The organism is Jannaschia pagri (assembly GCF_019655435.1).
Taxonomy (GTDB): domain Bacteria; phylum Pseudomonadota; class Alphaproteobacteria; order Rhodobacterales; family Rhodobacteraceae; genus Jannaschia; species Jannaschia pagri.
This window is the reverse complement of sequence record NZ_BPFH01000003.1, coordinates 337,752-451,023: the sequence shown is the minus strand read 5'-3', so window position 1 is coordinate 451,023 and position 113,272 is coordinate 337,752. Positions and strand designations below refer to the sequence as shown.

The 113,272-nt window shown below is 64.2% G+C and carries 104 protein-coding genes (2 of these 104 only partly in view); 49 read left to right on the top strand and 55 right to left on the bottom strand.

Annotated features, from left to right (window positions below; genetic code table 11):
• Positions 1-264 carry the 3' portion of a Lin0512 family protein gene (locus tag K5R33_RS10235; RefSeq protein ID WP_220748926.1) on the top strand. The gene continues 99 nt to the left of window position 1, outside the view, so only the last 264 of its 363 coding nucleotides appear in the window; its start codon lies beyond the left edge, outside the window; the stop codon is at positions 262-264.
• Between the two features lie 18 nt (positions 265-282).
• On the opposite strand, the gene K5R33_RS10230 is transcribed toward K5R33_RS10235, so the two are convergent.
• Both K5R33_RS10230 and K5R33_RS10225 read right to left on the bottom strand, forming a co-directional pair.
• Positions 283-1,302, bottom strand: a complete 1,020-nt coding sequence (locus tag K5R33_RS10230; RefSeq protein WP_220748925.1) for an ABC transporter ATP-binding protein — start codon at positions 1,300-1,302, stop codon at positions 283-285.
• Positions 1,299-2,291, bottom strand: coding sequence for an ABC transporter ATP-binding protein (locus K5R33_RS10225; protein ID WP_255588438.1), 993 nt, complete (start codon positions 2,289-2,291; stop codon positions 1,299-1,301). The genes K5R33_RS10230 and K5R33_RS10225 overlap by 4 nt, the downstream gene beginning before the upstream one ends.
• A 151-nt stretch (positions 2,292-2,442) precedes the next feature.
• Here K5R33_RS10225 and K5R33_RS10220 point away from each other — a divergent pair, with 151 nt between their 5' ends.
• Positions 2,443-2,643, top strand: a complete 201-nt coding sequence (locus K5R33_RS10220; RefSeq protein ID WP_220748923.1) for a hypothetical protein — start codon at positions 2,443-2,445, stop codon at positions 2,641-2,643.
• A gap of 8 nt (positions 2,644-2,651) precedes the next feature.
• Here the strand turns inward: K5R33_RS10220 and K5R33_RS10215 are convergent, their stop codons facing one another.
• From K5R33_RS10215 to K5R33_RS10195, 5 genes are all read right to left on the bottom strand, one after another.
• The gene (locus tag K5R33_RS10215; RefSeq protein WP_220748922.1) at positions 2,652-2,963 is read right to left on the bottom strand and encodes a hypothetical protein; all 312 of its coding nucleotides are present in this window, start codon (positions 2,961-2,963) and stop codon (positions 2,652-2,654) included.
• Complete coding sequence (locus K5R33_RS10210; RefSeq protein WP_220748921.1) at positions 2,960-3,916, bottom strand: ABC transporter permease; 957 nt, start codon at positions 3,914-3,916, stop codon at positions 2,960-2,962. Before K5R33_RS10210 ends, K5R33_RS10215 begins: the two co-directional genes overlap by 4 nt.
• Positions 3,913-4,890, bottom strand: coding sequence for an ABC transporter permease (locus tag K5R33_RS10205; RefSeq protein WP_220749071.1), 978 nt, complete (start codon positions 4,888-4,890; stop codon positions 3,913-3,915). Before K5R33_RS10205 ends, K5R33_RS10210 begins: the two co-directional genes overlap by 4 nt.
• A gap of 39 nt (positions 4,891-4,929) precedes the next feature.
• A complete protein-coding gene (locus K5R33_RS10200) occupies positions 4,930-5,835 on the bottom strand; it encodes a type 2 periplasmic-binding domain-containing protein (protein ID WP_220748920.1) in 906 nt (301 codons plus the stop codon).
• A gap of 100 nt (positions 5,836-5,935) precedes the next feature.
• A complete protein-coding gene (locus K5R33_RS10195; RefSeq protein WP_220748919.1) occupies positions 5,936-7,486 on the bottom strand; it encodes an ABC transporter substrate-binding protein in 1,551 nt (516 codons plus the stop codon).
• A gap of 221 nt (positions 7,487-7,707) precedes the next feature.
• Between K5R33_RS10195 and K5R33_RS10190 the strand changes: the two genes are divergently transcribed.
• A complete protein-coding gene (locus K5R33_RS10190) occupies positions 7,708-9,153 on the top strand; it encodes an FAD/NAD(P)-binding protein (RefSeq protein ID WP_220748918.1) in 1,446 nt (481 codons plus the stop codon).
• 26 nt (positions 9,154-9,179) lie between these two features.
• Here the strand turns inward: K5R33_RS10190 and K5R33_RS10185 are convergent, their stop codons facing one another.
• From K5R33_RS10185 to K5R33_RS10175, 3 genes are all read right to left on the bottom strand, one after another.
• Positions 9,180-9,608 (bottom strand): arsenate reductase family protein, encoded by a 429-nt coding sequence (locus K5R33_RS10185; protein WP_220748917.1) that lies wholly within the window; start codon positions 9,606-9,608, stop codon positions 9,180-9,182.
• Positions 9,609-9,622: 14 nt separating this feature from the next.
• A complete protein-coding gene (locus K5R33_RS10180; protein WP_220748916.1) occupies positions 9,623-10,327 on the bottom strand; it encodes an aquaporin in 705 nt (234 codons plus the stop codon).
• Positions 10,328-10,393: 66 nt separating this feature from the next.
• The gene (locus tag K5R33_RS10175) at positions 10,394-10,726 is read right to left on the bottom strand and encodes an ArsR/SmtB family transcription factor (RefSeq protein WP_220748915.1); all 333 of its coding nucleotides are present in this window, start codon (positions 10,724-10,726) and stop codon (positions 10,394-10,396) included.
• Between the two features lie 149 nt (positions 10,727-10,875).
• Between K5R33_RS10175 and K5R33_RS10170 the strand changes: the two genes are divergently transcribed.
• The 3 genes from K5R33_RS10170 to K5R33_RS10160 all read left to right on the top strand — a co-directional run bounded on the left by K5R33_RS10170 (position 10,876) and on the right by K5R33_RS10160 (position 12,037).
• Entirely contained in the window at positions 10,876-11,061 is a 186-nt protein-coding gene (locus tag K5R33_RS10170) for a hypothetical protein (RefSeq protein ID WP_220748914.1), read from the top strand.
• Complete coding sequence (locus K5R33_RS10165) at positions 11,048-11,563, top strand: hypothetical protein (protein ID WP_220748913.1); 516 nt, start codon at positions 11,048-11,050, stop codon at positions 11,561-11,563. The genes K5R33_RS10170 and K5R33_RS10165 overlap by 14 nt, the downstream gene beginning before the upstream one ends.
• A 207-nt stretch (positions 11,564-11,770) precedes the next feature.
• Positions 11,771-12,037, top strand: coding sequence for a DUF1289 domain-containing protein (locus K5R33_RS10160; protein WP_220748912.1), 267 nt, complete (start codon positions 11,771-11,773; stop codon positions 12,035-12,037).
• A 10-nt stretch (positions 12,038-12,047) separates the two neighbouring features.
• Here the strand turns inward: K5R33_RS10160 and K5R33_RS10155 are convergent, their stop codons facing one another.
• Both K5R33_RS10155 and K5R33_RS10150 read right to left on the bottom strand, forming a co-directional pair.
• Positions 12,048-12,518, bottom strand: a complete 471-nt coding sequence (locus K5R33_RS10155; protein ID WP_220748911.1) for a Dps family protein — start codon at positions 12,516-12,518, stop codon at positions 12,048-12,050.
• A 106-nt stretch (positions 12,519-12,624) separates the two neighbouring features.
• Positions 12,625-13,011 (bottom strand): hypothetical protein, encoded by a 387-nt coding sequence (locus K5R33_RS10150; RefSeq protein WP_220748910.1) that lies wholly within the window; start codon positions 13,009-13,011, stop codon positions 12,625-12,627.
• A 296-nt stretch (positions 13,012-13,307) separates the two neighbouring features.
• Between K5R33_RS10150 and K5R33_RS10145 the strand changes: the two genes are divergently transcribed.
• Positions 13,308-14,264: an imelysin family protein gene (locus K5R33_RS10145; RefSeq protein WP_220748909.1), complete on the top strand. Its 957-nt coding sequence runs from the start codon at positions 13,308-13,310 to the stop codon at positions 14,262-14,264.
• 65 nt (positions 14,265-14,329) lie between these two features.
• On the opposite strand, the gene K5R33_RS10140 is transcribed toward K5R33_RS10145, so the two are convergent.
• A complete protein-coding gene (locus K5R33_RS10140) occupies positions 14,330-15,763 on the bottom strand; it encodes an alkaline phosphatase D family protein (RefSeq protein ID WP_220748908.1) in 1,434 nt (477 codons plus the stop codon).
• A gap of 235 nt (positions 15,764-15,998) precedes the next feature.
• Here K5R33_RS10140 and K5R33_RS10135 point away from each other — a divergent pair, with 235 nt between their 5' ends.
• The 7 genes from K5R33_RS10135 (at position 15,999) to K5R33_RS10105 (ending at position 24,189) form a co-directional block, all read left to right on the top strand.
• Positions 15,999-17,810: a serine hydrolase gene (locus K5R33_RS10135; protein ID WP_220748907.1), complete on the top strand. Its 1,812-nt coding sequence runs from the start codon at positions 15,999-16,001 to the stop codon at positions 17,808-17,810.
• A gap of 61 nt (positions 17,811-17,871) precedes the next feature.
• Positions 17,872-19,107, top strand: a complete 1,236-nt coding sequence (locus tag K5R33_RS10130) for a helix-turn-helix transcriptional regulator (protein ID WP_220748906.1) — start codon at positions 17,872-17,874, stop codon at positions 19,105-19,107.
• A gap of 371 nt (positions 19,108-19,478) precedes the next feature.
• The gene (locus tag K5R33_RS10125; protein WP_220748905.1) at positions 19,479-20,765 is read left to right on the top strand and encodes a toxin-activating lysine-acyltransferase; all 1,287 of its coding nucleotides are present in this window, start codon (positions 19,479-19,481) and stop codon (positions 20,763-20,765) included.
• A gap of 164 nt (positions 20,766-20,929) precedes the next feature.
• On the top strand, positions 20,930-21,271 hold the full coding sequence (locus K5R33_RS10120) for a hypothetical protein (protein ID WP_220748904.1): 342 nt from the start codon (positions 20,930-20,932) through the stop codon (positions 21,269-21,271).
• A 58-nt stretch (positions 21,272-21,329) separates the two neighbouring features.
• Positions 21,330-21,479: a hypothetical protein gene (locus K5R33_RS10115; protein WP_220748903.1), complete on the top strand. Its 150-nt coding sequence runs from the start codon at positions 21,330-21,332 to the stop codon at positions 21,477-21,479.
• A 32-nt stretch (positions 21,480-21,511) separates the two neighbouring features.
• Positions 21,512-22,831, top strand: a complete 1,320-nt coding sequence (locus K5R33_RS10110; RefSeq protein ID WP_220748902.1) for a M16 family metallopeptidase — start codon at positions 21,512-21,514, stop codon at positions 22,829-22,831.
• Positions 22,828-24,189, top strand: coding sequence for a M16 family metallopeptidase (locus K5R33_RS10105; protein ID WP_220748901.1), 1,362 nt, complete (start codon positions 22,828-22,830; stop codon positions 24,187-24,189). Before K5R33_RS10110 ends, K5R33_RS10105 begins: the two co-directional genes overlap by 4 nt.
• Before the next feature lie 8 nt (positions 24,190-24,197).
• Here K5R33_RS10105 and K5R33_RS10100 read toward each other — a convergent pair whose 3' ends face one another.
• Together K5R33_RS10100 and K5R33_RS10095 are read right to left on the bottom strand one after the other, a co-directional pair.
• On the bottom strand, positions 24,198-25,505 hold the full coding sequence (locus K5R33_RS10100) for an HlyD family type I secretion periplasmic adaptor subunit (protein WP_220748900.1): 1,308 nt from the start codon (positions 25,503-25,505) through the stop codon (positions 24,198-24,200).
• The gene (locus K5R33_RS10095; RefSeq protein ID WP_220748899.1) at positions 25,502-27,184 is read right to left on the bottom strand and encodes a peptidase domain-containing ABC transporter; all 1,683 of its coding nucleotides are present in this window, start codon (positions 27,182-27,184) and stop codon (positions 25,502-25,504) included. Before K5R33_RS10095 ends, K5R33_RS10100 begins: the two co-directional genes overlap by 4 nt.
• Here K5R33_RS10095 and K5R33_RS10090 point away from each other — a divergent pair.
• From K5R33_RS10090 to K5R33_RS10045, 10 genes are all read left to right on the top strand, one after another.
• Positions 27,183-27,356: a hypothetical protein gene (locus tag K5R33_RS10090; protein WP_220748898.1), complete on the top strand. Its 174-nt coding sequence runs from the start codon at positions 27,183-27,185 to the stop codon at positions 27,354-27,356. The genes K5R33_RS10095 and K5R33_RS10090 overlap by 2 nt on opposite strands.
• A gap of 83 nt (positions 27,357-27,439) precedes the next feature.
• Positions 27,440-28,042: an aspartyl/asparaginyl beta-hydroxylase domain-containing protein gene (locus tag K5R33_RS10085; RefSeq protein WP_220748897.1), complete on the top strand. Its 603-nt coding sequence runs from the start codon at positions 27,440-27,442 to the stop codon at positions 28,040-28,042.
• A gap of 293 nt (positions 28,043-28,335) precedes the next feature.
• Positions 28,336-29,820 carry a glycosyltransferase gene (locus K5R33_RS10080; RefSeq protein ID WP_255588436.1) on the top strand — a complete coding sequence of 495 codons (1,485 nt, stop codon included), beginning with the start codon at positions 28,336-28,338 and terminating at the stop codon, positions 29,818-29,820.
• A 50-nt stretch (positions 29,821-29,870) separates the two neighbouring features.
• Entirely contained in the window at positions 29,871-30,938 is a 1,068-nt protein-coding gene (locus K5R33_RS10075) for an efflux RND transporter periplasmic adaptor subunit (protein WP_220748896.1), read from the top strand.
• A 4-nt stretch (positions 30,939-30,942) separates the two neighbouring features.
• On the top strand, positions 30,943-32,421 hold the full coding sequence (locus K5R33_RS10070; RefSeq protein WP_220748895.1) for a right-handed parallel beta-helix repeat-containing protein: 1,479 nt from the start codon (positions 30,943-30,945) through the stop codon (positions 32,419-32,421).
• A 2-nt stretch (positions 32,422-32,423) separates the two neighbouring features.
• The gene (locus K5R33_RS10065) at positions 32,424-33,863 is read left to right on the top strand and encodes an MBOAT family O-acyltransferase (protein WP_220748894.1); all 1,440 of its coding nucleotides are present in this window, start codon (positions 32,424-32,426) and stop codon (positions 33,861-33,863) included.
• A 10-nt stretch (positions 33,864-33,873) separates the two neighbouring features.
• Complete coding sequence (locus K5R33_RS10060; protein ID WP_220748893.1) at positions 33,874-34,926, top strand: alginate O-acetyltransferase AlgX-related protein; 1,053 nt, start codon at positions 33,874-33,876, stop codon at positions 34,924-34,926.
• Entirely contained in the window at positions 34,923-37,091 is a 2,169-nt protein-coding gene (locus tag K5R33_RS10055; protein ID WP_220748892.1) for an alginate O-acetyltransferase AlgX-related protein, read from the top strand. The genes K5R33_RS10060 and K5R33_RS10055 overlap by 4 nt, the downstream gene beginning before the upstream one ends.
• 12 nt (positions 37,092-37,103) lie before the next feature.
• Positions 37,104-37,742, top strand: coding sequence for an alginate O-acetyltransferase AlgF (locus tag K5R33_RS10050; protein ID WP_220748891.1), 639 nt, complete (start codon positions 37,104-37,106; stop codon positions 37,740-37,742).
• A gap of 13 nt (positions 37,743-37,755) precedes the next feature.
• Entirely contained in the window at positions 37,756-40,527 is a 2,772-nt protein-coding gene (locus K5R33_RS10045; protein ID WP_220748890.1) for a tetratricopeptide repeat protein, read from the top strand.
• A 99-nt stretch (positions 40,528-40,626) separates the two neighbouring features.
• Here K5R33_RS10045 and K5R33_RS10040 read toward each other — a convergent pair whose 3' ends face one another.
• The 4 genes from K5R33_RS10040 to K5R33_RS10025 all read right to left on the bottom strand — a co-directional run bounded on the left by K5R33_RS10040 (position 40,627) and on the right by K5R33_RS10025 (position 46,566).
• The gene (locus tag K5R33_RS10040; protein ID WP_220748889.1) at positions 40,627-42,132 is read right to left on the bottom strand and encodes an ABC transporter permease; all 1,506 of its coding nucleotides are present in this window, start codon (positions 42,130-42,132) and stop codon (positions 40,627-40,629) included.
• A 12-nt stretch (positions 42,133-42,144) separates the two neighbouring features.
• The gene (locus tag K5R33_RS10035) at positions 42,145-43,194 is read right to left on the bottom strand and encodes a quaternary amine ABC transporter ATP-binding protein (RefSeq protein WP_220748888.1); all 1,050 of its coding nucleotides are present in this window, start codon (positions 43,192-43,194) and stop codon (positions 42,145-42,147) included.
• A 72-nt stretch (positions 43,195-43,266) separates the two neighbouring features.
• Entirely contained in the window at positions 43,267-44,226 is a 960-nt protein-coding gene (locus K5R33_RS10030; protein WP_220748887.1) for an ABC transporter substrate-binding protein, read from the bottom strand.
• A gap of 30 nt (positions 44,227-44,256) precedes the next feature.
• Positions 44,257-46,566, bottom strand: a complete 2,310-nt coding sequence (locus K5R33_RS10025; protein ID WP_220748886.1) for a DUF1989 domain-containing protein — start codon at positions 46,564-46,566, stop codon at positions 44,257-44,259.
• 107 nt (positions 46,567-46,673) lie between these two features.
• On the opposite strand from K5R33_RS10025, the gene K5R33_RS10020 reads away from it, so the two are divergent.
• Together K5R33_RS10020 and K5R33_RS10015 are read left to right on the top strand one after the other, a co-directional pair.
• Positions 46,674-47,720, top strand: coding sequence for a LacI family DNA-binding transcriptional regulator (locus K5R33_RS10020; RefSeq protein WP_220748885.1), 1,047 nt, complete (start codon positions 46,674-46,676; stop codon positions 47,718-47,720).
• A gap of 192 nt (positions 47,721-47,912) precedes the next feature.
• Entirely contained in the window at positions 47,913-49,469 is a 1,557-nt protein-coding gene (locus K5R33_RS10015; RefSeq protein ID WP_220749069.1) for an ABC transporter permease, read from the top strand.
• Positions 49,470-49,766: 297 nt separating this feature from the next.
• Here the strand turns inward: K5R33_RS10015 and K5R33_RS10010 are convergent, their stop codons facing one another.
• The 3 genes from K5R33_RS10010 to K5R33_RS10000 form a co-directional block, all read right to left on the bottom strand.
• A complete protein-coding gene (locus tag K5R33_RS10010; RefSeq protein WP_220748884.1) occupies positions 49,767-50,792 on the bottom strand; it encodes an extracellular solute-binding protein in 1,026 nt (341 codons plus the stop codon).
• A gap of 119 nt (positions 50,793-50,911) precedes the next feature.
• Positions 50,912-54,541, bottom strand: a complete 3,630-nt coding sequence (gene putA / locus K5R33_RS10005) for a bifunctional proline dehydrogenase/L-glutamate gamma-semialdehyde dehydrogenase PutA (RefSeq protein WP_220748883.1) — start codon at positions 54,539-54,541, stop codon at positions 50,912-50,914.
• A 47-nt stretch (positions 54,542-54,588) separates the two neighbouring features.
• Positions 54,589-55,512 carry an aminotransferase class IV gene (locus K5R33_RS10000; protein WP_220748882.1) on the bottom strand — a complete coding sequence of 308 codons (924 nt, stop codon included), beginning with the start codon at positions 55,510-55,512 and terminating at the stop codon, positions 54,589-54,591.
• Between the two features lie 197 nt (positions 55,513-55,709).
• On the opposite strand from K5R33_RS10000, the gene K5R33_RS09995 reads away from it, so the two are divergent.
• Both K5R33_RS09995 and K5R33_RS09990 read left to right on the top strand, forming a co-directional pair.
• Positions 55,710-56,162 (top strand): DUF2267 domain-containing protein, encoded by a 453-nt coding sequence (locus K5R33_RS09995; protein ID WP_220748881.1) that lies wholly within the window; start codon positions 55,710-55,712, stop codon positions 56,160-56,162.
• A 99-nt stretch (positions 56,163-56,261) separates the two neighbouring features.
• Positions 56,262-57,809 carry an ATP-binding protein gene (locus tag K5R33_RS09990; RefSeq protein WP_220748880.1) on the top strand — a complete coding sequence of 516 codons (1,548 nt, stop codon included), beginning with the start codon at positions 56,262-56,264 and terminating at the stop codon, positions 57,807-57,809.
• Positions 57,810-57,837: 28 nt separating this feature from the next.
• Here K5R33_RS09990 and K5R33_RS09985 read toward each other — a convergent pair whose 3' ends face one another.
• Positions 57,838-58,569, bottom strand: a complete 732-nt coding sequence (locus K5R33_RS09985) for a response regulator (RefSeq protein ID WP_220748879.1) — start codon at positions 58,567-58,569, stop codon at positions 57,838-57,840.
• Positions 58,570-58,731: 162 nt separating this feature from the next.
• On the opposite strand from K5R33_RS09985, the gene K5R33_RS09980 reads away from it, so the two are divergent.
• The gene (locus tag K5R33_RS09980) at positions 58,732-59,394 is read left to right on the top strand and encodes a helix-turn-helix domain-containing protein (RefSeq protein WP_220748878.1); all 663 of its coding nucleotides are present in this window, start codon (positions 58,732-58,734) and stop codon (positions 59,392-59,394) included.
• 54 nt (positions 59,395-59,448) lie between these two features.
• Here the strand turns inward: K5R33_RS09980 and K5R33_RS09975 are convergent, their stop codons facing one another.
• The 8 genes from K5R33_RS09975 to K5R33_RS09945 all read right to left on the bottom strand — a co-directional run bounded on the left by K5R33_RS09975 (position 59,449) and on the right by K5R33_RS09945 (position 68,382).
• Positions 59,449-59,718 carry a hypothetical protein gene (locus tag K5R33_RS09975; RefSeq protein WP_220748877.1) on the bottom strand — a complete coding sequence of 90 codons (270 nt, stop codon included), beginning with the start codon at positions 59,716-59,718 and terminating at the stop codon, positions 59,449-59,451.
• Between the two features lie 630 nt (positions 59,719-60,348).
• Positions 60,349-61,350: a 2-hydroxyacid dehydrogenase gene (locus tag K5R33_RS09970; RefSeq protein ID WP_220748876.1), complete on the bottom strand. Its 1,002-nt coding sequence runs from the start codon at positions 61,348-61,350 to the stop codon at positions 60,349-60,351.
• Positions 61,351-61,405: 55 nt separating this feature from the next.
• Complete coding sequence (locus K5R33_RS09965; protein ID WP_220748875.1) at positions 61,406-64,108, bottom strand: bifunctional acetate--CoA ligase family protein/GNAT family N-acetyltransferase; 2,703 nt, start codon at positions 64,106-64,108, stop codon at positions 61,406-61,408.
• 252 nt (positions 64,109-64,360) lie between these two features.
• Entirely contained in the window at positions 64,361-65,926 is a 1,566-nt protein-coding gene (locus tag K5R33_RS09960) for an ABC transporter substrate-binding protein (RefSeq protein WP_220748874.1), read from the bottom strand.
• 1,150 nt (positions 65,927-67,076) lie between these two features.
• Positions 67,077-67,208 (bottom strand): hypothetical protein, encoded by a 132-nt coding sequence (locus tag K5R33_RS19065; RefSeq protein ID WP_255576300.1) that lies wholly within the window; start codon positions 67,206-67,208, stop codon positions 67,077-67,079.
• A 53-nt stretch (positions 67,209-67,261) separates the two neighbouring features.
• The gene (locus K5R33_RS09955; RefSeq protein ID WP_220748873.1) at positions 67,262-67,414 is read right to left on the bottom strand and encodes a hypothetical protein; all 153 of its coding nucleotides are present in this window, start codon (positions 67,412-67,414) and stop codon (positions 67,262-67,264) included.
• Between the two features lie 186 nt (positions 67,415-67,600).
• Positions 67,601-67,738, bottom strand: a complete 138-nt coding sequence (locus K5R33_RS09950; RefSeq protein WP_220748872.1) for a hypothetical protein — start codon at positions 67,736-67,738, stop codon at positions 67,601-67,603.
• A gap of 473 nt (positions 67,739-68,211) precedes the next feature.
• Complete coding sequence (locus tag K5R33_RS09945) at positions 68,212-68,382, bottom strand: hypothetical protein (RefSeq protein ID WP_220748871.1); 171 nt, start codon at positions 68,380-68,382, stop codon at positions 68,212-68,214.
• Positions 68,383-70,967: 2,585 nt separating this feature from the next.
• On the opposite strand from K5R33_RS09945, the gene K5R33_RS09940 reads away from it, so the two are divergent.
• The gene (locus K5R33_RS09940; RefSeq protein WP_220748870.1) at positions 70,968-71,261 is read left to right on the top strand and encodes a hypothetical protein; all 294 of its coding nucleotides are present in this window, start codon (positions 70,968-70,970) and stop codon (positions 71,259-71,261) included.
• A 400-nt stretch (positions 71,262-71,661) separates the two neighbouring features.
• Here the strand turns inward: K5R33_RS09940 and K5R33_RS09935 are convergent, their stop codons facing one another.
• Complete coding sequence (locus tag K5R33_RS09935) at positions 71,662-72,360, bottom strand: PaaX family transcriptional regulator C-terminal domain-containing protein (protein ID WP_220748869.1); 699 nt, start codon at positions 72,358-72,360, stop codon at positions 71,662-71,664.
• A gap of 36 nt (positions 72,361-72,396) precedes the next feature.
• Positions 72,397-74,415: a phenylacetic acid degradation bifunctional protein PaaZ gene (paaZ, locus tag K5R33_RS09930; protein WP_220748868.1), complete on the bottom strand. Its 2,019-nt coding sequence runs from the start codon at positions 74,413-74,415 to the stop codon at positions 72,397-72,399.
• Positions 74,416-74,494: 79 nt separating this feature from the next.
• On the opposite strand from paaZ, the gene paaG reads away from it, so the two are divergent.
• From paaG to K5R33_RS09905, 5 genes are all read left to right on the top strand, one after another.
• Complete coding sequence (paaG, locus tag K5R33_RS09925) at positions 74,495-75,271, top strand: 2-(1,2-epoxy-1,2-dihydrophenyl)acetyl-CoA isomerase PaaG (RefSeq protein WP_220748867.1); 777 nt, start codon at positions 74,495-74,497, stop codon at positions 75,269-75,271.
• Positions 75,268-75,696: a hydroxyphenylacetyl-CoA thioesterase PaaI gene (gene paaI, locus K5R33_RS09920; RefSeq protein WP_220748866.1), complete on the top strand. Its 429-nt coding sequence runs from the start codon at positions 75,268-75,270 to the stop codon at positions 75,694-75,696. Before paaG ends, paaI begins: the two co-directional genes overlap by 4 nt.
• The gene (gene paaK, locus K5R33_RS09915; protein WP_220748865.1) at positions 75,693-76,991 is read left to right on the top strand and encodes a phenylacetate--CoA ligase PaaK; all 1,299 of its coding nucleotides are present in this window, start codon (positions 75,693-75,695) and stop codon (positions 76,989-76,991) included. Before paaI ends, paaK begins: the two co-directional genes overlap by 4 nt.
• Before the next feature lie 52 nt (positions 76,992-77,043).
• Entirely contained in the window at positions 77,044-77,631 is a 588-nt protein-coding gene (locus K5R33_RS09910) for a TetR/AcrR family transcriptional regulator (RefSeq protein WP_220748864.1), read from the top strand.
• A 62-nt stretch (positions 77,632-77,693) separates the two neighbouring features.
• On the top strand, positions 77,694-78,005 hold the full coding sequence (locus K5R33_RS09905) for a YciI family protein (protein ID WP_220748863.1): 312 nt from the start codon (positions 77,694-77,696) through the stop codon (positions 78,003-78,005).
• 109 nt (positions 78,006-78,114) lie between these two features.
• Here K5R33_RS09905 and K5R33_RS09900 read toward each other — a convergent pair whose 3' ends face one another.
• The 12 genes from K5R33_RS09900 to iolD all read right to left on the bottom strand — a co-directional run bounded on the left by K5R33_RS09900 (position 78,115) and on the right by iolD (position 88,487).
• Complete coding sequence (locus K5R33_RS09900) at positions 78,115-79,161, bottom strand: 2Fe-2S iron-sulfur cluster-binding protein (RefSeq protein ID WP_220748862.1); 1,047 nt, start codon at positions 79,159-79,161, stop codon at positions 78,115-78,117.
• Positions 79,158-79,505 carry a nuclear transport factor 2 family protein gene (locus K5R33_RS09895; protein WP_220748861.1) on the bottom strand — a complete coding sequence of 116 codons (348 nt, stop codon included), beginning with the start codon at positions 79,503-79,505 and terminating at the stop codon, positions 79,158-79,160. The genes K5R33_RS09900 and K5R33_RS09895 overlap by 4 nt, the downstream gene beginning before the upstream one ends.
• Before the next feature lie 9 nt (positions 79,506-79,514).
• On the bottom strand, positions 79,515-80,039 hold the full coding sequence (gene paaD, locus K5R33_RS09890) for a 1,2-phenylacetyl-CoA epoxidase subunit PaaD (protein WP_373314155.1): 525 nt from the start codon (positions 80,037-80,039) through the stop codon (positions 79,515-79,517).
• On the bottom strand, positions 80,036-80,788 hold the full coding sequence (paaC, locus tag K5R33_RS09885) for a 1,2-phenylacetyl-CoA epoxidase subunit PaaC (RefSeq protein WP_220748859.1): 753 nt from the start codon (positions 80,786-80,788) through the stop codon (positions 80,036-80,038). The genes paaD and paaC overlap by 4 nt, the downstream gene beginning before the upstream one ends.
• Positions 80,785-81,078 (bottom strand): 1,2-phenylacetyl-CoA epoxidase subunit PaaB, encoded by a 294-nt coding sequence (gene paaB, locus K5R33_RS09880; protein WP_220748858.1) that lies wholly within the window; start codon positions 81,076-81,078, stop codon positions 80,785-80,787. The genes paaC and paaB overlap by 4 nt, the downstream gene beginning before the upstream one ends.
• Before the next feature lie 17 nt (positions 81,079-81,095).
• Positions 81,096-81,587, bottom strand: a complete 492-nt coding sequence (locus K5R33_RS09875) for a DUF3291 domain-containing protein (RefSeq protein ID WP_220748857.1) — start codon at positions 81,585-81,587, stop codon at positions 81,096-81,098.
• Positions 81,584-82,561, bottom strand: coding sequence for a 1,2-phenylacetyl-CoA epoxidase subunit PaaA (gene paaA / locus K5R33_RS09870; RefSeq protein ID WP_220748856.1), 978 nt, complete (start codon positions 82,559-82,561; stop codon positions 81,584-81,586). The genes K5R33_RS09875 and paaA overlap by 4 nt, the downstream gene beginning before the upstream one ends.
• Positions 82,562-82,563: 2 nt before the next feature.
• Entirely contained in the window at positions 82,564-83,790 is a 1,227-nt protein-coding gene (gene pcaF, locus K5R33_RS09865) for a 3-oxoadipyl-CoA thiolase (protein ID WP_373314162.1), read from the bottom strand.
• Positions 83,791-83,869: 79 nt separating this feature from the next.
• Positions 83,870-84,697, bottom strand: a complete 828-nt coding sequence (locus K5R33_RS09860; protein WP_220748854.1) for a class II fructose-bisphosphate aldolase — start codon at positions 84,695-84,697, stop codon at positions 83,870-83,872.
• 106 nt (positions 84,698-84,803) lie between these two features.
• A complete protein-coding gene (locus tag K5R33_RS09855) occupies positions 84,804-85,658 on the bottom strand; it encodes a 5-deoxy-glucuronate isomerase (protein ID WP_220748853.1) in 855 nt (284 codons plus the stop codon).
• Between the two features lies 1 nt (position 85,659).
• Positions 85,660-86,625: a 5-dehydro-2-deoxygluconokinase gene (gene iolC / locus K5R33_RS09850; RefSeq protein ID WP_220748852.1), complete on the bottom strand. Its 966-nt coding sequence runs from the start codon at positions 86,623-86,625 to the stop codon at positions 85,660-85,662.
• Entirely contained in the window at positions 86,625-88,487 is a 1,863-nt protein-coding gene (gene iolD, locus K5R33_RS09845) for a 3D-(3,5/4)-trihydroxycyclohexane-1,2-dione acylhydrolase (decyclizing) (protein ID WP_220748851.1), read from the bottom strand. The genes iolC and iolD overlap by 1 nt, the downstream gene beginning before the upstream one ends.
• Before the next feature lie 130 nt (positions 88,488-88,617).
• On the opposite strand from iolD, the gene K5R33_RS09840 reads away from it, so the two are divergent.
• The 3 genes from K5R33_RS09840 to K5R33_RS09830 are packed head-to-tail and all read left to right on the top strand — an operon-like array spanning position 88,618 to position 91,835.
• Positions 88,618-89,724, top strand: a complete 1,107-nt coding sequence (locus K5R33_RS09840; RefSeq protein ID WP_220748850.1) for a Gfo/Idh/MocA family protein — start codon at positions 88,618-88,620, stop codon at positions 89,722-89,724.
• A gap of 12 nt (positions 89,725-89,736) precedes the next feature.
• A complete protein-coding gene (locus K5R33_RS09835; protein WP_220748849.1) occupies positions 89,737-90,624 on the top strand; it encodes a TIM barrel protein in 888 nt (295 codons plus the stop codon).
• Positions 90,625-90,677: 53 nt separating this feature from the next.
• The gene (locus K5R33_RS09830) at positions 90,678-91,835 is read left to right on the top strand and encodes a Gfo/Idh/MocA family protein (protein WP_220748848.1); all 1,158 of its coding nucleotides are present in this window, start codon (positions 90,678-90,680) and stop codon (positions 91,833-91,835) included.
• A gap of 75 nt (positions 91,836-91,910) precedes the next feature.
• On the opposite strand, the gene K5R33_RS09825 is transcribed toward K5R33_RS09830, so the two are convergent.
• Complete coding sequence (locus K5R33_RS09825; protein WP_220748847.1) at positions 91,911-92,924, bottom strand: LacI family DNA-binding transcriptional regulator; 1,014 nt, start codon at positions 92,922-92,924, stop codon at positions 91,911-91,913.
• Between the two features lie 167 nt (positions 92,925-93,091).
• On the opposite strand from K5R33_RS09825, the gene K5R33_RS09820 reads away from it, so the two are divergent.
• The 3 genes from K5R33_RS09820 to K5R33_RS09810 all read left to right on the top strand — a co-directional run bounded on the left by K5R33_RS09820 (position 93,092) and on the right by K5R33_RS09810 (position 95,996).
• The gene (locus tag K5R33_RS09820) at positions 93,092-94,036 is read left to right on the top strand and encodes a sugar ABC transporter substrate-binding protein (protein WP_220748846.1); all 945 of its coding nucleotides are present in this window, start codon (positions 93,092-93,094) and stop codon (positions 94,034-94,036) included.
• Positions 94,037-94,101: 65 nt separating this feature from the next.
• Positions 94,102-95,220, top strand: a complete 1,119-nt coding sequence (locus K5R33_RS09815) for an ABC transporter permease (RefSeq protein ID WP_220748845.1) — start codon at positions 94,102-94,104, stop codon at positions 95,218-95,220.
• Positions 95,220-95,996 carry an ATP-binding cassette domain-containing protein gene (locus tag K5R33_RS09810; RefSeq protein ID WP_220748844.1) on the top strand — a complete coding sequence of 259 codons (777 nt, stop codon included), beginning with the start codon at positions 95,220-95,222 and terminating at the stop codon, positions 95,994-95,996. Before K5R33_RS09815 ends, K5R33_RS09810 begins: the two co-directional genes overlap by 1 nt.
• On the opposite strand, the gene K5R33_RS09805 is transcribed toward K5R33_RS09810, so the two are convergent.
• Complete coding sequence (locus K5R33_RS09805) at positions 95,993-96,940, bottom strand: hydrogen peroxide-inducible genes activator (protein ID WP_220748843.1); 948 nt, start codon at positions 96,938-96,940, stop codon at positions 95,993-95,995. The two genes, K5R33_RS09810 and K5R33_RS09805, sit on opposite strands and share 4 nt — an antisense overlap.
• Before the next feature lie 124 nt (positions 96,941-97,064).
• Here K5R33_RS09805 and katG point away from each other — a divergent pair, with 124 nt between their 5' ends.
• Positions 97,065-99,281 (top strand): catalase/peroxidase HPI, encoded by a 2,217-nt coding sequence (gene katG / locus K5R33_RS09800; RefSeq protein ID WP_220749068.1) that lies wholly within the window; start codon positions 97,065-97,067, stop codon positions 99,279-99,281.
• A 95-nt stretch (positions 99,282-99,376) separates the two neighbouring features.
• Here katG and K5R33_RS09795 read toward each other — a convergent pair whose 3' ends face one another.
• Positions 99,377-101,314, bottom strand: a complete 1,938-nt coding sequence (locus tag K5R33_RS09795) for a 3-hydroxyacyl-CoA dehydrogenase NAD-binding domain-containing protein (protein ID WP_220748842.1) — start codon at positions 101,312-101,314, stop codon at positions 99,377-99,379.
• 115 nt (positions 101,315-101,429) lie between these two features.
• Here K5R33_RS09795 and K5R33_RS09790 point away from each other — a divergent pair, with 115 nt between their 5' ends.
• The 7 genes from K5R33_RS09790 (at position 101,430) to K5R33_RS09760 (ending at position 106,933) form a co-directional block, all read left to right on the top strand.
• Positions 101,430-101,666 (top strand): Lrp/AsnC ligand binding domain-containing protein, encoded by a 237-nt coding sequence (locus K5R33_RS09790; RefSeq protein ID WP_220748841.1) that lies wholly within the window; start codon positions 101,430-101,432, stop codon positions 101,664-101,666.
• A 96-nt stretch (positions 101,667-101,762) separates the two neighbouring features.
• A complete protein-coding gene (locus K5R33_RS09785) occupies positions 101,763-102,902 on the top strand; it encodes an ABC transporter substrate-binding protein (protein ID WP_220748840.1) in 1,140 nt (379 codons plus the stop codon).
• A gap of 91 nt (positions 102,903-102,993) precedes the next feature.
• Entirely contained in the window at positions 102,994-103,611 is a 618-nt protein-coding gene (locus K5R33_RS09780; protein WP_255576294.1) for a LysE family translocator, read from the top strand.
• Positions 103,608-104,528 (top strand): branched-chain amino acid ABC transporter permease, encoded by a 921-nt coding sequence (locus K5R33_RS09775; protein ID WP_220748839.1) that lies wholly within the window; start codon positions 103,608-103,610, stop codon positions 104,526-104,528. Before K5R33_RS09780 ends, K5R33_RS09775 begins: the two co-directional genes overlap by 4 nt.
• On the top strand, positions 104,525-105,508 hold the full coding sequence (locus K5R33_RS09770; RefSeq protein ID WP_220748838.1) for a branched-chain amino acid ABC transporter permease: 984 nt from the start codon (positions 104,525-104,527) through the stop codon (positions 105,506-105,508). The genes K5R33_RS09775 and K5R33_RS09770 overlap by 4 nt, the downstream gene beginning before the upstream one ends.
• Positions 105,501-106,250: an ABC transporter ATP-binding protein gene (locus K5R33_RS09765; RefSeq protein WP_220748837.1), complete on the top strand. Its 750-nt coding sequence runs from the start codon at positions 105,501-105,503 to the stop codon at positions 106,248-106,250. Before K5R33_RS09770 ends, K5R33_RS09765 begins: the two co-directional genes overlap by 8 nt.
• Positions 106,247-106,933, top strand: a complete 687-nt coding sequence (locus K5R33_RS09760) for an ABC transporter ATP-binding protein (protein WP_220748836.1) — start codon at positions 106,247-106,249, stop codon at positions 106,931-106,933. Before K5R33_RS09765 ends, K5R33_RS09760 begins: the two co-directional genes overlap by 4 nt.
• Positions 106,934-107,098: 165 nt before the next feature.
• Here the strand turns inward: K5R33_RS09760 and K5R33_RS09755 are convergent, their stop codons facing one another.
• The 7 genes in view from K5R33_RS09755 to K5R33_RS09725 are tightly spaced (at most 40 nt apart) and all read right to left on the bottom strand, a layout consistent with a single transcriptional unit that may run on beyond the window.
• Entirely contained in the window at positions 107,099-108,817 is a 1,719-nt protein-coding gene (locus K5R33_RS09755) for an ABC transporter substrate-binding protein (protein ID WP_220748835.1), read from the bottom strand.
• A gap of 40 nt (positions 108,818-108,857) precedes the next feature.
• Complete coding sequence (locus K5R33_RS09750; protein WP_220748834.1) at positions 108,858-109,133, bottom strand: DUF2160 domain-containing protein; 276 nt, start codon at positions 109,131-109,133, stop codon at positions 108,858-108,860.
• Complete coding sequence (locus K5R33_RS09745) at positions 109,126-109,362, bottom strand: hypothetical protein (protein ID WP_220748833.1); 237 nt, start codon at positions 109,360-109,362, stop codon at positions 109,126-109,128. The genes K5R33_RS09750 and K5R33_RS09745 overlap by 8 nt, the downstream gene beginning before the upstream one ends.
• Position 109,363: 1 nt before the next feature.
• Positions 109,364-110,248, bottom strand: a complete 885-nt coding sequence (locus tag K5R33_RS09740) for a carbohydrate ABC transporter permease (RefSeq protein WP_220748832.1) — start codon at positions 110,246-110,248, stop codon at positions 109,364-109,366.
• Positions 110,248-111,120 carry a carbohydrate ABC transporter permease gene (locus tag K5R33_RS09735; protein ID WP_220748831.1) on the bottom strand — a complete coding sequence of 291 codons (873 nt, stop codon included), beginning with the start codon at positions 111,118-111,120 and terminating at the stop codon, positions 110,248-110,250. Before K5R33_RS09735 ends, K5R33_RS09740 begins: the two co-directional genes overlap by 1 nt.
• Positions 111,117-112,199, bottom strand: coding sequence for an ABC transporter ATP-binding protein (locus tag K5R33_RS09730; protein ID WP_220748830.1), 1,083 nt, complete (start codon positions 112,197-112,199; stop codon positions 111,117-111,119). Before K5R33_RS09730 ends, K5R33_RS09735 begins: the two co-directional genes overlap by 4 nt.
• A gap of 3 nt (positions 112,200-112,202) precedes the next feature.
• Positions 112,203-113,272, bottom strand: the 3' portion of a protein-coding gene (locus K5R33_RS09725) for an ABC transporter ATP-binding protein (protein ID WP_220748829.1). 19 nt of this gene lie beyond the right edge of the window; the window shows 1,070 of its 1,089 coding nt (coding positions 20-1,089); the start codon falls outside the window, past its right edge; its stop codon occupies positions 112,203-112,205.

Genomic DNA, 113,272 nt, shown 5'->3' with positions numbered 1-113,272 from the left:
CGGCATTCGTCCCTGTCGGTCTTTTATGCTTGGAAGGTCCCGCAGAAGATGCGGATCGAGCTGACCATCGCCTGCCCCGACCCGGAGGCCGTGGACAAGGCCGCCGTGGCCGCCGCCCTGCCCTATGGCACGGTCGAGGTGACTTGTGTCGAGGGGGGCTTGACCGACGAGGGGATGGGCGGAAGCTCGGACACGACGCTGGTCATCGCGGGTGTGCGTGCCTTCCTGGACACCGAGAACAGCCCTTTTACGCTCAGCGCCTAAGCGCCGCGCACGCCGTCGCTAAGCGTCCGCGCGGGCGCGGAGCGGGCCGGTCTGCGCACTCTCCAAGGTGACCTCGCCGGCGCGGTGGCACGCCACACGGCCCCTGCCAAACGGCTGCAACGTCGGTCGTTCCGCGCTGCACTTGGCGATGGCCAGGGGACAGCGCGGGTGAAAGGCACAGCCCTTGGGCGGGTCGATGGGATCGGGGATTTCGCCCTCGGGCGGGGTCACTTCGCGCCCGAAGGCATCCAGCTTGGGCGCCGCGTCGATCAACATGGCGGTGTAGGGATGCGCGGGTCGGGTGAACAGATCGTCTGGCGCGGCCTCTTCAACCAGACGACCCAAATAGAGCACGCCGATAGCATCGGCCATGTGCCGCACAACGGTCAGATCGTGACTGATGAACAGGTACGTTAGCCCGTGCTCGTCCTTCAGGTCGCTCATGAGGTTCAACACCTGGGCCTGGACCGACACATCCAGGGCCGAGGTCGGCTCATCGCAGACGATCAGCTTCGGCTCGGAGGCCAGGGCACGGGCCACGCAGAGCCGCTGCCGCTGCCCGCCCGAGAACTGGTGTGGGTACTTGCCCGCATCCTCAGCGGCCAGACCGACTTGCAGCAGCAGCCTTTCGGCCAGCCCCGTCACGTCGCCACCGCGGGCCGCCACGGGTTCCGTGATGATGTCGCGGACCCGCCAGCGCGGGTTGAGCGAGGCAAAGGGATCCTGAAAGATCATCTGGATATCGGTGCGGATGCGGTCGATGACCGTTGGGTCGCTCTCGGTCACCAGATCAACGCCGTCGATCTCCACCCGGCCTTCGGAGGGCCGCAACAGGCCCACGGCCATCTTACCGATGGTCGATTTGCCCGAGCCGCTTTCCCCCACAAGCGCATAGGTCGAGCGGGCCGGGATGTCGAAGCTGACGTCCGACACGGCGGTCAAGAAACGCTTGGGCAACCGCTCGATCACGCGGTTCAGCCAGGGTTTTGAGACGTCGAAGACGCGGGTCAGGGATTGGACAGAGACGAGCGGCTTCATGCGGCAGCCCCCGTGTCAGCAATGGGAAACCAGCAAGCGGCACGGGCATCGGCATCGCCAACCCGGGGGGCCGGGTCCTGACGACACTTGGCCTCGGCCCGGGGGCAGCGCGGGTTGAAGGCGCAGCCTTGGGGCAGTTTGCCCAGGCGCGGCATGTTGCCGGGGATCTGGCGCAAACGGGCCTGTCCGGCGCTGGCGGCGGGGGTCGAGGCCATCAGCCCGTCCGTATAAGGGTGGCGCGGGCGGCCCACGATCTCGGACACGGGGCCGATCTCGGCCAGACGGCCCGCATACATCACGGCGACGCGGTCCGCCGTCTCGGCGATCACGCCCATATCGTGGGTAACCAGCATCGCGGCCATCCCCCGTTCGCGACACAGCCGTTTGAGCAGGGCCGTGATCTGGGCCTGGACCGAAACATCCAAGGCGGTCGTCGGCTCATCGGCGATCAAGAACGTCGGCTCGGCGCAGAGGGCCAGGGCAATCACCACACGCTGCCGCATCCCGCCGGAGAACTCATGCGGATAGGCGCCCATACGGTTCTTGGCGGAGGGAATGCCGACCTCGTCCAGGCCCCGAATGGCGCGAGCCGCCGCTTCGTCGCGACTGACGGGGAGGTGACGCAAGATCGTCTCCTCCAACTGCTCGCCTACGGTCAGAAGTGGGTTGAGCGAGGTCAGGGGATCCTGGAACACCATCCCGATCCGCTTGCCACGCACCCGGCGCATCTGCGGCAGGGTGTAGTGGTCGATCCGCTCCCCTTCCAGCAGGACCTCACCGCCCGAAATATGGGCCGGAGGATCCAACAGACCGATCACCGCATTGCCGGTCATGGACTTGCCCGCACCGGATTCGCCCACCACGCCCAGGATCTCTCCGGCGTGGATATCCCAGCTGACCCGATCCACGGGCCGCAAGGTGCCGTGCCGCGTCGGGATGTCGACCGTCAGGTCGCGCAAGGACAGAACGGGGGTCGAAGCATCAGACAAATGCATATTCCTTGTGCAAACGCGATTGATCTTTCAGCAAATGCTGCGTTGCGGCGCAAATATCTGCTGCATTGCAGCGAAACCGGCGCGATTTCAGAGTAGGGTCAGGCGCATCGGCAAGGGAGGGCCGCAGCAACGAAAGGATGACGCCATGTGTTTGACTGCCTCTTACCTCGCCATGTTCCTGACCTTGATGGGCCCGGATCAAATCAGTGCCGAACCCGGGCGCTATATCGTCCACGCCGAAACCCGCGACGCCCATTGGGTCGCCGCTGGGGACGGGGAACACTGGTGCACCATGGCCCCCCAAATCGACACGATGCAACGTTTGGCCTCGCTCCGGGTGGAGTGACCACGGGGTCATTGCGCCTCCTCCAGAAGGGCTTCGATCATTGCCGGGACGGAGGCATAGACCTCCGTTTCCGGCAGAAACGGCGCCATGCCAGGCCGTCCGGTCCAGGTCATCTGGACCACGGCGGCGGGAACGCTCGGGTCAGCAGAGGTCACAGCCAAACGGTCCCCAGTCTGGTCCCGCCCCTCAACAGCCAAGGTGTCGCGGTGGGTCCAGAGGATATGCCCAGCCGGAAGCTCCGCCATCAGATGGCCGCGCAGCGACGCGCGCTCCGCCTCCGACGGACGCCAGAATAAAGTGCCCTTGAACGGGTCACTCACCGTAACCTCGGGTTCAGGGCGTCCCGCAACCAATCGCCCAGCAGGTTCACCGACAGCGCCAGCGCCAGAAGCGTGCAGGCCGGGAAGAACAGAATCCACCACTCTCCGGAGAACAAGAAGTCCTGACCAATACGGATCAGCGTCCCAAGGCTCGGCTGCGTCGGCGGCGCGCCGACCCCCAGGAAGGACAGCGTCGCCTCAGCGATGATCGCCAGGGCCAGGGAAATCGTCGCGATGACCAGAACCGGCGACAGCACGTTGGGCAGGATATGCCGCAACATGATCGCCCCAGGCTTCCGTCCGATCAAACGCGCCGCCTGAACATATTCCTTGTTCTTCTCGACCAAGGTGGCCCCCCGCACGACCCGAGCGAACTGCACCCAATCGGACAGGCCAATGGCAATGATCAGAACCCAAATCGCCATCTGATCCCGGTACTCAATGGGGATCACCCCACGCGCCACGCCAAAGATCAGCAGCGCCACAAGGATCGAGGGAAAGGTCAGCTGCACATCGGCCACGCGCATGATGATCGTCTCGGTCCAGCCGCCGACGTAGCCCGCCACAAGGCCCAGTAAGACGCCAATCACCATGGCGAACAAAACGGCCATGAACCCCACAAACAGAGAGATACGCAGGCCGTAGAGGATGGTGGAATAGACGTCGCGCCCCTGGTCGTCGGTGCCAAGGAAGAACGTCTCTCCGGTGAAGGCATTGGGCACGCCCGGCTCGGAAAAGCCATTCATCAGGTTCAGCGAGGCCGGATCGAACGGGTTCGTCGTCGCCACCAGGGGGGCAAAGACAGCCGCAAGCACAAGGATCAGCGTCACGAAGGCCGCGCCCATGGCGACCGGCGACCGCCGGAACGAATAGGCGATATCGCTGTCCCAAGCGACCCGCAGGCGCGATGGCTGGGGCGGCGCAGGGCTATTGGTGTCGGGCGTATCGGTCATGCGTGCCTCCCGTCGATGCGCAGGCGGGGATCGACCCAGACATAGAGGATATCGACCAACAGGTTGATCATCACGAACATCACGGAAATCAACATCAGGTAGGCGGCCATCACGGGGATATCCACGAACTGTACCGCGTTGATGAAGAGCAGCCCGACGCCCGGCCATTGGAACACCGTCTCGGTGATGATCGCAAAGGCGATGATCGCGCCCAGTTGCAGGCCGGTGACCGTAATCACCGGGATCATCGTGTTCTTAAGGGCGTGGCGAAAGTTGACAGCCTTGGCCGACAAACCCCGCGCGCGGGCGAAGCGGATGTAGTCCTGGCGCAGAACCTCTAACATCTCAGACCGGACCAAGCGCATGATCAGTGTCATCTGGAACAGGCCCAGCGTGATGGACGGCAGGATGAGGGACTTCAGGCCCGAACTCGTCAGGAAGCCGGTCGTCCACCAGCCCAGATCAACCACATCCCCCCGCCCGAAGGTCGGCAGCCATCGCAGTTGGACACCGAAGACGTAGATCAGCAGGATCCCGATCAGGAAGGTCGGCAAGCTAACCCCGATCAGCGACGCGGACATGATGATGTTGGCGGCCCACCCATCCCGGCGGATCGCCGTGAACACGCCCAGTCCGATCCCGACCGCCAAGGCCAGGAGGCCCGACACCAAGGCCAGCTCAAGCGTTGCGGGCGCGCGTTCCAGCAGGATGTCGGCCACGGGACGCGACTGCCGGTAGCTTATGCCGAAATCCCCCTGGGCCGCACGCACGAGGAAATCGAAGTACTGCACCGGAAAGGGGTCGTTCAGACCCAGAGCCTCGCGCAGACGTTCCACATCTTGGACCGTGCGCTCTTGCCCCAAAAGCTGCTCGATGGGGTCCCCAACGAAGCGAAACATGGAAAACGCGACCAGTCCCACGGCAAGCAGGACGACAATCGACTGAAAGATTCGACGAATGATGTAGGCGAGCATCCCTAGGGTGTTGCGCCTCATCGGCCTTTGGTCAAGGCGTCATGGCCCTGGGAGCGGGGCAGAGCCGCCGTTGCCGTGACGTCCGCTATCGGTCGGCCCCTCCCGCTCGATTTTGCGGCGTAGCAATTCGATATGTAGGCGCGCATTATAGGCATAGTCCGCATAGGCCAGCGGCAGCTTCAGCGCAGCGATCTTTCGGTCCAGCCCCCGCAGTTCGCGGTCCAGTTCTCGAAACCGCGCAGCGTCAGCTAGCCCGTCCAGCGCGTCGTCGATTTCCAAGATCCGGGCATAATGGCGAAACACGCGTGAGCGGATGCCCCAACGGTAGAGGCCCGGCAATGTCCGCAGCAGCGGCAGGAGCAGAAAGATGATCGGCAGCAGCAGGATGGCCAACCGCTCAATCTGCGCCGTCGCCCAATAGGGCAGATACGGCGCCAGGTTCGACGGCCCGTTCATAAGTCGATCGCGGACATAGTGATGGACCGGCAGAGAGGTGTTCTCGACGCTAGGATACGTCCCCTCCGCCGAGAGCAAGTCTCCCTGACCGTGAACCTCCACTGCCGCTTCGACCAGGCGGTCGACCAGCGCGGGATGCAGGTCCGGCGCCGCCACCAAGCGCGCGACCAGCGACAGCAGCCGCGTCTCGGTTGGCGGCAGCGGCGGCGACAGCGCGAAGGCGCCCTGCAGGAACCCCACATCCACCGCGCGGCGATCCAACAGGTCGGCATTCTCAACGGACCCGGCGGTCGCAACCAAGTCCAGCACGATCCCATCCCGCGCCAGGATATCGCGGTATCGCTCCGCATAGCGCCAGTATCCGCCGTCCTGAATGCCGGCGGCAAAGCGCACGGTCTTGGGCGGGATCAGGTCGCGAATGGCGAGCGTCGTTAGGGCCAGAACGGCCCCGACGATCACGAAGTAGAGGACAAGGCGCAGGCTGTTCATGGCATCGGCTCGCAGGGCATGGCGCGATCAAGCCCAGACGAACCGCGTCAGGCAAGCCCCCATCCGATGCGGATCGTCGCGGGGTCCTGCCCAGGTGAGGTCACCCGGCCACGTTCATCCACCGCAGCACCAGAAAGTTGTCGGGACGTTGGACCACCTCGACCCCGTCCTTCACGCCCCAGATCAGCGGCTGCACGTAGAGCGGGACGTAAGCCACGTCATCCAGTTGGATCTGCGCCACCTCGTCCAGCATGGCCTGGCGTTTGGTGTCGTCGATCTCCGACTGGATCATCGGCAGCAATTCGTCGATGCGAGCGTTCGAATACCCACCGAAGTTCCAGGACCCCAGGCGCTTTTCGGCGTTGGGTGTCGACAACAGGAAGCGGATCGGGTGTTCGGCATCGAAGGTGCCTGGCGACCAGCCCAACAAATACATGTCGTGGTCGTCTTCCCGCAGGGTCGGCCAATAGTTGGCGACGGGCATGGTCTCGAATGCGGGCTCCAAGCCCAGTTGCGCGAGCATGGCGTTGATGGCCGTGCAGACGGCTTCGTCGTTGAGATAGCGGTCGTTCGGGCACTTGAGACTGAAGCGGAAGCCATCGGGGTACCCTGCCTCGGCCAGAAGGGCCTTGGCCCCTTCCAAGTCGTAGGCCGGACGCTCCAACCCATCGGTGTAGCCGCGCATGCCTTCGCCAACCAATTGCGCAACAGGCTCGGCAGAGCCGCGCATGACAGTCTGCAAAATCGCGGGCACGTTGATCGCTTTGGCCACGGCTTGGCGGACGCGGGCATCTTGGAAGGGATTGCCCTCGCCCCCCGCGATCAGCCCATCGGCATCATGGGGAAAGCCCAGCATGATCACCCGCGCCTCGATGCCGCGCACGACCTGGACACCATCCGCCGTGTCGACGCGGTTCGCATCTTGGACGGGCACCGGCTCGATCAGGTCCAATTCGCCAGAGAGCAGCGCCGCGACCGACGTGGCGGCGTTCTGGACCGGTGTGAACACCGCCCGGGTCACATTGCCCCGGTCTTCGCCCCACCAGCCGTCATAGGCCTCTAGCACGGTGCGCAGACCCGGCTGACGCTCGGTGACACGGTAGGGGCCGGTGCCGTTGGCGTTCAGCGTGGCGTAGTTCCCCTGTTCGATATTTGGCCGCTCCGCCCCATTGGCGGCGGCCCAACCGGAATCCATCATCATCCAGTTGGCGATGCTGTCGGGAAAAATGGGGTTCGGCGCCGTCGTCATAAAATCGACGGTGTAATCGTCGACCATCACCACCTCCGAGACGGGTGCAAACCAGCTGGAGGTATCAGATTCCTCGCTGCTGGCCCGTTCATAGCTAAAGATGACATCTTCAGCGGTGAAGGCTTCGCCGCCATGGAACGTCACGCCTTGCCGCAGCGTGAATCTCCAGCCCTCGCCGTCGCCGATAGGCTCCCACGCGGTGGCGAGGGCGGGTTCGATGGACATGTCCCGACCGCGCCGAACCAGCCCCTCATAGACGTTGCCCAGCAGGCTGAACACGGGGGCGGAATTGCCCGCATTCGGGTCCAGGGTGTTCGGGTCGCTGGTGGCGGCATAGCGCAGCTCTGCCGCGCCTGCGGGCAAAGCTGCGGCCAGGAGGGCTGCGGTCAGAAACGGTCTCATGGGGTCTCTCCGATAGGTGACGTGGACAAGATGACGCAGCACACGGTCAGGTCAAATCACGTCTGCACCGACACTGCCCAGCGGGTGAGCAATACGCCCGCCCACGGCCGGGCCATTGGGCAGGGGCAGCCTATGCCGTGCTGCCGTGAGCCGCGCCTGCGTTGACGCGGCCCCGGCCCAAGCGCTAGTCTACCGCTTGTACCCCAAGGACAGATCCCCCTATGAACGAACTTTCGTCCGCGAAACTCTGTGCGGCTGCCCATCTGATCGTGGGCGATGGCATCACGGCCCTCGCCTTTCTGGAGCATTGCACAGCCACGGCGGGCGATCTCGTCGTCGTCATCGGAAAACAGGCGTCAGCCCTGGGACGTGGCGTGGCCTATGCCACGGGCACGCCAGGCACGCCCTGGCGGTATGCGTACCTGCTGAACTCCCCGGCCTATGACATCGACCCGGCGTTTGCCGATTGGCTGGCCGATCGCTGGGATGCGGTGCGCGAGACGATGGCAGGGCGGGCCCCAGATTGGTTGGCCTGGGCAGATCCGCTGGTGGCGGCTGGGGATATCCAAGGGGTCAATGCCCCGCGTGAGATCTATGGGGACTTCATCGAGGAGCAGGCCAAGAAAGCCATCGCTACCCTGGCCGCCCGAGGGGTGGAGGTTCGCTGCGTCGATGCCAGTGCCACGGCCCTAGATGTGGAGGGCGGACAGGTTACCGTGCACACCGACATCGGCACAACCTTCGTCGCCCAAAGCCTGGACGTCGCGCCGGGCGGCCCCTCGACCCTGCGAATAGACGGCGACGACGGCCCCTTTGCGGCACCCACGGTCTTTGGTCAGGAAGAGCGGATCGCAGAGCACATTCGCGCGGGCGCCGAGATCCTGTGCATCGGTGGAAACGCGGCAATGCTCGACGTGCTGCGCCTATGTCAGAGCCTAGTGCCAGAAGACGCGCTGAAGTTCCTAGCCTGCGCCCCCGAAGGCGAATTGCCGGAACCGCTGATCCCACGGCTGCCCCGGCGACCGTTGCAGCCTAACCTGTCTCGGGACCACACCAGCGCGGACAGTCTGCTGGCGGAGGTCGAACGCACCATCGCCTACGCCCGGGACGCCGGTCATGAGATGAGCGAGATCCGCGCCGGGTTCCGGGCCTACTTTCTTGTCAATCCCCTGGCCGATCACCTGACGGACAAGGCCGAAGCCCTGCGCGTCCCCGCGCATCTGCGGCTATGGCTCCGGGGCGGTACACGGGACACCATCCTAGAGATGCGCCGCCTGATCGCGGAAAACCGGACGGAGATCCTGCCGGGGATCGTTACGAAGATCGAACACGGCCCAGATGGGGCCGTGGTACGCATCCGGGACACCGCTGGTATGGAAACCACACGCAAGACGGGCTTTGTCGTCAACTGTGCGGGGGCGGGGGCGCGGTCGACCTATGATCCGCTGACCCAAGACATGCTGCGCCAAGGTCTGATCGAGGTCTGCCCCATCAGCCGTGGGCTGAAGGTGGGCGCCCAATGCCGGACCAAAGCGCCCATGGTGCGGCACCTGTCGCCGGCGACGACCGTGATCGGTGAGGATGTGACCGCCATGCCGCTCTATGACGCCCATATGCTGCGGACCTACGCGGCCCGCGCCAGTCAGGCAGAACCGGCTCCAACCTGAACGGCAAGGGCGCCGCCCGACCGGGATCATGACCGCAGGTGGATGACGTCGCCGTTTTCCTTGGTCCAGGTCTTCGGCGGGTTGTCCAGAACCTCGGCCACGCGCTCACACGGACGGGCCAGGACGACGCCCATCGGCGTCTCCACCAGGGGGCGGCTGATGAGAATGGGATGCGCCGCCATCGCGGCGAGGATCCGGTTGGCATCGCGCGCCGGATCGCGATCTGGTGGCAACAGGCCCAGTTCCTCGATCAAAGCGTCATCCCCCTTTGTGCGCATCCCCTCTCGAGGGGTCAGGCCCGCCCGATCATAGAGCTGTCGCAGACGATCCGCCGACGGCGGTTGGGTCAGATAGGGCACAACCGTCACGGACCCGTCGCCCACGCAAGACCGGACGATGGCCAAGACGTTGCGAGAGGTCCCGCAGGCCGGATTGTGGTAGACCGTGATCGTCATGGGGTCGCATTCCTTCAAGGTTGCGTAGAGGAGGTGGCGGTGTCAGGGGTTCGGGGCGACGGCGCCAAGAGCCATCCGAACACCACGACGGCCAGACCCGCGCCCACCATTTGCGCCAGAATGAACGGCGGGACATCCATGGGACGGATGCCCGAGAACGTACCGGTGAGGCTTCGCGCGATGGCCACCGCAGGGTTCGCAAACGAGGTGGACGCCGTGAACCAATAGGCCGCCGTGATATAGAGCCCGACCAGCCACGGGATCGCGGTTTGGTTGAAGCGTAATCCCCCCAGGATAACCCCGAGCAAACCGAAGGTGGCGACGACCTCCGCCCCCCACTGCGCGGGTCCCGTGCGCGTGGTCTGAGACAAGGACAGTGGCGTCAGCTCGAACATGAGATGCGCGAGGATCGTCCCCGCGATCCCTCCCATGATTTGCGCACAGACGTAGGCCATCGCCTCCGACGTGGGGATCTGGCTACGCAGCCGCATGGCGAAGGTAACTGCCGGATTGAAGTGGGCGCCTGAGATCGGCCCGAGGATCGTGATCAGCACTACGAGGATCGCCCCCGTAGGAATCGTGTTCCCCAGCAGCGCCAAGGCGGTGTCATCGGTCAGGCGTTCAGCCATCACGCCGGATCCGACGACAGTTGCGACCAGCAGCATGGTGCCCAGCGCCTCGGCAACCAACCGGCGCGGCCTGTCGAAGGGATGTGTCATGATTAGCACTGTCTCCTGCGCGCTACCGGTAAAATACCCACCGTCCGATGGGACGGGTTCCAAGGCTCAGGTCGCACGGGCAAGATCATCCAACAGCGGCTGACAGACGTCTGGCCGCCCCCCGCAGCAGTCCCGGAGCAGAAACCCCAGCAGTCCGCGCACCCCCTCCAGGTCGACGAAATAGCGGATCGAGCGACCTTCTCGTTGGTTTCGAACAAGACCTGCGTTCAACAGCACACCAAGGTTGGCGGACAAGGTGTTTTGGCGCACGCCCAGAGTGGTCACAAGATCCCCGGCCGCCATCCCCTCGGGGCCCGCCTGGATCAACAGGCGAAGCACATCCAACCGCGTTTCTTGCCCAAGGGCCGAAAACGCCCGCAGTGCTGAAATCTTATCCATGAATCGCGATTTATTGAATTGTTCTGTGGAGCACAACACGGATGGCCAATCCATTACCCGACAAAAGAAGTCAGAAATTATCGTGACTCAGGATCGGCCCTGTGATAGCCGATAGAAACAGTAAGATACCGCCAGGACCGGGACGGGTAATGTCTGCGACCGATCATACCAATGCCAAGCGCCCCGATCCGGGCCCGCGCGCCGCTGGTCCGACCACGGGGGCCTGTCGGCGCGCCGCGCTTGAGACGCTTTCCGAAGGGGCCGCGCCCACCGAAGGCGACGTAGAGGTGCTGTTTGACCGTCTGCACAGAAGGATCCGACATGACGATGCTTAGGCCACATGGTCCGCGCCGCGAGGATACGGCACGCACCCAACCGGGCGGTGCCACCGTGGCGGACATTCGCACCATGGAGGGGGACCAGGCCCTCGCCGTCATAATGCTGCGCGACTGGTTCGACGGCCCACAGGGGCAGGCCCGCGTCTCTCAGACCTTCCTGCAGGAACTGGGCGCACAGGCGGGTGCGGGCGCGATTGACGCCTGGGCGGACTTCGGCGCGCTGATCAGCGATGGCACCCGTCGCGATGTCATGCGCCATAGCGTCAACTGCCGGTGCGTCGGCGCAGACGAAGCGGTCCTGGCCCAGGTGATCTCGCTGGCCGCACGCGGCGCGCGCGAAGATGCCATGCTGATCCTATCGCTCCTGGTGACAGGAGAGCGCCTCTTGCCCGCCATCCAGACCGTAGAACAGGTGGGTGCGGCGCTGCTCCGCATCAGCCAAAGCTGGCGCCGAGCAGCGTTGCGCCCAACAAGCGCCGCTGACGCGCGGCTGCATTGAGACCTGTTATGGCACGAAGACCCATCGACGGAGTATTGGCCGATGTGCCCACAGACCAGACCTGCAAAGGCCGTCGGGACGTTAGCCAAAGATCGGGTACACCGACGCTCCATATCTGACTAAGAACGCAAACGGGGGCGGCGTATGCCTGGTTTTAGACGCCGCTCCCACCCGGCCCTTACCGGCCCCAAGCGGAAGAGGTTTCGCATGTCCAACGCCCCAAGCCCCTGCATTGGCGTTTGCAAGTTCAAGCGACCCGGCCCCGCCGGAGATCACTGCATCGGCTGCTCCATGACCAAAGGCCAGAAGAAGCTCAGCAAGGCCGCCAAAAAGAAGGCCATGCCCGATTTCGTTGCGCTGGTAGTGGCGCAGCAGCAGGTTATGGGCCGCTACCGCCATTGGCGCGCCGCCTATATGAAGCGGTGCCTGAAGAAAGGCGCCCCGGTCCCCGCAGTGGTCCGCAAGGCCGGATAGCCCCTGCTTTTCAGCGGAGGTGCGACCGCAGGATCCATGCGAATTTGTCGTGGATCCGACCCCGTTCGATGGCCAAGTCCTCGGTCCGCGCATCGCCATGTTCGGCGGCGACAGCCCCCAATCCGGCCAGGGTTGCGCCGATGGTTTCCTGAGCCTCTGCCAGATGACGGATCATCTCTTTGTCAGAGGCCCCTTCGTCACCCTCTTCGACCTTGGAACGTTCCAACTGACCAGCCAACTTGCCTTCGGCGACGGCACCAATGGCGCGGATCCGCTCGGCCAGATCGTCCTGCCCAACAAAGTGGTCTTCGTAGATCTCTTGGAACAGCGCATGGAGCGGGCCGAACGACATGCCGGTCACGTTCCAGTGGTAGTTCTGCGCCAGCATCGTGGTGACAACGGTTTCCGCAACGGCTTGGTTCAGTGCATCCGCGATAACGGCGACGGCGTCCGTTGAAAGATCTGAAGCGGTTTGTGCCATAAGTAGTCCCTCCTGAAGGTCAAAACGGGCGGGTTGGCTGGCTGCGGCTGGCTGACCCCGCCATTACATATGACCCGACGACCTAAAGACCAGGGTGAATTTAGAATTATTCTAAACCTTGTGAAAGGCGGTCCAGCAAGAGGCACAGAACAGGACGGATCGACGGTCTGGTGCGCCGCGCCAACAAAAACGTCTCACTGTCACGGTCCTTGGTTTGACGTGCCCGTGTCAATGCCAACAGCCAGCGTTCATCAAAGGAGAGATCCCGCGCCCCCGGCATCCAGAGCACGAAACGCCTGTCGGAGGCGCTTTTCAGGATCCGCGCAAGGCAGGTGGCGAAATCTTCGGGTCCCGCATCCGGCGCAAAGATCAGACAGGCCTGCGCGGCCAATCGTGGCGCCGCCCGGCATTCCAACATCGCCAACCGGAGGAGGCAGATCGTCGGAGGCGGGCGCAAAGGCTGCTCGCTGGATCGGAAGCCAATAGCAGTCATTTTTTCCTACCGTGACGAGTGCCATCGCATTATCTGACTGATATAGTCAGACATACCGAGATATGAACCATCTCTGCGGCCACTTTGGCAAAACACTATCTCGGTGCGGATTGACGAGTGTTTGCCTCGTTGCCAAACACGACTCGACCAAGAGATCCATCTCGGCACCCATACCGATGGGATCGACCGTCGCCGCACGGGAAGACCCTACCCCGACGAAACTTGACCCTATTGCAGACCCGCAAACACCCTTATGCCTACGGCGCGACGAGCCTGATTTCCATCGACCGGATCCCATGATTACACGCGTCCTCGCCCTGCTTTGCCTTGTCTCACCGGTCGCGGCCGACACCAATCGTGTTCTCGACCTTCACGTCCTGCCCAGCGTGGCGCGCTTCACTCGGGCGACCGATGCGCTGAGCCAGGCCGGCTGCGCACCCGAGCAGCTCAAGCCCGCATTTCGTGAGGCAGCCCTGGCCTGGGGAGGGATGTCACACCTGGCCGCCCCCCCGATCATCGATGAGGACCTGGGACAGGCCGTCTTAGCCTGGCCGGACGATCAAATGGCCGCTGTCCAGGACCTGTCACGTCTCATCAATCAAGGCCCAACCGCCTGGACCCCAGAAGCCCTCGCGAGCGCCCCAAGCGTGACGCGGGGTCTAGGCGCGTTGGAACGTCTAATCTGGGATGCGGCGGCGCAACCCTGCGCCTTGACCGACGCCCTGGCCGAAGACTTGGCGCAGACAGCGCGCCGAATTCAAGACACCTGGACAGGCAGTCTTGCAAGACAGATGCGCCGACCGGCTGCGGGCGGCACCACCCGCTTCCAGACCGACCGGGAGGTGCAAATGACCCTCTTCGCGGCCCTAATCGCGGGGTTGGAAGCCACGTCAGAGGGGCGCCTTGGCCGTCCTCTGGCTGATTTTGATGCGCCTCGGCCCGACCTGGCGGAGCTTCATCGGTCAGACCTATCCATTCCGATGGTGATCGCGGCGCTCAACGGGCTGCAGGCGCTGGCCACGGTGATGTCTGAGGCGCCGGGCACCAACGCAGCCTTTGCCCGCGCGCTCACCACAGCGGGCCGCATCGAAGGCGATGATCTCTCTGGCGTGACAAATCCCACATCGCGGGTCCGGATAGAGGCTCTCCAAACCGCCGTGCGGGATGCGCTAGCACAAGCACAATCGGAGATCGGAAGACCCTTGGGCGTCGCGGTGGACGGCTCTGTCTGCCCGCAAATCGCCGATTGCTAGGGGCGGTAGAGCGCCTCGCGACGATTACCTTGGCGTACCCTGCCTCATGAGACCGCCCACCTGTCCTAATCGAGCGGCAGGGGCGGCGTTTGTCCCGTCCGCTCCAACATCCAGGACGCAGACCAGGCCCCAGCGTCGCGCGTCAGCACCAGCGCATTGCGCTCTGCGGTGTATCGCCGTCTTTGGCCAGGCAGGGGCAAAATGCGGATCGGGGCGTGTGGGACGGGGTCTTCGCCAAGGGCCGCCAGCGCCCCGAGAATCCGTGCCCACATCATGGGCGGCGCCCGATGGGTAATGCCCGAGGCCACCAACTGATGCAGTGTCTTCCCTCCGGCCAACGCCATCTCTGCCCGGGTGGCCAGATGAATCTCACCAGAGAGCGCCGTGACCCGCGCCTCGGCCGACCGCGCCATCCGCGACACCAGATGCAGCACACGGACCCAAGCGTCCCTGTGGGCGCGGCTTTGCCATTGGTCTCGCAGATCGTCTTCGTACTTTTGGATCCCGGGCAACCACCCCATGACCCGTTCGACCAGGGACAATCGGGGCCCCAGCAACGGTACACTGGACAGAACAAACGTATGGCCGGATGGGGCCGCCTCGGCCTGCGCCTCGAAGGCCGTCCAGCCAGCGGGGGCCATCACCGTCGTCAAGCTGCGCCCGCTGCGCAGGTCCGGGGCCACCAAACGCAGGTCTGACGCCTCGACGGCCCAGCCCAAGTGTTCGCCCGACGGGTCGTCAAAGCGTGGCGGCAAATCCCCATCCACACATCCATGCTGAAAGATCAAAGTAGCTTCGCGCGCGGCGGCAAAAAGCGTCTGCCCCACCGCAGACGCCGTGGCCTCTTCGGGCAGGGACCCCCAGCCATCGCAAATGTCGTGGTCGTCCCATTGCATCAGCGACGGCACCCGCGCGGCCAGCTTGGCGAATGCGGGTTGGGCGTAGAGGGCGACATACCGATGGGCGAACGCGTCGCGCAGGTGGCCGCGCAGGTCCGACAACGCGGCCGCATCCTCTACCTCTGGCACCTTGAGCGGCCAGTCGCGGGTCAGCGGGTGGCCATCGGTCACCTCATCCGCATAAATCTGGTCCCCCCCATGGAGCAGCAGGGTGAACGGCGACGCATCATGGTCTGCCCCCAACCGGCGCCACATGACATTCCGTTCCTCTGGATCCCGGCTCAGGTCGCCATGTTCCTCCCCGTTGCAGGACACATAGGCAAACCGCAAATCGCCCGTCAGGTCACAGGCCACGGAATACGTCTGTCCGTTCCAGGCATAGTCGGACCCAAGGTCTGGCCCCAGGGTAAAGCGCGCGCGCCAGACGGTGACCTCGGCAAACCTGGACAAAACGGTGCAGGGGATACGCGCGCCCCCAACCAGAAGCGGCGGCGGCGTCCCATCCGGCCCGCCAAGGATCAACGCGGACAGATGCATGTCCCCATCGCGCAGGTCGTCGAGGATGAGAATCGGGCCAGTGAAGGGTGGGGATGCGGTCATGACCAAGAGACATAGGCAGACATCCGCCGGACGCAATCGCTGCCATGTCGCATGACAACGACCGGGGCTGGGCCAACGGGCGTTTGTCTGCATGGGCTAGGATCTGTCCGCCCTTGCCATCGCGACACGGCTGCGATGTCCGCCCCGATCCAAACGGACGTCAGGACCGGTCGAAGGGGGCATTGGGACCTTGGCGCTGAAGGCGCCGTCCCAGACATTCGAACAAGAGGTTTCCATGACCCCCTTCAACCCGAACACGCTGTCCGAGGCCCCTGCCCGCGTCCTGGATGCCTTTGCCGAGACCACCCCCGCCCCGGCCAGCCTGTTGGAAATCGCCCGCGGTGGGATGTCCATTCGTGATGGCCGGGGCAGCCCCTCGGTCGACGGGACCCGCCCCGCGACGACCGATGACCGGTTCGAGGTCGGATCCCAAACCAAGATGATGACCTCTGTGATCGTGCTCCAATTGGTGGAGGAAGGTCAGCTCGATCTAGACGCCCCCTTGGCGGATCAGATGGATGTGTCAGCGCTGGATGGGATCCCGAACATCGAAACGGTCACGGTCCGCGAAGTGCTGGCCAATCGCTCTGGCATTCCCGACTTTGACACGATCCCGGGCGACATGGGTCTGCCCGCCTTTATCGAGGCCTTGATGGCCGACCCGACCGGTGGTTTCGGCGTCGATGACTCGCTGGACCTCGTGTCGGGTCAACCTGCGGATTTCCCACCAGGTGCGTCCTATGGGTACTCCAACACGAACTATCTGCTGCTGCAAAAGCTGATAGAGCAGACCACCGGCACCTCCTTTCGTGAACAAATCTCGACGCGCATTTTTGAGCCCGCTGGCATGACGAACAGCAGCATGAGATCGGACGGCGCGCAGGACGGCATGTTGCGAGGCTACGCTGAACTGGTGCCGGGGCAACTGCTCGACGTGACCGATGTGGCCTGGGACGCGGGCGCGGCGGGCGGTGCCATATCAACGACATCGGACATGGTGCGCTTCTTCGATGCGTTGTTTCTGTCGAAGACGCTCCTCCCGCAATCGCAGCTGGAGCAAATGCTGGACTTCCGCGCCCCAGATGGCACCCCCAGCCTAGAGGGCGAAAGCCTCGGGCTGTCCTCGGGGACGATCTATGGCCAGCAGTTCATCGGTTTTCAGGGCGGAACGCTTGGCACGAATTCGGCGACGTTCCTGCACGTGCAGTCGGGTACCGTGATTTCGCTCGCTACGAACCATTCCCAGGCAGAGCCCACGGACCTGCTGCTGAGGGCCGTCGAAGCGCTCCTCCAAGACAGCGCCTGGGCCAGCTTTGACCCCGATGCGGAAACCTTTCTGATTGAGGGGTCCGCGTCCGATATGCTTCTGCGCGAGGACGATACGGCACCGGGTGGCCCCGAGACGATCCTGTCCCAAGGCACCTTTGCCCTGACGTTCGAGGGCGCGCTGGCGGACTTCGACACCCAACACGTCCGCTTCACGGACGGCTCGACCCTTTGGATCGGGCAAGACACAGCCGATCGGTTTGACGGTCTCGAACAGGCGGCTCCCGACGCTGGACACTATTTGTTGGGTCTTGGCGGCAATGACCAACTGAGTGGGGGCCACGGCAACGACCGCTTAGACGGGGGCGCCGGGGAGGACCGTCTAGAGGGGCGCACCGGGCATGACACCCTTGTTGGCGGCACGGGGGACGATCAGATCCTGGGCGGGCGTGGCAATGACATGCTGGACGGCGGGTCGGGCACGGACATCCTGCTTGGTGGCAAGGGACGCGACACCCTTGAAGGAGGCGATGGCGACGACGTCTTGGTCGGTGGGCGTGGATTTGACGTGTTCGTCTTTGACGGGGCGGACGGCCGGGACGTCGTCCTGGATTTCACCGCCGGACAGGACCTATTTGATCTGTCGCAGACAGGGCTGACCTTTGCGGATGTGCATCTGACCCACTGGGGTCCCTTGCAAGAGATCCGCTTTGAGGACACCACGATCATCGTCGTCGGATCCGGCCCGGGCCCCCTGACCGAAGACGACTTCCTGTTCTGAGACGGAGCAGCCGGGGGGCAGCGCACCGTCACCGCCCCCTGCGACCCAAACGGAGATGCCCATGACCGTCAGCCCCGTTGCACCGGACAGCGAAGCACTGCGCCTGGCGGCCACCTCTGGTCTGCTCGTGCTGTCGCTGTTCTGCGCGAACCTGCTGCTGCGGGACCGCTACCGACGGGTGCGACTGCCGCTGGCGTTGTTCTTCCTGGCTGGGGCCGGCGACCTGCTGGCCCTGCCGATGGTCTATCTGTTGGAGCCACAGGCGCCTGCGCGGATAACGCTGGGCTTTGAACTGGCCGAAGTGCCCCTGTCCATGGTGCAGCCGTTCCTGTTCTGGCTCTACGTCTATCGACTGACGGGCACGGCAGGGGCGACGGTGCCGCGGATGCAACTGATTCTGCACCTGCTCCCAATCGGGCTTGCCTCTCTGCTGTACCTCTATTGCATGGCGCTTCCGGCCCATGCCTTGGCCGACCTGTCGATGGTGCCCCAAACCCCGACGGGGGTGCAGTGGGTCGCGCTCGGCGGGATGTATGCGGCGACACTGGCCTTTTACCTGTTGGTGCCGCTCTACGCGGTGCTGATCCTCAGGCGCCTCAAGGCCTACCGCCACCGCCTAAAGGACCATTTTGCCAGTACCGAAGGACGGGAGTTGGCCTGGACCCGCTGGCTGACTCTGGCCGTCTTTTGCTTCTGGGGGGTCAACGTGATGTCCATGGCGGCGGACGCGCTGATCTCGGCAGATACGATCACCTGGCCGGTCCAGTCACTGCTGCTGGCCATTGTGGTGCGCTATGGGCTGATCTGGAGCTTGGCGCTCTGGGGGCTACGGCAAGCGCCGGGCTTAGAGCCTCCGACGCCGCGCGTCAGCGCGATGCTGACGCCACCGCAAGACCCGCCCAAATACGAGCGGTCTGCCCTGGCATCGGATCGCCTAAGCCGCATCGCGGGCAAGATTGAACGGCTGATGGCCCAGGACCGGCTGTACCTCCAACCAAATCTGTCGCTTTGGGATCTGGCCGACCAGATCGGCGTCAGCACCCACTACGCTTCCCAGGCGCTGAACGAAAAATTGGGGGAGCGGTTCTTTGACTATGTGAATCGGTGGCGCGTGCGCCATGCGGCGGAGCAATTGCGCACGTCGGAGGCGACGATCCTGACCATCGCCTATGACGCAGGGTTCAACGCCCGGTCGTCCTTCTACACCGCGTTTAAGCGGGAGTATGGGATGACCCCCTCGGCCTATCGCGAGAGCAAACAGACAGAGCGAACCGCCCCCCTGGCCAAGAGCCATTGACCACACCCCAGGCGGGTGCGGGCAGACGTCGGCGTCCTTTTGCGCATGTCGGAAATCCGCCGAGATTATTCCATTTCTTTCAATGGATTAAATAATTCTTAGGCATCGGAAGGCAGCATTCTGCTACCCTTTTCGACACGCGTTGAACGACGGCGCGGCTCGCTCCTATGGTGAGGACAGAGCATCCGTATCGGACCCGAGTTGGGAGGAACCTCTTCGTGTCAACGGTTCAAGATTGGTTGCGCCTGCATGATCTGCCGGCGCCGGCGCTACGAGAAATACTCAAGACTTGGCGGACCTGTGTGTCCCCCGCCACCCCGCAAAGCGCGTGCAGCTTCCGTTCGGAGCCTTGCGCCCAAACGGCCCTGGCGATGTGGGTCACACCGGCGATTGCGGTCACGCTGGGGCAGGCCTTTGCGGACGCTGTCGAACAACTCGACCTGCAGCCTGCGCATGGCAGACCCCGGACGGTCGACCGAGGCAGCGGGACCTCCCCCAGTGTCCATGTGGACTACGACGGATCGGCGGGCGCCTTGCTGTGGCTGATCCATGAGGTTGGGCATGGTCTGCACATCCTGGCATCGGAGCATCGGTTCATGCCGCCCATTGCCCGCGAAACCTGCGCCTTTCTCGTCGAGGACATCGTGATCGCTCACCTCGGCCCATCGGGTCCGGGACCGGCCCTCGCCCAGGTACGGGACGACCGGCGCGCCGCATATTTGGCCCAAGGGGTCGGCGACGTGTTGTCCGCCCTCTGGCAGCCACAGCGGACCTATGACTACGATCTCAACTACCCTCCGGCCTGCGCCTATGCCCAAAGCATCGGGCAGGATGCGGGCAAGACCCGACAGCTTCTGGCAGCGGGGGCGCCTGCGATGGCCCTCTTGCATGACTGGTGTCCACCCCGAAATCCCCTGCCCGCCGTCCAAGATGTGCCACAGGACCCGGTTCGGCGAGCCTATCGCCGCCTGGGCATGATGGTGATGCTGGACCTGGAGATCTGGGATAGCCACGCCCAGCAGTCCGTTGAGACGTATTATGGTAATGCCCGGGACATCCTCCACGACAACCGCCTGGGGTTTGCCCTGCGACCCTGCGGACGCCCGGATGGCTACGTTGTGGCGCCGCCAGACGGGACAGAATCCCCCATCAGGCGGGCCGCCGCCTTCCGTCCTGCGGCCCGCCTTCTGCCGTTGGACACCGAGGCGACCGTTGCGCCATCGCCCCAAAAGCTCGACCTCTATGAAGTGATTGGCTACGCAGTGGAGTTGCTGGCCGCCTCTCCCTATCACCGGCAGCAACCCATTGGCCCCTATATCGAGGTGGAGGTTTTGCCGCCCACCGCCGCAGGACAGCTTCGTATCTGGCGCGACCCCCATGGCATTCCAGCGGCCATGGCCAGTTGGGCGCTGCTGTCTGAGACGGTGGAACAGGACGTTCTGGGCACGGGGCGCGCCCTTGCGGCGGCCGACTGGCAATCGGGCGAACGGCTGTTCTTCAACGATTGGATCACGCCCCACGGTCATCTGCGAGAGGTGCTGCGCGACGTGCGCGCCCTGTTCCCCAATCGCGACGCGACTAGCCTACGGCGCCATGCCGATACGTCGGTGCGCCGGGTCAACCGCTGGGTCAATACCAACCACCATACGGCTGCCTAACCGCGCCGACCGCGCATTTCCGGTCCCGGTTCCGGGCCCCGGAAAGTGCGGCGGAGGGTGGTGGAGCACCCCCCGCCGAAAGAGCCGCCGGGACACCCCGGCAAACCTCAACGGATCGCAGCGTATCAGACATGCCGCCGCGACACAAAAGTGAGCCTCAACCCATGCAATTTGACTATCAAACCAATGATCTTTGGGCCCCCGTCAGCTTTAGCGGCGGTGGCGGCGGAGGAGGCGGCGGCGGCAGCGATAGCGGTCGCGTCACCGCCCGCGACGGCAGCCGTACGAACATTTCGCCCGAACAACAGAACATGATCGGTGCCGTAGCCGGTGGTGTGGCCGGTGGCCTGGCCAGCCGCGCGGGGCCTGTCGCGGGCGGCGTTGTCGGCGGCACCGTAGGCACAAGCATCTCGAACATGGACAACGACCGGTTCAATGATGTTGCCACCGGCCTGCTGGACGGCATCGGCGGCCCAATTGCCGACGGCTTCGGCATGGGCCTCTGATCTGACGGCCTTTGGGGGTGCGTTCCGGCGCGCCCCTTCCTCAACTGCGGAGACGCCCGTGTCCCTTTGGCACATCATCATCAGTGCCGTCGTGTTTGCGACGCTCTACCATGTCGTCGCGCGGTCTATCGGCGGGCGCGCCCATTCGATTCGGAACACCGCAGTGGCCCTGGGCGTCTATCTCTGTGTGATGTTCGTGCTGCGATGACGGCGCAAACGCGCCCAATGGCAGGACGGGACATGAAACACCGACGCTGGACCCTCGTCAGTCTCGCCATTGCCATGGTCCTCGCCGCCGTCTTCTTGGCAAAAGCGATCGAGGGGCCCCCAGCCCCAACGGCTTTGGCCGTTCATGTGGTAACGGATCATGGGGTCGACCAAGTCACTGCCCATCTGATCCTGCCCAGGGATCCACGGACAGGCCCCCGCAAGCCGGGGCTGGCCCACTACCTGGAGCACCTCGTCTGGCTCGGCCTGCGCCCCGCCTCTGATGCCGGACCGGACAGGCAGTCCAATGCTTGGACCAACAGGTATGCCGTTGGCTATTGGCTCTCCGGCCCACCGGACGCGTTGCCCGATCTGCTGGCGCGGCTTGTGGGGGTCTTTGATCCGCTTGCCCCGCCCCCAGCCGTCGCTGACCAAGAACGGGGGATCGTCCTGCGCGAATACGAAGCGCGGCAGGTGGGCCGTCTGCGCAACCGGATCAACCATCAAATGTCGGACTTTCTCTACCAGGGTGCGCCCTTGGCAGACTCGATCATAGGCACACCAGACCAGATTGCGGCCTTTGACTTGGCGCAGGCGCGGGCCTTGCACGCCCTGACCCATAGACCGGACAAAGGGCGCTTGGTCGTGACGGGCCCAATCTCGGAACGCCGAGTCCACGCAGGCTTGGCCGCAATACCCCTGCTCGCGCACGCAACCGACGGCCCACCTGGCCGGCCAGGCTTGCCGCCCCTGCAAGCAGATCGCCTGCACCTCTCCGCGGGCGAAGACACCACCGTGCCAACGCTTATTTGGCGCAAGGTTGTCGCCTTGCCGGAACCGATGGGCTTTGACCTGCTGGAGGCCCGCTCCGCCCTGCTGAGCGACATCCTCGACAGCGGCCTCCCCGGTGGTTTGGCGGGTCCCTTGCGCTTCGACGAGGATCTCGCGCGCTCCTTTCACATCGCGGTCTTCCCCCTGGACACCACGCATGTGGAGATATCGCTGTCCGCGCACCCAAGCGGCGACGTAACCCTGCGGGATTTGGAGCGCGCCGTCCGGACGACCCTGGACGACATCGCGCGCCGGGGCATCCCAGCAGACACCCATGACCGCCTGCGCGCTCGCTTTGAGGGGTTCTGGCCCGATTGGACGGATCCGGACGACACGGCAGCTTGGATGGCTGCCTATACGGTCGACCGGTTGGCGGTGCTGCGCGACCCCCTCCCGCAGGACGCGCTGCGATACCTGGATGCGCAACTGACCCGCGATGGGACGAATGCACTGCTGACGGCGTTGGCCGGGCCGGGGCGAGAGGCCGTCGCCCATCTTTCCCCGAACGGAGCGTCGCTGTGAAACACCTCGTCTCGGCCGTCGCTGTGACGCTCCTCCTGGCAAGTTGCCGCGAGGCTGGGCCAGCGGCAGATCAGGTCACGTCACCAGCGGGACACAGCTATGTTCACATCACCCTTCCGGGTGCCGAGGACGTCACGGTGCAGGTGGCCTGGGCGACCGACTGGGCCAAGCGGCAGGACAGGGCACCGGCAACGCCCTACCTTGGCGCTGACCTGATCCTCATGGGCGGCACAGCGGACCATGCCCCGGGCCAAGCAGGCGAGGTCTTTGCTGACTTGGGATCTTTGGGGCGCCTGACAGCGAGCGCGGACCACATCATCGGGGACCTCACCTTCACGCCGGATACCTTGGTCGAGACAGTGTCGATCGCAAATGCGCATCTGCGCGCGCCCTCTTTGGACGACGCCTGGTTCCTTCGCCTTCGGGATGGTCTGGCCGATACCATGGCCGAGGCAAAGACGCGCCCGGCCCACGTGGCCTATGACGTGGCCCGCTGGGCGATCTTGGGCGACCGCCCCGTGCGCAGATCGCTGTCGTTGGACGACCCGCGCGACGTGACCGAGACCACCCGGGAAGATGTGCGCGTCTGGCATGACCAGACGATCTTGCGCGCGCCAGAGGCCATCGTCGTGGCCGGTGACATACCGCGCAGCCAGGCGGATGCCGCGGTGGATGGCCTGCTCCAAGGATTGCCGACAACGCCAGGACCGGCCCGTGTGGCGACCATCGCGGACTTTACCCCACGGCGCATCCTGCTGCACGACCCCAACGCCGACAGCACCTACATCACCTTCGTCGCCCAGCTTCCAACGGTGCGTGGCAACGAAGGCTTCGCGGATCTCATGATCGTCGACGCCTTGACCGCTGGTGACCGGAGCGTCCTGTTCGAGGCTGTTCGCACCCGACTGCGCGCCTCCTACGGCTTTCGCGGAGAACTGGCGCGGTATGGCGAAGATGTCCGGCTCTTTGCCCTGTCGGGCGGTGTTGAGACGGCCCGGTTGGCCGAAGTCGAGGCCGCCGTGCGCGACGCCTATGGTGCCTTTCGCGAGGCGGGTTCTCTCAGTGACCTGAGCGAACGCAAACAGATCCTTGCCGATAGCCTGGCAGAGGCACGAACCGACACGGCCCAGGCGGCCTACGGCACCCTTCGTGCCCTGTTGCAGGATCGCCCGCCCGAGACGGTGCTGACATTGGGCGCGATGCTGGACGGCGTGGACGACGCCTCCATCGCGACCCGCTTGCAACAGGTCTATCCGGTGCCCGATGGGTTCGTGACCATCGCCGTCTCAGCCGATGCCGACGCGCTCCCAGGGGCCTGTGTCATCACCCAGCCCGCGGCCGCCGTGGACTGCCCCTGACCCCCAGATCACCGTTCGCCCAAGGCGTCCTGCACCGTGCGCAGAATGGGCGCGAAGAAGTAGCTGATGATGCGACGATCATCGGTCGTGACATCGACCGTTGCGGTCATACCGGGCCGCAGGGCAAAGCTGTCCTCCCCAGCCATCAGCATCTGGGCATCGGGCGTCACCCGAACGACATAGCCCCACGTCCCGTTGTCTTGGGGCGTCGAATCCGCCGCCAAATCGGCCACTTGCCCGGTGACAAATCCAAACCGTTCCGAAGGGTAGGCATCCAAGCGGATGTTCACCGGCTGGGCACGCGCCATAAAGCCGATGTCCTGATTGGGGAACACGGCCTGAACCTCGACCGCGCCGCCGGTGGGAACGATGCGCATAAGCTCCTGACCCGCTTCGGCCAGACCGCCTAAGGTGAACACCGCTAGGCCCTCCACCGTGCCCGCCAGGGGCGCGCGCAGGACAGTCACCTCCACCTCTCGCGCGGCGGTGGTGCGGTCCTGTTCCAGAACGGCCAGGAGCGCCTCGATCTCGGCCCGACGGGCAGCGCGGTCTGCCCGTTGCGTGGCGTATAGGGCCTGACGCTCCGTCTCCAGGGCGACGCGTTCGGCTGCACGGCGCTCAAGCTCTCGGACTTGGATGTCGCGGTCGCCTTCCAGATCGGCCAGAACCTGTTCCACATCTAAGAGGGCCGCCCTGCTGGCGGTGCCTTGGGCAAACAGGGTGCGCGCGATCTCGACCCTTTCGGCCTGGACGGTCAGCGAAGCGTCAATGCGGTCGATGGCGGCCTGTGCCACGGCCTCACCACGGGCCAGGGCGGCCCCCCGCGCGTCAAGCTGCGCCACGGCCGATTGCAAGGCATCGATTTCGGCACGCAGCAGGCGCAACTCTTCCGCATAGGCCGCCGAGGCGCGCAGGTCCGCCGGGACGGGAAAGGCGGTGGGCAGTTCCATGGGACGGCTCGGATCGACCAGACGCCCACTGAAGGCATCGATCCGCCCCCGCTCCACGACCAAACGGTCGATCTCTGCCTGGACGGTCGCCAGGCGCGCCCGGGGCGCAGTGTCGTCCAAGCGCAGCAACACATCGCCTTGGGCGACCGTGGCCCCGTCGCGCACGGCAATCTGGGTGATCCGACCCGCAAACTCGGGTTGGATGGATTGTACCCGCTCCACCGGGACGACCCGCCCCTGGCCCCGGGCGACAACCTCGATCCGAAAGACAAAGCTCATGGCAAGGATCGTGACAAAAACCGCAATCGTGCCCAGGATTGTCCCGTGCAGCGTGGGCGAGGTCAGGGAAAGGGCGGGCGACGTCATGGCAAGGCCCCAAAGTCCAGGACCGTATCGGCGTCGGGGAACAAATCCGGCGCATGGGTGATGACGACGACGACCGCGGTCTGACGCAGGGCCATCAACTCCTCGGCCATGCGCCGCTGGGCCGTCGCGTCCAGGGCGCTGGTGGGCTCATCCAGGATCAAGACCGAAGGGGCGCCCAGCAACGACCGCGCCACGGCCAGCCGCTGCCGTTGCCCACCGGATAGGGCGCCGCCGCGTTCCCCGATGTGGGTATCGAGCCCCTGGGGCAGACGGTCCACCATGTCCAAGCTGGCCGTGATGCGCAGGGCGCGCCGGATGTCGGCTTCGGTCGCCTCCTCCCGCCCGATGAGCAGGTTTTCCCGCAGCGTGCCGGTAAACAGGTACGGATCTTGCGGGACATAGGCGATACGGGTCCGCACATCGTGGGGATCGTGCCGCGAGATATCGGCGCCCCCCAGGGTGATGCGCCCAGCATCCGGCGCCTCGATCCCCGCAGCCAGCCGTCCGAACGTCGACTTGCCCACGCCCGATGGCCCCACCACCAGGGTCAGCGTCCCTGGCGCGAGTTCCATCGACAGATCCGTCAGGATCGGCCTGTTTGCGTCATGGGCAAAAGATACACCATCAAACCGCAGCACGCCGTCGCCCCCCTGTGGCAGGGACGGCAGGGCATCAAACGGCTCCATCGGCTGATTGACGACATCGCCCATCCGTTGGCGGGACACCCGGATATTCTGCCACGCCTCCCACAGGCCAGAGAAGTTCTCGATCGGGCCCGTCACCCGCCCGACCAGCAGGTGAAAGGCGATCAGTTCGCCCAAGGTCATCTGACCGGCAAACACCATCTGCGCCCCGAAATAGATGATCGCGATGGTGATCGTGCGGTCCACCAGAAACAGGAGCTTATCGCTCCAGATGTTGAGCAGCGCGATGCGATACCCCGCATCCAGCGTCTCGCCCAGGGTGCGGTCCAGCCGGTCCAACATCTGACGTTCCGCCGACAAGGCCTTGACCGCCGCGATGCCCGAGATGTTTTCGACCATCTGCGTCTGATGGGCGGCAGAGGCATCGAACTGCCGCCGCAACCGCCGCCGCAGGAACGGGCCAAAGGACAGATAGATGAGGATCTGAACCGGCAGGGCCGCCAAGACAATGAGCGTCAATTGCGGCGAGAGGGTCAGCAGCACGGCGATGTAGAGGACCACAAAAATCAGATCGAGAAAGACGCCTGTTGTCGTCCCCACCAGAAAGGCCCGGATCGTATCCGTCTCACCCACCCGGGCCATGGTTTCGCCCACAGACCATCGGCGGAAGAACCCAAAGGGCAGCTTGAACAAGTGATCGAAAATCCGGGCGCCCAGTTCCCGCGTGACGCGATTGGCGGTCAAGGTGCCCAACAGGGCCGAGAGAACCTCGAACAGGATTTGGAACAGACCAACCGCTGCAAAGACCGCGATGACCACCACCAGAGAGGCTTCGCGCTGGAACGGGAGAATCCGGTCGATAATCACCTGGAAGATGAAGGGCTCAACCAACCCAAGAAGCCGCAGGCAAATCGCCAGGAACACCAACTCGGCGTAGAGCGGCGTAAACTTCCACAGGGTTTTGCCAAACCAGGAGAACGGGATTTCGCCACCCACGTCCCCGGTGCGCCCGGCGGCGGAGTCAGTGGCGCGCATGGGCAAACCGGTTTTGGCGTCGCGCGCCCATGGGAACCCCTTACAAATCGTCTCGACCCGATCAGATAAGACCAAGGCTGCGCCCAACGCAGACGCGACGCGCAAAGCCGGAGACTTGGGCGGGAAAGGGCCAACGGCAGGCGAGATCCTGGCCGGAAATCCGCCGATCTGAACGCCAGGTTCAGGCCAAACCTGTACGCCAAAGCGTCCTGATGCAGGCTGACCTGGCAACCTGTGGCCGCCCGAGGACTGGACATGACGTGTCTGACCGAACAAGCCTTCTACGACCTGTCCGATGTGCCGCGGCTGCGGCCCCTCCATGACCATTGGCGCGAGATCGCAGCCGAGGCCGCCGCACTGGCCGACACGCGGATGCCAATCCAGCGGGACGGCAAAGACCACACCGAAGTGGCCCGGGACGTCATGGCCTATCTGCAATCCGGTGGGGATTACGGCTGGATGTTGGGCTGGGGACCCGGCTCGGTCCCTGAACGGTGGACGCAATTCGGCTTGATGATGGACGATGCGCCCATTCCCATGGCGCAACCGGTGGCGCCCCGAACGCTGTCGTTGCTCGACGGCATAGGCGGCATCCACGTAGGCGCCTTTCTGCGGATGGAACCGCACACCTTCTTACCGGTTCACCGTCACCCAGAATTGCGGCCAGCCGGCCTGTTGCAGATGCACATTACCTTGGAGGCGGCACCGGACGCGAATTATGCCTATCTGAATGTAGAGGGCACCTTTCGGCAGCATCGCTTAGGGGAGCCGATAATCTTTGACGGGGCGCTGGATCATTTCGCGGTCAACGCATCGCACCACCGCCGCACCATTCTCTACCTGGAGTTCAAACGCTAAGTCGTTGACGTAACGGCACCCTCACCCTCCGAACCGACACCTGATCGGCGCGGCGGCGCGCAACAGTACCGTGTTGCACCCATGCACGATTTCCCAAAGGGAAACGAAAAGCGGGAATCCGCCTAATTTATTCCTTATTGTTCTGACACCTCTCGCCCAAATCGCGTGCGGACCGTTTCGGTCGCAGAACACGCACCAGAGGCAAAGCGAGACACCGCCGTGGTAAGCATCTGCACCACATTCCCATCCCTTGTCGGCTCCACCGGGCTGGCCTCCGCGTGGAGGTCGTAGGGATGCTGTCCATGCGCTTTGCCAGCCATGTGGCTTATCTGTCGGTGGTCGTGATACTCGGCTCCGCCATTTCGCCGGAGCTTCTGGGGGCCTCACCCGAAGCCCTCATCGCCCTCGGGGCCTTGGGCATCTGGCGCTATAGCTGGGCGGCTGTGAACTTCTCCCGCGCGCTCTGGTTTCGCCTGATCTCGCAGCCCAAACGCAGGATCGCGGCCCAGGCCCGTTTCGCGGCCCAGGGCGCGCCGTCCCACGCCTATATGCTCGTCACCTCTTACATGATCGACACTGCCACGACGCTGGCGGTCTATCGGTCTGTCTTTGCGGCGGCTGCCAACGCACGGGATGGGGCGACGATTGTCGTGTCGGTGGTGGACGGCGCCGATGAGCGGTTGATCCGTCAGATCTTCACGACCTCGGCGGCCTCAAAAACTGGCACGGTGAAACTGATCATCGACAGAATCCCCGGGACCGGAAAACGGGATGCCTTGGCTCGGTCGCTCCAAATCATCGCGCGCCACCACCCCACGCCACATGACGTCCTACTGGTGGCCGATGGGGACACCTGCGTGCCCGACAACATCATCGCGCGCATCGCCCCCGTCTTCAGCGACCCAAAGGTGGGCGCGTTGACCACGGACGAAGCCGTGTCGATCCCGGACGACGGTCTGTTCAAAGACTGGTTCGAACTGCGCTTCGATCAGCGGCAGGTCATGATGTGCTCCATGGGGCTGTCCAAGCGTGTCCTGACCCTGACAGGCCGCATGTCGGCCTTTCGGGCGGCCTTGGCGACGGACCCCAGCTTCATCGAGATGGTCCGGGCCGATTACATCGATCACTTGCGCCTAGGGCGGGTAAACTTCCTGACGGGCGACGACAAATCCACGTGGTTCTGGCTGCTGCGCAACGGCTACCAGATGGTCTATCTGCCCGACGTGCAGTCGATCTCGGCTGAGACACAGCCGAAACCCACCTTCTTCGAGTCCGCCAATGCGTTGATGGTCCGCTGGTTCGGGAACATGCTGCGGACCAATGGCCGGGCGCTGATGCTGTCCCCGCGCAAGATGGGGCTGTTCACCTGGTGGTCGATCCTGGATCAACGGGTGTCGATCTGGACCACGATTTCCGGGCCCTGCCTGGCGCTGCTGGCGGCCCTGTTGGTCGATTTCGCGCTGCTGGCCATCTACCTGTCTTGGATCATGGCGACGCGCTATGTCTTCGTCACTCTGATCACGGCCTTCCGAGGCCGCGTCGGATTTCCGATCACCTATCCCTTCCTTCTCTACTTTAGCCAACTGTACGGCGCGCTCGTCAAAAGCTTCGTCCTGTTCCGATTGGACCGCCAGAAATGGACGCGACAATCGGGGGGCGGTGCCCGCGCTCAGGTCACGGTTGGGCAACGGCTGGTCATGGCCAGTTCTGTTTACATGAATGGTCTGGCTTACGGGCTGCTGGCCATTGGTCTTTTGGTTTATGTGGGGCGTCTGTGATGGCGCCCGTTACGGTTTACGAGCGGGGTAAGGCGTTAGCCTGAGTATCCATGAAACATATTTCTCCGACTGAAACGCTGGCCGCCACGGCCTTGCCCGCTGGATTTGCCCACAAAGGGGAACATCCCCAGATCGATCTGCCATTCACGGCATTGGTCGGGGGGCGCAAGCTCGACGGGATTAGCCTGTCGATCACTGAGGCCCTGGCGCGCGGCACCCTGCCGCCCGCGATGGAGGGCACTGTGGTGCCCGTCGCCGCCCGCGTGAACTTCGACGGTTTCTCGATCATCCTGTTCATGGATGCCATGATCGAACGGACAGGCGCTCCGGAGGCGGAGACCTTCACCCTGCGATATGTGGATCCGACCGCCTCGCACCTGGCGCCGCTGCGCTACCTGATCAACAGCTATATCGCGGGCGATATGGCGACCGTTGGCGGCGTGATGGGCTACACCGGTCCCCTGACCGCCAAAGGCCCCGCCAAGACCGACACACCTGGCGTGATGTTCAAGGTCCAGAATATCATCCGCCGGTCTGCGGTGGTCGGTCTGTCCATTTGCCTTGCCCTGATCGCCCTGAACCTGGCCCATAACCGGGCGATGTACGCCTATGAAGCACGCCCCGTGACGGTCACGGCGCCTGGACAGACGCTTTTGGCAACGGCTGCGGGGCAATTGTCTTACGTCGATCCCAAAGCAGGTCCAGGCGACGTGGTCTATGCCATCGTCGCAAACTCGGGCGATTACATCAGCGTTAAAATGCCCTGCGATTGCACGGTGACCCCCCTGCGGGATTTTGTCGAAGGCGCGACCATCTTGCCGGGTATGCCCCTCGTGCAATTGGCCAACGGTCAAGACGGCTTGGTCGCCACCACCGAGATCAGCGCCGAAGGTGCCGCCCGCCTGGTGGATGGCGATGCTGCGGAACTTGTCCTTGCCGATGGCACGGTCGTCCCTGTCCGCCCGCGCATCCTGTCGGGGCGTCTCGACTCCGAACGCTCCGTCCCCGTGTCGATGACCTTGCTGGAGACCGGAACCGCCGTACCCGGTGACTTGGCGCGCCTGCGGTTCCGTCGTCACGTTCTGCCGCCCACCTGGCGCGCCGCCATGACGGAGTGACACAGTGTTTTCGGGTCTTCTCAGACGTTTGGCGTTTGGTCCATTGGGCGCAGTCCTCGCGGGTCTCGCCGTGATGGCCGTGGCACAAACCGCTGCGGCGACCCAACCGGATGACCTGACCGAGGCGGGACTCGAAGCGCGCTACCATGCCCTAGCCACGGCGACCGCGGCCCGGACCGGACCAGCCCAAAGGCCAGCCACGCCAGCCCTGCCCCCAACGGATCCACAGGCACGCCTGACCCCGACGGACATTCGCATCCCCTTGCTGGCCATGGCCCGTGCGTCTGAGGCGCGGAGCCAGGCCACCATTCTGGCCGCGCAAGCGAGCGGAGGCACCCGTGCCCTGTCGCTCTCGGGCGGGGCGATGAGGTTGAGCGATGTCCTGACCGCCGCAGATCAAACGCTACCAGACGCGACGGGCCCCCATGGCCTGCGCCTGCCGCTGATCATCGAACAGGACGCAGCGCTGCTTATCGGTCCCACCCAAAAGCTGGACTTGGATCGCAGTGCGGGGGCCTTCGTGGCGAACTTCGGGACGCTAACTGTCACCGGTGGCAGCATCCGATCCCAGGGGCCTGCGCCCGTATCCGCCCCGGACTTCGCGCCATTTGTGGTCACGACGGGTCAAGGGATCTTGGCAGCCGAAAACGCCTATTTCGAAGGCCTCGGCTTCGGCCATGGTCCCAGTTTTGCGGGTGTTTCGGTCGTCGCAAAGGGCCTGTATCGCCCCGCAACCCCATCCATCCTGCGGGACACGCTGGTCCGCAACGTGCGGTCGCTGACCTTTGTGGGCGCCGGAGCGCCCCTGGTGTCCGGTACGATCTTTACCCAGATGCGGGGGCCGAGCGTGATCCTGCAAGGGACCCAGGACGCCCGGATCGAAAACAGCGTCTTTCTCGGTGGCAGCGGTCGCGGCACCCTTCAGATCACGGGCGCGGCCCAGGGAACCCTGATCACCGGCTCGGATATCTACCTGCCGCACCAGAGTGGCATCACGATTGAAAGCGGAAGCCATGGGACGACCCTGCACGACACGCTGGTGTGGCGGGCGCATCACCACGGGGTGCTGTCCGACGCCTCTGACTGCCTCACGCTCCGAGGTCTGCGGGTCGTCGCCGCGCGCCATGGCGGGGCCGTTTTGCGCGGCAGCCGAGGGGCGGCGGTGATCGACAGCGACTTTGTCGCGTCTGGCCATGCGGGCCTCATGGTCGCGGACCTGCCGGGCACCGCAGAGACACGGATCGAAGGCAATCGCTTCCAAGGCAATCGCAGCGGCCTAGAGACGGCAGCCCCCGGCCACCTGTTGCTGATCGGAAATGACTTCTCGGACCAGTTCCCCCGGTTCCTCGATGGCGATGTGGAGGCTCAGACGCCCCGCCTGCTCCGGGACCTGAGGGGCGCGGCACCGATCACCTTGGCCGCCGGGGGGCGCGCGCAAGCCGCGCCGCTCACCCGGGCCTGCGCACCGGTGGAGGGCCAATAACCATGGTGTTTTCGTCCGAGGTCTTTCTGTTTCTCTTTCTGCCGCTGTTCTTGGCGCTCTACTATCTGACGCCAGATCGGGCGAAGTCCTACGTGATCCTGGCGGGGTCATACGCCTTCTACGCCTGGTGGCGCGTCGATTTCCTGGGCCTGCTTATCCTGACCACGGGGTTCGCCTATGGGGTCGGGCAACAGATCGACAGGCACCGCCACAGGCGCGCAGGTAAGGTCTGGCTCTGGGTCGGGGTGATCGGATGCCTGGGTGTTCTGGGCATCTTCAAGTACTTAAATTTCTTCCTCGATAGCTTTGCCGCGCTGCTGGGAACCGATGCGGAGGGCCTGGGGATCCATTGGCGTTTGATCCTGCCCATCGGGATCTCTTTCTACGTCTTCCAGGCGCTTAGCTATTTGATCGACGTCTGGCGCGGCGATGCCCGGGCCAACGCGCGCCTCGTGGATTTCGCGGCCTTCATCGCGCTCTTCCCCCAGCTCATCGCGGGTCCGATCCTGCGCTACAAGGATCTGGAGGATCAGTTCCGCTCCCGTACCCACTCCGCCGAGATGTTTGCGGATGGCATGGCGCGGTTCCTGATCGGGCTGGCCAAAAAGGTCATCCTGGCTGATGCCGTGGCGCCCCTGGCGGATCTGGCATTCGGCAATTCGGGTGAGGTGGGCCTGGCGCTCGCCTGGGCCGGGGCGATTGCCTACATGCTGCAACTCTACTTCGATTTCTCGGGCTATTCGGACATGGCCATCGGGCTGGGGAAGATGATGGGGTTCACCTTCGTCGAGAACTTCCGTTTCCCCTATGTGAGCCGCTCCATCACCGAGTTCTGGCGCCGGTGGCACATCAGCCTGTCGAAGTGGCTGCGCGACTACCTCTACATCTCGTTAGGCGGCAATCGGCGTGGGCGGCTGCGAACCTACGGCAACCTGATGACGGTGATGGTGCTGGGCGGTTTGTGGCACGGGGCCAACTGGACCTTTGTGCTCTGGGGGCTGTGGCATGGCGGCCTATTGGCGGTGGAACGCGCCACCGGGCACGACAGGCGCGCCTCCGGCCTGCCCTGGGCCTTGCCGGTGACACTGCTGGCCGTCCTGATCGGCTGGGTGATGTTCCGGGCCGAAGACATGACGCAGGGGTTCGAGATTTACGCTGCGATGCTGGGGGCCAACGGCCTCTGGGGCGATCCGATTTTGTGGCTGGAGGTCACGCGCGAAAGCCTGGTGCTGACGGCGGTCGCGGCCCTCGTGTGCTGGGCCGAGCCGCGCTTTGGCGTGCTGCGCTTTGACCGGACACCAGACCATCCAAGCGCCGACGGCACAGCCGCTGTCCCCGTGGCGCAAGCTGCCGTCTCTGTCGGCGTGATCGTCCTCGGCGCGGTCAGCGTGATGAAGCTGGCAGAGCAGAGCTTTTCCCCCTTCCTGTATTTTCAGTTCTGAGGCCGTGACCATGACCCCCACCGTCGCCCTCAAACTGCTCGTTCCCCTGGCCTTCTTCGGCTATGCGGCCGTGGCGAACATCTCGCTCGTGATGACAGATACGCCTTTGCCAGGCTCCGACGGCGTCTTGCGCGGGGCGGTGACAGCCGAGATCGACACGCTCTACCGCGATAACCTGCCCCACAAGGAACCGGCGATTGGGATCGTCGGGGCCGTGCGGTATCTGGCCTTGGGCGAGGGGCGCTCTGGCGTGGTCGTTGGCCGCGACGGGCATCTGTTCACAGCCGAGGAATTCCGCGCGCCGAACCCAGACACCTATGCCATCGCCCTGACCCAGATCGAAGAGACAGCCGCGCGTCTATCCGCTTTGGATGTGGATCTGGTCCTAGCACCTCTGCCCGCCAAAGCCGATGTTCTGCGGGATCAGTTGGCGACTGCGGGTCCGAGCAATCAGCAAGAGGACCTCTATCGCGCGTTCTTGGGCGATCTGAAGGATCGTGGGATCGCCGCCGTGGATACCCGTCCCGCCTTGGTCGGTCACGCCGATCCATTCCTGGCGACCGACACCCATTGGACCCCGGACGGCGCCCGCGCCGTGGCCGATCACATCGCCACCAGCGGGACCGTCGCCATGGGCAGCGACAGCTTCGTGATCGAACAGGCTGCCACGCGGTCCATTACAGGTGATCTGGTATCCTATGTCACGTCGGATGCCCTGGCGCGGCACGTGGGCCTGCCGCCCGAGGCCGTCGTCCCCTACACCGCGACCCTCGCATCCGAAGACGACGGCGCGCTCTTGGATCTGTTCGGCGACGCCGGTGGCGGCACGGATCTGGTGGGGACGTCCTATTCCGCCAACCCGGATTGGAGTTTCGCCGAAGCCCTCAAACTGGCCCTGGGCCGCGATGTTGTGAACCACGCAGAAGAGGGCCGCGGCCCCTTCGCGCCGATGGTGGCCTATTTGGACCGCCTCGATCCGGCTGCCCCGCCCGAAACCGTCCTCTGGGAATTGCCGGTGCGGTACCTGACCGACCCAACGCTTTTGCCCGAGGTCAGCCCATGAGAGAGCTTCTGCGCGGCCTGACCATCGGTCAATTGTGTTGGATCCTTGCGGGTATCGCCACGGCCCTGGCGGTGGCCACCGGCTCCGCAGGGGCGCAAGGCCTGGATCTGTCCCGTCTGGCCAGCCATGACCCCGCTGCACGGCGCATCGCAGTCACCATCGCACCGAGCATCCAAAGCGCTGCGGATTTGTCCTCTCCGGCTCTGATCGAGACCCGCCGCCGCATGGCCCGCAAGCAACCCGTGACCATCGACGCGCTGCGCGCCCTTGCGGATGCAGGCGATGGGATCGCCGCCTTGGCCCTGGCGCGGCGGTTTGTCGAAGAACAACGCCGTGTCCGGCCAGAGAACCTGGCCCACTACTTCGGGCTGGCAGCCGCAACAGGGCGCGTGGGGGGGTTAATCGGCCTGACGGAGGTCCTCGACAAGATCGCGCCCGACACCGCGAGCCCCGCGCGGATGGCCCTGCTGAAGCGAACGGTGGTGGCCTATGCCCGGGCGGGGAACCCCATCGCCGTTGACGCGCTGCTGCGCTTTGACAGAACCGGTCGACCGTTTGGCCCGCTGGACGAGGACTTGGAGCGTCTGCTGACCGACGCGCGAGACGCCGCGCGGACCCAGATCGCGCTCCATCTGGCGAGCGCCGCCCTGGACGCCGGTTGGGACGATCCCACCCGACTGATCGAGGCGGACCGTTACCTTGCGGTGGCGGAAACGGTGGGCCCTGTGACCACCAAAGCCGCAATTGGGAACCTGCGGTCGCTCATCGCGGTGCGCCTTGGGCGGACACCCATGGACCGATCCGCTGATGTCGCCGCCGCGACAAGGCCCCTCGACTACGGCTGTTTCGGACTGCGGACCGACCCAGATCTCGCCACGGTGGAAGGTGACAACGGCACATTCTATCGCCTTCTGCAGGACGTCCGGATGGAGCGCCCCTTCTCCGATCGGAGCGTGTCCCAGATTGCGGACCTGTCCCAAGCCTTGGCGCAGCGCGGCACGACCCTCGTCTATGCGCCGGTCCCCACCAAGGCTGTGGCCATGCCCCAAAACCTTCCCTCTGACGCACACGATATGGGCTTCGACCTTGGCATCGCGGATGCGGTCCACAGCGATATCCTAGCCCGTCTGCAAACGGCGGGCGTTGTGGTGGCAGATCTGCGCACGGGCCTGCGGCGTGCGGACCCAAACCGTGCCACGTTCTTTGAGACCGATACCCATTGGACGCCCCACGGGGCGGAGTTGGCGGCCCAGGCCATCGCCGATGTTTTGCGCGCGCAGCCCTCCTACGGGGATCTGCCCAAGACATCCTATCAGACCGTGGAGGCGGGCTATGGCGTGGGCGAGTCGGTCATGCGGCAAATCCTGCAAACGCGCTGCCACGGCACTTTGCCTGACATGCTGACCATGACCTATGAGACAGTGGCCAAAGCGGCGACCGGGAGCGGTCTCCTCGACATTGGCCTGGACGATGCCCCTTTGGACATCGGCCTGGGCGACGCGGGCGAGGCGCCGCTCGACATCGGGCTGGGCGGGGACGCCGCGCTCGATATTTTCGGCACCCAGGCAGCGGGTCCACAGGTGGCTGCGGTCGGGACCTCCTTCACCAACTTCGAGGTCAGTAATTTCACCGGTTTCCTAGCCCAACATTCGGGCCTGGAGGTAGTCAACTACGCCATCACAGGCGGTCGGCAATATGGTGCGCTGGTCTCTTACCTGACGTCGGATGAGTTTCAGACGGCCCCGCCCGCCTTTCTGGTCTGGGAAGCCCCGATCTACCTCAACATGGCCCAAACCGGTGATGGAGCGATCCAAGAATTGATCGTTGCGGCGCGCGGCACCTGCACGCGTCCAATCGAAATCGAACGCACCAATGATGGCCGGGCCCTGGTCGCCGCCCTCAACCCAGATCTTGGCCCCCGCGATACGCTGTTTCTGGACACTGACACGCCATCCGCCGATGCGGTCGCCTTCCACTTCTGGTCGGACACGGACCGCTTGCGGACCAAAACCATCCGACGGGACGCCCGGATCCGCCGCACCGGTCGCTTTTACATGCCGCTGACAGGCCTGTGGTCCGACGGGGCGAGTGAGGTGGAGATCACCTCTTCCCTACCGTTTGGATCGAACCCCACCCTCTTCGCCTGCACAACCAACCCCGCCTAAAGGAGGCACCCGATGTTCCACCGCCGCACGTTTCTGGCATCCGCCGCATCCGCAGTCGCTCTGCTGTTGGTGGGGCCCGCCGCATGGGCCAATGACGATGGTCTCTATGAAGATGTCTTTGATCCGCAATCCAGCTTCATCCGCGTGCTGTCCCCCGAACCCAGCGTCGTGACCGTTGCGGGAACCCGCCTGACGGAGATGCCCGGCGGGCTGTCGGCTTATGTCAACGTGATGCCCGGCGCGGTCCCCGTGACCACCGCCAGCGGCGCCACAGAATTGGAGGTCGCGCCAAGCACCCATTACACGGTCGTCCTTCAGCGGGACGCCGCGCCTGTGGTCTTGGTCGACAGCCTGACGCTCAGCCCCGCGAAATCGGACGTGTCGCTCTATAACCTCAGCGGTCAAGGCGACGTGGATCTGTTCGTGCCCGCCGCTCGGGCCGTGGCACTGAACGCCGTGCCTGTGTCCGGGTCCAAATCCGTGGCACTCAAGGCGCCTCTGACGCTCGACTTTGATTTTCGGGCGGGTGACCGCGTTCTGGCCTCGATCCCGGCGGTGGAGCTCAAGCGCCGGGCGGGGGTGTCTGTCGTCCTGACGGAAGCGGACGGCAGCTTTTCGGCAGTGGCCGTAACCAACAGCTACCTACGCTAAGGAGGCACCGGGCATGGGGATTGGTTCAAAACGTTTGAGCGGAGCCAAGTGGCTGTCTGCCCGTCCGCTTGCCCTGTTGGTGGCCCTCTGCCTCGGCACGTCAGCGACCGCGCAAGAAACGCTGGACTTGGCCTTTCGCCCGCCAGAGGTGACACCAGACCCCATCTGCGTGGCGCCCCGAGCCGACCTGGCCATGACCGCTTTCTGGAGCGAATGGTCGGGGCGGACCCTGCCCGATCTCCCCGAAAAGCGCATTCGGCGAGATGTATCGCGCCTGGCGCAGTTGGACGGTGCGGCCTGGTTAGACACGAACCTGCGGATCCTTGACCTGCTCTCGGAACGAGGGTCGTCAGCCTCCTACGAAACGGAGTTGATGCTGCGGGCCCGCGCGCTGGTCGAGGCAGGCGCCTTCGAGAGGCTGACCGAGTCCGGCGTCGTGGCCGAGCTGTCCGCCATGGCCGAGACTCTGTCGCCCTTCGCCAAAGTGACCCTGGCGGAGTATTTGACCAACGGCATCGGCATCCCCCGCGATTCGGCGCGGGCCGATGCGCTCCTGGTCGAGGCGGGTTATGCGGGACAGCCACAGGCTCTGCTTGCCCTGGCACGGCGGCAATTGGACGGAACGGCCCCGTCCGATTGGATCGTCCCAGTCGACTTCACGGTGACCACGGCGTTTGGCGGATTGGTCGGCGATCTCGATCCGCAGATTTGTGACCGCGCGGCAGAAATCGCGACGCACTACGAAAACGCCGCCGTCGTCACCCGTGATCCGCAACTGGCCTACGAGTGGTATCGCTTTGCCGCCGATCTCGGCAGTGCCCAAGCCGCCTGGAAAGCCGCCGAGTTCCACCTGCGCGCCGATGAGATTGAGAAATCCAACGATCTGCTTCTGAACTATCTGGAACAAGCGGCCGCGGGGGGCATCAAGAACGCCCAAATCGAACTCGGCCGGATTTATGAACGTGGGGCCCTGGCCGCCCAGGACCTGTCGCGCGCCCGCGCCCTGTTCGAGGCCGCAGCAGCAGACGACAGCCTGCGCGGGCTGAGCCAGTTGACCCATTTCTTCGACCGGCAGGACGAAACAATATCGGGTTTGCGCGCCGCGCGCCGGGACCTTCTGACGAGACTGATTGCCAGAACGGATGCACCCGGCTGGGCCTTCACCCGGTTGGCCGAGATGACGCTGGAGGATCAGGGCCGCTGGACCGGCGCGACCGCCGCCCGCGATTTGCTGGAAGAGGCCGTTCTGCGCGACGACCTTGACGGTCATTTTGACCTTGGGCGGCTGCTCCTGTCGGAGGCGCCAAGCCCCGAAACCTTTGACCGTGCCGTCGGGTTGCTGATGCGCGTGGCCGGGGAAAGCGGGGGCATGCCCCCCATGCGGGAGCTGCATGCCGCATTTGCCTGCCGCGCCCCGGACGGGCCGCACCTGACCGAGGCGGCCCATTGGCTGGACCAGCGGGACGCACTGGATACGGGCCAAGCGCCCGATCTGAGCGACGATCTAACCGATTTGGACATCGCCCAAATCCAATCGCAGGCCGTGGGCGGCGGTCCGGACGGATGGGCAAAATGGGTCGCGTTGATCGAAACCGCCGATTTCGCAGATGAGGGAATGCGACAGTTCTGGGCGACCCGCCACCAGCGCACGGATGCCCAGATCGTGGCGCAGGCCCTGCTTGCCCTGGACAGCAGCCCGGATGCAGCGACCGGAGCGATGATCTTGACTGGCTTGCACGCGCAGTATCGCGACAGCGGTGCGGGTTTTGCGGCCCTGCTGCCCCCCGCCCTGTTGGAACGGCTTTATGGCCATGGCGCCGCGCCGGTGCTGTCACCAGAGGACCGGGCCGAGGGTCTGGAGCTGTTGAACGCCTCTGCCGCATTGGGCCACGGACGCGCGCTCCTCGCCTTGGCAGCCGCGGCCCCGGATCCCGCCGCACACCGCGCGATCTATGACCAATACCGAGAGGCCATCGACCGGGACGGTGATTTCGCGGCCCTCGTCTTCGCGGCCCGGCAAAGCGAGACGCCCGGGGTACATGTATCGCGCGCTGCGGGTATCATGCCGTGCATCTATCGCCGCGCCGTCGACATGGTCGATTTGGCCCGTGACCTTGGCGATGCCGCTTTGGTTGAACACTGGCTCGCAATCGCCGAAGGTCTCTTGGGCGAAGACCCGACCGAGTTGACGCATCTGGCCCGGCTGCGCCTGGACGTTGAGGGTCCCGCCGCCCTGCCCCAGGCGCTCGACCTCTTTGCCCGGGCCAGCCTCCGCGGGGATGTCGCTGCGGATCGGGAATTGTTCCGTCTGATCCTGACGCCGGACACGCCGGTCTTTAACCCCGAGCGAGCGGTGGTGATGATGCGCGACGCCATGGAGGCCGGACGCATGGACACCTTGGCCAGCTATTTGGCCGGGTACCGCTCCGCGAAGGCGCCGGTCCAGGCGCAGATCGCGGCCCAGATCGACATACCGACGGCCTATCGCGTGGCGGCAGACAGCGGCGACCCAACCGCCATGCGCAACCACGGCCTCCACTTGCGAGAAACGGCTGAGGGGCCAGAGGCCCTGGTCCAAGCCATGGTTTGGTTGCACCGGGCGGCCGAGGCGGGCGATGCCGAGGCCATGGTCGCCTATGGCCAAGCCCTCGCCTTCGGGATTGGCGTGGACCCGGACCGTACCCAGGCGGTGGCTTGGCTGGACCGCGCCGCGGCCCGGGGCAGCGACGAGGCGAGCGATCTTATCCGTCTGATCGGTCTAAGCAGTGCAGAGGTCTCCCAGTAGAAACTGAGTGCCAGCTGAGACCTGCATGGGCCCAAGGGAGTAGACCTTCGCCTCAGCAAAGTGACCGGCACGGCGCCCGATTGGGGCGCCGCGCTTCGATCAATCCCGTTTGCCGGCCACGATGCGGTCCAGGATCAACGCGCAGAACAGGATCGCCAAACCGGCTAGGATGCCCTGACCAGCGGCTGCGAATTGCAGCGCCTCCAACACGTCTTCGCCCAGCCCCTTGGCCCCGATCAGCGATGCGACCACGACCATGGCCAGCGACAGCAGGATCGTCTGGTTCACCCCCGCCATGATGGTCCGCGCGGCAAGTGGCAGATCCACACGCCACAGCAAATACCGAGGCGTGGCGCCAAAGGCCAAGGCCGCCTCTCGCACGGCCTCGGGCACCTGTTGCAGGCCCAGGACCGTAAAGCGGATCACGGGCGGGCTGCCGAAGATCATGGTTGCGACCACGCCCGCCGGTTTGCCCGACCCGATGAAGGCCACGACCGGGATCAGATAGACGAAGGACGGCATGGATTGCATGAAGTCGAGGATCGGCCGCACCACGTTGAAGACACGCGGCCTGCGCGCGCAGTAGATCCCCAAGGGGATGCCCAGCGTGATTGAGATCAGCGCCGCCGCGCCCAGAAGGGCCACGGTCGTCATCGCCTTTTCCCAGAAATCGAGCAGCCCCAGGTAGGCCAACGCCGCGCCGGTAAAGATCGCCACACGGGGGCCCGCCGACAAATAGGCCAGCATGATGATGACGAGGGCCACCACGGGCCAAGGCGTTTGCACCAGAACCACCTCAATGGCGTCGAGCAGGCTACGCATGCCCAGGGTCAGGGCGTCGAAGAACCCGCGTCCGTTGGTTTTCGTCCAGTCGAACACCGCTTGCACCCCGTCACCCACGTTCAACCGCCAGTCGCGGTTCGTGGGGAAGGTGTTGAGCAGTTCAAACGCATCAGGCCGGGCGAATTTCAGCGTCGACAGCACGACAACCACCGCCATCAGGCCCGTGGCAATCGCCGCGCGCTGCTGTGACCAGCCATGGGCGACGCTGCGGTCGGACCGCCAGCGGGCAAACTGCCCCTCCAGCGTCCAATTGGCCAAAACCGCCACAAGCCCTTTGATAATGGCCAGCAACCCAAGTCCCACAAGGATAAAGGTCATGCCCCCGGCGGCGGCGGTCTCACTGGCGGCTTGGGCGTCGGCCAGCGCCCCTTCGAGCGAGGCAGCGGCCCGCTTGAGGGCATCCAGGGACGCGGCCCCCGACTCCTCAGCGGCGGCGATCTGTTGGCGGCGCAATTCCAAGGTGCTTGCGATGCTCTCGGCCCGAACGCGCAGATCACGCCCGAGATCCCCGAACAGGCCGCGCCCGATTTGAATGTAGGCCAAAGCCTCCAGAACCAGCACGCCCAGGAACCACGACCAGAGGCCGCGCGCCCCAAACCAGATCGGCCCCAACAAGGCCGCGGCCCAATTCACGGTCAGCCTATAGCCCGGGGCCTCCATCATCGTGGCAAAGACCCGGCGGTAGTAGTCCTGACCCGTCCCGACGAAGGCGTCGATCAGGCCGGTCATGGTATCGGCGGTTTGTGGTGTCGTATCCTTCATCGCAAACCCCCGTTAGCTTTGGCTGTCTTGGATGGCGCGGATCAGGCCCGCGCGGTTGATGACCCCCACGGTCTTGCCACCGTCGGTCACCGCCACAATCCCATGCCCATCCACGCAAAGGCCCATCAGATCGTTCAGATCCATGCTGGGGTGGGCTTCGGGCGCATCCTCTGGCACGGCGCCGTGCTTGGCCTGGAACTCATCCACCGGTTTCATGACGGAATGGGCGAAGATCATGTTCAGCTTGGAGATCCCGGCCACGAAATCCGAGACGTAGTCGTCAATCGGATTGAGGATGATATCCTCTGGCGTGCCAACCTGGACGATGCGGCCATCCTTCATGATGGCGATGCGGTGACCGATGCGAATGGCCTCATCCAAGTCGTGGGTGATGAACATCGTCGTTTTCTTGAGCTGATGGCTCAGCTCCATGAATTGGTCCTGCAACTGTTTGCGGATCAGCGGATCTAGCGCGCTGAAGGGCTCATCCATGAGCAGGATTTCCGGGTCGGAGGCGATGGCCCGCGCCAGGCCCACACGCTGCTGCATCCCGCCGGACAACTCGTGGGCGTATTTGTCTTCCCAACCGGTCAGTTCTACCAGGTCGAGAACGCGGTCCGCCTCTTCCCAGCGACGGCCCTTGCCGGTGCCCCTGATCTCCAGGGGCATGGCCACATTGTCGCGCACGGTGCGGTGGGGCATCAGGCCAAAGTTCTGGAACACCATGGCCACGCGCCGGTTGCGCAAGGTCCGCAACTGATCGGGTGGCAGGCCCATGACGTCTTCGCCGCCGATCCGGATCGCACCCGCCGTAGGCTCCAACAGCCGGTTGACGTGTCGCACCAGGGTCGACTTGCCGGACCCGGACAGGCCCATGACGCAGAACAACTCACCTTTGGCGATCTGAAAACTTGCGTCGGCGACGCCAACGACACAGCCGTATGTGGACAGGACCTCGGCCTTCGATAGGCCCTCGGCACGGATGGCGGCCAGCGCCTCGTCCGCGCGGTCCCCAAAAACCTTCCAGACGCCTTCGGCGTCGATAAAGGCATCGTCAGACATGCCGCACCCCCTGTGACATGAAACACGACCCCCGACGGCGCAGACCGCCGGAGGTCATCGCGACCCTGCGGATCAGTTCAGGCCCAGCCAGCCGTCCACGATGTCGCCATTGGCCTCAATCCAAGCCGCCACGACCTCGGCGGTGTCACCGCCTTCGACCACAACCTGGTAAGTCAGTTGCGACAGGTTATCGCTGTCCATGTCGATGGCCGCGAGGAAAGACGCGGCAGCGGGGTTCCGCTCCTCCAGGGATTTGGAGTGGGCGACGCGCACGGTCTTTTTCTCGTCACCGGTCAGGATAGAGGAATTCTCGAACCAGTTCGCATCCTCGTCAGGGGTTTTGATGGTGTAGCTGGCGGCGTCATAGGCGGGCTCTTCCAGGATCGTCACAGGATAGAGCGCATGCACATAGTGCGGCTTGTAGCAGTAGAAGGCGACGGGCTGTTCTTCGGCGATGGCGTCCTTGAGGCGGGCGTAGAACACGGCCTCATCTTCGGTCGTTGGTTCAACGAAGGTGCCGATGCCGTAGTCGCGGACCTTGACCAAATGCACGTTGGTCGAGGCCCAGCCAGAAGCACCCACCCAGATTTCGCCCATGCCGTCGCCGTTGGTGTCGAACATGGTCTGCGCGTCTGGCGTCGCCAGATCGAAGACCGAGGTCACGCCCGCCTCGATCACGTAGTTCGGCACGCAGAACCCGGATTCGCCCGCATAGGACCCTTCGGACAGAGCAACGGTGCCAGCGCCGTCCACGTATTTGTCGGTGAAAGACGATTGGTTCGGCAACCAGACATCGGGATGGACGTCGATGTCACCGCGCCCTCCGTCCATGGCCTCAAAAATGACGGCGTTGGCGCCGGGGGCATATCCAACCTCACCGCCCAGGCGACCTTCGATCACCTGACCGATCAAGTTCGCCATGATCTTTGCGCCGGGCCAGCTTGGCTCACCGATCATGACCTTTTCCTGCGCCATCGCGGTGGTGGCGCCTAGGGCAAGGGCTGTGGTCAGCAGCACTGTCTTAAATGTCATGTTCTATCCTCCTGTTGGATCGTCTTCGGTTTATGCCCGCGCTCTTTCGCGGCGCGGATCAATAAAAGGAATGTCGCAAACGGTGCCCGTCAAGCGTTTCATGTGCCCGTCCATCTGGCCGATTTCGAGCATCGTGCCCGTTTCGGCAAATTCGACGGCCAAGCGCACCATGGCGATGGCCCGTTCCAGGCTTGGGGATCGGGTCGCGGATGTCACCACCCCGACGGGCCGTTCCCCCGCATAGACATGGGCCCCATGGGCAGGGATATCGTCACAATCGAGCAGCATGCCGCGCAACTGCCGTCGTGGCGCGGTGGCATTCCGTTCCAACGCGGCCTTGCCGATGAAATCGTCCTTCTTGAAATCGACCGCAAACCCAAGACCGGCCTCTAGCGCGTCCACGTCCGCCGCGAATTCGGCGCCAGCCGCCGCCAAGCCTGCTTCGATACGAATGATCTCCAAGGCATGGGCGCCCATGGGGGCGATCCCGAACTCTTCGCCCGCTGCCATGATCGTGTCCCAGATTTCGGTCGCGTCCGACGGGTCACAAAAGATCTCGTACCCCAGTTCACCGGTGTATCCCGACCGGGACAGCATGAAGGGCGCCCCTTCCCGATCATGGAGCCGCGCAACCGTCACCCCAAACCACTTCAGGGCCTCAAGCGAAGGCACATGGGGCTGCATGAAAGCAACCTTGCGCAGCACATCGCGGGAGCGCGGCCCCTGGAGCGCCAAATTGGGCAAAGACGCCTGCATATCGCGGATGCGGACGTCCAACCCTTCGGCGTTGGCCTTGAGGTGCCGCACGGATTCCTCGGACCCGCAGCACCAGCGGAACGCATGGGGCGCCAGACGGAAGAGCGTGCCATCGTCGATGACGGCACCCTGTTCATCGCAGATCAGCGTATAACTGCCCCGCCATTGGGCCAACTTGGCCACGTTGCGCGTGGTGACCCGTTGCAGCAGCCTCTCGGCGTCGGGGCCGACCACGTCATATTTACGCAGGGCGCTCATGTCTTGCAGGGTTACCCGTTCCCGGCAGGCCCAATATTCGCCGATCGTCCCCACACCGGGATAGGCGGCAGGCAGCCACAGATCGCGCGCCGCCTGAAATTGCTCGGTCAATTGGCTGGTCCGTCCGTGGAACGCAGAGGTTTGGCTTAGGGACATGCGCGCGTCTTCCTTTTGACGGTGCGCCACGGCCCGTCGGATCGGGGCGTCGGGCCGATAGATACGGACATGGACATCGGTGGGGTTCCAGCCATTGATCGGGTCCACATCATCGGGACAGGCGGTCGACACACACACAAGATCATCCATCGCCTGCAAAGCCACATAATCACCCGGACGGGACCAGGATTCCTCGACCTGGATGCGGTTATCGCTGTGGTCGATCCAGGAATTGAAAAAGAAGTTGATCGCGGGCCAAGCCGGGCGCCGCTCCACCCCGTAGGACGCGACCGCCTCGGAAATGTTGTCAGAGCAATTCACATGGCCGGGAAAGCCACGCTCCTCATACCCGCGCGCCGTACAGGCCAGGGCAAAGGTGTCATGGCGCCCGCAAGTGTCCTGCACGACGTTCAAAAGGGGACGCATGTCGCTGTCGTAGAATTTGTCGAACAGACCGGGTCCGGGATAGGCGCCGCCCACAAGCGACCGGGTCACGGTGCTGTCGATCCGCTGTTCCAACCCAGCCTCCAGCCCCGCCGTGCGGAAGGCCATGAAATCGGAACACTGTTGGCCCTCAATGTCGATCACCTGGAGGACGTCCCCCCGCCGGACTTCGTAAGCCCGTGCGGTGGCGCGGGAAATCGTGAATTCCTCGCGAATCTCGCCCAATGGCTCCGGCAGCAGAAGATTGGGCCGCGCCGCTGGCTTATGCCCCAAAAGGACCGTGCCTGACGGCGACGTTGTCACGTGATCGGCCTTGTTGGCAGCGTTAATCACCCAGACGGTACAGGCGCCGCGCGCCGATAGGACGAGCAACGGCTCCTCTGTGACCAAGGGGCAGGCGGCGAGCGTCGCGGCGTCGCCCCCCTCACCCGCGCACCAGCCCACGAACTCCGCGCTGGCGAAATCGCTGAGGGGCGGCGTCACAGTCCCGGTTAATCCCAGAAGCGGCAAGGCATCGGTGCCGTCTTCGGTCATGGCGACCACCATCACACCACCGGCCTGGGCCGCATCGCGAAGGCTGAGCACATCGTCCGATTTCAGATCAACCCGCTTCGCCGTGCGCGGGTGAACGGGCCAACACAAAGCGGGATGCGGCGCCGCTAGCCCGGGAAATCGTCGACCACGGGCAACGGTCTGGCCGTTCAGAAAGGACGCGAGAAGTGTCATCGGCGGTGTCCATAGTAAATGTAGACGTCTACATTGCGTTGAAAAAGGGATCATTCCACCGCATGAGTCAAGCCTGTTTCACATCACATCTTAAGATCAGCCAAAAGATGACCAAAGCTTCGACGTTTGACCGAAAAGGCCGCGCCACGATCGTGGACGTGGGGCGCGTGGCAGGCGTATCGGACGCGACGGTCTCGCGGGCCTTGAACAAGCCCGAGACGGTGTCCGCCAAAACGCGCGCGCGGATCGAAGCGGCCATCGCCGAAACCGGCTACGTTCCGAACCCACTGGCCAAGGCCATGGTCTCGGGCCGGACCTATACCATCGGCGCGCTTGTCCCGACGCTGAACCACTCGATCTTCTCCAAGTTTCTCCATGCGCTAGAATCTGACCTCTCCGACCAGGGCTATAACCTGGTTGTTGCCGTCACCGACGCGGATCGGGATCGGGAGGTCGAGAAAGCCAAAAAGCTGCTGGCCATGGGGGTGGAGGGGTTGATCGTCTCGGGCCTGTCCCACAACGCCGATCTTTTGCGAGAGGCGGCGCGCTTCGCCGTCCCGCTCATCGCCACGTCCTACTATGAGCCGTCGGCGCCGCTGCCCACCATTGGCTATGACAACAAGATCGTGGCGACACAGGCCTTGGCGCATCTGACCGCCCTTGGGCATCGCCGGATCGCCGTGGCCCATGGCCCTGTCGCGGGCAACGACCGGACCCGGTCGCGGATCGATGCCTTGGCGGACCCGGGCGAGGGCGCCTCTCTCACCTTTTACGAAACGACGCTGGACTATGCTGGCGGCGCCGCGGTGGTCGACCGTTTGGAGGGGCCGTACTCCGCGCTCCTGTGTCTGTCGGACGTGTTGGCCGTCGGTGCTCTGTTCCAATTGCGGTCTTTGGGAAAACGCGTGCCCGAGGATATCTCCCTGATGGGGTTCGACGACCTGGATGCGTCGCAGTTCACTGTCCCGCCGCTCAGCACCGTGCGGCTTCCGATCCAAGACATGGGGCGCGTCACCGCCCGCGCGGTCTGTGACTTTCTGGACAGCGGCAGCCCAATCGCGCCCCGCCTTTTGGAGGCCCAGGTGATCGCGCGCGCCTCCACCGGTGCCGTGCCGTTGGCCCCTGGGGCGTCGGACAACCCCCGTGGATCGTAAATATGCCGCACCGCCGCCCGTGCCCTGCGAGAGGGCGCGCGGTGCCATCGGGTCTCGCCCCGTGTTAATGGATCGCGAAGGTGCAGGAGGATCCGTTTGACCGACACAACATCAATCCAGGCCGGTCACCGCTCCTCGCCCCTGCGGTTAACAGTGCCCGCCGTCGTGATCGCCGCTCTCTGCCTGTTGCCCATGGCGGCTGTGGCCCTGGCCGCGATCCTGGGCGATTTGGACACGATCCATCAGTTGGCCACGACGGTTCTGCCCCGCTATGCCGGTGCAACGGCTGTGCTGATGGTGACGGTTGGCCTGGGATCGGCGATCATTGGGACGGCGGCAGCCTGGCTAGTGGTGGCGTGCGACTTTCCCGGGCGCCGTTGGTTAGAGCCCACCTTGGTCATTCCCCTGGCCTTCCCGGCCTACGTCCTGGCCTATGCCTACACCCATGTCCTGGACTTTCCTGGTCCGGTGCAGACGGGGCTCAGGTCGCTGACCGGATGGGGGCCCCGCGACTATTGGTTCCCCGAGATCCGGTCCACGGGTGGCGCGGCCTTTGTGATGACGCTGACGCTCTATCCCTATGTGTACCTGCTGGCGCGGGCGGCGTTTCAGTTGACCGGCAAGGGGTCGTTCGATGTGGCGCGCAGCCTCGGCCAAGGCCCCTGGGCGGCGTGGATCCGGGTCGTTGTGCCCATGGCGCGCCCGGCGATCTTTGCTGGGGTTCTGCTGGTCGCGATGGAGGTGATCGCCGACTACGGCACCGTCGCTTTCTTCGGGGTGCAGACCTTTGCAACCGGCATCTATACGGCGTGGTTTACCCTGGCCGACCGTGCCGCGGCGGCGCAATTGGCCCTTGGACTGCTGAGCTTTTCCCTGCTGCTCGCTTTGTTGGAGCGGAGCACGCGCAAGGGCGCGCGCTATGCCGCCCGGGGGGGGCGCGGAACGGGACGCACGCCGCTGGTGGGCCTGCAGGCCTGGGCCGCCACGATGGCCTGTGCCCTGCCCGTCTTGGCGGGCGCCATCCTGCCGGCGATCGCGCTGACGACGATGGCCTTGGGGTCGGAGCAAGACATCACCTCGGCCCGCTACGTTCGTTTTGCGACGAACACGATCACGCTGGCCTCCATTGCAGCCATCGTCACGGTGATCGCGGCGGTCACCTTGGGCACCTTCTCGCGCGTGGCCCCCGGTCGACGCTCCGAGACAACCCTGGCCATCGGACGCCTGGGATACGCCGTACCCGGTGGCGTGATCGCCGTCGGTCTGCTTGTGCCTTTCGGCGCCTTCGACAATGCGCTGGATGCCTTCATGGAGGCACGGTTCGGCATCGACACAGGGTTGCTGATCACCGGGTCGATCTGGCTGCTGATCGGGGCCTATATGGTCCGCTTTCTTGCCGCCGCCGTGGGGGCCTATGAGAGTGGGCTGTCCACGGTCACCCACAATGTGGACGCAGCTTCCCGCGTGCTTGGGGCGGGTGTTTGGGGCATGGTGCGGCGCGTTCATCTGCCGGTTGTCCGCCCTGCCGTGGCGACGGCGGCGCTGATCGTTTTTGTGGACGTCGCCAAGGAGTTGCCTGCTACGCTGATCTTGCGGCCCTTCAACTTCGACACACTCGCCGTACAAGCCCACCGGCTGGCCTCGGACGAGCGACTACAGGGGGCCGCTGTGCCCAGCCTGGCTCTGGCGGCTTTGGGGTTGATCCCGGTCCTCATCCTAATGCGTCGCATGGGACGGGATCGAGGCTGACGGTCCGCGAGGGCCATCTGGCCCAAGTCGGTTGGATCCTCCGGGACGGGCTTTCGGAAACCCGCATCCAGCGGACAAGCACGCGGCCCAAGACCCTCGGTGACGCGGTGGCCTAAGGAACCCGCGTGGTGTTCCCAAAAGACCGACAGGACCATCTGGGTTCGCGCGAAGGGACAACACAAATCAAACAAAACGCTTGTGGACAGCGGTAGCCCATCAAACGCACGCGCTAACCGCCCCGAAACGAAAACGGGGCGCCAAATCTGGCGCCCCGCATGTCCACTCATCCGGTGTGGATTATTCCCAGCCGACAGCTGCAAAGATGCTGTTTGCCGTCTCAACGTTTTGGGCAACCGCCGACAGGTCGACTTTGTCTTCGACCAGATCGCCAAGGCTGGCCACGCTCTCGGACAAAGGCGTGCCTTCGACGGCCGGATATTCGTCGTTCCCGTTGGCGAAGTACTGCTGTGCCTGGGCACTGGCGAGATACTCCAGGAAGGCGACCGCGTTGTCGCGGTTCGGGGCATTCGCCGCGACGCCACCACCGGACAGGTTGATGTGTGCGCCCTGATCCTCGGTCATCATCGGGAAGACATGGCCGATCCCGGCCAGTTGCTCCGCACCCAGACCGTCGACCGGTTTCCGCACGGCGCGGGCGAAGTAGTAGGTGTTGGAAATCGAGATATCGCATTCGCCCGACACCAGGCCGCGCAGCTGATCGGTGTCACCACCCTGGGGGTCGCGGGCGAAGTTGTTGACGAAGCCCTGCGCCCATTCGGTCGCGGCCTCTTCACCGTAGTGCTCGATCACAGCCGACAGCAGCGTCTGCGAGTAGACGTTGGTCGAGGACCGGTGACAGATCATGCCTTCGTACTGAGGGTCGGCCAGGTCCAGATAGGTGGCAGGCGGGTTCGAAACATCGGCCTCATCGTAGAAGACGATCCGCGCACGCTTGGAGAAGCCGAACCATTGGTTGTCGGCATCCTGAAGGTTGGCGGGGATCGCTGCTTCCAGGGCCTCGCTCTCGACGGACTGCAGAACGCCAGCGGCTTTGGCCCGCTCCAGGCGCGTGGTGTCCACGGTCAGGAGGATATCGGCGGGGGAGTTCTCACCCTCGGCCTGCATCCGCGCGATCAACTCGTCGGCCTTGCCTTCGATGCGGTTGATGGTCACGCCGGTCAGCTCTTCGAAGTCGGAGTACAGACGCTCATCGGTGTCGTAGTGGCGCGACGAATACAGGTTGAGCTCGCCGCTCAGGTGACCGTCGGCATACACTGGCAGGGCGACAGTCGTTGCCAGGGCGGCAAGGAGGGTGCGGTTCATGGGGTCTCTCCATAAAGCTGACTATTTTAGTCATCATTGAACTGGGGCGGACCCTACAGATGCCCTCAAAAAAGGCAACTGTTTTGGTCAGGAAATTTTCTGCGTGGCGCGGAGCCCGATTAATCCGCCGCTTGGGCCAGTAACGTCGCGTTGCCGCCTGCGGCTGTGGTGTCGATGCAAACCGCCCGTTCCGTGCAATATGCCGTTGGATCAATGCGTGCAGAGACGATTGGCACGATCGGCCCGGGTCGCTCGGCCAGCGCCCGACGGACCTGACCCAGATCGTGCCCAGCCGCCTGCAGGGCGACCAAATCCACAGGCAGTGTTTCGAGGTCCTCAGCGCTCGGGGGGTGATCCCAGACCGACACAGGCAGCGCGGCACGCAGCAGGGGCGCGAGGCTCTGCGAGGCCCCATCGCACATGGCCAAAACGCCGTTGCCGGCAGCCAGCGCCTGAACGCATTGGTCCAACATAGCATCCGGCTGCGGCCCCAGGCATAGTACCAGGCCCCGGGGCTCCAGCGTCATCTGGTTCGCCTCACCGGTGGGGCCGGGCAGATCCACGGGGCCTGCATCAACGGCCGCAGCAGCCGCCACGGAAGCGGCGGCCCGACCACGCAGCGCGGCGCGCAGCCGTGCAATACGGTCCGGTGCTTGAGCCCACGCAGAAAGATCGGCACAGGCTGCGGCATCAGGCGCCAGACCGGTGGGCATCCTTGGCGATGGGGCAAGGGTCAGGGGCCCCGGCGCCGAAGGGGGCTTCTGAAACCGTCGCAGGTAATGGGGACCGCCTGCTTTCGGTCCCGTCCCGGACAAGCCGTGTCCGCCGAAGGGCTGCGACCCGACCACCGCCCCGATCTGATCGCGATTGACGTAGGCGTTCCCGACCCGCACCCGGTCCAGCACCCGCTGAACCCGGCCGTCAATTCGCGTGTGCAACCCGAACGTCAGGCCGTAGCCCGTGCCGTTGATCGCGTCGACCACCCTGTCCAGATCCTCGGCTTCAAAGGTCGCAACGTGAAGAATAGGGCCGAACACCTCCCGACCCAGGGCGTCGATCCCTGGCACACGGATCACGGTTGGCGGCACGAACAGACCATCCTCAGGCACAGCAGTCTGTTTCAGAACCCGACCCTCGGCCCGCGCGCGGTCCACATGGGCGGTGATCACGGCCCGAGCATCGCCATCAATGACCGGCCCCACATCGGTCGAGATTTGCCAAGGGTCCCCGGGCACAAGCACGTCCATGGCGCCAAACAGCATTTGGAGCAGATCCTCGGCGACGTCCGCCTGCACATAGAGCATCCTCAGGGCCGAGCAGCGCTGGCCTGCCGATTGGAACGCACCGCGTAAGATGTCCCGGGTTGCTTGTTCCAACAGCGCGGTTGAATCCACGACCATGGCGTTCAGCCCGCCGGTCTCTGCGATCAACATGGCCTCTGGCGCGGTCTCCGCCAGTTGGCGGTCAATGAGCTTGGCCACCTCGGTCGAGCCAGTGAAACACACGCCCCCAAGACGGGGGTCCGCGACAAGGGCCGCGCCCACGGTGGCGCCCCCGCCGGGGATCATGTGCAGAACGCCGTCTGGCACGCCCGCCTGATGCATCCACGTCACGGCCCGCTCCGCGATGAGCGAGGTCTGTTCCGCAGGTTTCGCGATAACCGCGTTCCCCGCCGCCAAGGCCGCCGCGATCTGGCCTGTGAAAATCGCCAGGGGGAAGTTCCAAGGGCTGATACAAAGGATCACCCCACGGGGTGGCGTCCCACCCCCCGCCGCTTCGGCTTGATCGGCGTAGTAGCGGAGAAAATCCACCGCCTCGCGCAATTCGGCGACACCGTCCAGCAGCGTTTTGCCAGCCTCACGCGCCAATAGAGCAAAGATCTCGGCGGCATTAGCCTCAAAGATATCGGCCACGTCGCGCAAGATCGTGGCCCGCGCCTGCGCGCCCAGGTCGGCCCATGCCGGCTGATGCTGCTGCGCGGCCTCGACCACCAGATGAACGTCTGCGGGGTCGGCATCGACGACCGTGCCCACGGTTTGGGTCGGCTCCGCCGGGTTGGTGACGCGGCGCTGCCCCGTGTGCGCGGCCACGGGGGTTCGGGGCGCCGCGTGCCACTGGGCTGGGGCCGTAAAGACGGCCCGCTCCACCTCAAGGGCGTTCAACACAAGGGGGTCGGTGATATCCCAGCCACGGCTGTTGCGGCGCGGTGCGAACAAATTCGCGGGCTTCGGCAGCGTAGGGTTGGGCGCGAAGGCCGCGTCAACAGCCAGGGCAATCGGGTCGCGCGCGATCTCTTCGGCGGGCACGGTCCCATCGACGATCTGATGGACAAAGGATGAATTTGCCCCGTTCTCCAACAGACGTCGCACGAGATACGCCAAGAGGTCGCGATGGGCACCGACCGGCGCATAGATCCGACAGGGCACGGGGCGCTTGGACCGCAAAACACCATAGAGCGCCTCTCCCATTCCATGCAGCCTCTGAAATTCAAAAGGTTGACCATCTTGCGCCAGATGAAGAATCGCCGCGACAGAATGGGCATTATGCGTGGCGAACTGCGGATAAATCCGGTCCGTCATCGATAAAAGCTGTCGCGCGGCGGCAAGGTAGGCGATATCGGTGTGGGCCTTGCGGGTGAACACCGGGTAGTCGTCTAATCCCATGACCTGGGCGCGCTTGATTTCCGCGTCCCAATAGGCGCCCTTGACCAAGCGCACCATGATCCGGCGATCCAGGCCATCGGCCAGCGCGTAAAGCCACTCAATGACGGGTCCGGCCCGTCGGCCAAAGGCCTGGACCACGACACCGAACCCGTCCCAACCGCGCAAATGATCGTCGGCTAAGACCCGTTCAATGACATCGAGAGACAGGTCCAGGCGATCCGCTTCCTCCGCGTCGATGTTGAGCCCAATCCCAGCGCCCGCTGCGGCCCGTGCCAGCGACAACAAACGGTCGGCCAAGATGGGAACCACCGTCGCCGCTTGGCCCTGTTCGTACCGCGGATGGAGCGCAGACAGCTTGACCGAGATCCCAGGATTGCGCGCCACCTCTGACCCCCTCGCGCGGCTGGCGATGGCCGCAATCGCCTCGGCATAGGCCCTGTGATACCGGAGGGCATCCGCCTCGGTCCGCGCCGCTTCACCCAACATATCGTAGGAATAGGTATAGCCTTGGGCGACCATGGGATCGCCCCGTTCCATGGCTTGTTGGATCGTCTCGCCCAAGACAAACTGCGCCCCCATTTCGGCCATGGCCTGTCCCACGGCCCGGCGGATCACCGGCTCACCCAGGCGGCGGACCAAGCCCCGCAACGTCCCGACCACTCCGACGCCATTCGGATCCAACACCTTGCCCGTCAGCAGCAAGCCCCAGGTGGAGGCATTCACAAGGATCGACCCGCTGTCTCCGATGTGGCTGGCCCAATCATGGGGCGTGATCTTGTCCTGGATCAGGGCATCCACGGTTTCGGTGTCCGGCACGCGCAGCATTGCCTCGGCCAAACACATCAGGGCGACGCCCTCATCGGTGGACAGCCCGTATTCCGCCAGAAAGCTCTCCATCAGGCCCGTTTGACCGGTCTCACGGACAGCCCGCACCAATGTGGCGGCCTGGTCCGCGATGGTGGCGCGGTCCTCCGGTGACAGGGCAGTCCGAGCGGCCAAACCGCGAACCAGGGCAGACTCATCGGTCAGCGTCGCCCGCCGAATGGCCAGGCGCAAATCCGAGAGGTGAGAACACAGCTGTGACATTGGCAGACGCCCGTGACCTGGGGGGACCTTTGGTCTTGGGATGATCTTCAACCGCCGGTGTCACGCCTTACAAGATCTTTGTAGAGCGCGCGGATCCGTTCGGTCATGGGCCGCTCACCGGTCCCAATGGGCTTACCGTCGATCTGGGCCACGGGCGTCTGGGCCCCAAAGGTGCCGGTCAGAAACGCCTCGTCCGCGCCGTAAGCGTCGTAGAGCGAGAAGTTCCGTTCAAACACGGGGATACCGTCGGCCCGGCAAAGGTCGATGACCTTCTGCCGGGTCACGCCATTCATGCAGTAGTCCCCGGTCGAGGTCCAAACCTCCCCCCGGCGGACAAAGAAGATATTGCAGGCGTTGGTCGTGTTCACGAACCCATGGGGGTCTAGCATCAAAGCCTCGTCCGCCCCGGCCTGTTCCGCCTGCAAACAGGCAATCACACAGTTTAGCTTGGAATGGCTGTTGAACTTCGGGTCCTGACTCATGGGCAGGCCGCGCACCTGGGGGACCGTTGCCAAACGAATGCCCGTGGTCCGCAGATGGTCCGCCGGTTTGGAATGCTCCGCGATGGCGACGATCGTCGGGCCAGACCGGCTGAGCGCGGGGTGTTGGAACGGCTTGGCTTTGGGGCCACGGGTCACCATCAGCCGACAATGGGCATCATGGGTCATCCCATTCGCCTGGGCCGTTCGGTCGAGGATCTGGCGCATGTCTTCCGGCCCCATCCCGATATCCAGCGACACGGCCTTGAGCGCGCCAAACAGCCGATCCATGTGATCGTCGAAAAAGGCCCACCGCCCATTGTACAGCCGCAGGCCCTCCCACATGCCATCGCCCAGCATGAAGCCGGAATCATAGACCGACACCTTCGCCTGATCCTTGGGGACAAGATCGCCGTTCACATAGATCAAGAGGGTCTCGTTGCGGGCGTCCTCCTCCGCGTCATGGGTGGTCGGCGCGTCGGTGGGTCCCATGGCGGCTGTCCTTTCGGGGGCGGGGGCTGACCTGTTTTAGGCGCGGTCACGCCTGCCGGGTCAAGACAGCAGACGCGCGACGCCAAGCGATCTTTGATCGGGCGACACGCGCCGTAGGGCCGGGACGTTGATGGCCGTCAATGTGGCCCGCCACGTAGTAGGCCATCCTGGGCGCAGTCCCGAAAGGAGGCGTCCGCATGTCCCCCCAAGGTCCAGACACGCTCGACCCGACTGTCCGCCTCACCCAAGACTGGGTGGACGAGTTGGCGGATCGGCTGGGGTGGTCCAGCCGACGCGCCACCCTGTTGCTGCTCCGGACGGTTCTGACGGAACTGCGCGCCCGATTGCCACCGGGGGATATGGCCCGCCTGTCGGGTCATTTGCCGCTTCTGCTGCGGGGCATGTTCTATGAGGGATGGCATCCGGCAACGCCTCAGGTCCGGGACAGTGCGTCGGATGGGTTCGAACGGGCCGTGGAGGCGCGCCTCGGTCCGTTGCGCGGGTGGCGGGGGCAGGCAGAGATCGCAGCCGTATTTTCCATGCTCACCGTCCGCCTTCCATCGGCGGAGGTGCGTCGTCTGCGTCGGGCGCTCCCCCAGACCACAAGGGACTTCTGGCCGCCGGATACCCGGACCCCGCCCCACCGATGACACCGGACACTATGCCAGGCCCATCGCCCATCGGCGGAACACCGTCACGATTCTGGGGAATGGCTAGCTCTCCGGCGTCTGGGCTGGCAGTTTCCGGGCATGGATCACACCGGCCCCCTTTCGCAGGACATCGACTCCGGACTGCTGCTCGATGCGTTGTTGGACGCCGCCGTCGACGCCATCGTTGTGGCCGATGCAGGCGGGCGCATCTTGCGGGTCAATCAAGCGGCGGCGCGGCTGTTTCGACATGCCCCCGACGCCATGGTCGGGCAGGATCTGGCGATGCTGATGCCGCCGGACATGGCCGCGCGCCATAAAGGCTTCGTCGATCACCATCTGGCCACCGGCGAACGTCGGATCATCGGGATCGGGCGTGACCTCGTGGGCCTCCGCAGCGATGGGACCACGTTCCCGCTGCACCTTTCCGTCGGTCGGGCCGAGGCCGGAGGGGCGCCGATCTTCGTTGGGATCTTGCACGATCAAACCCGCCGACGCCAAGCGGAGGAGGCGCTGACACGGGCGCAACGGATGGATGCCATCGGGCAGATGACGGGCGGCATCGCCCATGACTTCAACAACCTCCTGACGGTGATTGTCGGCAATCTGGAACTGTTGGAAATGTCCGATCCGAACCCCCGCGAACGCGACTTGATCGACGATGCCCTGTCCGCAGCGGAGATGGGGGCCGATCTGACCTCTCGGTTGTTGCTGTTTTCCCGCAAGGGAGAGTTGCGGCCAGATCGGTTGGACCTCGCTGCCTCGTTGTCCGATGCGCTTCGGATGCTGCGCCGCACGCTGAGTGCGCGCATTCGCCTGGAAACCCGCGATGGCCCTGCGCCCTGGCCTGTCCGGCTGGACCCGACACAGCTTCAGACGGCCATCATCAACCTGTCGCTCAACGCCCAAGACGCCATGCCTAAGGGCGGTCGCCTTCAGTTCGAAATCGAGAACGTGATCATCGACGATGACTACGTGGCCCAAGATGTGGACATCGAGCCCGGCCGCTACGTGCGCCTGTCAGTCATGGATGACGGCTGCGGCATGACGGCGGAGCAACGGTCCCGCGCGTTGGAGCCGTTCTACACCACCAAGCCAGCGGGCAAGGGCACAGGTCTGGGACTGTCCATGGTCTATGGCTACGTGCGACAATCGGGGGGCCATGTGGCCCTCTATTCCGAGCCGGGACGGGGGACGTCCGTCGCGCTCTACTTTCCGGTCGAAGATGCCGCCCAGGCGACACCTGTGGACCAAAGCGCAGCCATCACCGAAGTGGGCCAAGGAGAAGTCGTCCTGGTTGTCGAGGATGACGCCGCCGTCCGCCGCTTGTCAGAGGAACGGGTGACCGCGCTCGGCTTTACCGTTGTCGGCGCCCGCGACGCGGATGAGGCCTGGCGCATCCTGGAGGACCGCAAGGATGTCCGCGTGGTGTTCACGGATCTGATCATGCCGGGCACCATGACCGGTGAGGACCTGGCCCAGCGCATCGCAACCGAACACCCAGGCGTCGCCGTTTTGCTGACCTCGGGCTTTTCTGGTGGGATGGCCAACCTGGAGGGGATCCCCGGCGCACCCCGCCTGTTGCGCAAACCCTATCGCCAGGCGGACCTGGCCCAGGCGTTCCGGGCTGTGCTCCCCAAAGACGGCTGAGCGCCAAGCCCCCGGGGCGCGTCCCAGATCAGTCGCCGTAACCGTCCATCGCCACCGGACGTTCCGTCAGCATGTAGCCCACGCCCCTGACGGTGCGGATCAACTGCGGCTCCGCCGGGTCCCGTTCGATCTTTTTGCGCAGGCGCGCCACTTGGTTGTCGATCGCCCGATCCAGCGGAGACCATTCCGCACCCTGGGTCAGATCCATCAGCCGGTCCCGCGACAATGTCCGCATCGGATGGTCCACGAAGGCCCGCAACAGACGTATATCCGCCGTCGTCACGTCACAGGGGCGTCTGGTGCGGTCCAGAACTTCCATCCGGTCCAGGTCCAGTGTCAGACCATCCAGGCGCAGCCGGGACGGGCCTTGCACTTGAGATGGTGGCTCAGCGCCCCGCCGGAGTACGGTTTTCACCCGGGCCAGGACCTCTCGCACGTGGAAGGGTTTCGCGATGTAATCGTCCGCCCCCAGTTCCAACCCCACGACACGGTCGATGACGTCACCTTTGCCAGTGATCATGATGATGGGCACCGCACTGGCCTGCCGCACTTGCCGCGCCACGTCCAAACCATCGGTTGGCCCGAGGTCCAGATCGAGCGTTATCAAATCGGGGTCATGGTCGCGCAGCATATCCATGGCGACCGTGCCATCGCTGGCCTCATGGACCTTGGCGCCATCGCTCTCCAAGGTTCGACGCAGCAATGTGCGCACCTTCTGGTCATCTTCCACGACAAGGATTGTCCGTCCCTTGAGCGGCATGGCGACCTCCTGTTGCGCAATATGCGTGGACCGACCAAATGCCGGTCGAATGAAATGGCGAACCCTACAACGACACTTTGTGACAAATGATTACGTTCCCTAGGTAAGGCCTGCGACGGGCTGCCAACAGTGTCGATCCCGAAAAAGATGGGAGAGAGACACATGACCGCCGTTCAACCGATCTTGCGCATGGCCAACCCCAAACCTGCAACGGCTCGGGCGCATGTTCGCCCCATGCGCAACCTGCCGCGACAGGCCACGCTCTACCGCGAACGGGACGCCGCCGACACGCTCTATGAGGTCACGTCCGGCCTGTTGCGGCTCACCCGCGTGCTGGAAACGGGACGTCGCCAGGTGGTGGCCTTTGCCCAACCGGGCGACATCCTAGGGTACGCGGCGGGACCGGTGCATCAGGCCGATTGCGAGGCCCTGACCGATGTGACAGTCCTGACCCATCGGCGCAGCGCGCTGGATGACGCCCAAACCAATCCGGTCCTGCGCCAACGCCTGCAGGCGGGCGCCATGGCCCAGATAACCGCTCTGCAAGACCATCTGCTGCTGCTGGCGCGGAAGGGGGCGGTCGGCAAGCTGGCGGCCTTCCTCTGCCACCTGGAGGGCAGGAGCACTGTGCTCAGCTCCGACGGCACGGTGATCGACTTGGGCGCCCCGCGCGGGGATATTGCCGACTACCTCTGTATCTCACTTGAGACGGTCAGCCGGACACTGACCCGGATGTGCGAGGATGGCATCCTGCGGCGCGACGGGGTCTCTCGTCTCATTGTCCGGGACAGCGCGGGGCTGGCCGCCCTGGCCCGTGCCGATTGACCCCCCGCGCTATGGCTGACCGCGCCGATGGTGGGTCAGCCGCAAGGGTCGCCGCTAGATGGGCGTCGCGTGATGCTCATCCTCGACCTGCGGTGGGGGTCCGACCGGATGGCCCATGGCGACTTGGACCGAGGACTGGACCAAGGTCGCCCAGGTGGTCGCGCAATCGTCGCGCAGATCACGAAGGTACGCCTGCTGGACGTCTTGCGCCTCGCCCGGGGACCGACACCCAAGCAGCTTCGCCGGCAAGCACAGCGACCTGTCCATGCGACGAAGGCCGAAGCGCGCCGTTTGAAGTTGCACCTGCATCATCGACTCGACCATGCGGTCCCATCCGCCGGACGGGGACGGCGCACCCTGCGAGGGAGCGGCCCCGGAACAATGCTGGTCGGGCACATGCGGCGTCGCAGGGGTTAGGGGCGAAACACCCGCCCCAGACGGTCGGTGTCTAGGCGCCCGCGGCTTGAGTTGCGCCACATTGGACGCAGTCGCGCTACGCCCCCTTGATGTCTTCCCGACGGCCATGCTGACACCTCCCTGTTCGCGTCCCGATATTGCCAGTCTTTCCAGCGATTGGTCCTTGACCCGCGTCAAACGGCACCCAGCCAGACCCCCAACGCACGAAATCTCCCTTTCATGCTCATTAACGCGGCACATGACGTAACAAATCGGGATGAAGTCTGGCCCAATCAAGACGGGTGTCGGCGGTCCAGACGAACCACGGACACCATCGCGGAGCGGAAGACCGCGCGGGCCCGCGTGTCACTATCCCATGATCGGGGCGAGCGGGCTTGGTATCCGCACCTCAAGCCGTGCCCTCGACTGACCCAGTCACACCGCCCGGCCCATGGGGCTTGGACGACGATTGCACCAACAATCGTCAATCAGGGGCATCAGAGCCGACCCACCGGCACGCCGCGTTCGGACGGGGGCAAAAGACCCCTAGGATCGCGGCTACGCATCAGGGGTCACCACAGGATGCAGGGGGCGCCCGTCCTGCGCAAAGGCGCTCAAATTGCCAAGGGTCGTCTGCGCAATACCGTCGAGCGCTTCCTGCGTGAAAAACCCCTGATGCCCAGTGATCAGCACATTTGGAAACGTCAGGAGGCGGGCAAAGACGTCATCGGGGATGAACCGGTCAGACAGATCCTCAAAGAACAGGTCTCCCTCCTCTTCGTAGACGTCCAGAGCCAGCGCCCCGATCCGGCGGGATTTGAGCCCCCGGATCACCGCGCGCGTATCGACCACCGCGCCACGGGACGTATTCACAAGGATCACGCCCGGCTTCATCTGGGCAATGGCCGTATCGTCGATCAAGTGGTGCGTCTGCGGCGTCAACGGACATTGGAGCGCAATCACATCAGCCGCCCCAAACAGCTCCGGCAGATCAACGTAGCGCACGCCAAGCGCCTGCAATTCTGCGCTGGGGCTAGGGTCGAAGGCAATGACGTCACAGCCAAAGCCGCGCAAGATCTTGGCCAGAACCGTCCCGATCTCACCCGTTCCGACGACCGCGGCTGTCTTACGATACAGGTCCACGCCCATCAGGCCGTCCAGTTCGAAGTTGCCCTCGCGCACACGGGCATAGGCGCGATGGATCCGCCGGTTGAGCGCCAGGATCAGGGCCATGGCATGTTCCGCAACGGCATGGGGCGAGTAGGCAGGGACCCGCGCGACCGACACACCCAACCGCGCCGCCGCGCGCAGATCCACGTTGTTAAACCCAGCGGATCGCAGGGCAATCAGGCGAACCCCAACCCGCGCGGCACCTTCCAGGACTGGGGCGCTCAAATCGTCATTCACAAAGGCACAAATCGCCTCGGAGCCTTCGGCTAACCGCACCGTCTCGGGCGTCAAGCGCGCCTCTAGGAACCGCAGATCATGACCGTCTCGCTCCGCATGGGCGGACAGAAAGGTCTTGTCGTAGGGTTTCGATGAAAAGACGGTCATGCGCATGGTGTGGCCTCGGTCCTGGGGTGACCAGGTGCAACGCGCGACCCCTCGAAATGGGTCACACCAATCGCTCTGCCAAAAGAACACCCTGCCGACCTGGGGCCTCGCGCAAGGCAAAGCCTTGGCCCCGCAGCAGTGCCGCCATCGGGGCATTCCCGCTGCGTAAGAGACTGGTCAGGCGCACGATCCCCTGCCTGCGCGCGGCATGGATCAGACCTGCCAACAGGCTGCGCCCGACACCCAAACCGCGCAGCGCGCGATCCACGACGACAGCGCAATCGGCGGTTTGCCCATCAGGGTCGAGGATCGAACAGGCCAGACCGATTGGCCGCACCCCGGAGCGAGACACCAACCGGGCCAGCAGGGCTAGGTCGGCCTCATGATCCGCCTGGGTCAAACGCGCAAGGTCGGTGATCGCGGTGAGCGCGCGCGCATCGAGGTTTCTGTCCCTATCCTCCCTGGCCAGCATCTGTCGCAGAAGCACATCGTTGTCCTGGGCATCGTCTGGCCGAAGGGGCCGCAGCGTGACGGCGCGCCCGTCCTCCAGACGAAACCGCCGTTCTGTGCCCCGGGGGCTGGGTGCGATGGCGAGGTGTGCGCCAGGCGTGCGGCCCGCCGGGGGGCGCGCCACCTCGATCCGAGCATCCAGCGCCAGGACCTCGTCGGGACCAGCCAACAACGGATTGATGTCGAGCGCGACGATTTCGGGCAGATCCTCCACCATCTGAGAAACCCGCAGCAGAACGTCTTCGATCTGCGCCCGATCAACGGGCGCCAAGTTGCGGAACTGGCCCAGCAGGGTGGCAACGCGGGTCCCATCGATCAAGCGTCCGGCCAGCAGATCGTTCAGGGGCGGCAGGGCCACGGCACTGTCACGCATGACTTCGACCAACGTGCCGCCAGCGCCGAAGGCAATCACCGGCCCAAAGACCGGATCGCGGGACACGCCGATCAACAGCTCCCGCCCGTCGCGGACCTTGGCCATCGGTTCAATCGTGACCCCTTGGATCCGGGCTTCGGGCCGTGCTTGGCGGGTGGCATCGGTCACTGCGGCGAAGGCCGCGTGCAGATCCTGGGGCGTTGCCACCCCCAATCGCACCCCACCCACGTCGGACTTATGACTGATGTCGGGTGAATCGATCTTGACCGCGACAGGCCACCCAAGCTCCGTTGCGACCGCCAGCGCGGCATCGGGGGAGGCGGCCCGGCGGGTGGCCCCGACGGGGATACCATAGGCCTGCAAGACGGCTTTCGCCTCACCATCGGACAGCATGGATCGACCGGCCCCCAGCGCGTCATCCACAATCTCGCGCGCGGCATCCGGGTCTAGATCATGGCGCCCACGGACACTGGGCGTCTGCTGGGCGAGGCGCCGATTGTGGGCATGGCGCGCCAGGAAGGCGAAGGCTTCGGCGGCGCGCTCCGGCGTCGTGAAATCCGGCAAGCCCGCCGCCGAAATGACACGCCGAGCATCGGTGACAGAGGTCTGGCCCATCCAGCAGAACAACACCGGCTTGTCCGGCCTGGCCTGCGCCAAGGCAACAGCCCGCCGCGCCACATCCGTTGCATCGGTGATCGCCTGGGGGATCAGGATAATCAGCAACCCGTCAAAGGCCGGATCGTCGAGACCCGCTTGGATCGCCGCCTCAAACGCCTCAGGCATGGCATCACCGATGATGTCCAGGGGGTTCGCGCGCGACCAATGGGGTGACAACACAGCATCCAAGGCCGCAAGCGTGTCGGCGGATGGCGCAGGCAAGTCTATGCCCATATCCTCGGCCCGGTCGGTGGCAAGCACGCCCGCGCCGCCGCCGTTGGTGACAATCCCCAGACGGTTACCCTGCGCCCGGCGACCGGACCCCAAAATCTCGGCCGCGGCGAAAAGCTGACCGAAGGTCTCGACCCGCACGGCCCCACCCCGCTCTAGCGCGGCGTCAAAGGCCGCATCCGACCCCAGCAATGCGCCCGTGTGGGTCGTGGCCGCCACAGCCGCCGCGGTCCCCCGACCAGATTTCAGCACCACCACAGGCTTAACGCGCGTGGCGGCGCGCAACGCGCTGACAAACCGCCGAGCATCGCGCACCCCCTCTACGTAGAGCAGGATCGCATCGGTCTGGGGGTCGGCAGCCAGGAAGGAAATCGCCTCTCCGAACCCCACATCGGCGCCGTTGCCAAGCGAGATGATCGACGAAAATCCTAGATCGTTTGGACCTGCCCAATCCACGATGGCGGAGCAGATCGCCCCCGATTGTGATACCAGACCCAACCGCCCCGCAGGCGGCATGGACCTGAGGAAAGACGCGTCCAGGCCGCTGCTGGGACGCTGCAGCCCAACGCAATTGGGGCCGACAAAGCGGATGCCATGGACACGGGCCACATCGCGCACCCGCGCCTCCAACGCGCGCCCCGCGTCCCCCGCTTCGCCAAACCCGGCGGAAATCACGACCGCCTGACAAATCCCTGCGCGCGCGCAATCCGCCAGGATATCTGGAACCGTCGCCGCAGGCGACGCGATCACGGCGAGATCCACAGGTCCCGGCAGAGAGGCCACATCGGGGAAGCAGGACTGGCCGTCGATGCTCCGGTGTTTGGGATTCAACAGGTAGACAGGTCCCGCGAATTGGGCCGTCAGCTTGCGCACCAAATGCCCCCCGACCGACGCGCTGCGGGGACTGGCCCCGACGATGACGACGCCCTTGGGGTCAAACAACGGGCGGAGCGGGTGCACCCCCGTCCCGGGCGTGTCGATAGAATGGTCCATGCCTGTCCCTCCGGTCGATCGTCTGGCGCATCTGCCCCGCCGGGGCCGTAACACGCGCGATGTGGCATCCCCGTGACACCCTGAGAGTGGTTTGACAGGCGATGCGCAGGATTTGCCCCCCGGTGTCATGGGCCTTGTCCAAGGGCGTTGACGTCGATCAAACCGCGTCTCGGCACGGCACGAAACCGCCAACCTCCGGAACAAAAAAGGGGCCCGCATGGGGCCCCTCTCCTGATCGATTGTCTGAGACGATTAGTTCATCTCGAAGAACTTGAATTTGGGATCATCCTCTGGCGACACTTCCGTGCCCACGGTCTCGGCCATACCCCAGTTCAGCACCTGATGGTGCAGCGGCAGGTAGAGGGTCTCACCGTTCACGACCTCCCAGATCTTCGCGATGCTCTCGTTGCGCGCGTCCAGATCGGTTTCAGCGGCAAGGGACTTGATCATCTCATCGACCTCTGGGTTTGAGAACCCAGTGGGGTTCCACGATCCGCGATCATCGCCCTTGGTGTGGACCAGGAAGTTGAAGATGTACTCCGAGTCGTAGGTCGGAACACCCCACCCCAGCATGTAGAAATCCGTCGTCTCATTCTGGATCAGCGGGAAGTGCAGCGCCTTGGATTGGGCGTTCAGGTTCACGGTGATCCCGATCTGACCCAACATCCCCACGGCGGCCTGACAGATAGCCTCGTCGTTGACATAGCGGTCGTTGGGGCAATCCAACTGAACCGAGAAGCCATCGCCATACCCGGCCTCGGCCATCAGGGCCTTGGCGGCCTCGATATCGCCTTCGGGCGTGGCGTCCAGCGCTTCGGTCCAACCGTTGACGAAGGGCGGCATGATGACGCCCGTGGGCTGGGACTGGCCGCGCATCACGACGCGCTGGATCGCGTCACGGTTGATGGCCATGTTCATGGCCTCCCGCACCTTCACCTCAGCAAAGGGGTTCCCCTCGGTGGAGCGCAGGTCCTCGGACCCGGTATCCATCCCAAAGAAGATCGTGCGGTTTTGGGGCGCCGTCTTCACCACCAGACCATCGGTGTCGTTCACACGGCCAAGGTCTTGGACCGGCACGTCCTGGATGAAGTCCACCTCACCCGACAACAGGGCGGCCACCCGTGTCGCGGCGTTCTGGATCGGCGTGTATTCGATCTTGGTCACGGCCAGAGGAAACTCACCGATGCCCCAGTAATCGGGGTTGGCGTCCAACACCGTCTTCACGTCCGGCTCCCGCGAGGTGAGCGTATAGGCGCCCGTCCCGTTGGCGTTGGTCGCGGCAAAGGTCGTCTCGCCATTGGCGATGTCCTGCACCTTCGTGACACCGTTCGCCTCGGTCCAGGTTTTGTCCATGATGAACAGGTTGGTGAAATTGTTCGGCAGGATCGGGTTGGGCCCATCCGTCACAAACTCCACCGTCAGGTCATCCACGGCGCGCACCTCGGTGATCGAGGTCAGCAGTTCCTTCATGGCCGAGGTTTCGGACTTGGCCCGCTCAAAGCTGAACACAACGTCTTCGGCGGTGAAGGCACTGCCGTCGTGAAAGGTCACGCCTTCACGCAAGTTGAAGACCCAAACGGTCGGATCGTCGGCCTTGGGCGCCCAATCGGTGGCAAGCGCCGCCTGGAACGCCCCCGAATGGTCGCGGATGATCAGCGGCTCATAGATCTGATGCGCCAACGTGTGGGTCGGCCCTTCGTTCTGGGCATGGGGGTCTAGCGTGAGACTGTCACCAGCCCGCGCCCAGCGCAGGGTTTCCGCATTGGCGGCGCCAGCCACAAGGGCCAGCGTGGTCAAGATCGCGGTCGTGCGAAGCATATATCTCTCCCGGAGTTGCTTGGCGGAGCGTCGTTATCTGCGCCCCGATCATGGTTTCAGAGGAACACCCTTTCAGAGCATGCGCAAGGCGCAGACGGCCAGATCGTGACGGTCCCCCTACGCAACCTGCCGGACCCGTCGGGGTCTATCGCCCACGCCCGCGCGGGCGCTCCTGGGGCGGCATAGATCGACACCAAATCCACTAGCGGGCCGTGGTGGATGTATGGTCCGCGACCAAGCCGATGGAACAACAGCAGGGTTTCGGGAAAGGATCGAGTGCGCAGAGCCGCTGGTTGCGGCTGCCGCGCAGTCCGGTCTGAATATCGATGACCTTCAATACAGGTCCCGGCGAGCAGGCTATCGGTGCGGTTCCTCAAAACGTCGAACGCACCCCATCAACCAGTCGGGCTGCGGTGGCTGATGGACCTCCTACCCCAAAATAGAGTCCCAGCACAGCGGGCACCCATAGTCATATGGAGGCAGTTCAACACCTGGAACGACCCGACCCCGCCAGACGGGGAAGGTAGGCAACCTCGCACAAACAGGTTTGACCTCTGTTCGGCTCCGTCAGGGCCACGTCCAGCCGCGAAGGATCGGACAGGGCCGCAGCCGCCCGCGCCTCGGTTACTAAACCGTCCACTGCGCGACTTCATCGGCATTGGACGAGAACGCATCGACGTCAGCAAACAAAACTGCCGCCTCTTCAGCCCTTTCGTCCTCCCGACCGCCTTTGAGCAAATCTGACGGACGAGAGGCGCCTATCTCTGGAGCTAGAGCCGTCTTGTCCCGCCGGTCACCATGGCCACAGTAGGCTAGGGGTGCGCACCACACGCGTGATGCGCAACGCACAGATCCGCACCTTTACCCAAGGAATTGCCCCGCAGATTGCCAGGTCGAACAGATACACAACTTGCGCAGACGAGGACCGTCGGCATTTGCGATGACATCGCCCGAAGACGGTTCGATGTAGATCAAAGGGGCGGGCCCCGGAGGCCCCTACACGCTCACGCGCCCTTCGATCCGCGATGCCCAAGTAACCGGTACAGATCGTCGAGCGACAATCCTGGCAAGACGTCGACCGATCCGAGCGGCAAGGCCAAGGATCCACCCTACGCCAAGCTGATCTGCCCATCTTCGGCACCTCCTCAATCTAGCCTGTGAAGGGCGCACCGTTGAGCATTGCAACGAAGGTATTGGCCGGGTGGCGATCGTGCTGAGCAAGCGTGCCCACGTGCCGGATATGCCCAACCTCCATACTGACGATCCGGGTGGCCACGCTCATAGCCTTCGCCTGATTGCGACACTATTTCGCTGCCCACGGGACAACCGGCGGGGTTAGCGGTTCTGCAAAACAATCATGTCAAAGATGCCCACGACCTCTTCGATCCTGCGGATCTCATCGGCCTGCGACAGCTTCGAAGACCGTAATCCAAAGGCAATAATCCTAAGCGCGGAGGTACGCCGATAGATGTCGTAGGCCCGGACCACTCAGGCGATGTCCGGGTCTACCGGCTCAATCAGCGATACATCCCTGTCCCGATGTCAATCACGCCGTCCGAGATCTCCTCCAAATCGGTGACGGTCAAACTTCGGCATCGTCTCATCGTCAATCAGAACCCCGCCGCGACAGCGGTCAGAAACGCCAACATTCGAGCACAGTCCCCATACGGCACCTTAGATGACACGCTGCCCCTCACCCTCGCTGTCATTTCTATCGTTGAGGGGCGTGTGGCGCGTCTCATCCACTTGCAACAGGCTGCGATGATAGCCCCCACACCCATGGGAATTGACCCAGACTATCCGCAACGACATCCAGCGGCTCCGCATCTCAGAGCAAGACCCTCAATGCCGACGCACGATACTACGCAACCGCGCAATGCAGACCACGACCCCGATCGCCAAACACCGTCCTCAGGTCTGCTTCGATAGAAAGTTATTTCAGAACCCTAGTTACCCGTCTGGCCTTCTGCCCTCATCGTCCGAGCAACGTCATCCAGGGCACAGCCGCCTCCTTTCGATGTCCCCCAAATATGTCGGGGGTACGGGGGCAGAGCCCCCGCCAGTCGGACGGCGTAGTCCGTTCGACCCTTATCTCTTCGAACCCACCCAATAATGAGCCACTGGACAAAAGGGTCGCTAGGATAATCAAAGCGGGCCGTCCTAAGAGCATGGCCACGTCTCGACAAATCTGGCACGCATTTAGGCTGGCGATCCGAGACACCAAATGAAGTCTTTGGACAGACTCTCGAGGAACCGCGTCATTAGGCAGATACCAAAAACCATCGTCAGACCACGAAGATGACGGCCAGATAGCTGTCGCGCCCACGGAACCAACCGTCTTCCAGGACATAGCGCTCGCTCTCCGACGTAGGCCCACTAAGGATGAGGTTCACGTTGGAGACCTCGAGCAACCACGTCAGCGAGCTGCAGAGCACATGGGCGATGGACGTCACCATAAGCAAACCGCCGAGACACAGCAGAACCCCGTAGACTACCTTAACGCTTCTCCGGAGCGCCGGGTCTTAGACTCAGCCAAAGCGGTGCCGATCAAGGCGCCCACGCTCCAGAGATGGGCCGGCGTCAATAGATCGATCATGATCTCCTTCAGGACAGTTCAAGTCGCGAGGCCGCCGATCTGCGCCGTCTCGTCGTAACTGCACAGGACCGTGCGCAAGTCGGCCATGACGTTTATGACCTGAAACCAGAGGCCGGCTCAAAGCCAGCAAGTAGTTAGAAATCCAATGTACACCGGCTGATAGAACCAGCGTCATCCCCGGGCTCTGGCAATGTCGGTTGTCGTCAACGGCGAGAAATACGGCATCCAAACGATGCCCTGGACGAACCAAAGCTTGCCCAAGGGGCAGGCGATGATGAACAACAGAGGGGGCTCCGACGAGCAGGTGACGGAAGGTGTATAGAAAGAACCTCCAAGGGACCGGTTTGGTCCAATGCTTCTCGCAGGTATCGAGCCGCGCCCACACCCGCGCACCGACCATGTCCCAGTCATGGACCGGGGTCAGCGTAGCGTTGGCAGTGGGATAAAAGGCTAGTGGCCCAAGAGAACAGAATCCGCATGACGGGGCACGGCGAAGCCAATGTGATCTGCTTCTGTTGGGTGGTGAGGTTACTGAAGAGTGTTGTTATGACGCCATGGGGTCAGTCGCCCTGCCCCGGACCTGCTCCGGGGCCCACACCTCAAGGGGGCGCCCCAAACAAGCGGGGCCCCGGCGCGGGGCCGGGGCGGGGCCATCATAAGTCAGCGTGGAACCCGTCGAAGATGTGGTGCTCGACTTTTGCCGCGTTGACAATGCTTCCGACGGGGCCATCCCCGCCAAGCCAAACACGCTTTATCATCTTGACCATGGGCTATCGCTAAACGCTCTCGTTGGCACACATCTTCGCGTCAGCGTTATCCCGCGCGCAAGTGAACGGCTCAAACGTGCCAACGCTCACTCTGGCCTCAATCAGTTTGACCCTCGGCGATGCGGACGGTCTCCGACTGTATTGAGCGAGAACTTCATACGAGCGTCAGACGGCCCAACCACCGTTTTGGGTGTGATCGCAATCGCCTAACACGCTAAGTCACTCATCCGTATCCCTGGCAGTTTGTCTGACAGATCCGTCACGCTCCATTGCGGTGCCGAGCCCCGTTGAGCGAGTGACTGAGAACTGCGGCGTTGAAATGCAGCCCCATGCTGCCGAGCTAAACGGCGGCCTGGCGTCATTGCGCGAAGCCGATGTCCGTTATGGAGTCTAGACCAACAATACACTAGCAAGGTTTCTACGGCGACCAGCCATGCGTTGGTGCTGTCTTTCAACGTGCGACAATCACCGCGCTAGCTTTATCCACCACTGTGGCGCACCAGCACTCCGCGAAACGGGTGGCGACCCGGCGCCATCATTCCCCCCTTCGAGCCGACCCGATTAAGGTGTTCGGCGCCGTCCTTCTACGTCAGCTATGATTTCGCTCTAATCGCCCAGCGTCCGCAGCGGGCTGCCGATCAAGTCAGCCATGAACAGCCGCTTGTCATACAATAGCGCAAGGGAGTTAGCAGCCGTGGACAAGGCCCGGTATTGAGTGGCCCGCGTTCACAGCCTGGACCAGGGGAAGGAACTCTCCGTTCACCGCTTTTGCCGGGAGAGTTCCGGCTAGGAGCAACTTGATCGGGTTGACGTCGGCGCAATCATTCAGTCAGTCATCGAATAGTTCCGCCATCTGTCGTCCTTCGCCCGCTGGGATCACGGTGGCAACCATTCTTAGATAATCGGCGTGAGACGCAGGGCCGAGGCCAAGACATGGCATTAGAGCGTCTGCACCCATGCCGTAAGCAGTCTCAAGGCTGAGCCAAAGGGCGATGGGGTGATGCGTTTCGACGGTCACTAGCGCGAATGGCGCGGGCTGCCTTTGCGGCTATACGCTGTGAATGCCAAACGGCCTTCTACCTTTGGGTTGGGTGTACGCTCCGGCGCGTTCTTTGCGGCCTTGCTCCATCTGACCTGCGGTTTGGCGTGAGACGGGTAACGTACGCCCTCCGTTCCTAATGCGACGTCAGTGCGCGCGGCTCTTCTTTAGATCAAAGGGACGGATTTGAACGCTACGCCGCCGGCCCTTGGTTATTTGTTTGGCCGAGCGTGACCTTGTCTGTCCCATCTGGGCAGACTGGCATTATCGTCTGGGTCCAATCTCCCCGATTGAACCGAGTGATGCCTCGCGCTGTTTGCCAACGTTTCGGACACGCTTGCTACGGCGAAGACCGACGGTAAGACGGCAGCAATCTCGGCATGCACCCCTTGGCACCACCGTTTTTGACCACAAGCGAAGTGACCGGCGCAGCAAACGACGCGAGACCGCCGCTGAAAACAACCCCGGTCGCCTGCGGCGAGGATAGTGAAGCCGTAAACAGGTGCCGCCACGAAGATGCGGGATTGTCCCAACCCTGTGCGAAGCTTGCCGTTTGGAGGCTGGAAAGTGATAGCTTGGACCTAGCAGGCGCCGCACCAGACGTGTCCAGGATACGCGTTGCCGTCGGGACGCACCCGAATGGCCCACGAGATGGGAACGATCAGCTTGGATGTGATTGAAGTAGAGACTACCTCGCGCGACAACCCGGCGGGGATTGCGGCCTTCGATAACTCTATCATCGGTACTTTTGCCGGGCACCTCCCGATCAGCCTGTCCAACAAGCTGCCCCCACTGCAAGCCTGGACGCCCGTCAGTGGAACGCTCCTCACGCTGCACTATCGCCGCCGAGACAATTGGGGCCAGGCAAACACGCCCTATGCCCAGCTATTGCTCCGGCGCCTAGGATTACATCCGCTTGCACAAGGCGCTTAGCCTGTACTTCGCCAAATCCTGGCACAACGCCTACGCTCCTTCTATCCATGGTAGGCATAGGCGAGCCACGGTGATCGGTGCGCCATAATTGGCTGAGATCGCGATTGGGCCGCTCACACCCCGCGCCGTCTGTCTGATGCGACCCTGGTCCGACCTCGCGATGGCGCCCAGACTGTGCAAAGGCCTCCGGCTGCCAGCGGAGATCCCGCTGATCATCTCAAGCTATTCACTTTCAAGTCCGAAGGCGCAGTTCGGCGAGGTATGCGCGGGATTGCTGGCGGTTTTCGGCTACGCGCGTTTGGTTCTAGCCATCTGAGGAGGACGGATCAATTTCGCCGTAGTCCTCCAGAGCATGGATCGGAACCACCCTGATCTTGGGCACGCCCCTTCTGACCAACTACTAGAGCGTATCCACAGCAGGTGCGGGCAGGCGCGCGAGGAGGGTCTGAAACAGGCCCCGCGCTTGGCGAATGTCGTCTCCGCCCGGCAAAGCGAAATCGGGCAGATCGGGCAGGCGTAGGGCGACCCGGCGCCAGGTATGCACGACGAGAATGCGAAGAGCCGCGATCTGTATAGGCTCTAACACTGGGGTTTTGGCCAATTCCGCCTGGAGCGCGGCGAACCGGCGCCGCGTGTCTGCGGCAAGCTCTGCCGTGCCCTCCCGGCAGGTCTGCGCCCGCAGCCAATCCGGCGGGGCGGTGCTCAAGGGGACGCTCCATTCATTAGTCGGGGGAGTGGGGGCAAGCACAGCACCGCCGTCGTCCCTCAGAACCAGATAGGCCCGTGAGCCACCATGGACCCCATAAATCTTAGGGCTGGCCGCCCTGGACTGCCGCAACCCCTCCTCGGTCAACACATAGAGGGAATGGCGTCCCGCGCGCCGGGCGCTCACCCAATTGTCCTTGCGCAAACGGTGCAGCGCCACGCGCAGGGCTTCGGGTCTGATCCCAATGGGCGCGCAGAGCCGTGACAGCAGTGGTGATCCGACCTCCTGCCCCGGGACGCGCGCCAAATCGCCAAAAACAGTCACTAACACAGACCACGTGCGATGGGTCTGGCCGTCCCGTAGGTGAGCGATCAGCCTGTCAAAGTCATCCATGGCTCCGGTGTAGGGACGGCGCGCGCCGGTGCCAAGTCATCCGCCACGGGCAACCATGGTCAAAAGATCGTATTCCGCCACGACATCATCGGCACCGTCGACCACCTCAACGGCCCAGCGCACCTCACCGTAGTCATCGGTGCGTGGTGTCTTGCCCTTGACCGTCAGATGCACGCGGATCGAGGCGCCCGCCTCGACCGGTTTCAGAAAGCGCAGGGCATCCAACCCGGTATTGGCGAGGACCGGCCCTTCCGCAGGGTCGACAAACAGCCCCGCCGCGAACGACAGGATCAGATAGCCATGGGCAACCCGCCCGGGGAAGAACGGGTTCCGCGTAGCAGCCTCAGCATCCATGTGCGCGTAGAAGGTGTCGCCCGTAAAGGCCGCGAAATGCTCGATATCCTCTAGCGTCACAGTCCGTGCGTCCGTGGTCAGACGCTCCCCAATGGTGAGGTCGTCGAAGGTGCGGCGGAACGGGTGGGTAGGGCCTGGATGTGTCTCGGCACCGGTCACATGGCGGGATCCGATGGCCTGTAGCAGGGTGGGGCTGCCCTGCACCGCCGTGCGTTGCATGTAGTGCAGAACGCCCCGTACACCACCCAATTCCTCTCCGCCGCCCGCGCGACCGGGACCGCCATGGACCATATGGGGCATGGGGCTGCCGTGGCCCGTTGCCTCGCCCATGCTGTCGCGGTTGTTGAAATACAGCCGTCCATGCCAGGCCGCCATGCCCTGCACGGCCTGCTGCGCCACAGCCGGGTCATGGGTGATAACCGAGGCGACGAGGCTCCCCTGCCCCCGATTGGCCAGCGCGATGGCGTGGTCCATGTCGCGGTAGGGCATAACGGTCGAGACGGGGCCAAAAGCCTCGGTGTCGTGAAGGCGCGCGGCAGCATCCGGGTCTGCGCAGTGGAACAACATTGGTTGCAGGAAGGCGCCGGGTGCTTCTGCGAAACGGTCCGGGTCGCCGAACACCCGCTCCGCCTCGGCGTCCAGGGTGCGCACCTTCTCCAGCACGTCTGCCTTCTGCGCCCGCGACACCAGCGCGCCCATGCGCGTCCCTTCGACCTGCGGGTCGCCTACGGTGATCTTGGACAGGCGCGCCGACAGCGCGGCGACAACGGCCTCCGTCCGGTCGGCGGAGGCCAGGATGCGACGGGTCGCCGTGCACTTTTGCCCGGCCTTGGTGGTGATCTCGCGGGCCGCCTCCTTGATGAACAGGTCGAACTCTGGTGTGCCAGGCAGGGCATCCGGCCCCAAGATCGACGCGTTCAGACTGTCCTGCTCCGCCACGAAGCGCACCGATTGACGCAGCAGGTTTGGGTTGGACCGCAGGTGCAGGGCCGTGGCCGCAGACCCCGTGAACCCGACGGCGTCCTGCGGGCCCAGCCTGTCGAGCATATCGCCCAGCCCTCCGGTCACCAGTTGCAACGCGCCTTCGGGCAGCAGCCCGCTGTCGAGCATCAGTCGCACTGCCAATTCCGTGACATAACAGGTGGCCGTCGCCGGTTTCACGATGGCAGGGACGCCCGCCAGTAGGGTCGGGGCCAGCTTTTCCAGCATCCCCCAGACCGGGAAGTTGAAGGCATTGATCTGGACGGCCACACCTTGCAGCGGCACGCAGACGTGCTGTCCCAGGAAAGTGCCGTCGCGGCTGAGCTGTTCCGGCGGACCATCAAGGTAGACATGGGCATCGGGCATCTCACGCCGTCCCTTAGACGCAAAGACAAACATCGTCCCGATACCGCCATCCACGTCGATCAGATGGTCCGCCTGTGTCGCCCCCGTCGCAAAGCTGAGGTCGTAGAGCGCTTGGCGGTGCTCTCGCAGATGCAAGGCCAGCGCTTTGAGCATCCGAGCCCGGTCATGGAACGTCATCACCCGCAGGGCCGCACCCCCGACGCGCCGTGCGTGGTCCAGCATGGCTTCGGCGTCGATCACGCCACCTGCCTCGGCCATGGGGGCGCCGGTCACGGCGTGTTCGATCAGCCGCGCCTCAGGGCCCGGGGGCACCCAGCGGCCTTCGGCGAAGCTATGGACCTGCATCAGCGACATGGACGTCTCCTCCCCGTTTGAAAGTATTATTGACCGTCCGGTCGGTTTAATGCAACCGTTCCCGCGGGAGGATATCGCGATGCAGGACTCTGTTCTGATCACGGACCATGGCGCTTGGGTCGAGGTAATGCTGAACCGGCCCGAGCGGCTGAACGCGTTCAATGACGACATGCATGCGGCCTTGCGCGCGGCGGTGGATGGGGCGGCGACCAAGCGCGCCCTGCTGCTGACAGGGGCCGGGCGCGGTTTCTGTGCGGGGCAGGACCTGGGCGACCGCGACCCGGCCAAGATGGACGGCCCACCGGATCTGGGCGCGACCCTGACCCAAAACTACAACCCACTGGTGCGCGCCTTGCGGGCGCTGCCGCTGCCGGTGATCTGTGCCGTGAATGGCGTAGCAGCGGGAGCGGGCGCAAACCTGGCCTTGGCCTGTGACATCGTTTTGGCCGCCGAAGACGCGCGCTTTATCCAATCCTTCTCCAAAGTCGGATTGATCCCCGATGCGGGCGGGTCGTGGCAGTTGACGCGCCGTCTTGGGGAGGCGCGGGCCAAGGCCCTGGCCATGACGGCAACCCCGATCACGGGCGCCCAAGCCGCCGATTGGGGTCTCATCTGGCAAGCCCTCCCCGGAGATGCGTTGATGGACGCGGCACGGGCGCTGACGGCGCGCTTGGCAGAGGGGCCAACCAACGGTCTGGCCGCCGCGAAAGTGGCGATCCAAGCGGCGGGCAGCCAAGACCTAGACACACATTTGGCCCTGGAAGCGGAGCTTCAGCGCGCCTGCGGGCAGCATCCGAATTATGCAGAGGGTGTCGCGGCCTTTCTGGCCAAACGCGCACCGAGGTTCACACCATGACCCCCGAGACCCGCGCCAGCCGCGCCGCAGACGCCATGTGGAATCGCGACGCCGCCTCCCAATGGTTGGGGATGGAGCGTGTCGCGGTCGGCGAAGGCACAGCCACCCTCCGGCTGACGATCGCCGCGCACCATTGCAACGGCCATGGGACCTGCCACGGCGGTGTGATCTTTGCCCTGGCCGACAGCGCCTTCGCCTTTGCCTGCAACAGCCGAAATGAGGTGACCGTCGCCCAACATGCCCAGGTCAGCTTCATCGCGCCTGGACGCCTGGGCGACTGTCTGACGGCGGAGGCAAAAGAAGTCTCTAAACAAGGGAAAAACGGCATCTACGACGTGCGCGTGACCGGCCCGAGCGGCGTCGTGGCCGAGTTTCGCGGCATGTCCCGCACCATCCGTGGCCAGGTGTTCGAGGAGGCCCCATGAAAGACCTAACCCCCGCCCCCGGATCCCTGGACCCGGCAGAAACACTGGACCGTGCGGACCTGGAAGCCCTGCAACTGACACGGTTGCGGCAGACGTTGCAGCACGTCTACGCCAATGTGCCGCTCTATCGCGCGAAGTTCGACGCCGCAGGGATCACGCCTGAGACGGTCACAACCTTGGCGGACCTCGCAAAGCTGCCCTTCACCACCAAGGACGACCTGCGCCAAAGCTATCCGTTCGACATGTTCGCCGTCCCGCGAGAGCGGATCGCCCGCGTCCATGCCTCCTCCGGCACGACGGGAAAGCCGACCGTGGTTGGATATACCGCCGAGGACATCGACCATTGGGCCGATCTGGTGGCGCGCTGCCTAAGGGCCGCCGGGGTCCGGCCCGGGGATTTGGTCCACAATGCCTATGGATACGGCCTGTTCACAGGTGGGTTGGGTGCCCACTACGGGATCGAGCGACTGGGTGCGACGGTCATCCCCATGTCGGGCGGGCAAACCGCGCGGCAGGTCCAGCTGATCGAGGATTTTCGACCAAAAGCCATCCTGGTCACGCCGTCCTATATGCTCAACATCCTGGAGGAGTACCGACACCAAGGCCTGGATCCCCGCACCTGTCCGTTGGAGGTCGGGATCTTTGGCGCGGAACCCTGGACCCCCGCCATGCGTGCCGAAATCGAGACAGCGTTCGACATGCATGCGGTCGATATCTACGGCCTCTCGGAGGTGATGGGCCCCGGCGTCGCCCAGGAATGCGTCGACACCAAGGATGGGCTGCACATCTGGGAGGATCACTTCTTGCCAGAAGTGATCGACCCCAAAACCGGCGCCGTCCTTCCCGACGGAAAGGAGGGGGAACTGGTCTTCACCACCCTGACAAAGACCGGAATGCCCGTCATACGCTACCGCACGCGGGACCTGACGCGGTTGATGCCGGGCACTGTTCGCACCCATCGCCGGATGCAGAAGGTGACGGGCCGGTCCGATGACATGATCATCCTGCGCGGGGTGAATGTCTTTCCCACGCAGATCGAAGAACGGGTGTTGGCCACACCCGGTTTGGCCCCGTATTTCCAGATCGAGCTTGTGAAGCAGGGACAGATGGACGCCATGCGCGTCCATGTCGAACCGCTGCCTGGGGGCGACGCAGAGGCGTGCAAACAGTCTCTGCAAAAGGCGATCAAGGATATCGTCGGTGTGTCCTGCGATATCATAGCAGCGGACCCCGGCGGGGTGGAGCGCTCCCAGGGGAAGGCGCGGCGCGTCGTGGACAACCGGTCGAAATCGTGATGCATCGCGCCCTCGCCCCCGCCGGTTCGGCCCCCACCACAGGAGACAGATGATGGCGCGCACCATCGCCCGAGACCACGATGCCAAACGAGCTGCTATTCTGCGCGGCGCCGCCCGCGTCTTTGCGGAGCAGGGCTATGCCCGGGCGTCCATGGCCCAGGTGGCGGCGGAATGCGGGGTGTCCAAGGCGAACCTGTATCACTACCACACCAGCAAAGACGCCCTGCTGTTCGATATCCTGGACAGTTATCTGTCGACCCTGCGCGCGCGTCTCTGTGACACGCCGCTGCCCCAGGACCCGGGCGCTGCCCTCACAAGCCTGCTGACCGAGACCCTTCTGGCCTACGAGGGGATGGATCACGAACACCGAATCCAGACCGAGGGGATGGCCGTTCTACCGCCCGCCCAGGTGCAGATCCTGCGCGGGTATCAGCGCGACATGGTGCGTCGCCTGTCCGATGTCCTCCAACAGACCACCCCAAGTCTGGAGGGCGACACCCTGCGACAGGCCACCATGAGCGTATTCGGGATGCTCAACTGGTTCTACATGTGGTCGCCCAATGCGGATGCGGAGGCCCGCCGCGCCTACGCCAAAACTGTTGCCGCCCTGACCCTTGGCGGGATCAGCCGCCTACCGTAGGATCGGCTGACGAGATGACCGCCTCTGCCGATCCTCCTAAGCACCATCCAGCGGAGCCGCCCATGCCCCCCATTCCCCAAGGACAGACCCTTTTCGTCGTGGACCTGCACTATGTCGTGCCCCTCGACACGGTCGAAACCCATATCGACGCGCATGTTGACTGGTTGGAGGCCTGCTACGCACGCGGCCTCTTCCTGGCCTCGGGGGCAAAGGTCCCGCGAACCGGGGGTGTCATCATCGCCACGGCGGCCAGCAAGGCGGAGCTGGAAGGCGTTCTCGATCAAGACCCGTTCAAGCGCGCCGGTGTAGCGGAATACCGCGTGACGGAGTTCAACCCAAGCATGACTGCGCCCGGCTTGAAGTCCGAGACCTGATTGCCCCGCACCATGGCAGGTCGGGTTTTAGAACCGTGCGCTGGCAACCTCCCATGACGGGCTGGTCCCGCCCTTCATAGGGTCTGACAACGGTCCCCGGGCGAACGGGTCAATGGCCGACGTCGTAGTCGACCACGACACGGTCGGACAACGGATAGGCTTGGCAGGACAGCACGTATCCATGGGCGACTTCATCGTCTTCGAGGGCGTGGTTTTGCACCATTTCGACCTCACCCTCGACCACGCGGCACATGCAGGTCGAACAAACCCCAGCTTTGCAGGCGTAAGGCGCGTCGATCGCGTTCTCCAAGGCAGCCTCCAGCAGGCTTTGGTCCCTCTCCATGGTCACGACATGGGCTGCGCCGTCCAGGCGTAGGGTCACCTCGGTCGGTTTGGCCGCCACAGTGGCCCGAGTGATTTGGGGCAGCCGTCCGGTTTGGGTCCCCACAAAGCGCTCCGTCTGGATGCGCTCGGGCGGCAGACCGTGGGCGACCAACCGCTCCACCGCCACGTCCATCATACTCTCCGGTCCGCACAGGAAGGCCTCATCCACCGTATCGATCTGCACCCAAGCGGCAAATAAGGCGTCCAGCTTCGCCCCATCCAATCGCCCGGTGAACAACGGGATATCCTGCGCGTCCTGTTTCAACACATGCACGACAGCCAAGCGCGTGAGAAACCGGGACTTCAGATCATCTAGCTCCGTCTGGAACATGATCGTGTTCACGGCCCGGTTGCCATAGAGCAGCGTCACACGACCACCCGCCTGGAGGAGCGCCTGGGCAATGGACAAAACCGGCGTGATCCCAGACCCTACCGCGATCAGAAGCGTGTGTTTCCCTGTATTAGGCTCTATTTCCGGCGTGAAGCGCCCCATGGGGAGCATGGCGTCGATCCGGTCTCCGGGGGCCAAGGCCTCATTGGCCCAGGTGCTAAAGGCGCCGCCGTCCACCCGCTTAATCCCCACCTGCAAGGCCTCGCCAGGGGCCGCGCAGATGGAGTAGCTGCGCCGCACCTCAACGCCTTCAAACAGGCGTCGAAAGGTCAGGTATTGGCCCGCTCGAAACTCAAATCCCGGCGCCGGGTCAAAGGTCACCACGACGGCATCGCGCGTCGTCTTACGCACCTCGGCGACAGTGAGCGGCTGAAACCTCATCCGTGGCGGAACAGCTTGGCCGTGATGAGCCAGGTGTCATCGGGCTGCCGCGTCAGGTGAAAATGATTGGTAAACGACAGGCCGAGCAGGTTCTGCTCCGCCACCACCGCTGTGGCGATGGGCCCATCCTCAGTCACCGATTCAACCTGGGAGGCATAGTCCGGTCCAACCTCATTGGCGGCCAGCGCATCGAAAAACGGTTGCGGCCCCCCCATCAGATAGTCGGGGCCGAGCCACCCGGACATGATCGCCTGCGGGTGGAAGACGCCCTTGAGAGTGTCAATATCACGGGTGCGCGTCCCTTCGGTATAGCGGTCGAGGACGGAGCGAATGGCGTCGGACATGGGGCCTCCTCAGTGGCACTTGAAGTAATCGAAGGGTTCCAGGCAGGCGTCGCATTGCCAGGCCGATTTACAGGGCGTCGAGCCGAATTGGCTGACCCGACGGATGTTCGGGCTGCTGCACCGGGGGCAGGCGTCTGGGCCGGCGGCATGGGGCGGCGCGATGCCGTAGCGGCGCAGCTTGGCGCGCCCCTCCGCCGACAGCCAGTCCGTGGTCCAGGGCGGGTCGATTTGTGTCTCTAACACAGGCCGTAGCCCGGCATCCGCCAGGGCCAGTTCAATCGCCAGGGAAATGGCGCCCGTCGCGGGGCAGCCCGAATAGGTCGGCGTTATCGTCACCCGAGCGACACGACCCGTCAGGGTCACGGAGCGGACGATCCCAAGGTCTGTGATCGAAATCACGGGGATCTCCGGGTCGGGGATCTGCCGCAAAACGGCCCAAACCTCGGCCTCCGTCCTAGGTGTCGGCCCGGTGTGGCGCCGGGGTCTGTCGGCGGCGCTCCCGGGAACGGGCGCAGGCTGCGGGCGCGGGGTCACCAATTCGCCCCCGGATAGGCCCGATGCAACCATTGCATGGTCGTCAGCATATGGCCGAGATGCTCCGTATGGCGCGCGCCCGTCTTGCCGCCCTGGTGCGCGAAGGCTCCGTCGGGGACCGTCAGCGTCGCCTGGGCCAGGATGGGCAGAACCGCGTCGTCCCACGGCGCGCGCAACATATCCGGGACGGGGGCGCCGAATTCTGCAGCCGTAGCGGCATCCACCTCGTCCCCGATGAACATCTCGCCAACATAGGGCCACAACCGGTCCAGCGCGTCTTGCATCCGCCGGTGGCTTTCCTCGGTCCCATCCCCAAGACCAACGACCAATTCGGCGGATCGGTCGGCGTGGTAGGCGACCTCTTTCACGGCCTTGGCAGCGATCCCGGCCATACGGGCGTCCGAGACCTGCGTCAGACCGCGCAGCATCAAAAGATGCCAATGGTCGAACAGAAACGACCGCATGATCGTGCGACCAAAATCGCCGTTGGGCTGCTCCAACAACAAAAGGTTGCGAAAGTCCCAGACGTCGCGCCCCATGGCCAGATCGTCGGCGGTGCGCCCCTTGGCCTCGGCCTCGGCGGCGTAGCCCAGCCACATCTGCGTCTGCCCGATCAGGTCCAAGGCCGTGTTGGCGAGGGCGATATCCTCCTCCAACGCTGGCCCCCTCCCGCACCACTCCGACAGGCGGTGGCCCAACACCAGGGTGTTGTCACCCAGACGGGTCAGATAGGTCACCAGATCGCTCACATGGCCCCCACATCGTCCGGAATGTCGAAGAAGGTCGGATGGCGATAGGTCTTGTCATCCGCTGGATCGAACATCGGCCCTTTGTCCGATGGGTTTGACGCGGTGATCTGGACCGAGGGCACGACCCAGATGCTGACGCCCTCATAGCGCCGCGTGTAGACGTCACGGGCGTTCTTCATGGCCATCGCCGCATCTGCCGCATGCAGGGACCCCACATGCCGATGGCTCATTCCATGCTGCCCGCGGATGAACACCTCCCATAGGGGCCATTCGCGTTTTGCCGCTGTCATGTCGTTCCCGTCCTGGGTCATGCGGGCACGCACCGAGCGGTGCGCCAGCGGGTGGCCCCTGGCAGGTCCGCCCATCCGAACGCCTGCGCCCCAGGTCCGTCCCGTTCCAGGGCGGCGAGCCGCTCCATCGCCTCTGCCGGGTCGGGACGGTGGCCGGGGGGCACCCACCACATGGCGAAATGCATGGACCCCAGGGCGTCGAACCACTCCGCGCGCCGCTCATAGAAGCGGGCGTGCAGCGTGCCCCAGACAAACGTCTCTAACGCAGGGCCATCGCGCCAGACCGAGGCATTGTAGATGACGCGCGGATCCTCGGTCGGCTGTGTCTGGGTCGCGTTGCCGCCCTCGTCGATATGCCGCCAGACGAAGCCGTCCATCCGCTCAGCCAAGCCGTTAATGCGATCCAAGGCACCCGCGAACTCCGCCACGATGGGCGAGTCGATGGGGGCTTTCAGGCGCGCGATGTTGACCTCGGCCAACTGCCAATCCGGTGCCGGAGGGGCAATCATTCCGCCGCCACCGAAACGGCCCGCTGTTTGGTGGCATGGGCCATCAGCCCCTCGCGGACCCAGGCCCCCTCGTCCCAGGCACGGTTCCGCGCCTCCATCCGGTCCCGGTTGCAGGGGCCGTTGCCCGCCAGAACCTCCATGAACTCCGCCCAATCGGGTTCCGTGAAGTCGTAGTGCCCCGTCTCTTCGTTCCAGGTCAGATCCGGATCAGGCACCGTGAGGCCCAGGTATTCCGCCTGCGGAACGGTTTGATCCACGAACTTCTGCCGCAACTCGTCGTTGGTGTTCATCTTGATCCGCCACTTCATCGATTGGGCGGAGTGTTTGCTGTCTTTGTCCGACGGACCAAACATCATAAGCGATGGGAACCAAAAACGGTTGAGCGCATCCTGGGCCATGCGCTTCTGCGCCTCGGACCCTTGGCACATCTTCATCATCACGTCGAAGCCCTGCCGCTGGTGGAAGCTCTCCTCCTTGCAGATCCGCACCATTGCGCGGGCATAGGGCCCGTAGGACGTCCGTTGGAGCGGCACCTGGTTCATAATCGCCGCCCCATCCACCAACCAACCAACGGCCCCCATGTCCGCCCAAGTCAGCGTCGGATAATTGAAGATCGACGAGTACTTCATGCGCCCATCCAGCAGCATCTCCGTCATCTCGTCCCGGCTGATGCCCAGCGTCTCGGCGGCACAATAGAGATACAGGCCATGCCCTGCCTCGTCCTGAACCTTGGCCAGCAGGATGGCCTTCCGTTCCAGCGTCGGCGCGCGGGTCACCCAATTGCCTTCGGGCAACTGGCCCACGATCTCCGAATGGGCATGCTGGCCAATTTGGCGGATCAGGGTCTTGCGATAGCCCTCGGGCATCCAATCCTTCGGCTCGATCTTTTCCCCCCGGTCGATGCGCGCCTGAAAGGCGGCGAGCTTCTCCGGATCGTCCTGGCTCGCTTCGGACTTAATCATCTGCGCATACATCGTCAGGTCCTTTCCAAGATCATGGCGGCGCCTTGCCCGACGCCCACACAAAGGGTCACAAGCGCGTAACGCCCCCCGGTGGCGCGCAACTGCCGCGCCGCCGTCAGGGCAAGGCGCGCGCCGGACATGCCCAGGGGATGGCCCAGCGCGATGGCACCGCCGTTAGGGTTCACATGGGGCGCATCGCCGGGCAGGCCGAGCTGTCGCAACACGGCCAGGGCTTGAGCCGCAAAGGCCTCGTTCAACTCGATCACATCCATGTCGGAGATCGTCAAATTCGCCCGTGTCAGAGCCTTTCTTACCGCCGGGACAGGTCCAACCCCCATGACCCGTGGCGCCACTCCGGCCGAGGCCATAGTCACCACCCGCGCCATAGGCGTCAGGGAGTGCGCGCGGAGAGCCTCGGACGAGGCGATGAGCAACGCCGCCGCTCCGTCATTGACGCCCGAGGCATTGCCCGCTGTCACCGATAGGTCCGGCCCATTAACCCCGCGCAACTTGGACAGCTTAGCCGCATCCGTGCCCGGGCGCGGATGTTCATCGGTCGCCACGACAACCGGATCGCCTTTCCGCTGCGGGATCTCGACCGGCGCGATTTCCCCGTCAAAAAAGCCAGCCTCATGCGCGGCGGCCCAACGGGCCTGGGACCGGGCGGCAAAAGCGTCTTGGTCGGCGCGCGCGATCCCATGGTCGGCGGCGACATTGTCTGCCGTTTCAGGCATGGAATGGGTCCCATAGGCACTGTGCAGGGCCGCATTCGGGAACCGCCAACCGATGGTCGTGTCGTAGCTTTCGACATGTCGCGAAAACGCCGCATCGGCCTTAGCGGTCACGATCGGCGCCCGAGTCATGCTCTCGGACCCGCCCGCAATGCAGAGGTCATAGTCCCCGGCCTTGATCCCGCGTGCCGCGAACCCGACGGCATCCAAACCGCTGGCGCAAAGCCTATTGAGCGTCACGCCGGGCACCGTTTCGGGCAGGCCTGCCAGCAGTGCGGCCATACGGGCCACGTTGCGATTGTCTTCACCGGCTTGGTTCGCGGCCCCCAACAGAACCTCGTCCACTGAGCCTGGGTCTAGATCAGGGTTCCGCGCGAGCAAGGCGCGGATGGGATGGGCGGCCAGGTCGTCCGCCCGGATCGCAGCCAAGGCCCCGCCGTAGCGACCGATCGGCGTTCGTACGCCGTCGCAAATAAACGCCTCCGCCACGTGGCATCCTCCGCTGCCCATAAGACCGCGTACCATGAAGGCGGTGAGCGATCAAATGTTTCGTTACCGAAAATTGAGGATGGGTAATTTCAGTAACACGTCAGGACACCAAAGACCGAAGCACCGCCTCCGCCGCCGCTTGGATGGGTGCCTCGACCCGGCGCAAGATCTGAACGCGATCAAATTGGTCCGGGTCATCGGCCAGAACCTGACGGAGGGAGGCGCCGAAGACCTGGCGCACCTCGGTCCCGATATTGAACTTGCAGATGGAGGTCTCGCGGGCCAAGCGCCCCCTCTGGGCATGGGGCACACCGGACCCGCCATGGATCACCAGCGGGACCGAGGTCTTGGCCTGGATCGCGGCAATCTTGGCCTCATCCAAACCGTCCCCGGCATCGGTTTGCAGGTGCACGTTCCCAACGCTGATCGCCATGGCGTCCACACCCGTCTCGCTGGCGAAGCGCGCGGCCTCCTCCGGGTCCGTCCCACGACTTTCGGCGCCAGCGGCATAGCCGACGAACCCGATTTCGCCCTCACAGGAAACACCCGCGGCATGGGCCATCTCGGCAATGGCGCGGGTCTGGGCGATGTTCTCCTCCAGAGGCAGTTTGGAGCCGTCGAACATCACGCTGGTAAAGCCCGCATCGATGGCCTCGCGACACTCCGCAGCCTGATAGCCGTGGTCGAGATGGGCCACGACCGGCACATCCACATCCGCCGCCAGGATCCGAAACATGGCGCCCAGCACCGGCAGCGGCGTGTGTTCCCGGCACCCCGGCCCAGCCTGAAGGATGACCGGCACGCCGACCGTCTGCGCCGCCCGAGCATAGGCGCGGGCATCCTCCCACCCCAGGCAAACGAAACCCGCAATGGCGCGCCCCTCGGACAGGGCCGGTTGCAAAACATCGCGAAGGGTAGCGAGGGTCATGGGACACGTCCGTGCTATCGGGGAGAGGTCCCCGGGTCGCACCCGAGGACGAGGGCGCCGCATTGCGCGGCATGGGCGAAGGGCGGGGGTCACCCCGCCGTGCCGATCACTTGAACTTGGCGACCATGTCCATGATGCCCGGGATCGTATGCAGCTGCTCTTCGTGGGTCGGCTGGAAGTACTGCTTCAGGCTGCGTTGGCTCAGCCCGCCCAGGATGGTGAAGTAGTACATCTCATACCCCGGAAGCGCGGCACAGGGGTGATAACCCTTGTCGAGGCAGATCGTGGAGCCATCCATGATGTGATAGGCATCGCCCGGCTTGTTATCTTCGCGCTGCAACATCTGCACGCCCGAGCCATAATTGGGCTTGAACCGGAAATTGTAAGTCTCATCGTGGCGGGTCTCGATCATCTCGTCCCCGACCTTCCGGTCCGTGTCGTGCTTGTGGCTGGGAAAGCCGGACCAGCCGCCTGCACCGACGGTGAACAACTCCGATACCAGTAACCGCCCGACCCGGTCGTGGCAGCCCGCACCCAGGATATGGGCGATGCGGCGGTGGGTCTTGGTCTCATCTGATCCGTATTGGACCTTGTCCAAGTCCTTGGTGCGCACTTCGAAGGGCTTCAGGACCTGGTCGTATTTCGCACCCGCAATGAACACCTCCGCCTCGGCGGAGCGACAGGTGAAATGGGCCTTGGTGCCGGTGGGCACATAGACGCCTTCGGGATCACCATCGAACACGTCGATTTCGCGCACGCCGATGTCGCGATAGACCTCGCCCTCCACATGCACGGTCACGGTTCCCGTGGCTGGCACGATGCAGGTCTCATATCCAGGCACCAGATAGTCAAACGACTGACCTTCGGTCAGCTTGACGATGTTGAAGTAGTTCAACGGAACCGTGGGGTTATCCACGTCCACGATGGGCTTGTTGTGGTTGTCATGGGGCGGGATGTGCATCTCAGGTCTCCTCCGGTCCGGGGTGGTCGGCCAGGAAGGCCTCCAGTTCGTCTGTGGTTGGCATGGCAGGGGCGCAGCCGACACGGGCCACGACCATCGCCGCATTAGCGGACCCGCGCAGGACGGCGTCCTTGACCGGGTGCCCCCCCGCGAGCGCGGCGATGAACCCCCCCATGAAGCTGTCGCCCGCGCCGGTGGGTTTGAGCGCCTCCGTCCGGTAGATGCCGGTATGGATTTCCTCGCCCCCTGCGAAGGTAATCGCACCCTTCTCGCCCATCTTATAGACGATCAGCTTGCCCTCGGCGGCGAGGCTGCGGGCCTTGTCGAGGCCACGGTCGTAGTCGCCCGCCATGAAGCCGAACTCCACGTCGTTGCCGATGATACAGTCGCACATCTCGCCCGCCCGGCTGAGCACATCGGCGGCGAACTCCGCCGAAGTCCAGGAATAGGGGCGGTAGTCGATGTCGAAGATGAGCGGCATCCCGGTGGCTTGCGCCAACTCGAACGCGCGGAAGGCGGCGGTGCGGCTGGGGTCGGCGGCAAAGACAGTGCCTGTGGTGATGAGGGCGGAATAGGGCGCGTAATCCACGGCCTCCACATCCGCCGTGGTCATCTCGAAATCAGCGGCGCCGTTGCGGTAGATGACCGATTGGTGGTCCTCGATCCGGCTTTCGACGACGGCGAGCGAGTTGCGCGCCTCGCCCCCCACGGGTGTCACATGGGTGCGGTCAATGCCGTAGTGGTCGAGCTGATTGACGCAGAAGCGCCCGATGGCATCGTCGCTGACCCGCGTGACCAGCGCGGCCTGGCACCCCTGTTTGACCAGCGCCACGCCGATGTTCGCGCTGCTACCGCCGAGGCAGGAAACGAAGCGCTCTGCCTCCTCGGTCCGGGTGCCGGGCGGGTCGGGGTAGAAATCCATCCCCGCGCGGCCCACGATCAGGAAGTTGGTGCCGTTCAGGTCCATCACACGCCCTGCCGCTGTTTGTGGCGGGTGGATTCCCAATCCGCGTGGCCCTTGCGGACGCCTTCGTCGTCGGAGACCTGGGCCGTCCCCACCTCCCACCAGGTGTGGCCTTGCTGGGTCCAGCCCTCGTAGGGGTCGACCTTCATCACGAGGACCGTGGTGCGGTCGGCGGCCTTGGCGCGGGTGAAGGCCTCGCCCAGTTCCCCCGGGTTAGAGACGGTTTCGGCGATGGCACCCATAGCCACCGCATGGGCCTCGAAATCGACGCCGACCTGATGGGTGGCCGTGGGCGTATCGGCGATCAGGTTGTTGAAACTGGCCTGGCCTGTGTTGTTCTGCAGCTTGTTGATGACCGCGAAGCCACCGTTGTCAAGCACCAGGATGATCAACTTCTTCTCGGTCAGCACGCTGGAGTAGACGTCCGAGTTCATCAGCAGGTAGGAGCCGTCGCCGCAGAACACGATGGTGTCTTGGTCGGCCTCCTGCTCCATCTGCGCGATGCGCGCGCCCCAGGCGCCCGCGATCTCATACCCCATGCAGGAGAAGCCGAATTCCACGTCGACCGTTCCGGGTTTGAGCGTGCGCCAATTGGCCGTGACCTCAGCGGGCAGGCCACCTGCGGCGGCGACCACGCGGTCGGCGGTATCACACAGCGCGTTTACCGTGCCGATGGCCTGGGCGTAGCTGTTGGGGCGATTGCCGGGCTTTACGTTGTCGGCGACATAAGCGTCCCACTTCGTCCGCTCTGCCCGAGCGTCCTCAGCCCAGGCGGCGGGCGCCCGATGGTCGCCTAGCCCTTCGGTAATCGCGGTCAGACCCAGCTTGGCATCCCCCACGACAGTCGTCGCGAGGTGCTTGGCCGCGTCGTGGCGGCAAACGTTCAGGTGCAGTAACTTGGCGTCATGGGCGAAGGCCGTCCAGGAACCAGTGGTGAAATCCTGCAGCCGCGTGCCCACGGCGAAAACAAGGTCGGCGCGTTCGGCGATGGCATTGGCGCTATCGGACCCTGTCACGCCGACGGGACCGACGTTCAGCGGGTGGTCGTTCGTCAGGTTGGCGCGGCCCGCGATGGTCTCAACGACCGGGATGTCATGAGTCTCGGCAAAGGCGGTCAGCTCGGCCACAGCGCCGGAGTATTGCACGCCGCCGCCTGCGATGATGACCGGACGCGCAGCGGCGGTCAGAAGAGCGGCGGCCTCCGCCACTTCGGCGATATCCGGCGCTTGGCGGCGGATACGGTGCACGCGCTTGTCGAAGAAGCTGAACGGATAATCATGGGCCCAACCCTGGACGTCCTGGGGCAATCCCAGGAAGGCGGGTCCGCAATCGGCGGGGTCGAGCATTGTGGCCAGGGCGGCGGGCAGCGACTGCAGGATCTGCGCGGGATGGGTGATCCGATCCCAGAACCGCGACACAGCCTTGAAGGCGTCGTTCACGCCCAGGGTCGGGTTCCCAAAGTGCTCCAACTGTTGCAGCACAGGATCCGGCAGGCGCGTGATGAAGGTATCGCCGCAGAGCATCAGCATCGGCAGGCGGTTGGCATGGGCCAGGGCCGCCGCCGTCAACAAATTCGCCGTTCCCGGCCCAGCCGAGGCGGTGCAGAACATGAACCGGCGGCGCAGGTGGTACTTGGCATAGCCCGCGGCTGCGAAGCCCATGCCCTGCTCGTTCTGACCACGGTAGAGCGGCAGCACATCGCGCATGGGATAGATCGCCTCGCCCAAACAGGGCACATTGCCGTGGCCGAAGATGCCGAAGCCGCCGCCGCAAATGCGCGTCTCGACCCCGTCGATCTCGATGTATTGCGCCGCCAGCCAGCGCACGATGGCCTGGGCCACGGTCAGTCGAACCGTCTCAGTCATGGCGATGCCGCCCCCTCCCACGTCGTCTTCGGAAATAGCCGTCCACAAAGCGATTGCATATTGCGCATCTCCGAATCCGAGCATACAAATTTTGCAACCGGTTGCAAACGCTATTTGGGAGGAGGCGGCCATGACCGACATCGGGATCGGCATCGTGGGCGGGGGGTACATGGGCAAGGCCCACGCGGTTGCCTATGCCGCCGTGGGCGCCGTCTTTGAGACGACCCTGCGTCCTCGTCTAGAGATGGTCTGCGCCACCAGCGAGGCAAGCGCGGACCGCTACCGCGCCGCCTTTGGCTTTGCGCGGGCCACGAGCGATTGGCAGGCTCTGGTCGCCGACCCGAAGGTGGATGCGGTCATCATCGCTTCGCCCCAGTCCACCCATCGCGCCATCGCCGAGGCGGCCTTTGCCCTGGGCAAGCCCGTGTTTTGTGAGAAACCGCTGGGTCGGGATGTCGCCGACAGCCAGGCGATGGTGGCCGCCGCCGAAGCGTCCGGCGCGGTCAACATGACCGGCTTCAACTACGTCCGCACCCCAGCCACGCAGGAGGCGATCCGCCTTGTCCGCGAGGGCGCGATTGGCGACATCACTTGGTATCGCGGCGAACACACCGAGGATTTCCTGGCCGACCCCGACGCGCCTGCCACCTGGCGGTGCCAAGGACGCGAAACGGGCACGATGGGTGATCTGTCACCCCATCCCATCAACTGTGCGCTGGCCCTGATGGGACCGATTACGTCGCTGAACGCGGTCGTCGAAACCGTACATAAGACACGGCCCGGCCCCGATGGCCCGGTGCAGGTGACCAATGACGACCATGCCCAAATGATGGTGCGCTTTGCCTCAGGCGTGATGGGCCACATCTATGCCAGCCGCACGGCGACCGGCAAAAAGATGGGCTACGCCTATGAAATCCACGGGACCCGGGGGTCGATCCGCTTTGACGGCGAGGATCAGAATTCCCTCCATGTCTACCGAGCCGAAGGGCCAGAGGCCGGGCGCGGGTTCACCCGCGTCCTGACCGGCCCCGCCCACCCGAACTACGCCGCCTTCTGCCAGGGGCCGGGCCATGGCACCGGCTATCAGGACCAGATCATCATCGAGGCGCGGGACTTCCTGGCCGCCATCGAGGCGGGCCAATCGGCCTTCCCCACTTTCCGCGACGGGATGGAGGTCAACCGCGTGGTCGACGCCGCCTGGACATCTTCCGAGACCCGCGCCTGGGTCGACCTGTAAGGGACACACACCATGAGCATCCGCATCGGAAACGCCCCCTGTTCCTGGGGGATCGAGTTCGCCTCGGGCGAAGGCTACCCCACCTGGCAAGAGGTACTGTGCCAATGCGCCGCCGCGGGGTACAAAGGGATCGAGTTGGGGCCGGTCGGCTATATGCCCGAGGATCCAGCGATCCTAGCCGATGGCCTGGCCGAGCATGATCTGGAGTTGATCGGGGGAGTCGTCTTCCGCCCGTTCCACGACCCGGCCCAATGGGAAGATGTGCTGGACGGCGCGCGCCGGACCATCGCGGCGCTGACCGCCCATGGGGCCAAACACCTGGTGCTGATCGACAGCATCTCCCCCCGCCGGGCGCCCACCGCTGGCCGCGCCGCCGAGGCCGAACAGATGGATACCGCCGAATGGACCGCCTTCCGGGATCGCATCGTCGAGGTCGCCCGCATGGGCACCGACGCGGGCCTGACCGTGGGGATGCATGCCCATGCGGCCGGCTTCATCGACTTCGAGCCGGAGTTGGAGCGCCTACTGGACGAGGTGCCCGAAGAGATCCTCAAGATCTGCTTCGACACGGGCCACCATTCCTATGCGGGCTATGATCCCGTGGCCTTCATGAAACGGCATGTCGGGCGCATCAGCTACATGCACTTCAAGGACATCGACCCGGCCGTGAAGGCCCGCGCGGTCGAGAACCGGACCGGATTCTACGAGGCCTGCGGGAACGGCATTTTCTGCACGTTGGGCAACGGGGATGTGGATTTCCCGGCGGTCCGGCAGGTCTTGCTGGACGCTGCGTTCCAGGGCTGGTGCACGGTCGAGCAGGACATCGATCCGACCAAGGAAAACGACACATTGGGGGACGCGAAGGCGAACCGCGAATACCTGCAATCCATCGGGTTCTGACACGAGACTTGGACAGGCGGTGGGCTGGCGCCCACCCTACGGGAGGGCCTGATATGGCGAAACTGAACTGGGGTATGATCGGGGGCGGCGAAGGCAGCCAGATCGGACCCGCGCACCGGCTGGGCGCCGGTCTGGATGGCGAGTTTGCCTTTGTGGCTGGTGCTTTGGACCACCGCCCCGAGGAAGGGCGCGACTATGGCATGCGGCTGGGCCTGGACGCGGATCGAGCCTATGGCTCCTGGCAGGAGATGCTGGAAGGGGAGCGGGGGCGCGAGGATCGCGTGGACCTGGTCACCGTGGCGACGCCCAATGCTACCCACTATGAGATCACCAAGGCTTTTCTAGACGGCGGGTTTCACGTCCTTTGCGAAAAGCCCATGACGATGACTGTCGAAGAGGGTCAGGAGATCGTCGAGATCGCCAATAAGACCGGCAAGATCTGTGCCGTGAATTACGGCTACACCGGCTACTCCCTAGTCCGGCACATGCGGGCGATGGTGGCGCGGGGCGACATCGGGGATGTGCGCGTCGTCGTAGCGGAGTTTGCCCATGGCCACCACGCGGATGCCACCGATGCCGACAACCCGCGCGTCCGCTGGCGGTATGACCCGGCACAGGCGGGGGTCAGCGCGCAGTTTGCCGATTGCGGGATCCACGCCATGCATATGGCGAGCTTCGTCACAGGCCAGGAAGTCGAGCGTTTGTCCGCCGACATCGTCAGCGCGATCCCCGTGCGGACCTTGGAAGACGACGCCATGGTGAACTTCCGCATGTCGGGCGGGACGGTGGGGCGGCTCTGGACCTCCTCCGTTGCCATCGGGCGGCAGCATGGTCTGACCCTTCAGGTGTTCGGCGAGACCGGCGGTTTGCGGTGGAGCCAGGAGCAACCGAACCAACTCTACTACATGCCGCTCGGCGAACGGTTGCAGGTGATCGAACGGGGCGAGGGCAATCTGTCGCCGGAGGCCGACCGCACCAGCCGCGTGACCGTGGGACATGCTGAGGGGATGCCCCTGGCCTTTGCCAATATCTACGCCGATCTCGCAGAAGCCATTCGCGCTCGCAAGGACAGCCGCTTGATGGACCCGGCGGCGAACCTTTATCCACGGGCCGAGGACGGGCTCCGCTCCATGGCGGCTGTGTTCGCGGTGGCGGAGTCGGGCAAAGCCGAGGGCGCCTGGGTAGATGCCCGGCCTCCGATGTTTCGCTGATTGGTCGCGTTGCGTCTGAGTATTTTTGCCGAGAAGAAGCAGGGGGGCGGGCCCAGGTCTGCCCCGTTGCGCTGGTTAGTCTGGCCCAGTTGCCAAAGGGCGGAGGGTGCCGCGCTCGACAATCCGGCATGGGAAAAGGCGCGCTTCGGGCAGGCGGTCGGGGTCGTCGATGGTCGCCAGGGCCAGTTCGATGGAGGCGTCGATGATGGCCGTGACCGGTTGGCGGATTGTGGTCAGGTCGATGTTTTGCCAGCCCGCGATCTGCATATCGTTCAGGCCGATGATCCCAAGGTCGCCGGGCACATCCATCCCAGCCTCGCGGAGCGCGGAGAGGGCGCCGATGGACAGCACATCGTCGCCCCCGAAGAAAGCATCCGGCAAGGGTCCGGCAGCGAGTAGGCGCTGCATTTCCGCGCGGCCTGCCTCGAAGGTATAGGCCTCGGCGAAGCTGGTTGTGACACCCCGGAGGGGCGCGGCCTCTAGCCCTTCCAGAAACCCAGCGAGGCGGTCTTGGGTGGAGGTCGCCGCCTCGGGGCCGCCGAGGAAAGCGACTCGTTCATAGCCACGGGCTACGAGGGTGCGCGCCGCCATCCGTCCGCATTCGCGGTTGTCGATGCCGACGACGTGAGTTTCGGGCGCGCTGGTCCAGCGGCCAAAGCTGTGGACGACCGGCAAGCCCGCCTCGCGGAAGGCCCCCGCAAAGCTGGGCGGCAGGGTGGATGAGGCGATGATAACGCCGTCGACGGAGTACTGCCGGAGCATACGTACGGACGCCTGGGGGTCCGTCTCACCCGTAAGGTTTACAAGCAAAGGACGGAGGCCGCGTTCCTGGAGGCCGATGGTGAAACGGTCGAAGATTTCGAGAAAGATCGGATTGTGGAAGTTCGACACAACAAGCCCGATCAGCTTGGTACGCCCCGTGGAGAGCGCGGAGGCCAGTGCCGACGGGGCATAGCCCAGGTCTGCGGCGGCCTTCTCGACCTTGGCGCGGGTCTTCGGACTGACCGAAGCGCCCTCGGTAAACGTCCGGGACACGGCAGAGCGGGAAACGCCCGCGCGCAGGGCGACGTCTTTTAGGGTGACCGGCATCCAAGCCTCCTTTCAGCTGTTCTTAGCCGGTTTTCACCCCAGCACAAAGTTCGGGGCGCAAAGAAATTGCAACCGGTTGCAATAACCATCGAGTTGTGCTTTTCTTGCGCCGAGGGTGGAGGAGACCGCTGTGCGGGCCGCCCCAACAAAAACCCGGGAGGAAGAGAATGAAGTTCGTAAAGACAATGGTCGCCGCCGTTGCCGTTGCCGCCGCGCCCTTTGCTGCCGCTGCCGATGGCCACGCCGATCTGAACTATGTGTTGGTCAGCCATGCACCCGATTCTGACAGCTGGTGGAACACCATCAAGAACGGCATCGCGCTGGCCGGCGATCAGCTGGGCGTCAACGTCGAGTATCGCAACCCGCCCACCGGTGACCTGGCCGATATGGCTCGCATCATCGAGCAGGCCGCCGCCGCACAGCCCGACGGCATCATCACGACGCTGGCCGATTTCGACGTGCTATCCGGGCCCATCAAGGCCGCCGTTGACCAGGGCATTGACGTCATCATTATGAACTCTGGCACGCCGGAGCAGGTGCGCGAGGTGGGCGGCCTGATGTTCGTTGGACAGCCCGAGTATGACGCAGGCCTTGCCGCTGGGATGCGGGCCAAAGGCGATGGCGTGGAAAGCTTCGTCTGTGTGAACCACGTCATCTCGAACACGGTGGTTGCCGAGCGCTGCCGTGGCTTTGCGGACGGTCTGGGCGTCGACTTGGGCGACAGCATGATCGACTCGGGTCAGGACCCCGCTGAGATCAAGAACCGCGTCACCGCCTATCTGACCGCTAACCCCGAGACGGATGCCATCCTGACGCTCGGCCCGACCTCCGCCGATCCGACCATTCTGGCGGTGAAGGAGATGGGCCTGGACGGGGACATCTACTTCGGCACCTTTGACCTGGGTACAAACATCGTCGAGGCGATCAAAGACGGCACGATCCAGTGGGGCATCGACCAACAGCCCTTCTTGCAGGCCTACCTGCCGGTGGTCGTTCTGGCGAACTACGACCGCTACGGCGTGCTGCCGGGCAACAACATCAACTCCGGCCCGGGCTTCGTGACCAAGGACGCGCTTGGCAAGGTCGAAGAGTTCGCGGGCGAGTACCGCTAAGACACCATAGGGGCGGGCTGTCCACACGGATTGCCCGCCCTTTTTCTATCCACCGGGAGGGACCAATGGCTGACACGCCGCAAGCCGCGCTGGACGAGCGCGTCAAGGACATATCACCGATCCGCAAGGCCCTGATCCGGCCAGAGCTGGGCGGGATCATCGGCACTGTCGCCGTTTTCACCTTCTTTGCCCTGCTGGCTGGATCCAGCGGCATGTTCAACGCCCAGGGCATCATGAATTGGACGACCGTGTCGGCGCAGTTCATGATTATCGCCGTCGGTGCCTGCTTGCTGATGATCGCGGGTGAGTTCGACCTGTCCGTCGGCTCCATGATCGGGTTCGCAGGCATGATGGTCGCGATCTTCGGCGTGACGCTGGGCTTTCCCATGTGGATGGCCATCCTCATCACCTTCGCCATCTGCCTCGCCTGCGGTTGGCTGAATGGCTACATCGTGGTGAAGACCGGGCTGCCGTCCTTCATCGTGACGCTGGCCACGCTGTTCATCCTGCGGGGCTTCACGATTTTTATCCCCCAGACGGTCGAACGGAAGACCATCATTGGCGGCATCCGCGAGGCGGCGGAGGGCGATTGGCTTGCGCCGCTGTTTGGCGCCAAGATCCTGGGCGGTTTGTTCCAGTGGTTCGGCGACATCGGCCTGATCGCCGTGTTCGAGCGAGGGAACCGTGCGGGACAACCCGTCGTGGACGGGGTGCCGATGCTGATCGTCTGGGCCATTGTTCTGATCGTCTTCGGTCACCTGCTGCTGACGCGGACCAAGTTCGGCAATTGGATCTTTGCCGCGGGCGGTGACGCCCAGGCGGCACGCTACGTCGGAGTGCCCGTCAATCAGGTGAAGATCCTAATGTTCATGTTCACCGCCTTCTGCGCGACGGTCTTTGCCGTCTGCCAGGTGATGGAGTTCGGATCGGCGGGCGCGGACCGGGGTCTATTGAAGGAATTCGAGGCCATCATCGCCGTGGTCATCGGCGGCGCGCTGCTGACCGGGGGCTATGGCTCTGTCATCGGGGCGGCGCTCGGCGCGTTGATCTTTGGCGTGGTGCAGCAGGGGCTGTTCTTTGCCAACGTCGAATCCTCTCTGTTCCGGGTGTTCCTGGGGGTGATCCTGCTGCTGGCCGTGATCCTGAACACCTATATCCGCCGCATCATCACCGGAGAACGCTGATGGACCCGATTGTTCGTATGACAAACATCGCCAAGCACTTCGGCTCGGTGATTGCCCTGAACGGAGTGTCGGTCGATGTCTTCCCCGGCGAATGCCACTGCCTGCTGGGCGACAACGGCGCGGGAAAGTCGACCTTCATCAAGACGATGTCCGGCGTCCACAAACCCACCAGTGGAGAGATCCTGTTCGAGGGGACACCCATGTCCTTCGCCAACCCACGGGACGCCATCGCGGCCGGGATCGCGACGGTCTATCAAGACCTGGCCATGATCCCGCTGATGTCGGTCAGCCGGAACTTCTTCATGGGCAATGAGCCGGTCAAGACCATCGCGGGGATGCGGTTCTTTGACCACGACTACGCCAATCGGGTGACCATGGACGAAATGCGCGCCATGGGCATCAACCTGCGGGGGCCCGACCAGGCCGTTGGCACGCTGTCGGGCGGAGAGCGTCAGACCGTGGCCATCGCGCGGGCGGTACACTTCGGGGCGAAAGTCCTGATCCTGGATGAACCGACCAGCGCCTTGGGCGTGCGACAGACGTCCAACGTGCTGGCGACGATCGACAAGGTCCGCAAAAAGGGCATCGCCGTCGTATTCATCACCCACAACGTGCGCCACGCCATGGCGGTGGGGGACCGGTTCACAGTGCTGAACCGGGGACAGACCCTCGGCACCGCGCTGAAAGGTGACATCACGCCCGAAGAGTTGCAGGACATGATGGCCGGTGGCCAGGAACTGGCGACGCTAGAGGGATCGCTCGGCGGAACGGTCTAGGGACCCTCGTCCGACGTGCCCGTCGTCCTCGGGGTGGGCGGGCACGGCGCCTCGCCGGGTGCGACGGCTTGGCGGATCACCCCCGCCAAGCCATCAAGCTGCGCCGCTAGGGGCGTGGAGCGACGCCAGATCATACCGACCGTCCGCCGGGGCTGTGGCTCTGGGAAATGGGACACCGCCACGGGGGCGGACCGGGTTTCTACGGGCACCGCCATCTCGGGTATGAGGGTCACGCCCAGGCCTGCCCCCACCATCTGCACCAAAGTAGAGAGGGCGGAGCCGTCCAGCCCATGACGCGGGCGCGCGGTCGGCATCGTGCAAAACGACAATGCCTGGTCGCGAAAGCAATGCCCCTCCTCCAGAAGCAGTAGACGCATGCGGCTCAGTTGATCAGGGGCGGGCATGGGGTCGCCGGCCTCCGCCTCGGGGCGCACAAGGACGAAGGCCTCGTCAAACAGCGGCACCTCAGAGAGCGTTGGCTCCGACACCGGCAGGGCAACGATCGCGGTATCCAATCGCCCTTCGGCCAGTTCGTCGAGCAGACGCGGCGTGATGGTCTCTCGCACGTCGAGGTCAAGCGCAGGATAGGAGCGGGTCACCGCCGCCACCAACCGGGGCAACAGATAGGGGGCGACCGTTGGAATGACGCCCAGACGCAAACGCCCCGACAACCCGGACGGCGCCGCGCGCGCGAGATCGCCCAACTCATCCACGGCGCGCAGAATATCGCGCACGCGGAGAAGAACCTCCTCCCCGAATGTCGTCAGGCGAACCTGGCGGGCGGCCCGTTCCACCAACTGACGGCCAAGAAGGGCCTCCATCTCCTTTATTTGAACGGACAGCGCCGGTTGGGAAATGGCCGAGGCATCGGCGGCACGGCCGAAATGGCCATGCCGAGCCAAGGCATCGAAGTAGCGCATCTGTCTAATGGTCAGCCCAATCATAAGCTGATCCTATCGAACAGATATACAAATGCAACTTAAGCTAATCACACGAAGCTGCTAGACCCGGCACATGCAAGGCCGACCACGCTCGAGTCGGCCCAGCCCTGAGGGAGAAGCCGATATGATGGACGGAACCGACAGCGGCGCGGGCAAATGCCCCGTCATTCACGGTGTGACACTGCACACCACCAACAAAGTGCGCGGCAACCGGGATTGGTGGCCCAATCAGCTGAACCTGCGCATTCTGCACCAGAACACGCCCGTCTCCGACCCGCTCGGGGCAGAGTTCGACTATGCTGAAGAGTTCAAGAAACTGGACCTGAAGGCACTGAAGGCCGATCTGACGGCCCTGATGACCGACAGCCAAGACTGGTGGCCCGCCGACTATGGCCACTATGGTCCGTTCTTTGTGCGGATGGCCTGGCACGCGGCGGGCACCTATCGGACCGCCGACGGACGCGGTGGGGCGAACACGGGCAACCAACGGTTCGCGCCCCTGAATTCCTGGCCCGACAACGGCAACCTCGACAAGGCGCGGCGGCTGCTGTGGCCGATCAAGCAGAAGTACGGCAATCAGATCAGCTGGGCCGACCTGTTCATCCTGGCGGGCAATGTGGCCCAGGAAAGCATGGGGCTGAAGATCTTCGGCTTCGGCGGCGGCCGCGCCGACATCTACGAGCCCGAGGAAGACATCTACTGGGGTGTGGAAGACACCTGGCTGGACGATAAGCGCTACGACAAGGGCGAGGACGGCAAGGGCCGGTTCCTGGAAAACCCCTTGGCCGCCGTGCAGATGGGTCTGATCTACGTGAACCCCGAGGGGCCCAACGGCACGCCCGACCCCCAGGCCAGCGCCTATGACATCCGCGACACCTTTGGCCGCATGGCCATGAACGACGAGGAAACCGTCGCCCTGGTCGCGGGCGGTCATACCTTCGGCAAGGCCCACGGCGCGGGCGACCCGGCACTCATGGGCGCAGAGCCCGAGGGCTCGCCCATCGAAGCGCAGGGCCTGGGATGGAAGAACGGCTTTGAGACCGGCGTGGGCGTGCATACTACGACCTCCGGGATCGAGGGCGCCTGGACGGCCACCCCGACCACCTGGGACATGTCCTATCTGGAAACCCTGCTCGGCAATGAGTGGGAACTGACCAAGTCGCCCGCAGGCGCCCACCAGTGGAAGCCCGCGAACGGTGCGCTGGCCGATGCCGTGCCGGATGCCCATGACGAAAGCCGCCGCCACGCGCCGATGATGACCACCGCGGACATGGCGCTTCGCACGGACCCGGATTACTTGCGCATCTCGCAAGACTACTTGGCCAACCCAGACAAGTTCGCCGACGCCTATGCCCGCGCATGGTTCAAGCTGACGCACCGCGACATGGGACCAAAGGGCTTGTACCTGGGTGAAGATGTTCCCGCCGAGGAGCTGATCTGGCAAGATCCGATCCCCGCTGTGGACCATGAGCTGATCAACGACGCCGACGTGGCGGACCTGAAGGCTCAGATCCTGGCCTCCGGTCTGTCCGTGTCAGAGTTGGTGAGCGTTGCTTGGGCCTCCGCCTCGACATTCCGTGGGTCGGATAAGCGCGGCGGGGCCAATGGCGCCCGCGTCCGCTTGGCTCCGCAAAAGGACTGGGAAGTGAACCAGCCTGCGACCCTGGCCAAGGTGCTAGAGGTGCTGGAGGGTATCCAGGCAAGCTATGACAAGACCGTCTCGCTGGCCGACCTGATCGTGTTGGGCGGTTGTGCCGCCGTCGAGAAGGCCGCCCATGACGCAGGTGCGGACATCACTGTGCCCTTCACGCCTGGCCGTATGGACGCAACCGAAGCACAGACCGACGCCGAGAGCTTTGAGCCGCTGGAGCCGCGTGCCGATGGCTTCCGCAACTACCAAGCTGCGGAATTCCGGGTCTCGGCCGAGGAATTACTGGTTGACCGCGCGCATCTTCTGGGCCTGTCGGCGCCGGAAATGACGGTTCTGGTTGGCGGTTTGCGGGTCCTGGGCGCCAACTATGGCGACAGCCAGCATGGCGTCTTCACCACCCGTCCTGGCCAGTTGACCAACGACTTCTTCTTGAACCTTCTGACGATGGAGAACGACTGGCGTCCGGCCCCCAACCAGGAAGAGGGCGCCCCCCGTCTCTACGAAGCCTTCAGCCTCAAGACCGGTGAGAAAGTCTGGACGGGCACGCGCGTGGATCTGGTGTTTGGATCGAACTCGCAGCTCCGCGCAGTGGCCGAAGTCTATGCCCAGTCCGACTCGGCCCAGCGGTTCACGGCGGACTTCGTCAAGGCCTGGACCAAGGTCATGGAGGCGGATCGCTTCGATCTGAAGTGATCGCAACCTAAAGATCAACAGGGCGCCCTCCGAAATCGGGGGGCGCCTTTGTCTTGGGGGATGAATTTTCTAGAAAATTCGTCCCTGTTCCCCCGTCACGCCGAGGTGATCCCCGCCGCATACATCGGCCCACCACGCCATCGGGGAAAGCTGAAACCATTCACCATGACCACGTCGATGTCCTCAGGTGTCCGAGCGATGCCCTCGGCGAGGACAGCCTGGGCTTCCCGTGTCATTGCGCCCAAGATCCGATCCATGATTTCTGGGTCCCCGAACGTCCTAGGCGTCCTACCGGACGCGGCGCGCGCGGTTCCGATGATGCGGACAACCTCCGGGTCGGGACGCGGCGCGCCGCCATCATAAGCGTACCAACCGGCCCCCGCCTTGCGTCCAAAGCGGCCAGCTTTGCAGAGGCTATCGGCAATCGTGACATACCGCTCGGTGTCGGGGCGGGTTGCTGCTCGCCGCTTGCGCATGGCCCAAGCGATGTCCAACCCGGCAAGGTCCTGCATCTGGAAGACGCCCATCGGGAAGCCGTAGTCCCGCATGGCCCCGTCCACCTGCCATGGCAAAGCGCCCTCTTCCAACAGATAATCCGCTTCCCGCCGATAGGCCGTCATGATCCGGTTGGCGACGAAGCCGTCGCACACTCCCGCCAAGACCGCCGTCTTACCCAACCGCTTGGACAGGGCCACGGCGGTTGCAACGACGTCGTCCGCCACAGCGGCGGGGGTGACGATTTCCAGAAGCTTCATGATATGGGCCGGTGAAAAGAAGTGCAGGCCGATCACGCGGCTCGGGTCCCGCGTGGCCGCAGCGATCTGGTCCACGTCCAGATAGCTTGTGTTGGTCGCGAGAACCGCACCCGCCCGCATATGTCGGTCGAGCTGAGCGAAGACGCCGTGTTTGACGTCCAGATCCTCGAACACCGCTTCGATGGCGAGGTCAGCCTCACCCAAGGCCGCGTAGTCCGCCACTGCGCGAAAGGCCGAAAGCCTGTCATCATACTGGCCGTCGGATAGCAAACCGCGCGCCCGGCTTTGCGACAGGATCCCCTCGACTCGCGTATGCCCAAGGGCTGCGGCCTCCGCATCCCGTTCGACCATCGTGACCGACAAACCGCTCAGCAGACAGGCCGCAGCAATCCCCGCGCCCATGGTGCCGCCACCGACCACGCCAACCGACTGGAGAGGGCGCGGCGGCACCTTGGCGCGCGCGTCCTTTAGGGTTGATCGCTCTGCAAAGAAGATGTGGCGCAACGCGCCCGACTGGTCGCTGGACTTGAGGCGCAAGAATGCTGCGCGCTCTTCTACCAAAGCCTCCGGCGCGGATCCGAGGCCTCGGCGCACCGCCTCCACCGCCTCCGGGATGGACAATTGCCCGCGCGCCTTCGACAGGAGGGATTTGGCTTTGGCCTCGAAGGCTTCGGTGATCGGTGCAGGCGCCCGCGACAACGTCGGGGTGGGTTGCCCGAGGGTTGTGGCGAGGGACTTGGCCGCGTCCAACAGATCGGCATCGGCAGTGCGGTCGATCAACCCCGCAGCCAAGGCCGCCTGCGCCGTTACGGGCTTGCCCGTCGCCACCATATCCAGCGCCATCTCAGCGGGGACAAGGCGCGGCAGGCGAACCGTTCCGCCCGCACCGGGGATCAAACCCAGCGTCACCTCCGGCAGGCCCAGCTTGGCCTCCGCCGTCGCGACGCGCCCGTGGCAGCCTAGGGCGAGCTCCAGCCCGCCGCCGAGAGCCATCCCATGGATCGCAGCCACCCAGGGCTTGGTCGCACCTTCAATGGCGGTGACCACATCGGGCAGGTGAGGCGGCTGCGGCGGGGCCCCGAACTCGCGAATATCGGCGCCCGCCACGAATGTCCGCCCTGCGCAGGTCAGGACAACGGATTGGACCTCCGGATTTGCATCACAGGCGGCAACGGCGTCCAGCAGGCCCTGCCGCACCGTTTGGCTGATCGCATTCACGGGCGGGGCGTCGATGGTGACGATGGCACAGGCCCCGTCGTGATGGAGTGAAACGGTCATGGGGCGCATAGAACCCAGCCGCCGTTGCCCTGTCTACGGGTCTCGGGTGACGAAGCCCCTAGATTGGCCCTGCGCTTTCTGGTCAAGTCGCCCCAAGCCATGAACGGAGCCCGCCATGAACTGCGTCTTCATCCAGATCCGGTGCCGCCCCGCCACCGCCTACAAGGTGGCCGACGCCATCGCTTTGCGGGAAATCCATTCGGAGCTTTACTCGACCAGCGGCGAATATGATCTGCTGGTGAAGATGTATATCCCCGACGGCGAGGATGTGGGGAAGTTCATCAACGACAACCTGCTCGACATCGATGGGATTGAGCGGACACTGACAACGCTGACGTTCCGGGCCTTCTGAGGCCGGGGCAATGGGGCGGACCATGCCGCCCTGACCGAGAGCACACGAGACGACAACAAAGCACCGGGCAAACCCGGACCACGGGAGAGGGAAAAGATGAAGAGAACACTGATGGCAGCCGCCCTGGCGGCGCTGGCGACCGGAGCCCTGGCCGATGGGCATGGGGGCGTTAAGGTTGGCATGATAACGACCCTGTCGGGTGGCGGTGCCGGTCTGGGCATCGACGTACGCGACGGCTTTCTGCTGGCGGTGGCTCAATCGGGGCGTGACGACATCGAGGTCGTGGTCGAAGACGATCAGCGGAAGCCTGACGTGGCGGTCCAACTGGCCGACAAGATGATCCGGGCCGAAAAGGTCGACGTGATGACGGGGATCATCTTTTCCAACCTCGCCATGGCGGTGGTGCCCAGCGCCACGGCCCAGGGCAAGATCTATCTGTCGCCCAACGCGGGTCCCTCGGCCCTGGCCGGGCGAGGCTGTCACGAGAACTATTTCAACGTGGCCTGGCAGAACGACAACCTGCATGAGGCCGCGGGCGCCTATGCCAATACCGCTGGCTATGCCAACAGCTTTATCCTGGCGCCGAACTACCCGGCGGGCCAGGACGCGCTGACCGGCTACAAACGAATGTTTGAGGGGGACTTGGCTGGGGAAGTGTTTACCGACCTGGGTCAAACCGACTATGCCGCCGAAATCGCGCAGATCCGCGCCTCGGGGGCGGATTCGGTGTTCTTCTTTTTGCCCGGCGGCATGGGGATTTCGTTCCTGAAGCAATACGCCGACTCCGGCGTTGATATCCCGGTGGTCGGACCCGCCTTCAGCTTTGACCAAGGCATCCTGCAAGCCGTGGGAGAGGCCGCCGTGGGCGTGGTCAACACCTCGCAGTGGTCCAAGGATCTGGACAACCCCACCAACGCCGCCTTCGTCGAAAGCTTCCAAGCGGAGTATGGCCGCCTGCCGTCGCTCTATGCCTCCCAAGGGTTTGACACGGCGAACCTGCTGATCTCGGCCCTGGAGACGGCAGGACCCGATGATCTTGAAGCCTTCCGCGCAGCCCTCAAGGCCGCCGATTTCGACAGCACGCGGGGCGACTTTGCCTTTGGGTCGAACCAGCATCCCATCCAAGACATCTACGCCCGCGAGGTCATCGTGGAGGACGGCGTGTTCACCAACAAAGTGATCGGGCTGGCCTTGGAAGACCATGGTGATGTCTACGCCGCGGAGTGCCGCCTGTAGCGCGCCCCCTTGTCGGGCGGGGTCACTCCGCCTGGCTTGACCACGACGGCGGGGTGATGCCCGCCCGACGACCCCTATCGGACCACTGCCCTTGATCGAGACCCTTTCACTTCTGCCCGCAATCCTGGCGGTGGCTCTGGTCGCCTCGGCCTCTCCGGGGCCAGCGACCTTGGCCATTGCCGCGACGTCCATGGCCCATGGCGCCGGTCCCGGCCTGCGACTGGCCTCAGGGGTTTTGGCGGGGTCCCTGATATGGTCGTCCGCCGCTGCGGCGGGGTTGGCAACCGTTATGGTCAGCCACGTTTGGGTGGTCGAAGCCCTCCGCTACGCGGGGGCGCTTTACCTGTTTTGGCTGGCCTTCAAATCCCTGCGGGCGAGCCACAGGGGCCGCAGCGTCGCTGGCACGCCTGTGCCGGGACGTCCCTTTGTGCGCGGGTTCTTACTGCATCTCACCAATCCCAAGGCGATCTTTTTCTTCGGGGCCCTCTATGCAGTGGTGCTGACGCCCGGAACGCCGCCAGCGGCCCTGGCCCTAGTGGTGGTCGCCGTTGGCTTGCAAAGCGCGCTTGTCTTCCTGGGCTATGCTCTCTTGCTGTCGCGGCCAGGACCCATGGCGTTCTATGGGCGGGCGACACGATGGATCGACATGGTTGCGGGGCTGCTGTTTGCGGGGCTGGGCCTGCGCCTGTTGACCACCCGCCTGGGATGAGTGCGATCCTGATTATCGAGCAGGTCCTCAACGGCCTGCAATTCGGTGTCATGCTGTTTCTCATGGCGGCGGGGCTAACTCTGATTTTCGGTGTGATGGGGCTGATCAACTTGGCCCATGGATCGCTCTACATGGTGGGCGCCTTTGCCGCCGCCGCCGTGGCCGGGGTCACCGGATCCTTCGTGCTGGCGCTTGCGGCCGCGATGGGAGCGGCGGCCATCGCGGGCGTTCTGGTCGAGACATTGGTTATTCGCCGCCTCTACCGAGCGGATCACTTGGATCAGGTGCTGGCGACCTTCGCGCTGATCCTCATCTTTTCCGAGGGCACCCGCTGGGCCTTTGGATCGTTTCCGCTGTTTCTGGATACGCCAAGCTGGGCCTCCGGCCCGGTCACCCTGCCCGGTGGGATCGAATACCCCAAGTATCGCCTGATGCTCATCGGCGTCGGCCTAGCCGTGGCGGCGGGTCTGGGGCTGCTGATCACGCGGACGCGCATCGGCATCCAGATCCGCGCGGGTGAGAATGACCGCGAGATGATTGCCGCCTTGGGCGTGGACATATCGCGTCTCTATACGCTGGTCTTTGCCCTGGGGGCGGCCCTGGCCGGCCTGGCGGGCGCCCTGGTCGGCGCGATCCAGTCGGTGCAGGTCGGCATGGGGGAGCCTGTTCTGATCCTCGCCTTCGTCGTGATCGTGATCGGTGGCATCGGGTCGATCAAGGGCGCTCTGATCGGCGCGATCCTTGTGGGGTTGACGGACACGCTGGGCGGGATCTTCCTGCCGGAGGTGTTCAAGCTGTTCATGGCACCCGCTGGCGCGACGGCAACCGGATCGGCCCTCGCCTCCATGGCGATCTACATCCTGATGGGCGCGGTTTTGATCTGGCGTCCAACGGGCCTGTTCGGAGCACGCCCATGATCCGAGAGACCTGGCTGAACGCCGCGACTCTGACCCTGCTGGTGGCTGTGCCCGCCTGGGCCTTGGTGGTGGACGAGCCCTTTACCATCACCCTGGCCACACGGGCCGTCATCTTTGCCATCGCTGCCGTAGGGTTGAACATCGCCCTAGGTCTGGGCGGCCTGGTGAGCCTGGGTCATGCGGCCTTCTTCGGGATCGGCGGCTACGCCATGGGGATCCTCGCTCACCATGCGCAGACCTACGTGCCGCTCGAAATCGGGCCCCTGACCCTTGCGGGCACCAAGTCCATGCCCGTCATCTGGCTGACGGCGATGGTGACATCCGGTCTTGCCGCGCTGCTGATCGGGATGCTCAGTCTGCGGACGGCGGGCGTCTACTTCATCATGATCACCCTCGCCTTTGGGCAGATGTTCTACTTCTTCGCCATCTCCTGGCCCGCCTATGGGGGCGAGGATGGGCTGTCGATCTATGTGCGCAACGGGTTTCCGGGCCTGAACACCTTGGTCCCAATCCAGTTCTACGGTTTGTGCCTGGGCGTGTTGCTACTGGTTCTGGGGGGCATGTTCCTGCTGGCACGCTCCCCATTTGGATTGGCCCTGAACGCCGCGCGACAGGCGCCTGGACGGGTCGAGACGGTTGGCCTGAACGGGCAGCGCGTCAAACTGGTGGCCTTCGTGATCTCGGGCGTCATCACGGGGCTGGCGGGGGCGCTGTTTGCGGACCTCAACCGTTTTGTGGCGCCGACGATGTTCAGTTGGCAGATGTCGGGCGAGTTGATCATCTTCATCATCCTCGGCGGCACCGCGCGTCTGTTCGGGCCGGTGATCGGGGCCTGCGTCTTTGTTCTGTTGGAACATCTGCTCGGCGGCCTGTCCGAATTCTGGTTGGTGTACCTGGGCGCTCTGCTGCTGATCGTCGTGCTGTTTGCCCGGGGCGGGATCGTCGGGTTGTTGTCGGGCCGTAGGGCTGTCCATGACTGACCCGGTGCTGAGGACGCGCGGGTTGCACAAATCCTTTGGGGCCTTGGTCGCAACCGATGACGTCACCCTGGATGTGCGCGCCGGGGAAATCCACGCGGTGATCGGGCCGAACGGCGCGGGCAAATCCACGCTGATCGCGCAGATTTGCGGCACGCTGGCCCCCGACCGGGGGACCGTCACCCTGGACGGAGAGGACGTGACCGCCCTGCCCGCCCGCGACCGGGCCCGCAAGGGATTGGCGCGGACCTTCCAGGTCTCGGCCCTGGCCATGGAAGACACGGTTTTGCAGAACGCCGTGCTGGGCGCATTGGGCGCCCGGGGACGACCCTGGTCGTTTCTGCGCGCCGCGACCCGGGACCGGAACCTCCGTGACACGGCCGAAGCGGCGCTACACCGCGTGGGGCTGATCGACCACGCCGCCACGCACGCAGCCGAGCTATCCCACGGACAACGCCGACAGTTGGAGGTCGCCATTGCGCTCACCCTCGCGCCCAAGGTGTTTCTGATGGATGAGCCCATGGCAGGCCTCGGGGCAGATGGATCGAAACAAATGACCAGCTTTCTGGACGGTTTGCGGACCGAGGCCCCCATCCTCTTGGTGGAGCACGATATGGACGCCGTGTTTGCTTTGGCGGACCGGATCAGCGTGCTCGTATCGGGCCGTGTGATCGCCACGGGCACGACGGCTGAGATCCGGTCCAACCGCGACGTCCGCACCGCATACCTGGGCGAGGACGCATGAGCCTGCTTTCGCTTCGAAACGTGACGGCCTTTTATGGACCGGCCCAAGCGCTGTTCGACGTCTCCTTGGACGTTGCCCAGGGCGAGGTCGTCGCCCTGATGGGGCGCAACGGGATGGGTAAGACGACAACGGTCAAGGCGATCTGCCGAATGCTACCGGCACGGGGTGCGCTGACCTTTGATGGCCAGGATTTGACCCGGCTGCCGAGCCATCGCGCCGCGCGTCTGGGCATCGGGCTGGTGCCAGAAGGTCGGCGGTGCTTCGCCAATCTGACGGTGACCGAAAACCTGATCGCTGCCGCGCGACCCGGCCCTTGGGACATGGACACGGTGACGGCGCTGTTCCCGCGTCTCGCGGAACGACGGACCCAGACGGCAGGGACGTTGTCAGGCGGCGAACAGCAGATGGTGGCCATTGGCCGCGCCCTGATGACAAATCCACGGCTTCTGATCCTGGATGAAGCAACCGAAGGCTTGGCCCCGCTGATCCGCGACGAGATTTGGCAAGCGATTGCCCGGATCAAGACCGAGACGGGAACCGCCATCTTAGTGATCGACAAATCGCCTGCCGAATTGGCCCGCGTCGCGGACCGGGCTGTGATCCTGGCGCGGGGCGAAACCGTCTGGACCGGGGCAATGGACGCACTGACGCCAGAGGTAAGCGCGCGGTTCATTGGGCTGTAACGGCACTCGGCACCCCAGGACGTCGTTATCATCGGGTCACGCTCGAAGGCCACCGGCAGCCCCGTTTCCGACCCGCCCAGAGACGACAAAGGGCCGACCCGGCATCGGATCGGCCCTCCGGGGAGGACGGCGACCGGCTAGAACCGGGCGCCGTATCTCAAAGGCTTATTGTTCCCAGGACTTGATCAGCTCGTCATAGGCGACGGTGATCGGCTCTTCGTCCTCGTTCTCCAACTTGGCGAAGGGCGCGCCCGGCTGCGCGAACCAGTACTCGGCGTCCTGCTCCTCGTTCATGACGGGGCCTAGGTCACCCTGCACACCGGCCCGCTCCAGGCGTTCCAGCACACGCTCCTGATCGGCGCAGAGGCTGTCGAGCGCTTCCTGGGGCGTTTTGGCGCCGGACATAGCGTCACCGATGTTCTGCCACCACAGCTGCGCGAGCTTGGGGTAGTCCGGCACGTTGGTGCCCGTGGGCGACCAAGCAACGCGCGCGGGCGAGCGGTAGAATTCGATCAGACCGCCCAGCTTGTCGGCCCGCTCCGTGAAGTGGTCGGAGTTGATGGTCGACTCGCGGATGAAGGTCAGACCGACGTCAGACTTCTTCAGGTCCACCGTCTTCGACGTCACGAACTGCGCATAGAGCCAAGCGGCCTGGGCACGGTCCACGGGGGTCGATTCCATCAGCGTCCAGGAGCCAGCGTCCTGGTAGCCAATCTTCTGACCTTCCTTCCAGTAGACACCGTGGGGCGAGGGGGCCATGCGCCACTTGGGCGTGCCGTCCTCGTTCATCACGGGCAGGCCGGGCTCGACAGTCGCAGCGGTAAAGGCCGTGTACCAGAACATCTGCTGGGCCACGTTGCCCTGCGCCGGGATCGGGCCAGCTTCGCCGAAGGTCATACCAGCGGCTGCGGGGGGCGAGTACTTCTGGAGCCATTCAATCGCCTTGGTCACGGCATAGACGGCGGCGGGCGAGTTGGTCGCGCCACCACGGGCCACGCAGGAGCCGGTCGGCTGGCTGTTCTCGTTGACCCGGATACCCCATTCGTCGACGGGCAGGCCGTTCGGCTCCCCCACGTCGCCCATACCGGCCATGGACATCCACGCGTCGGTGTAGCGCCAGCCGAGCGACGGGTCCTTTTTGCCGTAGTCCATGTTGCCAAAGACTTCGCCTTCCACACCCAGGTGGCTCAGGTCACGGCCGGTGAAGAACTCGGCGATGTCCTCGTAAGCCGTCCAGTTGACGGGAACGCCCAGTTCATAGCCATACTTGGCTTCGAAATCGGCCTTGTTCTTTTCGTCGTTAAACCAGTCGTAGCGGAACCAATAGAGGTTCGCGAACTGCTGGGTCGGCATCTGGTACAGCTTACCATCGGGACCGGTGGTGAAGCTCAGCCCGATGAAGTCCTCCAAGTCCAGCGTCGGCAGGGTCACATCCGCGCCCTCGCCCGCCATCCAGTCGGTCAGGTTGCGTACCTGCTGATAGCGCCAGTGAGTGCCGATCAGATCGGAGTCGTTGACGTAGGCATCATAGATGTTCTCGCCCGACTGCATCTGGGTTTGCAGCTTCTCGACAACGTCGCCTTCGCCGATCAGGTCATGGGTGACCTGAATGCCGGTGATCGCGGTGAAGGCCGGGGCCAGAACTTGGGATTCGTATTCGTGTGTCGTGATCGTTTCCGAGACGACGTTGATCGACATGCCCTGATAGGGAGCGGCGGCGTCCACGAAGAACTGCATCTCCGCTTCCTGCTCCTCGCGCGACAGGACGGAGAGACCGGCGATCTCATTGTCCAGGAAGGCGCGCGCGGCCTCCATGTCGGCGAAGGCGGGAAGGGTCGTCAGACCGATCGCGATCGCCGTGGTTGAGGTTAAGATTTTGTTCATTTCAGTTCCTCCCTTGAATGAACGTCTTTGATTGGCGCTGTCACACCCAGCGGAACACCGCAGCGGCGTAGACAGCGCAAAGGATCAGGGCCTGCCATTGCGGCAACCCACTGAGCCCGAGCCAGGCCAGGTTGATGAAGGCCGAGCCCAGAAGCGTGATGAACAAGCGGTCCCCACGCGTCGTTTCGATCCGCAGGACACCCACGCGGGGCGTCTCCGGGAATTTGATGGCAAGCACGGTGAAGGTGATCAGGATTGTCGCGATGATCGCGAAGAAAGCGGCGGTGGGCCAAGTCCAGGCCATCCAGTCAAGCATTGATCGCTCCTAAGATCGTATCGAAGGCAGCCCCGGCAGAGGCCCAATCGTCAAACTCCAAGACAACCGGACCGGCGCTTCGGATTTGAACAATGACGGCGGGCGGCGTTGTCGACTGGCTGCCGGAACGGTCGACCCGACGCTGCACACAGAAGACATCTTCCGACCTGACCGCAAACTGGGACCCACCGGCGAGTCCATCGGACGCACCAAGAACAAGCGTGCCCATCTTACACCCGCCCCAGGGCAAAGCCCTTCGCGATGTAGTTGCGCACGAAATAGATCACCAAGGCACCCGGCACGATGGTCAGCACCCCCGCAGCCGCCAGCACGCCCCAGTCGATCCCTGCGGCACCGACGGTGCGGGTCATGGTCGCCGCAATGGGCTTCGCATCCACCGAGGTCAGCGTCCGCGACAGCAACAGTTCCACCCAGGAGAACATGAAGGCGAAGAAGGCGGCCACACCGATGCCGGAAGCGATCAGGGGCATGAAGATCTTCACGAAGAAGCGCGGGAAAGAATAGCCGTCGATATAGGCCGTCTCGTCGATCTCCTTCGGGACGCCGCGCATGAAGCCTTCGAGAATCCAAACCGCCAGTGGCACGTTGAACAGGCAGTGCGCCAGAGCGACCGCGATATGCGTGTCGAAGAGGTTCACGCTCGAATACAGCTGAAAGAACGGCAACGCGAAGACGGCGGGCGGCGCCATGCGGTTGGTCAGCAGCCAGAAGAACAGATGCTTATCACCCATGAAGTGATAGCGGCTGAAGGCATAGGCAGCAGGCAGGGCCACGACCAAGGTAATCACCACGTTGATTGACACGTAGATCAGCGAGTTGATGTAGCCCGAATACCACGCCGGATCCGTCAGGATCGTCGCATAATTGGCGAAGGTCAGGTCGCGCGGCCACAGCGTGAAGGAGTTCAAGATCTCCGTGTTCGTCTTAAGCGACATGTTCAGCAGCCAATAGATCGGCAGCAGCAGGAACACGAGGTAGAGGGTCATCACCACCACGCTGCCTTTGATCGGCAACTTGCGGCGGGCGACGGCGGGGGCTTCGGTCGCGCGACCGGGGAGCGAAGCCGCGCCGGGGGCTTGAGCGGTATCGGTCATCACACGCCGTCCCTTTTGTCGAGGTTGGTCATCACGGTGTAAAACACCCAGGAAATCAGAAGGATCACGAGGTAGTACATGATCGAGAAGGCGGCGGCGGGACCGAGGTCAAACTGCCCCAGGGCCATCTTAACCAGGTCAATCGACAGGAAGGTCGTCGAGTTGCCCGGCCCGCCCCCGGTGACTACGAAAGGCTCCGTGTAAATCATGAAGCTGTCCATGAACCGCAGCAGGATCGCGATCATCAGCACGCCCATCATCTTGGGCAGCTCGATGTAGCGGAACACCTTCCAGCGGCTCGCCTGGTCGATCTTGGCGGCCTGGTAGTAGGCATCGGGGATCGATTGCAAACCGGCATAGGCCAGAAGCGCCACCAGCGAGGTCCAGTGCCAGACATCCATCACGATGACCGTGGCCCAGGCGGCGTAGAAGTCCTGCGTGTAGTTGTAATTGATGCCAATCGCGTCGAGCGTGTAGCCCAAGAGGCCAATGTCCACGCGGCCAAAGATCTGCCAGATAGTACCAACCACGTTCCATGGGATCAGCAGCGGCAGGGACATCAGCACCAGGCAGAAGGACGCCCAGAACCCGGACTTCGGCATGTTCAACGCCACGAAGATGCCCAGTGGGATTTCGATGGCCAGGATGATGGCGGAAAAGGCGATCTGTCGGCCCAGGGCGTCCCACATGCGGTCGCTCGACAGCATCTCTTCGAACCATTCGAGACCCGCCCAGAAGAATACGTTGTTCCCGAAGGTGTCCTGGACCGAGTAGTTGACCACGGTCATCAGCGGGATCACCGCCGAGAAGGCCACCAGCACCAGGACGGGCAGGACCAGGAACCAGGCCTTTTGATTGACGGTCTTGTTCATGCCGCTTCCCCTTCGGCCTTGATACGCCAACTGTCGGCGTAGACGTTGACCCCCTCGGGCGCGAAAGCGACGCGGTTGGCGGCGGGGGAAATCCCTTCACCCTCGGCCAGGATCACGTTCACTTCGGTCCCGAAAACATCCGTGCGGACGATCTTATGACGGCCCACGTCCTCGACGCGTTTGATCTTGGCGGGCAGGCCCTCATCCGCGCTGAGCCGCGTGAACTCTGGCCGGACGCCAAGCTCGATCTTGCCCGACGGCGTCCCGAAGGCCTTACCCAGCGCGATCTCAGTCCCGCCGATCACGGCGCGGTCGCCTTTGACCGTCGCGTCCAGCACATTCATGCCGGGCGAGCCGATGAAGTAGCCGACGAACGTATGCTCCGGCCGTTCGAACAACTCCTGCGGTGTGCCCATCTGCACGACGCGGCCGTCGTACATCACCACCACCTTGTCGGCGAAGGTCAGCGCCTCGGTCTGGTCATGGGTGACGTAGATCATCGTATGGCCGAACTGCTGGTGCAGCGACTTAAGCTGCGTGCGCAACTCCCACTTCATGTGGGGGTCGATGACGGTCAGTGGCTCATCGAACAGCAGGGCATTCACATCCTCACGGACCATGCCACGGCCCAGAGAGATCTTCTGCTTGGCATCTGCCGTCAGGCCGCGGGCCTTGCGGTTCAGCATGTCTTCCATGCCGATCATCTGCGCGATCTGTTGCACCCGGTTGGCCACATAGGTCGCGTCCGCCCCGCGGTTGCGCAGGGGGAAGGCCAGGTTATCGCGCACGGTCATCGTGTCGTAGACGACGGGGAACTGGAACACCTGGGCGATGTTGCGCTGCGCCGTGGGCGCGTGTGTCACATCGCGCCCGTCGAACAGGATCCGCCCCTGGGACGGATGCAGCAGGCCCGAGATGATGTTGAGCAGCGTTGACTTGCCGCAGCCCGACGATCCGAGCAGGGCATAGGCTTCGCCGTCGACCCAGTCGTGGTCCAATTGCTTCAGCGCGAACTGATCCTCGGACGTGGGGTTGGGCAGGTAGGAATGCGCCAGGTTATCGAGGGTGATCTTGGCCATGGGTCAGGCAGCCTCGGCATAGGCGGCCGGGGCAACGAGGGCCCCACTCTCCGCGAAAACATAGACATGGGCGGGGTCGAGATAGACCGGCAGATCCGCGCCCAGGGTCAGGTCCCGCACCCCATGGATCAGCCCGACCCAGCGTTGGCCGTGGTGATCCAGGTGGACGAAGGTCTCCGACCCGGTGATTTCGGTCACGGCGAGGGTGGCGGTGAACTCCATGGCGTCGGCCACGTGTTTCGCCAGCTCCAGGTGGTTGGGGCGGAAGCCTGCGCGATAGGTGCCATCGGCCAGGGCCGACAGGGCGCCCGTGGCAGGCGCGGCTTGGCCATCGCCGAACAGCAGCCGGTCGCCGGATTTGCGGATGTCGAGGAAGTTCATAGGCGGATCACTGAACACCCGCGCCGTCGTGGCATCCACCGGCTTGCGATAGACCGAGGGCGTTGGCCCGAACTGGGTCACCCGGCCCTCCCACAGCGTGGCGACGTTGCCACCGAGCAGCAGCGCCTCCTCCGGCTCAGTCGTCGCATAGACGAAGATCGAGCCCGCCTCTTGGAAGATGTTCGGGATCTCGGCCCGCAATTCTTCGCGCAGTTTGTAGTCCAGGTTGGCCAGCGGCTCATCCAGCAGGACAAGGCCCGCGTCCTTCACCAATGCCCGTGCCAAGGCGCAACGCTGTTGCTGCCCGCCAGACAATTCCAGGGGCTTACGGTCCAGCATGGGGGACAATTGCATCAGGTCGGCTGCCTTGCGCACCGCCGCGTCGATCTCTGACGCGGTCTTTCCCAGCAGGCGCATGGGCGAGGCGATATTGTCGTAGACCGTCATCGACGGGTAGTTGATGAACTGCTGATAAACCATGGCTACGCCGCGATCTTGGACCCGCAGGCCAGTCACATCTTCGCCGTTCCAAAACACCTGACCCGAGTTGGGCACATCCAGCCCGGCCATCAGGCGCATCAGCGATGTCTTGCCAGATGACGTAGGCCCCAGCAGCACGTTCATGGTGCCTGCCGTCAACGTGAGGTCGGTGGGATGAATATGGGTTTGCCCGTCAACAGACTTGGCCACTT

What these genes read in the sequence shown, in the direction of transcription:
- K5R33_RS10230 (WP_220748925.1), bottom strand. Translation starts at nt 1,302, where the DNA reads ATGAAGCCGCTCGTCTCTGTCCAATCCCTGACCCGCGTCTTCGACGTC.
- K5R33_RS10220 (WP_220748923.1), top strand. Translation starts at nt 2,443, where the DNA reads ATGTGTTTGACTGCCTCTTACCTCGCCATGTTCCTGACCTTGATGGGC.
- K5R33_RS10210 (WP_220748921.1), bottom strand. Translation starts at nt 3,916, where the DNA reads ATGACCGATACGCCCGACACCAATAGCCCTGCGCCGCCCCAGCCATCG.
- K5R33_RS10205 (WP_220749071.1), bottom strand. Translation starts at nt 4,890, where the DNA reads ATGCTCGCCTACATCATTCGTCGAATCTTTCAGTCGATTGTCGTCCTG.
- K5R33_RS10200 (WP_220748920.1), bottom strand. Translation starts at nt 5,835, where the DNA reads ATGAACAGCCTGCGCCTTGTCCTCTACTTCGTGATCGTCGGGGCCGTT.
- K5R33_RS10195 (WP_220748919.1), bottom strand. Translation starts at nt 7,486, where the DNA reads ATGAGACCGTTTCTGACCGCAGCCCTCCTGGCCGCAGCTTTGCCCGCA.
- K5R33_RS10190 (WP_220748918.1), top strand. Translation starts at nt 7,708, where the DNA reads ATGAACGAACTTTCGTCCGCGAAACTCTGTGCGGCTGCCCATCTGATC.
- K5R33_RS10185 (WP_220748917.1), bottom strand. Translation starts at nt 9,608, where the DNA reads ATGACGATCACGGTCTACCACAATCCGGCCTGCGGGACCTCTCGCAAC.
- K5R33_RS10180 (WP_220748916.1), bottom strand. Translation starts at nt 10,327, where the DNA reads ATGACACATCCCTTCGACAGGCCGCGCCGGTTGGTTGCCGAGGCGCTG.
- K5R33_RS10175 (WP_220748915.1), bottom strand. Translation starts at nt 10,726, where the DNA reads ATGGATAAGATTTCAGCACTGCGGGCGTTTTCGGCCCTTGGGCAAGAA.
- K5R33_RS10170 (WP_220748914.1), top strand. Translation starts at nt 10,876, where the DNA reads ATGTCTGCGACCGATCATACCAATGCCAAGCGCCCCGATCCGGGCCCG.
- K5R33_RS10165 (WP_220748913.1), top strand. Translation starts at nt 11,048, where the DNA reads ATGACGATGCTTAGGCCACATGGTCCGCGCCGCGAGGATACGGCACGC.
- K5R33_RS10160 (WP_220748912.1), top strand. Translation starts at nt 11,771, where the DNA reads ATGTCCAACGCCCCAAGCCCCTGCATTGGCGTTTGCAAGTTCAAGCGA.
- K5R33_RS10155 (WP_220748911.1), bottom strand. Translation starts at nt 12,518, where the DNA reads ATGGCACAAACCGCTTCAGATCTTTCAACGGACGCCGTCGCCGTTATC.
- K5R33_RS10150 (WP_220748910.1), bottom strand. Translation starts at nt 13,011, where the DNA reads ATGACTGCTATTGGCTTCCGATCCAGCGAGCAGCCTTTGCGCCCGCCT.
- K5R33_RS10145 (WP_220748909.1), top strand. Translation starts at nt 13,308, where the DNA reads ATGATTACACGCGTCCTCGCCCTGCTTTGCCTTGTCTCACCGGTCGCG.
- K5R33_RS10140 (WP_220748908.1), bottom strand. Translation starts at nt 15,763, where the DNA reads ATGACCGCATCCCCACCCTTCACTGGCCCGATTCTCATCCTCGACGAC.
- K5R33_RS10135 (WP_220748907.1), top strand. Translation starts at nt 15,999, where the DNA reads ATGACCCCCTTCAACCCGAACACGCTGTCCGAGGCCCCTGCCCGCGTC.
- K5R33_RS10130 (WP_220748906.1), top strand. Translation starts at nt 17,872, where the DNA reads ATGACCGTCAGCCCCGTTGCACCGGACAGCGAAGCACTGCGCCTGGCG.
- K5R33_RS10125 (WP_220748905.1), top strand. Translation starts at nt 19,479, where the DNA reads ATGTGGGTCACACCGGCGATTGCGGTCACGCTGGGGCAGGCCTTTGCG.
- K5R33_RS10120 (WP_220748904.1), top strand. Translation starts at nt 20,930, where the DNA reads ATGCAATTTGACTATCAAACCAATGATCTTTGGGCCCCCGTCAGCTTT.
- K5R33_RS10110 (WP_220748902.1), top strand. Translation starts at nt 21,512, where the DNA reads ATGAAACACCGACGCTGGACCCTCGTCAGTCTCGCCATTGCCATGGTC.
- K5R33_RS10100 (WP_220748900.1), bottom strand. Translation starts at nt 25,505, where the DNA reads ATGACGTCGCCCGCCCTTTCCCTGACCTCGCCCACGCTGCACGGGACA.
- K5R33_RS10090 (WP_220748898.1), top strand. Translation starts at nt 27,183, where the DNA reads ATGGGCAAACCGGTTTTGGCGTCGCGCGCCCATGGGAACCCCTTACAA.
- K5R33_RS10095 (WP_220748899.1), bottom strand. Translation starts at nt 27,184, where the DNA reads ATGCGCGCCACTGACTCCGCCGCCGGGCGCACCGGGGACGTGGGTGGC.
- K5R33_RS10085 (WP_220748897.1), top strand. Translation starts at nt 27,440, where the DNA reads ATGACGTGTCTGACCGAACAAGCCTTCTACGACCTGTCCGATGTGCCG.
- K5R33_RS10080 (WP_255588436.1), top strand. Translation starts at nt 28,336, where the DNA reads ATGCTGTCCATGCGCTTTGCCAGCCATGTGGCTTATCTGTCGGTGGTC.
- K5R33_RS10075 (WP_220748896.1), top strand. Translation starts at nt 29,871, where the DNA reads ATGAAACATATTTCTCCGACTGAAACGCTGGCCGCCACGGCCTTGCCC.
- K5R33_RS10065 (WP_220748894.1), top strand. Translation starts at nt 32,424, where the DNA reads ATGGTGTTTTCGTCCGAGGTCTTTCTGTTTCTCTTTCTGCCGCTGTTC.
- K5R33_RS10060 (WP_220748893.1), top strand. Translation starts at nt 33,874, where the DNA reads ATGACCCCCACCGTCGCCCTCAAACTGCTCGTTCCCCTGGCCTTCTTC.
- K5R33_RS10055 (WP_220748892.1), top strand. Translation starts at nt 34,923, where the DNA reads ATGAGAGAGCTTCTGCGCGGCCTGACCATCGGTCAATTGTGTTGGATC.
- K5R33_RS10050 (WP_220748891.1), top strand. Translation starts at nt 37,104, where the DNA reads ATGTTCCACCGCCGCACGTTTCTGGCATCCGCCGCATCCGCAGTCGCT.
- K5R33_RS10045 (WP_220748890.1), top strand. Translation starts at nt 37,756, where the DNA reads ATGGGGATTGGTTCAAAACGTTTGAGCGGAGCCAAGTGGCTGTCTGCC.
- K5R33_RS10040 (WP_220748889.1), bottom strand. Translation starts at nt 42,132, where the DNA reads ATGAAGGATACGACACCACAAACCGCCGATACCATGACCGGCCTGATC.
- K5R33_RS10035 (WP_220748888.1), bottom strand. Translation starts at nt 43,194, where the DNA reads ATGTCTGACGATGCCTTTATCGACGCCGAAGGCGTCTGGAAGGTTTTT.
- K5R33_RS10030 (WP_220748887.1), bottom strand. Translation starts at nt 44,226, where the DNA reads ATGACATTTAAGACAGTGCTGCTGACCACAGCCCTTGCCCTAGGCGCC.
- K5R33_RS10025 (WP_220748886.1), bottom strand. Translation starts at nt 46,566, where the DNA reads ATGACACTTCTCGCGTCCTTTCTGAACGGCCAGACCGTTGCCCGTGGT.
- K5R33_RS10020 (WP_220748885.1), top strand. Translation starts at nt 46,674, where the DNA reads ATGACCAAAGCTTCGACGTTTGACCGAAAAGGCCGCGCCACGATCGTG.
- K5R33_RS10015 (WP_220749069.1), top strand. Translation starts at nt 47,913, where the DNA reads ATGGCGGCTGTGGCCCTGGCCGCGATCCTGGGCGATTTGGACACGATC.
- K5R33_RS10010 (WP_220748884.1), bottom strand. Translation starts at nt 50,792, where the DNA reads ATGAACCGCACCCTCCTTGCCGCCCTGGCAACGACTGTCGCCCTGCCA.
- putA (WP_220748883.1), bottom strand. Translation starts at nt 54,541, where the DNA reads ATGTCACAGCTGTGTTCTCACCTCTCGGATTTGCGCCTGGCCATTCGG.
- K5R33_RS10000 (WP_220748882.1), bottom strand. Translation starts at nt 55,512, where the DNA reads ATGGGACCCACCGACGCGCCGACCACCCATGACGCGGAGGAGGACGCC.
- K5R33_RS09995 (WP_220748881.1), top strand. Translation starts at nt 55,710, where the DNA reads ATGTCCCCCCAAGGTCCAGACACGCTCGACCCGACTGTCCGCCTCACC.
- K5R33_RS09990 (WP_220748880.1), top strand. Translation starts at nt 56,262, where the DNA reads ATGGATCACACCGGCCCCCTTTCGCAGGACATCGACTCCGGACTGCTG.
- K5R33_RS09985 (WP_220748879.1), bottom strand. Translation starts at nt 58,569, where the DNA reads ATGCCGCTCAAGGGACGGACAATCCTTGTCGTGGAAGATGACCAGAAG.
- K5R33_RS09980 (WP_220748878.1), top strand. Translation starts at nt 58,732, where the DNA reads ATGACCGCCGTTCAACCGATCTTGCGCATGGCCAACCCCAAACCTGCA.
- K5R33_RS09975 (WP_220748877.1), bottom strand. Translation starts at nt 59,718, where the DNA reads ATGGTCGAGTCGATGATGCAGGTGCAACTTCAAACGGCGCGCTTCGGC.
- K5R33_RS09970 (WP_220748876.1), bottom strand. Translation starts at nt 61,350, where the DNA reads ATGCGCATGACCGTCTTTTCATCGAAACCCTACGACAAGACCTTTCTG.
- K5R33_RS09965 (WP_220748875.1), bottom strand. Translation starts at nt 64,108, where the DNA reads ATGGACCATTCTATCGACACGCCCGGGACGGGGGTGCACCCGCTCCGC.
- K5R33_RS09960 (WP_220748874.1), bottom strand. Translation starts at nt 65,926, where the DNA reads ATGCTTCGCACGACCGCGATCTTGACCACGCTGGCCCTTGTGGCTGGC.
- K5R33_RS19065 (WP_255576300.1), bottom strand. Translation starts at nt 67,208, where the DNA reads ATGAGCGTGGCCACCCGGATCGTCAGTATGGAGGTTGGGCATATCCGG.
- K5R33_RS09950 (WP_220748872.1), bottom strand. Translation starts at nt 67,738, where the DNA reads ATGTCGTTGCGGATAGTCTGGGTCAATTCCCATGGGTGTGGGGGCTAT.
- K5R33_RS09945 (WP_220748871.1), bottom strand. Translation starts at nt 68,382, where the DNA reads ATGGTGACGTCCATCGCCCATGTGCTCTGCAGCTCGCTGACGTGGTTG.
- K5R33_RS09940 (WP_220748870.1), top strand. Translation starts at nt 70,968, where the DNA reads ATGGCCCACGAGATGGGAACGATCAGCTTGGATGTGATTGAAGTAGAG.
- K5R33_RS09935 (WP_220748869.1), bottom strand. Translation starts at nt 72,360, where the DNA reads ATGGATGACTTTGACAGGCTGATCGCTCACCTACGGGACGGCCAGACC.
- paaZ (WP_220748868.1), bottom strand. Translation starts at nt 74,415, where the DNA reads ATGTCGCTGATGCAGGTCCATAGCTTCGCCGAAGGCCGCTGGGTGCCC.
- paaG (WP_220748867.1), top strand. Translation starts at nt 74,495, where the DNA reads ATGCAGGACTCTGTTCTGATCACGGACCATGGCGCTTGGGTCGAGGTA.
- paaI (WP_220748866.1), top strand. Translation starts at nt 75,268, where the DNA reads ATGACCCCCGAGACCCGCGCCAGCCGCGCCGCAGACGCCATGTGGAAT.
- paaK (WP_220748865.1), top strand. Translation starts at nt 75,693, where the DNA reads ATGAAAGACCTAACCCCCGCCCCCGGATCCCTGGACCCGGCAGAAACA.
- K5R33_RS09910 (WP_220748864.1), top strand. Translation starts at nt 77,044, where the DNA reads ATGGCGCGCACCATCGCCCGAGACCACGATGCCAAACGAGCTGCTATT.
- K5R33_RS09905 (WP_220748863.1), top strand. Translation starts at nt 77,694, where the DNA reads ATGCCCCCCATTCCCCAAGGACAGACCCTTTTCGTCGTGGACCTGCAC.
- K5R33_RS09900 (WP_220748862.1), bottom strand. Translation starts at nt 79,161, where the DNA reads ATGAGGTTTCAGCCGCTCACTGTCGCCGAGGTGCGTAAGACGACGCGC.
- K5R33_RS09895 (WP_220748861.1), bottom strand. Translation starts at nt 79,505, where the DNA reads ATGTCCGACGCCATTCGCTCCGTCCTCGACCGCTATACCGAAGGGACG.
- paaB (WP_220748858.1), bottom strand. Translation starts at nt 81,078, where the DNA reads ATGACAGCGGCAAAACGCGAATGGCCCCTATGGGAGGTGTTCATCCGC.
- K5R33_RS09875 (WP_220748857.1), bottom strand. Translation starts at nt 81,587, where the DNA reads ATGATTGCCCCTCCGGCACCGGATTGGCAGTTGGCCGAGGTCAACATC.
- paaA (WP_220748856.1), bottom strand. Translation starts at nt 82,561, where the DNA reads ATGTATGCGCAGATGATTAAGTCCGAAGCGAGCCAGGACGATCCGGAG.
- pcaF (WP_373314162.1), bottom strand. Translation starts at nt 83,790, where the DNA reads ATGGGCAGCGGAGGATGCCACGTGGCGGAGGCGTTTATTTGCGACGGC.
- K5R33_RS09860 (WP_220748854.1), bottom strand. Translation starts at nt 84,697, where the DNA reads ATGACCCTCGCTACCCTTCGCGATGTTTTGCAACCGGCCCTGTCCGAG.
- K5R33_RS09855 (WP_220748853.1), bottom strand. Translation starts at nt 85,658, where the DNA reads ATGCACATCCCGCCCCATGACAACCACAACAAGCCCATCGTGGACGTG.
- iolC (WP_220748852.1), bottom strand. Translation starts at nt 86,625, where the DNA reads ATGGACCTGAACGGCACCAACTTCCTGATCGTGGGCCGCGCGGGGATG.
- iolD (WP_220748851.1), bottom strand. Translation starts at nt 88,487, where the DNA reads ATGACTGAGACGGTTCGACTGACCGTGGCCCAGGCCATCGTGCGCTGG.
- K5R33_RS09840 (WP_220748850.1), top strand. Translation starts at nt 88,618, where the DNA reads ATGACCGACATCGGGATCGGCATCGTGGGCGGGGGGTACATGGGCAAG.
- K5R33_RS09835 (WP_220748849.1), top strand. Translation starts at nt 89,737, where the DNA reads ATGAGCATCCGCATCGGAAACGCCCCCTGTTCCTGGGGGATCGAGTTC.
- K5R33_RS09830 (WP_220748848.1), top strand. Translation starts at nt 90,678, where the DNA reads ATGGCGAAACTGAACTGGGGTATGATCGGGGGCGGCGAAGGCAGCCAG.
- K5R33_RS09825 (WP_220748847.1), bottom strand. Translation starts at nt 92,924, where the DNA reads ATGCCGGTCACCCTAAAAGACGTCGCCCTGCGCGCGGGCGTTTCCCGC.
- K5R33_RS09820 (WP_220748846.1), top strand. Translation starts at nt 93,092, where the DNA reads ATGAAGTTCGTAAAGACAATGGTCGCCGCCGTTGCCGTTGCCGCCGCG.
- K5R33_RS09815 (WP_220748845.1), top strand. Translation starts at nt 94,102, where the DNA reads ATGGCTGACACGCCGCAAGCCGCGCTGGACGAGCGCGTCAAGGACATA.
- K5R33_RS09810 (WP_220748844.1), top strand. Translation starts at nt 95,220, where the DNA reads ATGGACCCGATTGTTCGTATGACAAACATCGCCAAGCACTTCGGCTCG.
- K5R33_RS09805 (WP_220748843.1), bottom strand. Translation starts at nt 96,940, where the DNA reads ATGATTGGGCTGACCATTAGACAGATGCGCTACTTCGATGCCTTGGCT.
- katG (WP_220749068.1), top strand. Translation starts at nt 97,065, where the DNA reads ATGGACGGAACCGACAGCGGCGCGGGCAAATGCCCCGTCATTCACGGT.
- K5R33_RS09795 (WP_220748842.1), bottom strand. Translation starts at nt 101,314, where the DNA reads ATGACCGTTTCACTCCATCACGACGGGGCCTGTGCCATCGTCACCATC.
- K5R33_RS09790 (WP_220748841.1), top strand. Translation starts at nt 101,430, where the DNA reads ATGAACTGCGTCTTCATCCAGATCCGGTGCCGCCCCGCCACCGCCTAC.
- K5R33_RS09785 (WP_220748840.1), top strand. Translation starts at nt 101,763, where the DNA reads ATGAAGAGAACACTGATGGCAGCCGCCCTGGCGGCGCTGGCGACCGGA.
- K5R33_RS09775 (WP_220748839.1), top strand. Translation starts at nt 103,608, where the DNA reads ATGAGTGCGATCCTGATTATCGAGCAGGTCCTCAACGGCCTGCAATTC.
- K5R33_RS09770 (WP_220748838.1), top strand. Translation starts at nt 104,525, where the DNA reads ATGATCCGAGAGACCTGGCTGAACGCCGCGACTCTGACCCTGCTGGTG.
- K5R33_RS09765 (WP_220748837.1), top strand. Translation starts at nt 105,501, where the DNA reads ATGACTGACCCGGTGCTGAGGACGCGCGGGTTGCACAAATCCTTTGGG.
- K5R33_RS09760 (WP_220748836.1), top strand. Translation starts at nt 106,247, where the DNA reads ATGAGCCTGCTTTCGCTTCGAAACGTGACGGCCTTTTATGGACCGGCC.
- K5R33_RS09755 (WP_220748835.1), bottom strand. Translation starts at nt 108,817, where the DNA reads ATGAACAAAATCTTAACCTCAACCACGGCGATCGCGATCGGTCTGACG.
- K5R33_RS09750 (WP_220748834.1), bottom strand. Translation starts at nt 109,133, where the DNA reads ATGCTTGACTGGATGGCCTGGACTTGGCCCACCGCCGCTTTCTTCGCG.
- K5R33_RS09745 (WP_220748833.1), bottom strand. Translation starts at nt 109,362, where the DNA reads ATGGGCACGCTTGTTCTTGGTGCGTCCGATGGACTCGCCGGTGGGTCC.
- K5R33_RS09740 (WP_220748832.1), bottom strand. Translation starts at nt 110,248, where the DNA reads ATGACCGATACCGCTCAAGCCCCCGGCGCGGCTTCGCTCCCCGGTCGC.
- K5R33_RS09735 (WP_220748831.1), bottom strand. Translation starts at nt 111,120, where the DNA reads ATGAACAAGACCGTCAATCAAAAGGCCTGGTTCCTGGTCCTGCCCGTC.
- K5R33_RS09730 (WP_220748830.1), bottom strand. Translation starts at nt 112,199, where the DNA reads ATGGCCAAGATCACCCTCGATAACCTGGCGCATTCCTACCTGCCCAAC.